Annotated in this window: 95 protein-coding genes, 1 tRNA gene, 1 pseudogene and 2 riboswitches (1 of these 99 running past the window's edge); of the genes and pseudogenes, 45 read left to right on the top strand and 52 right to left on the bottom strand. The window is 61.0% G+C overall.

What is annotated here, in order from left to right; translation table 11 throughout:
• The 5 genes from KGB28_RS04685 to KGB28_RS04705 form a co-directional block, all read right to left on the bottom strand.
• Window positions 1–78, bottom strand: a 78-nt coding sequence (locus KGB28_RS04685; RefSeq protein WP_223441004.1) for a hypothetical protein, incomplete at its 3' end; no start/stop codon positions are given.
• A gap of 73 nt (window positions 79–151) precedes the next feature.
• On the bottom strand, window positions 152–1264 hold the full coding sequence (locus KGB28_RS04690) for a GlxA family transcriptional regulator (RefSeq protein WP_411740575.1): 1113 nt from the start codon (window positions 1262–1264) through the stop codon (window positions 152–154).
• A gap of 110 nt (window positions 1265–1374) precedes the next feature.
• A complete protein-coding gene (gene gabP / locus KGB28_RS04695) occupies window positions 1375–2775 on the bottom strand; it encodes a GABA permease (protein ID WP_223442836.1) in 1401 nt (466 codons plus the stop codon).
• Window positions 2776–3324: 549 nt separating this feature from the next.
• Window positions 3325–3879 carry a YdeI/OmpD-associated family protein gene (locus KGB28_RS04700; RefSeq protein WP_223442839.1) on the bottom strand — a complete coding sequence of 185 codons (555 nt, stop codon included), beginning with the start codon at window positions 3877–3879 and terminating at the stop codon, window positions 3325–3327.
• 47 nt (window positions 3880–3926) lie between these two features.
• The gene (locus tag KGB28_RS04705) at window positions 3927–4382 is read right to left on the bottom strand and encodes a VOC family protein (protein ID WP_223442842.1); all 456 of its coding nucleotides are present in this window, start codon (window positions 4380–4382) and stop codon (window positions 3927–3929) included.
• A 47-nt stretch (window positions 4383–4429) separates the two neighbouring features.
• Here KGB28_RS04705 and KGB28_RS04710 point away from each other — a divergent pair, with 47 nt between their 5' ends.
• Entirely contained in the window at window positions 4430–4588 is a 159-nt protein-coding gene (locus tag KGB28_RS04710; RefSeq protein ID WP_223442844.1) for a hypothetical protein, read from the top strand.
• Window positions 4589–4761: 173 nt separating this feature from the next.
• Window positions 4762–5244 carry a GNAT family N-acetyltransferase gene (locus tag KGB28_RS04715; RefSeq protein ID WP_223443033.1) on the top strand — a complete coding sequence of 161 codons (483 nt, stop codon included), beginning with the start codon at window positions 4762–4764 and terminating at the stop codon, window positions 5242–5244.
• Window positions 5245–5431: 187 nt separating this feature from the next.
• Here KGB28_RS04715 and KGB28_RS04720 read toward each other — a convergent pair whose 3' ends face one another.
• The 12 genes and pseudogenes from KGB28_RS04720 to KGB28_RS04775 all read right to left on the bottom strand — a co-directional run bounded on the left by KGB28_RS04720 (window position 5432) and on the right by KGB28_RS04775 (window position 18940).
• Complete coding sequence (locus tag KGB28_RS04720) at window positions 5432–6325, bottom strand: LysR family transcriptional regulator (protein WP_223442846.1); 894 nt, start codon at window positions 6323–6325, stop codon at window positions 5432–5434.
• Between the two features lie 80 nt (window positions 6326–6405).
• Entirely contained in the window at window positions 6406–7461 is a 1056-nt protein-coding gene (locus KGB28_RS04725) for an alpha/beta hydrolase (RefSeq protein ID WP_223442848.1), read from the bottom strand.
• A 52-nt stretch (window positions 7462–7513) separates the two neighbouring features.
• Window positions 7514–8584: an alpha/beta hydrolase gene (locus KGB28_RS04730; protein ID WP_223442850.1), complete on the bottom strand. Its 1071-nt coding sequence runs from the start codon at window positions 8582–8584 to the stop codon at window positions 7514–7516.
• 2 nt (window positions 8585–8586) lie between these two features.
• Complete coding sequence (locus KGB28_RS04735; RefSeq protein ID WP_223442852.1) at window positions 8587–9372, bottom strand: carboxymuconolactone decarboxylase family protein; 786 nt, start codon at window positions 9370–9372, stop codon at window positions 8587–8589.
• A gap of 75 nt (window positions 9373–9447) precedes the next feature.
• A complete protein-coding gene (locus KGB28_RS04740; protein ID WP_223442854.1) occupies window positions 9448–9939 on the bottom strand; it encodes a cupin domain-containing protein in 492 nt (163 codons plus the stop codon).
• Window positions 9940–9979: 40 nt separating this feature from the next.
• Window positions 9980–10075, bottom strand: a pseudogene (locus tag KGB28_RS04745) (flavodoxin); the annotation flags it as partial.
• A 287-nt stretch (window positions 10076–10362) separates the two neighbouring features.
• Window positions 10363–12102: a dipeptidase gene (locus KGB28_RS04750; protein ID WP_223442856.1), complete on the bottom strand. Its 1740-nt coding sequence runs from the start codon at window positions 12100–12102 to the stop codon at window positions 10363–10365.
• A 160-nt stretch (window positions 12103–12262) separates the two neighbouring features.
• Entirely contained in the window at window positions 12263–12562 is a 300-nt protein-coding gene (locus tag KGB28_RS04755; RefSeq protein WP_223442859.1) for a hypothetical protein, read from the bottom strand.
• 168 nt (window positions 12563–12730) lie between these two features.
• On the bottom strand, window positions 12731–13945 hold the full coding sequence (gene gltS / locus KGB28_RS04760; RefSeq protein ID WP_223442862.1) for a sodium/glutamate symporter: 1215 nt from the start codon (window positions 13943–13945) through the stop codon (window positions 12731–12733).
• A 224-nt stretch (window positions 13946–14169) separates the two neighbouring features.
• A complete protein-coding gene (locus tag KGB28_RS04765) occupies window positions 14170–14730 on the bottom strand; it encodes a YSC84-related protein (protein WP_223442865.1) in 561 nt (186 codons plus the stop codon).
• A 301-nt stretch (window positions 14731–15031) separates the two neighbouring features.
• Window positions 15032–18424 (bottom strand): Ig-like domain-containing protein, encoded by a 3393-nt coding sequence (locus KGB28_RS04770; RefSeq protein ID WP_411740576.1) that lies wholly within the window; start codon window positions 18422–18424, stop codon window positions 15032–15034.
• A gap of 428 nt (window positions 18425–18852) precedes the next feature.
• Window positions 18853–18940: transfer RNA gene (locus KGB28_RS04775), tRNA-Ser, on the bottom strand.
• Window positions 18941–19063: 123 nt separating this feature from the next.
• Between KGB28_RS04775 and KGB28_RS04780 the strand changes: the two genes are divergently transcribed.
• Window positions 19064–19735, top strand: a complete 672-nt coding sequence (locus KGB28_RS04780; protein WP_057714309.1) for a Bax inhibitor-1/YccA family protein — start codon at window positions 19064–19066, stop codon at window positions 19733–19735.
• A 60-nt stretch (window positions 19736–19795) separates the two neighbouring features.
• Here the strand turns inward: KGB28_RS04780 and KGB28_RS04785 are convergent, their stop codons facing one another.
• Both KGB28_RS04785 and KGB28_RS04790 read right to left on the bottom strand, forming a co-directional pair.
• Entirely contained in the window at window positions 19796–20125 is a 330-nt protein-coding gene (locus KGB28_RS04785; protein ID WP_223442869.1) for a YceK/YidQ family lipoprotein, read from the bottom strand.
• A gap of 56 nt (window positions 20126–20181) precedes the next feature.
• Window positions 20182–20619: an Lrp/AsnC family transcriptional regulator gene (locus tag KGB28_RS04790; RefSeq protein WP_046038550.1), complete on the bottom strand. Its 438-nt coding sequence runs from the start codon at window positions 20617–20619 to the stop codon at window positions 20182–20184.
• Between the two features lie 136 nt (window positions 20620–20755).
• Between KGB28_RS04790 and KGB28_RS04795 the strand changes: the two genes are divergently transcribed.
• The gene (locus tag KGB28_RS04795) at window positions 20756–21649 is read left to right on the top strand and encodes a DMT family transporter (protein ID WP_223442872.1); all 894 of its coding nucleotides are present in this window, start codon (window positions 20756–20758) and stop codon (window positions 21647–21649) included.
• 15 nt (window positions 21650–21664) lie between these two features.
• Here KGB28_RS04795 and KGB28_RS04800 read toward each other — a convergent pair whose 3' ends face one another.
• The gene (locus tag KGB28_RS04800; RefSeq protein ID WP_223442875.1) at window positions 21665–22705 is read right to left on the bottom strand and encodes an FUSC family protein; all 1041 of its coding nucleotides are present in this window, start codon (window positions 22703–22705) and stop codon (window positions 21665–21667) included.
• A gap of 44 nt (window positions 22706–22749) precedes the next feature.
• Entirely contained in the window at window positions 22750–24375 is a 1626-nt protein-coding gene (locus KGB28_RS04805) for an NADP-dependent glyceraldehyde-3-phosphate dehydrogenase (RefSeq protein ID WP_223442878.1), read from the bottom strand.
• Window positions 24376–24640: 265 nt separating this feature from the next.
• Between KGB28_RS04805 and KGB28_RS04810 the strand changes: the two genes are divergently transcribed.
• From KGB28_RS04810 to KGB28_RS04820, 3 genes are all read left to right on the top strand, one after another.
• On the top strand, window positions 24641–25027 hold the full coding sequence (locus KGB28_RS04810; protein ID WP_223442881.1) for a c-type cytochrome: 387 nt from the start codon (window positions 24641–24643) through the stop codon (window positions 25025–25027).
• A gap of 22 nt (window positions 25028–25049) precedes the next feature.
• Complete coding sequence (locus tag KGB28_RS04815) at window positions 25050–26444, top strand: D-arabinono-1,4-lactone oxidase (RefSeq protein WP_223442884.1); 1395 nt, start codon at window positions 25050–25052, stop codon at window positions 26442–26444.
• Between the two features lie 74 nt (window positions 26445–26518).
• Complete coding sequence (locus tag KGB28_RS04820) at window positions 26519–27727, top strand: DSD1 family PLP-dependent enzyme (protein WP_223443037.1); 1209 nt, start codon at window positions 26519–26521, stop codon at window positions 27725–27727.
• Between the two features lie 119 nt (window positions 27728–27846).
• On the opposite strand, the gene KGB28_RS04825 is transcribed toward KGB28_RS04820, so the two are convergent.
• Window positions 27847–28791, bottom strand: coding sequence for a transporter (locus KGB28_RS04825; protein WP_223442887.1), 945 nt, complete (start codon window positions 28789–28791; stop codon window positions 27847–27849).
• A gap of 208 nt (window positions 28792–28999) precedes the next feature.
• On the opposite strand from KGB28_RS04825, the gene KGB28_RS04830 reads away from it, so the two are divergent.
• The 15 genes from KGB28_RS04830 (at window position 29000) to KGB28_RS04900 (ending at window position 45639) form a co-directional block, all read left to right on the top strand.
• Window positions 29000–30040 carry an AraC family transcriptional regulator gene (locus tag KGB28_RS04830; RefSeq protein ID WP_223442890.1) on the top strand — a complete coding sequence of 347 codons (1041 nt, stop codon included), beginning with the start codon at window positions 29000–29002 and terminating at the stop codon, window positions 30038–30040.
• Between the two features lie 108 nt (window positions 30041–30148).
• On the top strand, window positions 30149–31036 hold the full coding sequence (locus tag KGB28_RS04835; RefSeq protein ID WP_223442893.1) for a Dyp-type peroxidase: 888 nt from the start codon (window positions 30149–30151) through the stop codon (window positions 31034–31036).
• Window positions 31037–31052: 16 nt separating this feature from the next.
• Window positions 31053–32021 (top strand): Gfo/Idh/MocA family protein, encoded by a 969-nt coding sequence (locus KGB28_RS04840; RefSeq protein WP_223442896.1) that lies wholly within the window; start codon window positions 31053–31055, stop codon window positions 32019–32021.
• A gap of 231 nt (window positions 32022–32252) precedes the next feature.
• Entirely contained in the window at window positions 32253–33005 is a 753-nt protein-coding gene (locus tag KGB28_RS04845; protein ID WP_223442899.1) for a GntR family transcriptional regulator, read from the top strand.
• Window positions 33002–34732 carry a fumarate reductase/succinate dehydrogenase flavoprotein subunit gene (locus KGB28_RS04850; RefSeq protein ID WP_223442902.1) on the top strand — a complete coding sequence of 577 codons (1731 nt, stop codon included), beginning with the start codon at window positions 33002–33004 and terminating at the stop codon, window positions 34730–34732. The genes KGB28_RS04845 and KGB28_RS04850 overlap by 4 nt, the downstream gene beginning before the upstream one ends.
• A 26-nt stretch (window positions 34733–34758) precedes the next feature.
• Complete coding sequence (locus KGB28_RS04855) at window positions 34759–35004, top strand: ferredoxin family protein (protein WP_223442905.1); 246 nt, start codon at window positions 34759–34761, stop codon at window positions 35002–35004.
• Window positions 35005–35318: 314 nt separating this feature from the next.
• The gene (locus KGB28_RS04860) at window positions 35319–36725 is read left to right on the top strand and encodes an ABC transporter substrate-binding protein (RefSeq protein ID WP_223442908.1); all 1407 of its coding nucleotides are present in this window, start codon (window positions 35319–35321) and stop codon (window positions 36723–36725) included.
• A 152-nt stretch (window positions 36726–36877) separates the two neighbouring features.
• Window positions 36878–37660, top strand: coding sequence for an ABC transporter permease (locus tag KGB28_RS04865; RefSeq protein WP_223442911.1), 783 nt, complete (start codon window positions 36878–36880; stop codon window positions 37658–37660).
• On the top strand, window positions 37660–38508 hold the full coding sequence (locus KGB28_RS04870; protein WP_223442914.1) for an ABC transporter ATP-binding protein: 849 nt from the start codon (window positions 37660–37662) through the stop codon (window positions 38506–38508). The genes KGB28_RS04865 and KGB28_RS04870 overlap by 1 nt, the downstream gene beginning before the upstream one ends.
• On the top strand, window positions 38505–39467 hold the full coding sequence (locus KGB28_RS04875; RefSeq protein WP_223442917.1) for a HEAT repeat domain-containing protein: 963 nt from the start codon (window positions 38505–38507) through the stop codon (window positions 39465–39467). The genes KGB28_RS04870 and KGB28_RS04875 overlap by 4 nt, the downstream gene beginning before the upstream one ends.
• Window positions 39464–39742 (top strand): DUF971 domain-containing protein, encoded by a 279-nt coding sequence (locus KGB28_RS04880; RefSeq protein ID WP_223442918.1) that lies wholly within the window; start codon window positions 39464–39466, stop codon window positions 39740–39742. Before KGB28_RS04875 ends, KGB28_RS04880 begins: the two co-directional genes overlap by 4 nt.
• 165 nt (window positions 39743–39907) lie before the next feature.
• Window positions 39908–40525 carry a transcriptional repressor LexA gene (lexA, locus tag KGB28_RS04885; RefSeq protein ID WP_046038528.1) on the top strand — a complete coding sequence of 206 codons (618 nt, stop codon included), beginning with the start codon at window positions 39908–39910 and terminating at the stop codon, window positions 40523–40525.
• Window positions 40525–41142 carry a translesion DNA synthesis-associated protein ImuA gene (gene imuA, locus KGB28_RS04890; protein WP_056724376.1) on the top strand — a complete coding sequence of 206 codons (618 nt, stop codon included), beginning with the start codon at window positions 40525–40527 and terminating at the stop codon, window positions 41140–41142. Before lexA ends, imuA begins: the two co-directional genes overlap by 1 nt.
• 7 nt (window positions 41143–41149) lie before the next feature.
• Window positions 41150–42565, top strand: coding sequence for a Y-family DNA polymerase (locus KGB28_RS04895; protein WP_223442920.1), 1416 nt, complete (start codon window positions 41150–41152; stop codon window positions 42563–42565).
• A complete protein-coding gene (locus tag KGB28_RS04900) occupies window positions 42541–45639 on the top strand; it encodes an error-prone DNA polymerase (protein ID WP_223442922.1) in 3099 nt (1032 codons plus the stop codon). The genes KGB28_RS04895 and KGB28_RS04900 overlap by 25 nt, the downstream gene beginning before the upstream one ends.
• 120 nt (window positions 45640–45759) lie before the next feature.
• On the opposite strand, the gene KGB28_RS04905 is transcribed toward KGB28_RS04900, so the two are convergent.
• From KGB28_RS04905 to KGB28_RS04935, 7 genes are all read right to left on the bottom strand, one after another.
• Window positions 45760–46422, bottom strand: a complete 663-nt coding sequence (locus KGB28_RS04905; protein ID WP_150673375.1) for a flavin reductase family protein — start codon at window positions 46420–46422, stop codon at window positions 45760–45762.
• A gap of 12 nt (window positions 46423–46434) precedes the next feature.
• Complete coding sequence (locus KGB28_RS04910; protein WP_223442924.1) at window positions 46435–47922, bottom strand: amidohydrolase family protein; 1488 nt, start codon at window positions 47920–47922, stop codon at window positions 46435–46437.
• Window positions 47919–49115: an amidohydrolase family protein gene (locus KGB28_RS04915; protein WP_223442926.1), complete on the bottom strand. Its 1197-nt coding sequence runs from the start codon at window positions 49113–49115 to the stop codon at window positions 47919–47921. Before KGB28_RS04915 ends, KGB28_RS04910 begins: the two co-directional genes overlap by 4 nt.
• Window positions 49116–49270: 155 nt before the next feature.
• Window positions 49271–50338, bottom strand: a complete 1068-nt coding sequence (locus KGB28_RS04920; protein WP_223442928.1) for an extracellular solute-binding protein — start codon at window positions 50336–50338, stop codon at window positions 49271–49273.
• 16 nt (window positions 50339–50354) lie between these two features.
• Complete coding sequence (locus tag KGB28_RS04925; RefSeq protein ID WP_057714357.1) at window positions 50355–51143, bottom strand: ABC transporter permease; 789 nt, start codon at window positions 51141–51143, stop codon at window positions 50355–50357.
• Complete coding sequence (locus tag KGB28_RS04930; RefSeq protein WP_015094870.1) at window positions 51140–52057, bottom strand: ABC transporter permease; 918 nt, start codon at window positions 52055–52057, stop codon at window positions 51140–51142. Before KGB28_RS04930 ends, KGB28_RS04925 begins: the two co-directional genes overlap by 4 nt.
• Before the next feature lies 1 nt (window position 52058).
• Complete coding sequence (locus tag KGB28_RS04935) at window positions 52059–53144, bottom strand: ABC transporter ATP-binding protein (protein WP_223442931.1); 1086 nt, start codon at window positions 53142–53144, stop codon at window positions 52059–52061.
• A 140-nt stretch (window positions 53145–53284) separates the two neighbouring features.
• Between KGB28_RS04935 and KGB28_RS04940 the strand changes: the two genes are divergently transcribed.
• Window positions 53285–53974, top strand: coding sequence for a GntR family transcriptional regulator (locus KGB28_RS04940; RefSeq protein ID WP_046038514.1), 690 nt, complete (start codon window positions 53285–53287; stop codon window positions 53972–53974).
• A gap of 251 nt (window positions 53975–54225) precedes the next feature.
• The gene (locus tag KGB28_RS04945; RefSeq protein WP_223442934.1) at window positions 54226–56337 is read left to right on the top strand and encodes a PAS domain-containing sensor histidine kinase; all 2112 of its coding nucleotides are present in this window, start codon (window positions 54226–54228) and stop codon (window positions 56335–56337) included.
• Here the strand turns inward: KGB28_RS04945 and KGB28_RS04950 are convergent.
• Window positions 56327–56512 carry a hypothetical protein gene (locus KGB28_RS04950; protein WP_223442937.1) on the bottom strand — a complete coding sequence of 62 codons (186 nt, stop codon included), beginning with the start codon at window positions 56510–56512 and terminating at the stop codon, window positions 56327–56329. The genes KGB28_RS04945 and KGB28_RS04950 overlap by 11 nt on opposite strands.
• On the opposite strand from KGB28_RS04950, the gene KGB28_RS04955 reads away from it, so the two are divergent.
• Together KGB28_RS04955 and KGB28_RS04960 are read left to right on the top strand one after the other, a co-directional pair.
• Window positions 56511–56744 carry a hypothetical protein gene (locus KGB28_RS04955; protein ID WP_150723611.1) on the top strand — a complete coding sequence of 78 codons (234 nt, stop codon included), beginning with the start codon at window positions 56511–56513 and terminating at the stop codon, window positions 56742–56744. The two genes, KGB28_RS04950 and KGB28_RS04955, sit on opposite strands and share 2 nt — an antisense overlap.
• Before the next feature lie 107 nt (window positions 56745–56851).
• The gene (locus KGB28_RS04960; RefSeq protein WP_223443043.1) at window positions 56852–57013 is read left to right on the top strand and encodes a hypothetical protein; all 162 of its coding nucleotides are present in this window, start codon (window positions 56852–56854) and stop codon (window positions 57011–57013) included.
• Between the two features lie 134 nt (window positions 57014–57147).
• Here the strand turns inward: KGB28_RS04960 and KGB28_RS04965 are convergent, their stop codons facing one another.
• The 5 genes from KGB28_RS04965 to KGB28_RS04985 all read right to left on the bottom strand — a co-directional run bounded on the left by KGB28_RS04965 (window position 57148) and on the right by KGB28_RS04985 (window position 61714).
• The gene (locus KGB28_RS04965; RefSeq protein ID WP_223442942.1) at window positions 57148–58227 is read right to left on the bottom strand and encodes an SMP-30/gluconolactonase/LRE family protein; all 1080 of its coding nucleotides are present in this window, start codon (window positions 58225–58227) and stop codon (window positions 57148–57150) included.
• Entirely contained in the window at window positions 58224–59369 is a 1146-nt protein-coding gene (locus KGB28_RS04970) for a sterol desaturase/SRPBCC family protein (protein WP_223442945.1), read from the bottom strand. The genes KGB28_RS04965 and KGB28_RS04970 overlap by 4 nt, the downstream gene beginning before the upstream one ends.
• A 106-nt stretch (window positions 59370–59475) precedes the next feature.
• On the bottom strand, window positions 59476–60339 hold the full coding sequence (locus KGB28_RS04975; RefSeq protein ID WP_223442949.1) for a LysR family transcriptional regulator: 864 nt from the start codon (window positions 60337–60339) through the stop codon (window positions 59476–59478).
• 271 nt (window positions 60340–60610) lie between these two features.
• Window positions 60611–60925, bottom strand: a complete 315-nt coding sequence (locus KGB28_RS04980) for an SCP2 sterol-binding domain-containing protein (RefSeq protein WP_008015934.1) — start codon at window positions 60923–60925, stop codon at window positions 60611–60613.
• 78 nt (window positions 60926–61003) lie between these two features.
• Window positions 61004–61714, bottom strand: a complete 711-nt coding sequence (locus KGB28_RS04985; protein WP_223442951.1) for a histidine phosphatase family protein — start codon at window positions 61712–61714, stop codon at window positions 61004–61006.
• Window positions 61715–61915: 201 nt separating this feature from the next.
• On the opposite strand from KGB28_RS04985, the gene sohB reads away from it, so the two are divergent.
• Both sohB and KGB28_RS04995 read left to right on the top strand, forming a co-directional pair.
• On the top strand, window positions 61916–62938 hold the full coding sequence (gene sohB, locus KGB28_RS04990; protein WP_223442954.1) for a protease SohB: 1023 nt from the start codon (window positions 61916–61918) through the stop codon (window positions 62936–62938).
• A gap of 188 nt (window positions 62939–63126) precedes the next feature.
• Complete coding sequence (locus KGB28_RS04995; protein ID WP_223442957.1) at window positions 63127–67014, top strand: dermonecrotic toxin domain-containing protein; 3888 nt, start codon at window positions 63127–63129, stop codon at window positions 67012–67014.
• Between the two features lie 51 nt (window positions 67015–67065).
• Here KGB28_RS04995 and KGB28_RS05000 read toward each other — a convergent pair whose 3' ends face one another.
• Together KGB28_RS05000 and KGB28_RS05005 are read right to left on the bottom strand one after the other, a co-directional pair.
• Complete coding sequence (locus tag KGB28_RS05000) at window positions 67066–67560, bottom strand: DUF934 domain-containing protein (protein WP_150723618.1); 495 nt, start codon at window positions 67558–67560, stop codon at window positions 67066–67068.
• Entirely contained in the window at window positions 67544–69202 is a 1659-nt protein-coding gene (locus KGB28_RS05005; protein WP_223442960.1) for a nitrite/sulfite reductase, read from the bottom strand. The genes KGB28_RS05000 and KGB28_RS05005 overlap by 17 nt, the downstream gene beginning before the upstream one ends.
• Window positions 69203–69725: 523 nt before the next feature.
• Between KGB28_RS05005 and KGB28_RS05010 the strand changes: the two genes are divergently transcribed.
• Window positions 69726–70811, top strand: coding sequence for an ABC transporter substrate-binding protein (locus tag KGB28_RS05010; protein WP_223442963.1), 1086 nt, complete (start codon window positions 69726–69728; stop codon window positions 70809–70811).
• Between the two features lie 6 nt (window positions 70812–70817).
• Here the strand turns inward: KGB28_RS05010 and KGB28_RS05015 are convergent, their stop codons facing one another.
• On the bottom strand, window positions 70818–71036 hold the full coding sequence (locus tag KGB28_RS05015) for a DUF2970 domain-containing protein (protein WP_223442964.1): 219 nt from the start codon (window positions 71034–71036) through the stop codon (window positions 70818–70820).
• 263 nt (window positions 71037–71299) lie between these two features.
• Between KGB28_RS05015 and KGB28_RS05020 the strand changes: the two genes are divergently transcribed.
• Window positions 71300–77863, top strand: a complete 6564-nt coding sequence (locus KGB28_RS05020; protein ID WP_223442967.1) for an NEL-type E3 ubiquitin ligase domain-containing protein — start codon at window positions 71300–71302, stop codon at window positions 77861–77863.
• A 148-nt stretch (window positions 77864–78011) separates the two neighbouring features.
• Here KGB28_RS05020 and metH read toward each other — a convergent pair whose 3' ends face one another.
• Entirely contained in the window at window positions 78012–81722 is a 3711-nt protein-coding gene (gene metH, locus KGB28_RS05025) for a methionine synthase (protein WP_223442971.1), read from the bottom strand.
• Window positions 81723–81878: 156 nt separating this feature from the next.
• Between metH and KGB28_RS05030 the strand changes: the two genes are divergently transcribed.
• Window positions 81879–84176 carry a fatty acid cis/trans isomerase gene (locus KGB28_RS05030; protein WP_223442974.1) on the top strand — a complete coding sequence of 766 codons (2298 nt, stop codon included), beginning with the start codon at window positions 81879–81881 and terminating at the stop codon, window positions 84174–84176.
• 201 nt (window positions 84177–84377) lie between these two features.
• Complete coding sequence (gene nfuA, locus KGB28_RS05035; protein ID WP_007912592.1) at window positions 84378–84962, top strand: Fe-S biogenesis protein NfuA; 585 nt, start codon at window positions 84378–84380, stop codon at window positions 84960–84962.
• A gap of 143 nt (window positions 84963–85105) precedes the next feature.
• Here nfuA and cobM read toward each other — a convergent pair whose 3' ends face one another.
• From cobM to KGB28_RS05055, 4 genes are all read right to left on the bottom strand, one after another.
• A complete protein-coding gene (cobM, locus tag KGB28_RS05040; protein ID WP_223442977.1) occupies window positions 85106–85852 on the bottom strand; it encodes a precorrin-4 C(11)-methyltransferase in 747 nt (248 codons plus the stop codon).
• An 83-nt stretch (window positions 85853–85935) separates the two neighbouring features.
• Window positions 85936–86349, bottom strand: coding sequence for a cobalamin biosynthesis protein (locus KGB28_RS05045; RefSeq protein WP_102671349.1), 414 nt, complete (start codon window positions 86347–86349; stop codon window positions 85936–85938).
• Entirely contained in the window at window positions 86346–87053 is a 708-nt protein-coding gene (locus KGB28_RS05050) for a CbtA family protein (protein WP_223442980.1), read from the bottom strand. The genes KGB28_RS05045 and KGB28_RS05050 overlap by 4 nt, the downstream gene beginning before the upstream one ends.
• Window positions 87054–87064: 11 nt before the next feature.
• Window positions 87065–87256, bottom strand: a complete 192-nt coding sequence (locus KGB28_RS05055; protein WP_218430808.1) for a CbtB domain-containing protein — start codon at window positions 87254–87256, stop codon at window positions 87065–87067.
• Between the two features lie 120 nt (window positions 87257–87376).
• Window positions 87377–87603: riboswitch (cobalamin riboswitch) on the bottom strand.
• A 176-nt stretch (window positions 87604–87779) separates the two neighbouring features.
• A riboswitch (cobalamin riboswitch) is annotated at window positions 87780–87993 on the top strand.
• Between the two features lie 102 nt (window positions 87994–88095).
• Between KGB28_RS05055 and cobW the strand changes: the two genes are divergently transcribed.
• The 4 genes from cobW (at window position 88096) to KGB28_RS05075 (ending at window position 94869) form a co-directional block, all read left to right on the top strand.
• Window positions 88096–89166 carry a cobalamin biosynthesis protein CobW gene (gene cobW, locus KGB28_RS05060; RefSeq protein ID WP_317853286.1) on the top strand — a complete coding sequence of 357 codons (1071 nt, stop codon included), beginning with the start codon at window positions 88096–88098 and terminating at the stop codon, window positions 89164–89166.
• Between the two features lie 3 nt (window positions 89167–89169).
• The gene (gene cobN, locus KGB28_RS05065) at window positions 89170–93033 is read left to right on the top strand and encodes a cobaltochelatase subunit CobN (protein WP_223442983.1); all 3864 of its coding nucleotides are present in this window, start codon (window positions 89170–89172) and stop codon (window positions 93031–93033) included.
• A 163-nt stretch (window positions 93034–93196) separates the two neighbouring features.
• Window positions 93197–94204: an ATP-binding protein gene (locus KGB28_RS05070; RefSeq protein ID WP_223442985.1), complete on the top strand. Its 1008-nt coding sequence runs from the start codon at window positions 93197–93199 to the stop codon at window positions 94202–94204.
• A 119-nt stretch (window positions 94205–94323) separates the two neighbouring features.
• Window positions 94324–94869 (top strand): vWA domain-containing protein, encoded by a 546-nt coding sequence (locus KGB28_RS05075; protein WP_317853287.1) that lies wholly within the window; start codon window positions 94324–94326, stop codon window positions 94867–94869.
• A 120-nt stretch (window positions 94870–94989) separates the two neighbouring features.
• Here the strand turns inward: KGB28_RS05075 and KGB28_RS05080 are convergent, their stop codons facing one another.
• Window positions 94990–96213 (bottom strand): NADH:flavin oxidoreductase/NADH oxidase family protein, encoded by a 1224-nt coding sequence (locus KGB28_RS05080; RefSeq protein WP_223442989.1) that lies wholly within the window; start codon window positions 96211–96213, stop codon window positions 94990–94992.
• Between the two features lie 76 nt (window positions 96214–96289).
• On the opposite strand from KGB28_RS05080, the gene KGB28_RS05085 reads away from it, so the two are divergent.
• Window positions 96290–96694, top strand: coding sequence for a MerR family transcriptional regulator (locus KGB28_RS05085; RefSeq protein ID WP_223442992.1), 405 nt, complete (start codon window positions 96290–96292; stop codon window positions 96692–96694).
• Window positions 96695–96780: 86 nt separating this feature from the next.
• Here the strand turns inward: KGB28_RS05085 and KGB28_RS05090 are convergent, their stop codons facing one another.
• The gene (locus tag KGB28_RS05090; protein WP_223442995.1) at window positions 96781–97509 is read right to left on the bottom strand and encodes a hypothetical protein; all 729 of its coding nucleotides are present in this window, start codon (window positions 97507–97509) and stop codon (window positions 96781–96783) included.
• A 489-nt stretch (window positions 97510–97998) separates the two neighbouring features.
• On the opposite strand from KGB28_RS05090, the gene KGB28_RS05095 reads away from it, so the two are divergent.
• The 8 genes from KGB28_RS05095 to KGB28_RS05130 all read left to right on the top strand — a co-directional run bounded on the left by KGB28_RS05095 (window position 97999) and on the right by KGB28_RS05130 (window position 104712).
• The gene (locus KGB28_RS05095) at window positions 97999–98847 is read left to right on the top strand and encodes a transporter substrate-binding domain-containing protein (RefSeq protein ID WP_150753471.1); all 849 of its coding nucleotides are present in this window, start codon (window positions 97999–98001) and stop codon (window positions 98845–98847) included.
• Between the two features lie 51 nt (window positions 98848–98898).
• On the top strand, window positions 98899–99561 hold the full coding sequence (locus tag KGB28_RS05100) for an amino acid ABC transporter permease (protein WP_108217292.1): 663 nt from the start codon (window positions 98899–98901) through the stop codon (window positions 99559–99561).
• 9 nt (window positions 99562–99570) lie between these two features.
• On the top strand, window positions 99571–100233 hold the full coding sequence (locus KGB28_RS05105) for an amino acid ABC transporter permease (RefSeq protein WP_150723636.1): 663 nt from the start codon (window positions 99571–99573) through the stop codon (window positions 100231–100233).
• Window positions 100230–101024 carry an amino acid ABC transporter ATP-binding protein gene (locus tag KGB28_RS05110; protein ID WP_223442998.1) on the top strand — a complete coding sequence of 265 codons (795 nt, stop codon included), beginning with the start codon at window positions 100230–100232 and terminating at the stop codon, window positions 101022–101024. The genes KGB28_RS05105 and KGB28_RS05110 overlap by 4 nt, the downstream gene beginning before the upstream one ends.
• 30 nt (window positions 101025–101054) lie before the next feature.
• Complete coding sequence (locus tag KGB28_RS05115) at window positions 101055–101444, top strand: RidA family protein (protein ID WP_223443001.1); 390 nt, start codon at window positions 101055–101057, stop codon at window positions 101442–101444.
• 173 nt (window positions 101445–101617) lie between these two features.
• On the top strand, window positions 101618–102382 hold the full coding sequence (locus KGB28_RS05120; protein WP_223443004.1) for an IclR family transcriptional regulator: 765 nt from the start codon (window positions 101618–101620) through the stop codon (window positions 102380–102382).
• Window positions 102383–102421: 39 nt separating this feature from the next.
• Window positions 102422–103639, top strand: coding sequence for an amino acid deaminase (locus tag KGB28_RS05125; protein ID WP_223443007.1), 1218 nt, complete (start codon window positions 102422–102424; stop codon window positions 103637–103639).
• A gap of 140 nt (window positions 103640–103779) precedes the next feature.
• Window positions 103780–104712: a sugar kinase gene (locus tag KGB28_RS05130; RefSeq protein ID WP_223443010.1), complete on the top strand. Its 933-nt coding sequence runs from the start codon at window positions 103780–103782 to the stop codon at window positions 104710–104712.
• A gap of 158 nt (window positions 104713–104870) precedes the next feature.
• On the opposite strand, the gene KGB28_RS05135 is transcribed toward KGB28_RS05130, so the two are convergent.
• The 7 genes from KGB28_RS05135 to KGB28_RS05165 all read right to left on the bottom strand — a co-directional run.
• Window positions 104871–105146 (bottom strand): peptidylprolyl isomerase, encoded by a 276-nt coding sequence (locus KGB28_RS05135; RefSeq protein WP_007898282.1) that lies wholly within the window; start codon window positions 105144–105146, stop codon window positions 104871–104873.
• Between the two features lie 79 nt (window positions 105147–105225).
• A complete protein-coding gene (locus KGB28_RS05140) occupies window positions 105226–107763 on the bottom strand; it encodes a PAS domain-containing sensor histidine kinase (RefSeq protein WP_223443013.1) in 2538 nt (845 codons plus the stop codon).
• Window positions 107764–107973: 210 nt separating this feature from the next.
• On the bottom strand, window positions 107974–109929 hold the full coding sequence (locus tag KGB28_RS05145; protein WP_223443016.1) for an acetoacetate--CoA ligase: 1956 nt from the start codon (window positions 109927–109929) through the stop codon (window positions 107974–107976).
• A 118-nt stretch (window positions 109930–110047) separates the two neighbouring features.
• Window positions 110048–110821 carry a 3-hydroxybutyrate dehydrogenase gene (locus tag KGB28_RS05150; protein WP_223443019.1) on the bottom strand — a complete coding sequence of 258 codons (774 nt, stop codon included), beginning with the start codon at window positions 110819–110821 and terminating at the stop codon, window positions 110048–110050.
• A 7-nt stretch (window positions 110822–110828) separates the two neighbouring features.
• Window positions 110829–112220 (bottom strand): GntP family permease, encoded by a 1392-nt coding sequence (locus tag KGB28_RS05155; RefSeq protein WP_150723644.1) that lies wholly within the window; start codon window positions 112218–112220, stop codon window positions 110829–110831.
• Between the two features lie 286 nt (window positions 112221–112506).
• Window positions 112507–113922, bottom strand: a complete 1416-nt coding sequence (locus KGB28_RS05160) for a sigma-54 interaction domain-containing protein (RefSeq protein WP_223443022.1) — start codon at window positions 113920–113922, stop codon at window positions 112507–112509.
• 140 nt (window positions 113923–114062) lie between these two features.
• Window positions 114063–115343: the 3' portion of an ABC transporter ATP-binding protein gene (locus tag KGB28_RS05165; protein WP_223443025.1), read on the bottom strand. It continues 297 nt past the right edge of the window; 1281 of the gene's 1578 nt are visible here — the last part of the coding sequence; its start codon lies off the right edge, out of view — the gene reads right to left on this strand; the stop codon is at window positions 114063–114065.

Here is a 115343-nt window from a genome sequence, read left to right on the forward strand (position 1 = left end):
CAGCTTCTTGATGGTTTCCGGGGTTGCAGCAACCCGTGTTTCACCGGTCTGGGTTTCGAGAGGAACACCAATGTGCACGTCAAATCTCCTGCGTGATCTTATTGAGTAAACCCATGCACTACGGATGAATGGGGGTGGCAGGGACGGCCGATCAGCACGATTGCGCCAAATCAAAACGATCAATCATCCGAACACTGGCAAAAGTCGATTCGTTTCGTGCCTGGTCTAGCGCTGTCAGCGGTCTGGTCGATGAATGCTGCGTAGTCGCAAGCGTTGCAGGTTTGCCACTCATTTCAGAGCCGGAACGTTCGTCGCTTGGTGGAACACCAAAGTACTCGCGATAGCATTTGGAAAAGTGTGGTGTGGACACGAAACCGCATACATACGCCAACTCTATGATCGACAATGATGTTTGCTTAAGCAGTTGTCGCGCTCGAATAAGGCGTAATCTCAGGTAGTAGCGTGACGGCGTACATTGGAGGTATTTCTGAAATAGCCGCTCCAGCTGTCGACGTGACAGGTCAACGTATTCTGCAAGCTTATCCAGGTCGATCGGTTCCTCGAGATTGGCCTCCATCAACGCGACGATCTCCTGCAGCTTGGGCTGATGAGTTCCCAGCACATGCCTGAGCGGAACGCGCTGATGATCCTGTTCGTTGCGTATGCGCTCGTAAACAAACATCTCAGAGATGGCTGCGGATAATTCACGACCATGATCGCGGCCAATCAGGTGCAGCATCATGTCCAGCGGCGCTGTTCCCCCGGAGCTTGTGAAGCGGTTTCGGTCGAGGGTGAAGAGACTCGCGCTGATGCTGACTCGTGGGAAAGCTTCCTGCATGGCAGCCAAACATTCCCAATGCACGCTGCACTCGTAGCCATCGAGCAGCCCGGCTTTGGCGAGCGCCCAGCTACCGGTGCACACACCTCCCAACCGTCTGGATCGACGCGCCAAGGCTTGCAGCCAGGTAATGTGCTCGCGGGTAATCACGCTCTGGACTCCAACACCACCGCACACGATTACAGTGTCTGCCACTAATGGATTGTTCCATGAAGCATCTGGGGTAATCGGCACGCCGTCACTGGCCCAGACAGGCTCTCCATCGGGGCTGAACGTATGCCAGCGGTATAGCTCTCGCCCCGACAACTGATTGGCCATGCGCAGTGGCTCTACTGCGGACGCCAGGGAAATCAACGTGAATTTATCCAACAGCAGAAAACCAACGGATTGAGTCGTACCGTCGGACACGGTGGAGTTCGATGACATCGTGGTCATGTCCTCACAAAGAGCGATTACGGCCTGAGACGCAGGAGCTTGTAATACCCCCTGGCCTTGGCGTAGGGAGTATCAGGTTTGGCGCAAATACCTCCTTGGTTTTATCCCACTGACGTAGCCCTTGCATCCCGCGCAGGCTGACGCGATGTCACAAGACCGATAAAGGAAATCGCCAGCGCCAGGCCAATGGTCGAGCTCACTTCGCTACGGTGTTCCGGGGTGATCATCATGACCGCCAACGCTGCGCAAATGAACGCGATCACCAGCCATGTGAGCCACGGGAACAGCCACATGCGAAAGGCCAGTTCGACATTCTGCCGACGTAGCATCCGGCGCATACGCAGCTGCGACACCGCAATGGCCAGGTACACCAGCAAGGCAATCGCACCGGAGCTGGCCAGCAGGAAGTCAAACAGCCCGGCGGGCATGAAGTAGCTCCACACGGTGATTGCTGCGCCCAGCACGGTGCTGGCGATGACTGCTGCCCGCGGCACTCCCTCGGAGGAGGTCGCCTTCAGCGCTTTCGGCGCATCGCCCCGACGGCTCAGCGAGTACAGCATCCGCGAGGCAATGTAGATCGAGGAGTTCATGCAACTGGCCACGGCGATCAGTACTACTACGTCCACCATGAACTTGGCATGAGGAATGTTCATGATTTCCAGGGCCCGCTGATAAGAACCTACCGAGGCCAGCAGCGGATCGTTCCAGGGCACCACGGAGATGACCACGAAAATCGACAACAGGTAGAACACGCCGATGCGCCAAATCACCGAACGTGTGGCTTTGGCAATATTCTGTGACGGGTTGTCGGATTCGGCGGCGGCGATGGTGACCGCTTCAGTACCAATGAAGCTGAACATGATGGTGATGAAAGCGCCGACTACCGCCGACAGGCCGTTGGGGGCAAATCCGCCATGCTCGGCCATCAGGCCGCTCAAGCCGCTGACCTCCCGTTCGGGCACCCAGCCCATCAGCACGGCAAAACCCACGCCGATGAAACCGATGATCGCCACCACCTTGGCCATGGCGAACCAGAACTCGAATTCACCGTACTTGGAGACACTGAACAGATTGGTGATCACCAACGCAATGATCGACACCAGGGCGAACAGCCAGGCATCGATCTGGGGAAACCATTGGTTCAACACATGGCCGGCGGCCAGTGCTTCGATAGGAATCACCAGCACCCAGAACCACCAGTACAGCCAACCGATGGTGAAGCCTGCCCAACGACCTATTGCCTGGTCGGCATAGGTGGAGAACGAGCCTGTGTCCGGATTGGCCACCGCCATTTCACCGAGCATGCGCATGACCAGAACGACGAGCAGGCCTGAGAATAGGTACGCCAGTAGGACTGCTGGGCCAGCAGCTGCAATGGCATGTCCTGAGCCAACGAATAAACCGGCGCCGATAATCCCGGCGATAGACAGCATTGTTACGTGACGAGGCTTGAAGCCCTGCGCCAATTGGCCACTCGAATCCTTGGAGTTCGGGCTAATCATTGGTTTTTTTTCTCTGCTGATCGACATTTAAGCGAATTGATAGGGGCAACAGATCATCATTGTTGCCTGCTGGCCTTCCTGAAAGTGGCACCCTTCAAACGCTGCAGTTCTTATCAAACCCATCTTCGCGATGTGGTTATTTCGATGAAAAGATGCGCCACCTTACCCGGCTTGTCCGACGTTTCAGTTACCTGTTCGCGTCGCCTTCTTGCCTGATATCGACACATGCAAATTTAGCGTTCACGGTGAATACCAATCGGTCATGAAATGGCCAGGCGCAATCATTTTGTTTTGTTGAGGAATCTGCTAGAGCAGCAACGGATGGGGATAGCCTGGAAGGTTTAAGCGGGCGAGAAGGTTTCGGGACCAGGGCCGCGAGATCTCTCTGGGACGAGCGGATTGGATGATTACTGCCTGTCGCGACCGGTTGAAAACGACCCTTTGCAGACATTCATAACAATTAAGCTAAAAGGCCGGCTTTAGCCGGTCGCGGTGAACGAAGCGAACGATTTGAGCGCATTGTCAGGCGTATTCAATGGAATGTTCCATTTAAAAATTTTCTGCCTCGGGTGCACGGAAGGCCTTACTGTAGTAGCCGGACTGGTCGAAACAGCAAACCTGCTTCTTGCCGGATGCAAGCATATCGCAGGCATCACCCATTCGTTTTGCGCGCGTCTTAAGTTGCTTGGCTGAAGTAATCCAGTGTATCCAGTCTACTCGTGCGATGGTCGTCGTATTGTTCCAAACTTTACGAGCCTCAGGAGTGGCTGCCAGTGCCTCCTGAAAATCTGGCGGGATGTCAGGCTCGGGTTCCTTCTTCACAGGGATTAGCTCTAGTGTAACGATATCCCCAACGGCCGCGCCTGCGGCTTCGAGTAACTCTCTACTTACCTGCAGCCAATGGCTCAACTGACCATCCGGCTCAAGGGTTGCCTGGAAATGGTGCCCATTGATTGTGCCTTCAACTGTCGTCCTTCCTCGCCTCGGAAGCTGTTCACTCGCGTCTCTTGGCAGTACTACGAACGCCCACGACGTATCATTACCAGGCTTTGCCGGACGAAGAAGCTTTGCTTCGAATCGGGATTTCACATCGATTGTTGTCATTGCAACTCCTCCAACTAATACGCCTGACTACTATTTGGCGACATCATTCAGGCAAATGCAGCCTCTACAAACGCCTCTAGTGCCTTGTCTTCCAGGATTTCGATAGAGAAGTGCCCGAAGCGCTTGGGTAACCAGATAATACGTGTCCCGGACGGGGATTGCAGGTTCGCGCGGCCCATTGGCTTTCCGTTTTCGTCTTCTGGCTGAACACCGGCGACCATCAGTTCGTCATAGGCCTTCTCGATGTCCGGCGTCGAATAGCAGTGGCGATAAATCATCCCTTCACCCGAGGAGTCCAATAGCTCCTTCAGGTTCCCTGCCAACGGCTGTACCAACATGAAACGCTCTTGACCGATCAGCGCAATCGCGTAGCGCACATGCAGGCCACCTCGTTCCCAGACGAGCGTTTTGGAGATCCTGGCGTTCAGTATCTGTGCGTAGTAAGCACAGGCTTCCTCGAGATCCTTGACCAGTACATCGATGTGACTGAACTTCAGGTCCATTACATGCCTCCTGCTGCCCCGGCGTCCTATTGACCCATGGATGAGAAATGGGTACTGATCTCGAGATTGCTCAATCACAGACCGAGGCCAGCATGCCATTAACCACTCTCTGGCGTTGCGATGATCTTGTCGATGTCGACACCGGCAATTACTACCGTAAAACGCTTGGTTTCACAGTGGCTGACCTCAATGTTCACCTTGAATGAAGCGTTTCACCGGCTTCCCCCTGTAAATGAATACGCAAAAATAATAGTACACAGAGGCAGCCCTTCATTCGCATTTGAGGTGGACGTATGTATTCGACGGTGAAGCCGAACTGGGAACCACCTATCAGGCTCTCTATACTGGCCATCTCTGGATGGTAGTTAGAGTGCAAAATATGCCCGTTACACCCAATCAAAATTCCCCAGTCGTTTTGGTCCTGGCTCAACAAAGCGACTTGGACAATCTTGTAGCCATTCGAATTGAGGCTATGCGCGACAGTCTGGAGCGTGTTGGGCGATTTGATCCAGTGCGTGCGCGCGAGCGGTTTCTTAGCGGTTTTGAAGCCCACAACACACACTACATCGAGGTATCTGGAGAGAGGGTTGGTTTTGTAGTGGTCAAGCATCACCACAATGAACTCTTGCTCGACCACTTGTATGTGAGACCGAGCGTGCAAGGATCAGGGATAGGCTCTGCTGTTCTCACACAGATTTTCAAAGAGGCGGATGCGGCTGCGCTCCCTATTAAAGTTGGTGCTCTCAAAGAAAGCGCTTCGAATCGCTTTTATACCCGCCATGGCTTCCAATTCGTCGAAAGCAGTGAATTCGACAATTATTATGTTCGTCAGAGCGTTCCGCCGGTTGGCCCAGCTTGCTAGCTGGATGTGATGCACCTTGACGTAGGTTTTTTACACACTCTGGGCCGATTGCTGCCTGTCTCGAAGGGCTGCAAACGACTGTGGATTCAACCGGTCGATGCAACACAACTAAGCTGTCCTCCATGGCGGACCTGCTGTGCGAAGTTCCCCGTTAACGTGCCATCCAGGCACCTTAACGATGGACAATTCAACGCTTATAACGCAGCACGTCCACCACTACGCCAAACGCTGAAGAATGCTCACGGCGATTGGGGTAGTAAAGGTGGTAGCCGGCAAAGGGTTGGCACCAATCCTCCAGCACCCGCACAAGGCTACCGTCGGCAAGCTCCCTGGCGACCATATCTTCCGGCAGAAAACCCAAGCCGCAGCCCGCAACGGCAGCGCGCAGGATCGGCACGCTGCTGTTGAACGTCCATTGTCCTTCGACACGCGCCTTGAGTTCGTGACCATCCTTTTCAAAATCCCATTGCATCAGGCTCCCGTGGGTGGGCAGGCGCAAATTGATGCAGTTTTGGGCGGCCAAATCCCTTGGCTCTTTCGGAAACGGTCGCTGTTTGAAGTATTCGGGAGACCCCACTACCGCGATGCGCAACGGGGGGCCGATCGGCACGGCGATCATGTCCTTGGCCACCTGATCGCCCAGGCGCACGCCTGCGTCGTAACGCTGCGCGACGATGTCGGAGAGGGCGTAGTCGACGGTGATTTCGACCTTGATGTCCGGGTAGTCGGGAAGCACCTTCAACAGCTTGGGCCAAAGGATGTTGTTCGCTGCATGTTCGGAGGCCGATATCCGGACATTACCTGCCGGGGTATCGCGAAACTCGCTGACCGCGGCCAGTTCAAGTTCGATTTCGTCGAAGCGCGGCGCCATGGACTGATACAGCCGTTGACCGGCCTCGGTAGGGGATACGCTGCGCGTGGTCCGGGTCAGCAGGCGAACGCCGAGCCTGGTTTCGAGCGCGCGCATGGTGTGGCTCAGCGCAGACTGCGAGACCCCCAGCTGTGCGGCGGCGCGAGTGAAGCTGCCTTCGCGGGTAATGACCACGAAGGCTTGCAGATCGTTGAGGTTGGCGCGGGACATTGATGAGAACCTCTCATGCGGAGCGCGGGATTATTCCATGTAATCAGGTTGCGCATGGATGCGCGACCCCAACGAGCCCATCACAAGGTTCTTGCGAAAAACGGCGTCAACTTGCCGAGTGCAGCTTCCACATACTTGGGAACCCAGTAGGTTTCGATGTGCGTTGCGCCGTCGATGATGAACAACTCCTTGTCTTTCGTACCGGTGGCTTTGGGGAACGCGTCCTGGGTCATGTACAGGCTGTCGGCCTTGCTGCCGGCGATCATCAGCAATGGCTGATTGATCAGTTCGATCTGGTTGGTGGCGTCGAAGCGCATCAGATCCAGCAGGCTGCTCGTGGTGTACTTGAAGGTCGAGTCAGGGTGGGCATGGGTCTTCCAGTAGTACTCGTAACCCTGGCGATACAGCTCGAACGGCAGTTTGGCGATTTGCTCGTCGGTGAGGTTGGCATCACCGGAATAGAGCACCGCGCCGCCGGCTGCTTCCTGGGCGCGGGCAGCGGAAGCCTGTTGCAGGCGTTGCTCGATGGTGTCCAGTTGCGAGTCGTTGTAGCCATTGCGACGCACCCGTCCAGAGTTGAACATGCTCACGGTCGCCACCGACTTGAATCGCTTGTCGGTTTGCGCGGCGGCCAACGAGTAGCCACCGCCACCGCAGATGCCGAGCAGGCCCAGGCGCTTGCCGTCGACGCCGGCATACTGAGTGATGAAGTCCGCCATGCCGTGGATATCCTCGATACGGTACGCCGGCTTGTCGATGCTGCGCGGCTGTCCGCCACTTGCGCCTTGATACGCGGCATCGGCGGTGATCGTGATGTAGCCTTGTTCAGCCAGGCGCTGGGCATACAGGCCGGCCACTTGCTCTTTCACGCCGCCGTTCGGGTGCGCCACCACCACCGTGGGATAGACCTTCTTCGCATCGTAGTTGGCAGGGGTGTAGACGTTGGCAGCGATGTCCAGGCCATTGAGCTTGTAGCTGACCGGGTGGATGTTGACCTTGCCGGGCTCGTTCTTGGTGATTGCACCGTCGTAAGCCAGGGTGAACGGGTTCTTTTTGTAGTCGGCGGCACCGGCTTCGCCAGCAGACATACCGACCATGGCGGCCATCAGCGAGGCTTTCAGAATGGTGTTTCTCATAAGAGTCTCCGGAGCATTAAAAGGGGGCGTTTGAAAAACTGTTCTGTAGCCGTCAATCCAGATGCTTTTCGGTCAGGAACCCGGACACCAGGTCCGCGATCTGCACGTTGTTCAAATCCGACATGGGGAAGTGGGTATTGCCCTTGATGCCAATCTCCGGCAAGTGGATCAGCCTCACGTCACCGCCATGCCGGTTGACGGCATCGCGCCATAGCCGGGCCATGGTGAGGCGGGCGCGCCAACTGTCCTGGGCGGGCAGGTCGACGGCCTGCTCCGGGATGTTGTCGCCGTAGAGGATCAGGATCGGAATGCGCGTGAGCGCCATGAACTGATCCATCGGCACCGCTGCGCCTTGCACCGTGTCGAACGCGCTGGGAGTCGGCGCGGGGACCTCACCCTGCGCGAAGACGAAGCTGCTGCCCGGCTCGAAAGCCACGATGGCCTTGACCTTGTTGTTCTTGATCGCCGTCAACCAACCCGGTCCGCCACCCTGCGAGTGAGTGAACAGGATGCCGGGGCCGATTTTGTCGAACACCGCCGACACGCCATCGGAGACCACGTTCATGTCGAACGGCCCGGTGTTCGGCGTCATTGCGCGGAAGAACTGGTCGCGGGTTTGCGCATCCCGGGCAACCTGCACACCTTCGAAATAGTCGGGCCAAAGGCCGATGCGGAACTGGTTGAACCAGAGCTGCTCGTCCGGGACAGGCTTGACCGTCGCCTCGACCATGCTGCGCCCGGCATCGCCACGACGCGGCTGGTCGATCAGATACACGCCGAACTGTCGGCGCAGAAAGATGTTCTGGAAACCTTCGCGGCCATCCGCGGTGGTTTCCCAGGTCTTGGAAAACTGACCGGCGCCGTGCCACATGACGATGGGCAGCTTTCGCGCATCGACCGGGATCTGGTAGAAGGTGTAGGCATGGTCGCCGTGGTAGGTCTGGCCGTCTGGCGTCATGGGCTTACGCGGATTGAACGTGCCCGGTGCGGTGATCATCGTCCCGCCAGCGGCGAAGCTGCCTTGCTCCTGAATCATCAAGGGAGCGGCGGCATTGGCATGGCTTGCACAGGCGGCAAGCACGCTCAGCAGGGCAACGCTCAGCAGGTTTTTTCCAGTCTTCATGTTCAACCTCCCGAGGCAGCAAGTGCCTGTGTCAGGGCTGTGCCTGCACGTTTGGCGGCTTGTTCATCGCCGTGCTTGGCCAGTACCTCGATGACCTGGCGCAATTGCTCCACGCTCAACCCAACCCGCATGCTTGCACGCATGTGCGAGCGCAACTGCGACTCCACGCCCGGCGTTGCGGCCAGCGCCCCGACGGTCGCCAGCTCCCTGCTTTGCCAGTCGAGGTTGTCGCGCTCGAAGATGTCGCCGAACAGGTGGGTTTGCAGGAACTGATTGATGACCGGGGCGAAATCGAACACCGGCCCCTTGACCGGCCCACCCGAGATACGGGTTTGATTGGCCGTTCCTGCCGCGAGCAAAGCTTCACCGGTTGGGATGGCATGGCCAGGTTCGATTCCAGGCGCATCCTGGATGCCGCGCTGTTTGCGTGCTTGCACCACCGTCATCAGTTCATTCAATGCATTGAGGCTGCGGGGGAAGCCGACATAGGCGTAGAGCTGCACCAGGATTTCCCTGGTCTCGCTGACCGTCAGGCCGGCGTCCAGGCCTTGGTTCAACGCAGCGTTGAGCTGGGGCATGTCGCTGGTCGCCATGAATGCTGCGATCAGCGAAATGGTCTGTTGCCTGGTCGACAGCGTTTGGGCCGCAGGTTGTGTACTGGTCATGGGTTGCGATGCCTCGGCTTTCTGAGTGGCAACACCCGACACCAACCCAAGGCCCAGACACAGGGCTATCCGCGCGGGGAAGGGGCCGGTCTTGCGACGTGCGATCGGTGTGTCAGTGGTCATCGTGAAAGGCTCCATCCATTGCTCATCACTGCCTTGGCAGGCGGTACTCGAGTGAGGTTGATCTACAACAAACAGCTACATGCCCTGCGCGGGCGATTGACCTTCGTACTGCGCATCCGGAACTTTTTCCGCCCAGGTGACAGCCTTGCCGTCCTCGGCTTCGGCGATTGCGATATGAGTCATTCCGTTGGTGGCCGTCGCGCCATGCCAGTGACGTGTGTGCGGCGGGATCCAGACAATGTCACCCGGACGGATTTCCTGACGTGGGCCGCCCTCTTGCTGCACGTAGCCGACCCCGGCGGTGACGATCAGCGTTTGCCCCAACGGATGGGTATGCCAGGCCGTGCGGGCGGCGGGTTCGAAGGTCACCGTGCCACCGCCGATGCGGGCAGGGGAATCACCCTTGAACAGGCCATCAACCCGAACCGTGCCGGTGAAGTTTTCCGCAGCGCCCTTGACGGAGGGCTGAGCGCCGACGTGGGTGATGCGGATCTCGTTGGAGGCCTGGGCGCTGGTTTCTCCAGCCATGAGGGATAAGGCCACCAATGGGGCGATCAAGGGATTCATCAATGTTGCTCCTAAAGGCGGGTCAGCCAACTGCGAGGCAGCCGCCGTGGGTGTTGAAGGGGATGATGGTTTTCCCGCTGAGGTCGTGGGCCGTCAGGAACGAGCGCACAACGGGAGGCGTGGTTTCACCCCAAATTCCCGCTTTTGATGGTCAGGCTGCACGTCAGTGACATCGGCTGGGTGCAGGACCGCTGGGGAAACAGTAAGCGAGCTAACGGATGAGCACTAGACGGGTAAATCGGCAAGGGTTCATGAGGTTTGTTCATCAATCTGTGTAGGAGCGAGCTTGCTCGCGATGGAGGCCAACGATGAAGCGGGAAACCAGACGCACCGTGGCGCCCTTGGGTTTTTCGCGAGCAGGCTCGCTCCCACAGAGGAAGTGAAAGCAATGGACCCGCCAGGGCGGCGGGTCCGAAGGGGGGATCAAAGTTTCGGCAATTGCCCGATGCGGCCCATCATCTCGGTCACGATCTGCAAGTCCAGCAGGAACTGCTCGGTGGTCTTGAACTCGTTGTCGTTGTGACCGGTGTATTTGACGTCCGGCATGGCCAGGCCGAATTGCACGCCGTTGGGCAGTTCATGCACGGAGGTGGCGCCGGCGGAGGTGCCGAACTTGTGTTCCATGCCGAGGTTTTCGCTGGCCACCGCGAGCAGGGCCTTGACCCATTCACCCTCGGGGTTGCGGTACATCGGTTCGGCAATCGACAGGTCGAAGGTTGGTGTGATGCTGGTCTTCTTGCTCCAGGCGTCCAGCTTTGCGGCGATTTCGGACTGGAGCACTTGCGGCGTCTTGCCCTTCGGTACGCGCAGGTTGACCGCGAGTTTGAAGGCTTTGTCATCCATCCCGACATAGGTCAGGGAAGTGGTCAGCGGGCCCATGAACGCATCGGCAAAACCGATCCCCAACTTGCCACCCAGGTAGTCCAGCCCCCAGTTCTCGGCGGCGTAGCGGGCGGCGTCCGTGATCTGGTTGTGCTTGAGCGCGACCTTGCCGTCGAGGCCATTGATGAAGTCGAGCATCCTGGCCACCGGGTTGACGCCGGACTCGGGCTCGGAGGAGTGGGCGGACACACCGGTGACCGTCAGTTTGACGTCCTTGCCGTCGACCTTGGCGGCGACCTCGAAGTTGCCGCCGTTGCGCTTGGCATACTCGCTGCCGGCCTTTTGCAGGCTGGCGGCCAGTTCGGCGGGCTTGTCGGTGACCAGGGTCGCGACCGATGTCGACGGAATCTGGTTGGTGGCCAGGCCGCCGGTCATCGAGGTGATTTCTGCGCCCTTGCCATGCGCGGCGCGCTTGGCGAAGCTGGCCATGACCGTGCCGTAGCCTTTCTCGGCGATCACCACCGGGTAGCCGCCATCCAGCGCCAGGTTGTAGTTGGGCGTGGGGTTGCGTTCGAAGTAGTAGGGGATGGCATCGCCGCTGGTCTCTTCGGTGGTGTCGACCAGCAGTTTGAAGTTGCGGGCCAGCGGCAGCTGCTCTTCCTTGATGATCTTCATGGCGTAGAGCGCCACCACGATGCCGTTCTTGTCATCCTCGGTGCCGCGGCCATACATGCGATCGCCGATCAGGGTGACCTTGAACGGGTCGAGGCGGGTGCCATCCTGCAACACCCAGTTTTCCGGCGTCACCGGCACCACATCGGCATGGGCGTGGATGCCCACGACTTCATCGCCGGAGCCTTCGAGGGAGATCTCGTAGACGCGGTTGTCGATGTTGCGAAAATTCAGGTTGAACGCCTGGGCCAGGCCCTTGATCTTCTCGGCAATCTTGAGGAATTCGGGGTTGTCGTGCTGGGCCACGCCGTCCACGTTCACGGTAGGAATGGCCACTAGCTCCTTCAAGGTTTCGGTGGCCGCGCTGCCGTATTTCACCCGGGCATAGAGGCCAAGCAAACGATGGATTTCGTTTTGCTGTTCAGCGCTAAGCGTCTTGTTGTCGAGGAAGGCACGGATGGCCGGGCCGAGGTCGTCGGTCTTGGCGATATCGCTCTTGGCCAGGCTTCCCAGGAACTGCCTGAAATCCTTGACCGATGCATCGCTGAAGGTCTTGAGGATGATCGCGCTCTGTTGCTGGGTGATGTTGGCGTGGGCAGCGGTGGTGAACGACGAAAGGCTGGCGAGCATCAGGGTGGTCGCGGCCAGGTGCTTGAGGGAAAAATCCATTGCTGGGGGCATTCCTTTGCAGGCGGTTTGTAAGAAATATCTGATCGCTTGATCAGAAACTTTTCAAAGCTAACACCACGAGCGTGTGAAACGGGAGCCCCTGAAGTGGGATCTGTCGCACAGAAAGGCAAAAGCGACGCAGAAATGAAAAACCGCTCTATCAATGCTTACATTCCGCCATCACCACTTTGCAGGTGTTCGGCGTGCCGCCGGATCGGCCCGCATAACGGATGCAATTATCCAGGGATTTCTGGCGAGCCATGTCCAATGTGTCGGCCCAGGCGAGGCCACCTTCGCCGACAGTGGGGAGGGCTTTTGCGTAGCAGGTTGAACCCGTGCTTGGGGCTGAATAGTGAGCCGTGGTGGCTTTGCCTGAACAGCCGGCTATCAGCGCCAGATTGACGGCGAGCAGAGATAGCAGGATCCATGACGAGCATTGGCGTGCAGTGTGTCCCGTCATCCCGGTTCCCCTGTAGCAAGAGGCGCATTTGAGATCGTACCTGGCCGGATCAGGGCTTGGGGCACACTCTTTCTTTGAGCCTATCCTTGCGGCATCGATCCTGCTGCTCCTTTCGTCCGCTTTCCTGAGTTCGGTGTGTCTGGCCGTCCGAGAGTCGGGCTGAGGTCGCTACAGACCACTGAACATGCTGATGATCACGGCATTGACCAGGTCAATGAAAAAGCCGCACACCAGCGGCACGATCAGGAAGGCCTGGTGCGCTGCGCCGTATTTTTGCGTCACGGTCGACATGTTGACGATGGCCGTCGCCGTGGAGCCGAGGGCAATCCCGCCGAATCCGGAAGCGATCACGCTGGCTTCGTAATTGCGCCCCATGAAGCGGAAGACCACAAAATACGTATAGGCGACCGTCAGCAGGATTTGCAGGGTCAATGCGCACAGAATGAACATCAACGCGCCGTTGAGCTGCCATAGCTGAAGCCCCATCAGGGCCATGGTCAAGAACATGCCAAGACAGATATCGGAGATCAGCGACAGGCCCAGGCTGGCACCGCTCCAGGTTTTCAGTCGTTGATCACCCACAAAGGCCAGAACGAGGTGGTGAATGACGATGCCCGCGAACAGGCAGCTGACAAACTTGGGCAGGGTGATGCCGGCATCGACCAACAGCAGGTTGAGTCCATAGCCGAGCATCAGGGTCAGGTTGAGCCACATCCAGGCCCAGAGCACGTCGTAGTAGTCCAGCGCCTTGCCCGGTTGTTGCTCGAGAATGCCGACTTCCAGTTCTGCATCCCTGGACGGCGTCAGTTGATAACGGCGTATCAGCTGGTTGGCGATAGGGCCGCCGATGACGCAAGCGGCAATCAGGCCGACGGTGTTGCTGGCGATGCCCAGTTCGTGGGCGTTGCTGATACCCAGTTTTTCGACGAAGAGCGGTGCCCAGGCCAGGGTGGTGCCCACTCCACCCGTGAGGGAAATGGAGCCCACCATCAAGCCCGCCTTGGGATCAAGTCCAAAAACCTCGGCCACACCCATGCCCAGCGAGTTCTGCAACAGAATGAACACGGCGGCGAGCAACAGCAGGATCAGCAGCGGGCGCCCACCCTTGAGCAGTTGGCGCATGTCCGATTTCAAGCCAATGCCGGCAAAGAAATAGAGCAGCAGGGTGTCGCGAACTTGCAGATCGAATTCGATCTGGATATTCAGGCCGAAGTACAGCAAGGACGTCACCGCCGCACAGACGAAACCGCCGACCACCGATTCGGGGATACAGTATTGACGCAGAAAGGTGTTGTGCTGGACGAGGGTCTTGCCGAGGAAAAGCAGGAGGATGGCGAGGGTAAAACTCACGAGGCCGTGAACCTGGAAGAGCTGTGAAGTCATTTAAGGCCTACCTAAAAACTGGAAAATCATTATCAGGATTCGCTCATTCAATGTTTAGACCTGAATCAATGAACGGTCGAAACAGCCTTGCTCATCCAGATGGCTTCCCAATCATCAGGTGCGTCTGTGCGCCAGGAGTGAGGACAGCCTAGCCTAAACGGGAAAACCCATCCGGGTTGGCACAGGCTGCCATCACGCTCCCGATGGCCAGTCAGACTGTGACTTCAGCGCTTGATCAGAGAAATCTTCGTTCCCTCGATACTGACCCCCGCCATTAATCCTTGCTGGTCGAAGATGAATGCGTAGGCGTCGTCTTTCAGCGTCGAGCTGGACAGGTTCTTCGCAACCCCTTCATCCACAAACACGACTGTTGGCCCTACACCGATTTCCCAGCCCTTGGTTTTGGCTACATAGTCCACGGCTTTATCGGTCATCAGGAAAACCACATAGCCGTACGACTGGGCGCCGGCCTGCAGCCCCCATGAGCCGCTGACGGAGTTGTAGTAGTTCTCGACTTTCGTGCCCTTCATTAAAACGCCTTCGCCATAGCTGCCGCCGAACACAAGTCCCGCCTTGATGATGTTCGGGAAGACCAGCACAGCCTTGGCTTGGTGCGAGATGGTTTCGGAGAATGGATTGGTCTTGTAGAGCGTCTGCAACGCTTGTCGAGCGTCGGCATTCAGATCCTCGGCAGTGGCCGCTGCGGCATTGTTCAGTAAACCGGCCGATGCCAGTGTTGCAATCGCGAGGAAGAACGAGAGGAAGAAGCGCATTGATTGAGTCATTTGCGTACTCCGTCGAGGGAGCAGGGGGATGAGAGCAGCGGCAAGTGCCTGTGTCACGCAGGAACCGAACCCACTGAGGTTATCCGGCGCACCCTGAAATGTGTGAATTGCAGGCATCGCTCGTGAATTTGCGCTGCCTTCAGCTGTTATGACCGTTGCGTAATGGACGGGTTCGTTGTCACTACTGCTTCTGGCCGATGGTTTCCCGTTGCACGGGGTTTATCCAGGGTCTGGGCTGAAGTGGGGGGGCTTGTAGCAAGAGGGCTCAATGAAGCCCTCATTGCTAAAGCCAGGTTTTAACTCAGTTCGCCTTTATCGGTACTGTCACGGTTTTGCCGAAGGCCGATTTGATGGTCGCCGTCGGGCTCGGCGACGGGCCACTGCCGGCGGTCGTCACTGCTATATTCCAGCGCGCGCCTGTAGCCGTAGTCGTCAGGACGGCGGCGCCAAGGTTCACCGTACCGGTTGTGGTCGTGGCCGTCGCCGTGATGGTATTGCCCGTGCCACGCGAGGTGGTGCCGGACAGGACCCAATACCAGCGGCTGTTGCTGCGGGCGGTGACGGTGGCGCTGGTGACGATCAGGCTCTCGTTGACCGCTGCCGAGACCGCTACGGACACCGTCGCCGGTGCCGACTCCGCGTCCTTGGCATCGCTGGCGCTATAGGAAAAGGTTGCGGTGAACGGCGCGGGGACCGTGGCCGGTGGTGTGTAGGTCACGCGCAGACCGTCGGTGCTGACCACGCCCTTGCCGGAGTCCGGTTGCTCCAAGCCCACCACTTTAAGTGGCACGTTACCGTCAGGGTCGGTGTCGTTGGCCAGCACGTTGATGATCACCGGTTGGCCGTTGTTGCTGACGGCGCTGTCGGGGTTGGCGATCGGTTTTTGGTTATCGCCTTCGTTATTGGTACGGGTATCGCCAGTGCGGAAGGTCGGCAACGCGGAGGAATTGACGTAGGTGACGCCGTCCCAGCCGGGCAGGGGAGCTGGCATCAACTGGAACTGGCCGGGGTGCTCGATATCCCAGCGCAGCAACATGGACGTGTCCTCGTGCTGGGTGTTGTGGCAGTGCTCCATGTAAGTCCCGGCGAATTCCCGGAAGCGGATCGCCATTTCCACATCCACCGAGCTGTCGATGCCATCGCCGATGCGATAGACGTCCTTGCGCGCCCATTTCTCCCATTCCGGCGGCGGGTTGCCATCGCGGTGGAGGACGATCCCCTCTTCGAAGTGCACGTGCACCGGGTGGTTCCAGCCATTGCCGCCGCTCTTGATTTTCCACACCTCAAGGGTGCCGTCGCCGGAGAACCCGGCAGGGGTCGGGCCGTTGGCCAGTTGCGGGGCGGCGCTGATGATTCGAGGGTCCATGGGGAAGCCGAATTGACCACCGTCGGTCTTGATCGTCCAGGGTGCTTCGTCGGTGCCGTCGGAGCGGCCGAAGATGAACTCGCGATGCCGCGCCACCTTGAGCTTGGCCTGCACCACCGGATCGTCGCGGTTGAGGGTCAACGGGATCATGGTCTTGCCGGCCGGTTTGCCCGGTTTGGCGGGTTCGTAGTCGGCGGGGTTCATGCTCACGTCCTGGCCAGAATAAGGCTGGACCACCAGCTGCAGGAACTTGCCCACCGCCGGGTCGCCGCCGTCCCATTCCAGCCCTTTGCTGCCCAGCTTGAGCACCGCCTTGTACGTCCCGGACAGGACATCGGCCAGGCTCAGCACTGTAGCCTCCGGCCCCTTGCCGTCGTGGTGCTCCATCAGGTTGACGAAGTACAGCTTGTCGCCGGTGTTGATCCCGTTTTTCGCGAAGTTGACGATGATGTCGTAACGCTCGGCGATGCCCATGGTCGGCAGGATGGCGTTGTGGTTCTGCATGTCGCCGTTACTTTCCAGGTCCAGGCTGCCGTCGAACGGCACGGCATATTCCATAAGGTTGCCGTCGTTGGCAATCAAGTGGAACGGCACGCGGCTATAGGACAGGCCGGAACCGGCCGGGCCGGGGAATTCGCCGCCGGTGCCGGCGACTTCACGCACCAGCGCGATCCTGAAGTAGCGCGATACCGAGCCATTGAGGATGCGGAAGCGATAGCTGCGCGCCCGCACATTCAGGCGCGGCTGGTACTGCCAGTTGACCAGGATCTGGTCGCCGAGAAAGCCATCGGTGTTGAACGGGTTGAACCACAGCTGGCCGTTCTGATCCCAGGCCTTGTCGGCAATCATCAGGTTCACATCGTAGTCGCGGTTGCCCCAGGGCAATGCCGAACCGCTGGGCAGGCGCAGGTTGACGCCGTCTTCGAAGGCTTCGTTACCGCGATCCAGGGCGCTGTAGTAATTCATCATCACCGCGTTGCCCTTGTAGACGTTCTGCGCGGTGAAATCGACCATGTGGTCGTGGAACCAGTGGGTGCTCATGGTTTCGCGCCAGTCGCCACGGATCTTGATGCTGCCGTTGTTGCACGTCTTCAGGCCTGGAGTGGCATCGTTGACGAACAGGGTTTCGCCCGGGGCGCAGGGGAACGCTGCACGCGGATCCTGAGCGCTGGTGTTGATGGTGTCGTAACCGGCCAGTTGTATCGGCCAGCGATAGTCGTAGTACTGCCCCGGAAAGAAAAACGCACCGGAAAAGCCATCGCTTTCGGCCGGGGAGTGGCCGTTGTGTTCGTGGGTGGTGAGGGTGTGCAGGCCAAACCCCATGTTGGCCGACGGATCGATCGGCAGGGCGTTGTAGTGACGCATCAGCGCGGCTTGACCGTACCGCACCATCAACAGTTTTGGCGGAAAGGTGCCGTCGAAGGTCCAGAGCGCCTTGTGGTTCTGAATCGGCATGTTGGGGTGAAAACGAACATTTATGCCTTTGGTGGTGCCCGCAATGACCGGGGTGTTCGAGGTCTGGTTGTAGAGCCCGCCAGGCCCGAACTCACCGACGGCGTAGTTGTGCAACTGTCGGCGGTCGCGCATGCCGCTGTTGAGCTGGGCGCCCGCTTGAGCGGTCTTGAACCCGACCTGCGGGTAAAACTCGTTCCAGCGCTGATGCGACCAGCCTTTTCCTGGTGGACGACCTTCGGCCGGCGAGCCGACCGGATGGCGGTTGAGGAAGGCTTCGATCTGCGCTTTCCACGGGTTGCGGTCCAGCACGTTGGAAAACTGCGACGGAAACGGGAACAGCCCCGGCTGGCGCATGAAGGCTACCAGCGCCGTGGGCGAAGGGCCGCTGCGGGCGATGTTGTTCGGGTCCTGCGTGGGCGCCGGGCCGACGAGCGGAACCGGGAAGGTCAGGGGCGGTGCCGGCAGTGTCGGGTCGAGTTTTTCCGTGCCGAATTCTTCGAGCAGCAGCAGTTGCTGAGTGTACGGCTGGGCCCCGAACAACGGGCTGGGCTTGCCGTTGGTGGGGATTTTGAAGGATGTCTGCAGGGCTGGCGGCAGCACGTTGTCAGCCGTTGGCGTGGTGCGGGTGCCAAACACGCCATTGGGCAGGGCGATGGCGCCCTGGTTGACGGGTGGCATGGCCCGTAAGGCATCCGCCGCGGCATCGAGATCGGCCGGCGGGTTGCTAAACGCCGAGGGGTCCGTCGGTGGTGGCGGACCGAAATCATCCAGCGGTACGGCGTTGACGGTGGTCAGGGTAAGGAGCATCGCCCAAGGCAGGCTTGACCTGCGCAGAAAGGCGATGGAGCTGCATGGTAGCGTCGCGCGTTTCATTTTCCACCCCTTGCGTCATGCCGAAGCTGGCAAGCCCCGCCGTCTCCATGATGTCCGGGACGACAGCTGTTGCGGGTATCAGGGGGTGGTGCAACTAATGGGCCACTACCATGGCGGGCAGAAAAAGTTCAAATTAATTAGCAATTTGTTTCTAAATATTACAGGGTGGAGTGGGGGGGGAGTGGGGAATATTCCTCAACTTAGGTGGTAAATGCCCGGTTGAGTGGGTGTAGTGCCCCATTTATGGAGAGAGTCGCGACTGTTTCACCGACCGTTTTTGGTAGGGACAAAGAGACCATTCGAAAAACTGGCCGCTGCTCGAAAAGCAGGACTCCATCCAGGGTGTAGGCTGAAGTGTGGGCTGGGGCTTTTTACCAAACCCCAGAAACGACAAAGCCCTGAATAATCAGGGCTTTGTCGTATAAAGATGGCGGAGGCGATGGGATTCGAACTCATGGACCTGTTACAGTCGACGGTTTTCAAGACCGTTGCCTTAAACCACTCGGCCACACCTCCGTTTGCGTTGCGGGCGCCATAATACCTGAATGAAACACACTGTCAAACTCTCTGCATAGCTTGTTACAGAGCGTCTGTTATGATCTTTGCGACTGAACGTTTCAAACCAACAGGAGTGTCGCCATGCGCGAACAGGATTACGCAGTTAATAACAGCGTGCAGGCTGAGCAGCTAGAGGTTAGCCGCGTCCTGCGCAACACATACGGCTTGCTCGCCCTGACCCTGGCTTTCAGCGGTGTGACAGCCTACGTTGCCCAGCAGATGCATGTTGGCTACCCGAACATTTTCGTGGTGCTGATCGGCTTCTACGGTCTTTTCTTCCTCACCAACAAACTCCGTGATTCGGCCTGGGGCCTGGTGTCGGCATTTGCCCTGACCGGTTTCATGGGTTTCCTGCTGGGCCCGATCCTCAACCGTTACCTGGGTATGCAGGGCGGCGCTGAAGTGGTCAGCTCGGCTTTCGCGATGACGGCGCTGGTGTTCGGCGGTCTGTCGGCGTATGTGCTGATTACCCGCAAGGACATGAGCTTCCTCGGCGGTTTCATCACGGCAGGTTTCTTCGTGCTGCTGGGTGCAACGCTGGCGAGCCTGTTCTTCCAGATCAGCGGCCTGCAACTGGCGATCAGCGCAGGTTTCGTGCTGTTCTCCTCGGTCTGCATCCTGTTCCAGACCAGCGCCATCATTCATGGCGGCGAGCGTAACTACATCATGGCCACCATCAGCCTGTATGTATCGATCTACAACCTGTTCGTCAGCCTGTTGCAGCTGTTCGGCATCATGAGCCGCGATGACTGATCCTCGGCCTTGAACTGAAAAACCCGCTCAGGCGGGTTTTTTATTACCACAAATCCAGGATTACTCTGCAATGACGATGCTGCCATCGGCTTGCTGGCGGTAGATGGTGTAGGGCAGCAGCAGTGTGTCCATCGCCCCGGACACGACCACGTCGAGCAGCACGATAGCGGGGGCGGGGCCATGTACCTGAGCATCCCGACCGTCTTCGAGGGCCGCGTTCAGGTAGCAGAAGTCGTAGGTCACGCCGCTGTAGATTCGTGGCACCGCGCCGCAATAACTCTTGTGGTCCTTGAGGCTTTTTGCGGCCGCTTCGTCACTGCGCACAACCGTCTGAATCGTGCCGCAACCCGCCAGCATCATTGCCACGAGTAGCATTGCATGAGTTTTCATGCCGTCAATCCTTCGCCGGAAACCGTCAATCTACTTCAGGCTGAAACAAATATCACTCACGCCATGGGCGGCAACCGGCGCTTGACCGGGGTTTTCTTGACGATCGCCGTATTGGTTTCAGCGTGGGTGTTGAGGCGGTCGAGCAGGGTGTCCAGTTGTTCCATCGAACGCACATGCAGGCGCGCAATGAAACAGTCGTCGCCGGTCACCTTGTCGCACTCGGTGAATTCGGGAATGGCCATGATTTGCCGTTCCACTTCCTGCAATTGCCCCGGCAGCGGGCGAATACGCACGATGGCCTGGAGTTGATAGCCAAAGCATTTCGGGTCGATTTCAACGGTGTAGCCCTTGAGCACGCCACGCTCTTCCAGGCGACGCAGACGCTCGGCGACGCTGGGGGAGGACAGGCCACTGATTTGCGCCAGGGCCTTGAGCGAGCGTCGCGAGTCTTCCATCAGCGCCGTGATCAGCAGCTGGTCGATGTCATCGGTCATGGCAAAAACCCCTGTTAGGCTTTTTTTCAAAATGGCCTTTATAAAAAAGGCAGATCCAGAGTTTAGCCTGCTTTTTGCTCTGGAGTAGCCCCTGGGTGCATTGGCATACTTTGGCCACAAACACAGGAGTCTGATGATGGACAAAACCCTACGCCGCGGTTCGTTCGAAATGACGGCCGCCATGCTGATCTCCGGCACCATCGGCTGGTTCGTGCTGGTGTCCGGGCAACCGGTGCTGGACGTGGTGTTCTGGCGCTGCCTGTTCGGTGCCGGCACCTTACTGCTGATTTGCGCGGCCTTCGGCTTTCTGCGCCCCGGCATTCTGACCCGCACCACGTTCCTGCTCGCCGTGCTCAGCGGTGTGGCGATTGTCGGCAACTGGGTGCTGTTGTTCGCGTCCTATTCCCGGGCGTCAATTGCCATCGGCACCGCCGTCTATAACGTCCAGCCGTTCATGCTGGTCGGGCTGGCGGCGTTGTTCCTCAACGAAAAGATCACCGCGCAGAAACTGACCTGGCTGGGCGTTTCGTTTCTCGGGATGCTGGCGATTGTCAGCGCCCATGGCAGCCAGGGCGAGAGCGGCGGTGATTACCTGATAGGCATTGCCTTGGCCTTGGGCGCGGCGTTTCTCTATGCGATTGCCGCGCTGATCATCAAGCGCCTGACTGGAACCCCGCCGCATTTGATCGCGCTGATTCAGGTCAGCACGGGCGTGTTGTTGCTCGCGCCATTCGCGAATCTTTCCGTATTGCCGCAGGCACCGAGCGCGTGGGCCAGCCTGGTGACGCTGGGCATGGTGCACACCGGCGTGATGTACGTGTTGCTGTACGGTGCGATTCAAAAACTGCCGACTGCGCTGACGGGCGCGCTGTCCTTCATCTACCCGATCGCGGCGATTTTCGTCGACTGGTTTGCCTTCGGCCATCGCCTGGAGCCACTGCAATGGATCGGAGTCGCGGCGATTCTGCTGGCCGCTGCCGGCATGCAACAAGGCTGGTCGCTGAGGTTTCGACGCACGGTGACGCCGTAACCCGCGACCCAGGCGTCAGATGTTCCAGCGCGACGCGTTGCTGGCCAGTCGCTGGCGCATCTCACTGACGTTGGCGGCCAGTTGTTGAGTCAGCAAGCGATAGCCGTCCAGCGTGTTGTAGACCGGCGCATCAAGGCTGACAAGCGGCACATCCATGGGCCGATTGAGCCGCTGGGCGGCGCCTGATTTCAACGCCCGGGCCATGCCGATCAATTGCACGCGAATCTGCCTATGCTCGGCTTTCAATGCCGTTCGCATCAGCGACATCGCCTCGGGGTCATTGGCATCCGGTCGGGTATTGCCGAGGATTTCCAGGGTGCTGACGCACATGCGCAGGTTGCGCTGGAGGGCATCGAGTTCGGTCATGGAAATCTTCACTTCCTTGGATACCGAGGGCATCAGTGAGCGAAGTTGCACCATCACCGCGTTCAGGCGAGTCATGAGTTTGAGGTGTTCGTCGGCGGTGATGGCCTGGCCGTCAATGATGCGCCCGTAGATTTTCGCGCAATCACGCAACGCATCGGCCAGGTTGTAGCGCCAGGAATAAACCGCGTACAGCGGCAGGGCAAAGGAAAACGCCAGGGCCAGGGCAATGCCGATCAGGATATCCACCCCGCGCCACAAGCCATCGGTGACCGGGTTGTCGCCGTGCCCGGCGACGATGAACACGGTAATCGCCGACAGCAGCGCCGTGTAACCCCCCTTGCCGATGGCGTGATACGAGAAAAACCCGCAGGCCACCGACATCGCGAAATAGGTCAGCCAGGGCATCCCCAGCCAGGCCTGTTGTGCCACCAGCACCAGGCCGACACCGGCGCCGATCAAGGTGCCGATGGCGCGCTCGGCGGCTTTCTTGCCGATGTTGCCGTGGTGTTGCAGGCCGCCGATCACCACCAGCATCGTCACCGACGCCCACTCACCGTGGGGCAGGTTTATCCCGGTGGTCAGCAGGATCGTTGCCAGCAACCCGAGCGACACCCGCACCGCGTGGATCACCCGGGCATGGCGGTAGCGCCGGTACGGGTCCAGCAGCGGACGCAGCACTCGGCGCAGCAAGGGTGGCAGTCGATGGGCTCTGGATGTACTCAGGCTGACTCTCCTCAGAAGATGTAGTCGGTGGTCAGAAAGCTCGAACTGCGGCCGCTGATGATCTCGCTGATCAGGTCCTTGTTGGTCTCCTGGAACTTGGTGGCCACCAGGGTGCGGATCGAAAACACCCGCAGAGCATCATGTACCGACAAGGTGCCTTCGGCCGAGTTCTTGCGACCATTGAAGGGATAGGTGTCCGGGCCGCGCTGGCACTGGGCATTGAGGTTGATGCGCCCGACCTGATTGGCGAAGGTGTCCACCAGCCGGCCGACCGCCACCGGGTTGGTGCCGAAGATGCTCAATTGTTGACCGAAGTCCGACTCCAGCACGTAGTCGATCACGGTATCCAGATAACGGTACGGCACGATGGGGATGACGGGGCCGAACTGTTCTTCCTGATAAACCCGCATCTGCGGCGTGACCGGGTACAGCACCGCTGGGTAGAAGAACGACGCACGAGCCTCGCCACCGTTGGGGTTGACCACCTTGGCGCCTTTGCTCTCGGCGTCCGCCACCAGCGCATGCAGATAGTCGACCTTGCCCGATTCCGGCAGCGGTGTCAGGGCTACGCCACTTTCCCAGGGCATGCCAGGCTTGAGGTTGGCGAGCCTGGCATTGAATTTGTCGATGAAGGACTCGACCACGTCTTCGTGGACAAACAGGATCTTCAGCGCGGTGCAGCGCTGGCCATTGAACGACAGCGAACCGGTCACCGCTTCACTGACCGCATTGTCCAGATCCACTTCCGGCAGGACGATGCCCGGGTTTTTCGCATCCAGGCCCAGCGCCGCGCGCAAGCGGTGGGGTCTCGGATGGAGTTTTTTCAGGTCACTGGCGGCCTTGTTGGTGCCGATGAAGGCAAAGATGTCGATCTTGCCGCTGGCCATCAGCGCACTGACCGTTTCTCGGCCGCTGCCGTAGATGACGTTGATCACCCCGGTCGGGAAGCTGTCGCGGAAGGCTTCCAGCAGCGGGCGAATCAGCAGCACGCCGAGCTTGGCCGGCTTGAACACCACGGTGTTGCCCATGATCAGTGCCGGGATCAGCGTGGTGAAGGTTTCGTTCAACGGATAGTTGTAAGGCCCCATGCACAGGGCCACGCCCATCGGCACGCGACGGATCTGGCCGAGGGTGTCCTGTTCCAGTTCGAAACGGCTGGAGCGGCGGTCGAGTTCTTTCAGCGCGTTGATGGTGTCGACGATGTAGTCGCAGGTGCGGTCGAACTCCTTTTCCGAGTCCTTGAGGTTCTTGCCGATTTCCCACATCAGCAACTTGACCACGGCGTCGCGCTGCTCGCGCATGCGCCCGAGGAAGGTTTCGACGTGCTGGATGCGTTCGGCCACGCGCATGGTCGGCCACAGGCCCTGGCCGCGGTCGTAGGCACGGACCGCGGCGTCGAGGGCGGTCAACGCGGTGTCGGCATCCAGCAGCGGCGTGCTGCCGAGGATCACCTGTTCGTCGCCATTCGGGCCTGCCAGGTACACCGGGCTGCGGACCTGGGCCAGCGGCCCGTCCCAGGTTCTGAGTTGGCCATCGACCAGGTACTCGCGCTGCTCGGTCTGGCCGTCAAGGCGGTACTTTTCCGGGATGTCGGCGGGGCTTGGGAACAGGTTCTGGAGAATATTGGCTGTGGTCATGTCGCTACCCCTCTGGATTGGCTGATGCACTGATGAATCGTTTTAGCAGACCTCAGCAACGCTTGTCATGACTCATCTCAGCGTTTTGCCGCACGGCGTGATGTCCGGGGACTTATCGGGCCTTGCGTCATGGCCTCAGAAGCGCCCCTTGTTGGCCCCCAATGCCCTCAACCCGCCCACGCGGGGTGCCTTAATGTTGACTCTCCTTGATCACAACAAAAAAAAGCTGCACCCGGCTGGCCGGGCAGCCAATGAGAGGACAGTCATGCGGGCAAGCCGATTAACTGAAAAGCCTAGCCTTTGTTTGGCCTTGGCGGGGTGTGTCTTTGCGGCGTTGCTTACGGGGTGTGGCGAAGAGTCGAACAACCCGCCGACCCGCAGCGAAGCAGGCGCCGCGAGGCCTGCCGACGCCGAGCTGGCGCAGGTCTACGACAACAGCTGCAAGCTGTGCCACGCCAACCCGGCGGCCGGGGCGCCGCTGACCGGCGACATCAAGGCCTGGCAACCACGGGTATTGCAGGGCGCCGACACGCTGCTCGACCACGCGATCAACGGTTACAACGGCATGCCGCCGATGGGCATGTGCATGCAGTGTTCGCAAGAACAGTTCCTGGCGCTGATTGCCTTTATGTCCGGCCAGCAAATCCAATAACAAGAACGGCAGGGTGCGATTCATGACGATGGACCTGACACGGCGTCAGTTGTTGCAACGGGCGAGCGTCATTGGCGCCTTTACCGCGTTCGGCTCGACGCCGGCACTGGCCGAACTGCTGCGTGCGCCACGCCTGATTCCCTGGCGCAACTGGTCGGGCGGCCAGAGTTGCCTGCCGGCGGCGCGGCTGGCGCCCAAGAACCTGGATGAGTTGACGCACGTGGTGCGCCAGGCCCCCGGCAGGATTCGCCCGGTAGGCTCGGCGCATTCCTTCAGCGCGCTGGTGCCCACCGACGGCACCTTGCTGTCGCTGAGCTATTTCACGGGTTTGCTCGATCACGATGGGAAAACGCTGCAGGCCGAGTTCGCCGCCGGTACGCCGATGTCACGCATGGGCACGCCGCTCAAGGACATCGGCCAGGCCCTGCAGAACATGGCTGACATCGATTACCAGACCCTGGCCGGCGCGATCTCGACCTCGACCCACGGTACCGGCAAGAACTTTCAATCGTATTCGGCGCATGTTTGTGGTTTGCAGGTGGTGACCGCCAGCGGCGAGGTGCTGGACTGCGACGCCAGCCGCCATCCTGAAGTGTTCAGCGCAGCCCGGGTGTCCCTGGGGGCGTTGGGCGTGGCCACCAGGGTGCGCCTGCAAAACCGCCCGGCGTACCGCTTGAGGGAGCGGCAGTGGATCGCCAAGACCGAAGAGTTGCTGGAAGACCTGGACAAGAACACCCGGGAAAACCAGCACTGGGAAATGCTCGTGGTGACCCATTCCGACTACGCCTTGTCGATCGCCCTGAACGAAACCACCGACCCGGCCACACCGCCGGTGCCGGCGGATGAGGAGGGCGGAAACGAGTTTGTCACGCTGATCGAAAAGATCGACAAATACGCCAGCGACTTCCCGGACCTGCGCCGCACCATGCTCAACAGCCTGCGCCACCTGGCCAGTTTCGATGACCGGGTGGGCGACTCGTTCGACATCTACGCCAACGTGCGCACGGTGCGTTTCAACGAAATGGAATACTCCTTGCCGGCCGAATACGGCCCGGCCTGTTTGCGCGAGATTCTCAAACTGATCCAGGACAAGGACCTGCGCACCTGGTTTCCGATCGAGTACCGTTACGTCAAGGCCGACGACATTCCCCTGAGCATGTTCGAAGGCCGCGACAGCTGTTCGATCTCGGTCCACCAGCATTACCAGATGGATCATCACAACTTCTTCGCCGCCATCGAGCCGATTTTCTGGAAGTACAACGGCCGGCCGCACTGGGGCAAGTTGCACACGCTGAACGCGAAAAACCTGCAGCCGTTGTACCCGCGCTGGCAGGAATTCATCCAGGTGCGGCAGGCACTCGACCCCAGCGGCAAATTTCTCAATGCACACCTGTCTTCCATTCTGGGGGTGATCTGATGGCCGTCAATCGCCGCAATTTCTTGCTCGGCAGCGCGGGTGTCGGCGCCTTGCTGGTGGGTGTCGGGGCGTGGCTGCGGCCGGGTGACCGAGGCGCGCCGTACAGCGATTACTTCCGTACGCTGAACCGTGAACTCAAGGACCACGGCCCGATGCGACCGGTGATGCTGATCGATCTTGATCGGCTGGATCACAACATCGATGTGGTGATGCAATCGGTCAAGCGCGCCGGCAAGCACCTGCGCCTGGTGGAAAAATCACTGCCGGCGCCGGGACTGCTGGCCTACATCGCCCGGCGCGCCGGCACCCAACGCCTGATGTCGTTTCATCAACCCTTTCTCAATCATGACGCGGTGCAGTTTGCCGAGGCCGACATTCTGTTGGGCAAACCGCTGCCGGTACGTTCGGCCGATTTGTTCTATCACTCGCACAAGGGGCCTTTCGACCCTGCGAAGCAATTGCAGTGGTTGCTCGATACACCGGAGCGTTTGCAGCAATACCTGGCACTGGCTCAAGGGCTGGGCACGCGAATGCGGGTGAACATCGAACTGGATGTCGGGCTGCATCGCGGTGGCGTCAGCGACCTTGGCGTACTCGGGCAGATGCTGACGCTGATCAGCCAGCAGCCGCAGCACCTGGAGTTCGCCGGGTTCATGGGCTACGACCCGTTCGTGGGCATGGGCGTGCCGGGGATTCTGGGCACGCCCGAGGAGCTGTTCGCCAAGGTGATGGTGATCTACAACCGCAGCGTCGATTTCACTCGTCAGCAATACCCTGGTTTGTGGCGCGAAGGGCTGACCCTCAATACGGCCGGCAGCCCGAGCTATCGCATGCATGAACACGAACAGCTCAGCAGCGAAGTGTCGGTGGGGACGGCGATGCTCAAGCCCACTCACTATGATTTGCCGTCACTGGCGGAGCATGTGCCGGCCGCCTATATCGCCACGCCGGTGTTGAAAAGCACTGGGGCGGTGAACATCCCGGCGTTGGATGACAAGTCCAGGCTGTTTTCCTGGTGGGACACCAATCAGCGCGAGACGTATTTCATCTATGGCGGTAACTGGATGGCGGAGTTCGAATCGCCAGCGGGGTTGCAGAGCAATGGTGTGTATGGCCGCAGCTCGAACCAGGAAATGGTCAATGGTTCGGCGGCGGTGGGGTTGACGGTGGAGGACCAGGTGTTCTTGCGCCCGGCCCAGACCGAGTCGGTGTTGTTGCAGTTCGGGGATTTGCTGGCGGTTCGGGGTGGGAAGATTGTGGAGAGCTGGCCGGTGTATTCCTGAGGTTTGTTGGGTGATTGTTCCGACGCCTTCGCGAGCAAGCCCGCTCCCACAGGGGAATGCATTCCAAATGTGGGAGCGGGCTTGCTCCGGGCGGCGTTCCGACGAAGGCGTCAGTTCAGTCAGAACGCATAGGGAATACTGACCTTCGCCCAAAGCATTTCCCCTTCAGGCCGGTTTTCCACGTCGAACTCCTTGGCCCAGCGAATCTCCGCGCTGGCGTATTCGAGAAAGGTCCAGTGCAGCGCCGGGCCAATGGCAAATACCTGGCCGCGCACGCCATCGTTCACGTCCTGGCCATTGAACTGCACGGTGTGGCCGAACTGTTTGTCGTCAGTGGTTTGCTTGAGGTAGTAGCCGTTCAACCCGAGCATCAGGTCGTCGGTGATCTTGAAACTGGCCGAATAGTCGAAGTGGAAAATCTGCCCCGATTTGTAGTCGGTGTCCTTGTTTTTCTCGTTGAAACTGTAGGTGGTCTTCATCGACACCTCAGTTCTGTCCGTCGGCAGCCAGGTGAAGGAGAACAAGGGTTTGTAGGTGTAGAAGTTGTTGCTGGTGTTGGCCAGGCGATCGACGCTGTATTCGCCGGTCGGCACGGTGACTTCGATGGCGGCGCCGAGGGTCAGGTTTGGGCCCATGTCCCAGAGAATGATCGGCGCGACCGTGGTGTCGCCCATGCCTTCGCGGGTGTCCTGCAAGCCGAACACCGAGACTTCCTGCTTGAGCCAGGGCTGCGCGATGTAGCCACCCAGCCGGCCGCCAAACACGCGCACCGGGCTGAGGTAATCCAGGCGCGGAATGACCGCCGTGGACTCGATCTCGACGTTCGGCACCTTGCCGCCGAGGGAGCTGATATTGAGCTTCGTGGCTTTGTAGTGGTTGTAGTAGAGGTTGAACGCAACCATGTTGTCCGGAAGGCTGTCGGGCGAAAGCGGCAATATGAAAAAACCGTCGGTGCCGGTGCCGATGTTGTCCACGCCAGCCTCGGTGGCCAGTGCCGGTTGCAGGGCGCAGACGCCGGCCAGGCCAATGACCAGTAGGGGAAGAGTCGTGCGGGTCGGGATCATGGGTGTACTCATTATTATTGTTAGCGGGTTGTCCGGCATCCATACGAGGGCCGCAACATAGAAATAAGCTGTCTGCGCCCTGCAAGGCAGGGTATTGGCGGCCATTTAGGGGGACTTCTGCGGACAGCCTTTGAACCCTGTGCTAACTTCCTTCGACATAACCGGTTACAAAAATAAGAATGCAGCTCGACCCGGAATGTATGGCCCCATGCAAATGAAAGTGATCGATCCCACCTTTGAACTGGCGCTGGTGTCGCCGTTTCTCCTGCAGACCCTGGCCGAAGTCGCTGAGCAAAAAGGCATCCACCCACAGAGCCTGTGCCGAGGGTTGGGTTTTACCTTTGAAGACCTGCAGGATCCGGCGCAGCGCATTTCCTATCGCCAGGCCGTGGCGATGATTCAGCGCGCGCTCAAGGCCTTGCCCAATCAGGGGCTGGGATTGTGGGTCGGCGCGCAGAATGTGCTCGGTACGCTGGGGTTGTTGGGGCATGTGTTGTCGCTGTGCAAGACCCTGCGCGATGCCTTCGAGCTGGGCATCCGCCATCAACACACCTCTGGCGGCATTGTCGTGTCGAGTGTCGAGGAGGCGGGGGATCGGGTGTTTATCGACGTTGAATGCCGCTTGCCGTTCGCCGACGTGCAGTTGTTCGCGGTCGAGGAGTTTTTCGCCAGCCTGCTGGTGTACGGCCGGGCGCTGGTCGGGGCGGAGTTCAAGCCGATGGCCGTAGAGTTCATGCATGCCGCGCCGGACTATCTCGGCGAATATTCGCGCCTGCTGGGGGCGGACGTGCGTTTCGGTTGCCTGCAAAACCGCATGGTGATCGATGGGCATTGGCTGGGTGTTCACTTGCCCAATCACCATTCCCTGGCCCTGCGTCAGGCCGTGAAATTGCTCGAACTGGAAGCCGCGCAGGTGCACCAGAAAATGGATCTGATCCAGGCGGTGGAACGGGCGATTGCCCGGGACCTGACCGAGGGCAGCCACATCGAGAAAATCGCCGGCGACCTGAACATGAGCAGCCGCACCTTGCGCCGCCGCCTCAGCGAACACGCGCTGACGTTCGAAACGCTGCTGGAGCAAGTGCGCCAGGCCCGCACCATGAGCCTGCTGGCCAACCCGGACATGTCCATCGAGCGCATCACCGAAGAAGTCGGCTACAGCGACGTGCGCAGCTTTCGCCGGGCGTTCAAGCGCTGGACCGGCATGAGCCCGAGTGCGTTCCGCAACGAAAGCCCCAGCACGGTCTGATCTTTTTTGGCGAGGGGGCATGTCCCCTCACCACAGGTTCCTGGCCTCTGACGACACACAAACCCTCGTACTCCGGTTAAACTCCATGCTCTTTTTCAAGGAGTTCATATGAGCCATTACCAGCCGGGCATTCTCGCCACCCCCGTTCCGCCTCAAGCCCGCCATATGTTCTTCGCCCTCGAATCCGTCGAAGCATTGCCGGTCGCGCTCGACAACTTGATGCAACTGGTGGACGGGAAATCGGCTGTCGTCGGCTTCGGCGAATCCCTGGTCAAGGCACTGGATGGGCAGATCGATGGCCTGCGAACCTTTCCGGCGTTGACCGGTGTGGGCGTCGACAATCCGTCGACCCAACACGCGCTCTGGTGCTGGCTGCACGGTGAAGACCGTGGTGAGTTGCTCAACCGCAGCAACGCCATCGAAGCGGCATTGGCCCCGGCGTTGCGTCTGGTGCAGATGAACGAAACCTTCCGCCACATGAACGGCCATGACCTGACCGGCTTCGAAGATGGCACCGAGAACCCCCACGACGCAGCCGCCGTGACCGCCGCCCTGGTGGGTGAGGGCGCCGACGGCCTGGTCGGTGGCAGCTTCGCCGCGATCCAGCAGTGGCAGCATGACTTGAAAGGTTTCCATGGGCTGTCGGCGGATGAAAAAGACAACATCATGGGTCGCCGCTTGAGCGATAACGAAGAGATCGACGATGCGCCGGTTTCCGCCCACGTCAAACGCACCGCCCAGGAAAGCTTCGCGCCCGAGGCCTTCGTGGTGCGCCGCTCGATGCCGTGGATTGAAGGCGACCGCGCCGGCCTGATGTTCCTGGCCTTCGGATTTTCCCTCGATGCCTTCGAAGCCCAACTGCGCCGCATGAGTGGCCTGGAAGACGGCATCACCGACGGTTTGTACCGCATCAGCCGTCCGGTCACCGGTGGCTACTACTGGTGCCCGCCGCTCAAGGACGGTCGACTGGACCTGCGCGCATTGCGCGTCGGCTGAGCCGCAAGGAGTGCCTATGAACCTGGTGCGCTGGGGCATGATCGGTTGTGGCAGTGTCGCTGAACGCAAAAGCGGGCCGGCCTTCTACAAGGCGCCCGGATCGGCGTTGGTGGCGGTGATGGGCCGGCGCCTGGAAGCCGTCACTGACTATGCCGCGCGCCACGGCATCGCGCGGGCCTACACCGATGCGCAGGCGCTGATCAACGATCCCGAGGTCGACGCGGTGTACATCGCCACGCCGCCCGAAAGCCATCACGCTTTTGCCTTGCAGGTGGCCGCCGCCGGCAAGCATTGCTGCGTGGAAAAACCGATGGCGCTGAATGCCGGGCAAAGCCGCGAGATGCAGCAGGTGTTTGCCGATGCCGGGCTGCACCTGTTCGTGTCCTATTACCGACGTTCGCTGCCACGCTTCCGGCAAGTGCGGCAATGGCTGGAGGAGGGGCGGATCGGCGAGGTCCGGCACTTGAGCTGGACCCTCACAAAAGCCCCGTCGGCAGCGGACCGGAACGGCACCGATAACTGGCGCACCGATCCGGCGATTGCCGGTGGTGGTTACTTCGCCGATCTGGCCAGCCATGGCCTGGACCTGTTTCAGTACCTGTTCGGCGATATCGTCGAAGTCGCCGGGTTCACCGCACAGCAGGCCGGATTCTACGCGGCCGAAGATGCCGTCAGCGCCACTTGGCGGTTTGCCAGCGGGGCACTGGGCATGGGCTGCTGGAACTTCGTCGCCGATCGCCGCGAAGACCGGGTCGAAGTGATTGGCAGCAAAGGCCGGATCACCTTTTCAGTGTTCGATGAGCACCCGGTCGAGCTGCACGCCGATGAGCACCTCAGCCAGACCATCGAGCATCACGCCCACATTCAGTGGCACCACGTATTGGGCATGAATGCGCATATTCGTGGCGAGGCACAGCACCCGGCCGTGGCCGAGCAGGCGCTGAAGACTGATTGGGTGATGGACCAGATTCTCAAGCGGCACTGAATCTTCAGGTCACACTTAACCCCCTGTGGGAGCGGGCTTGCTCGCGATGGTCGTCAACGATAACGCTGGAAGTCTGACACCCCACGGCGTTCTCGGGTTTATCGCGAGCAGGCTCGCTCCTACAGTTTCGGATTGCGCAGCGCATCTAACCTTATGCGCATTCGGTATTTCTCAAGCGTGTCATAACCTCTCTAAGATCACGTCATAACTCGTTATAACAAGTGATCTGCCATGACCGATAACGTTCTATCCCTCAGCAGCGTCCCGTTGTACACCCAGCTGCGAGACGTGCTGCGCGCCCGCATCCTCGACGGCGAATACCCGCAAGACAGCCAGATGCCTTCCGAAAGCGAGCTTGGCGCGTTGTTCAAGGTCAGCCGCATCACCGTGCGCCAGGCCTTGGGTGACCTGCAAAAGGAAGGGCTGATCTTCAAGATCCACGGCAAAGGCACCTTCGTCGCCAAGCCGAAAACCTTCCAGAACGTCAGCACCCTGCAAGGCCTGGCCGAGTCCATGACCGGTCGCGGCTATGAGGTGATCAACCGCCTGCGCAGCTTCAAGTTCATTGCCGCCGACAAGCTCGTCGCCGAGCGTTTGCAGGTCGCCGAAGGCGAGATCGTGGCGCAGATCAAGCGGGTACGACTGATCAATCGCGAGCCGATTTCCCTGGAGGTCACTTACTTGCCCAAAGCCGTTGGTGAGCGCCTGGAAAAAGCCGACCTGGTGACGCGCGACATTTTCCAGATCCTGGAAAACGACTGCGGCCTGGCCCTGGGGCACGCCGACCTGGCCATCGATGCGGTACTGGCCGACAGCGACCTGACTCGTGCGCTGAGCGTCGAACCCGGCTCGCCGATCATGCGCATCGAACGCTTGACCCACGATGTCGACGGCCAGCCGCTGGACTTCGAACACCTTTACTACCGTGGCGATGCGTTCCAGTACCGCCTGCGGATCGACCGGCAAAAAGGGGAGCAGGCATGACGCGCAGCACGTTGGAGCAGGAATACGACATCGTTGTCATTGGCGGCGGCACCGCCGGCCCGATGGCGGCGATCAAGGCCAAGGAACGCAACCGCGACCTGCGGGTGTTGTTGATCGACAAGGCCAACGTCAAGCGCAGCGGCGCGATCAGCATGGGCATGGACGGCCTGAACAACGCGATCATTCCCGGCCACTCGACGCCTGAGCAGTACACCAAGGAAATCACCATCGCCAACGACGGCATCGTCAATCAGGCTGCGGTGTATGCCTACGCCACCCACAGCTTCGATACCATCGAGCAACTGGACCGCTGGGGCGTGAAATTCGAGAAGGACGAAACCGGCGACTACGCGGTGAAAAAGGTCCACCACATGGGCGCCTACGTGTTGCCGATGCCGGAAGGGCACGACATCAAGAAGGTCCTGTACCGCCAGCTCAAGCGCGCGCGGGTGAGCATCACCAATCGCCTGGTCTGCACCCGATTGCTGACGGATGAAGAGGGCGCGGTCAACGGCGTGATGGGCTTTGATTGCCGCACCGCGGACTTCCATGTGATCAAGGCCAAGGCGGTGATCCTCGCCTGCGGCGCCGCCGGACGCCTGGGATTACCGTCCTCGGGCTACTTGATGGGCACCTACGAAAACCCGACCAATGCCGGCGACGGCTACTCGATGGCCTACCACGCCGGGGCCGAACTGGCGAACCTGGAATGCTTCCAGATCAACCCGCTGATCAAGGATTACAACGGCCCGGCCTGCGCCTATGTCACCGGCCCCTTGGGCGGCTACACCGCCAACAACAAGGGCGAACGCTTCATCGAGTGCGACTACTGGAGCGGGCAGATGATGTGGGAGTTCCATCAGGAACTGGAAAGCGGCAATGGCCCGGTGTTCCTCAAGCTCGATCACCTGGCCGAGGAAACCATCCAGAACATCGAAGAGATCCTGCACAGCAACGAGCGTCCGAGTCGCGGCCAGTTCCACGCCAATCGCGGCACCGACTACCGCACGCAGATGGTCGAGATGCACATCTCCGAGATCGGTTTTTGCAGCGGGCATTCGGCGTCGGGGGTGTGGGTCAACGAGAAGGCCGAGACCTCGGTCAAGGGCTTGTACTCGGCCGGTGACATGGCCGCCGTGCCGCACAACTACATGCTCGGCGCGTTCACCTACGGCTGGTTTGCCGGCCACAACGCGGCGGATTTTGTCGCCGGGCGCGAGTTTTCGACGCTGGATACCCGGCAGATCGAAACCGAAAAACAACGGGTCTACGCACCGCTGGACCGCGAACACGGTCTGCCACCGGCCCAGGTCGAATACAAGCTGCGCCGCTTCGTCAACGACTACCTGCAACCGCCGAAAGTGACGAAAAAGATGCAGATCGGCCTGCAACGCTTCAGCGACATCCAGCGCGACCTCGACCAGATCAAGGCCCAAAACGCCCACGAGCTGATGCGCGCCATGGAAGTCAGCATGATCCGCGACTGCGCCGAAATGGCCGCCCGCGCTTCATTGTTCCGCGCCGAAAGCCGCTGGGGGCTTTACCACCACCGCGTCGATCACCCGCAACGCAACGACCGCGACTGGTTCTGCCATTGCCACCTGAAGAAAGACGAAAACGGTTTGATGAGCAGTTTCAAGAAAGCCGTCGAGCCTTACATCATCCCGCTGGATGCCGACGAGATGCAGGCCTACGACCGGCTACGGGTCGGTGCCGATGCGGCTTGATGCCGACAACAAAAGAGAGACCGAACATGGCTTACCAACCCCAGGAAATCTTCTTCCGCTCCAACGCACCTGTCACGGTCGATGAAGACAAATGCATCGCCCACAAAGGCTGCACCGTGTGCGTCGACGTTTGCCCGATGGACCTGCTGGCGATCAACCCGGCCATGCAAAAGGCCTACATGGCCTTCGACGAATGCTGGTACTGCATGCCCTGTGAAAAGGACTGCCCGACCGGGGCGGTGAAAGTCGAGATCCCGTACCTGCTGCGCTGAAACACTGTCCATGTGGGAGCGGCGGTGCGACGATTCGACTTGCTCGCGAAGAGGCCGGCACAGCTGGCATCTCCATTGACTGAACGGACGCATTCGCGAGCAAGCCCGCTCCCACAATGGATCGAGGCCAGACGCAAGTCCGTGTACACCGCAACACCCTGTGGGAGCGGGCTTGCTCGCGAAGAGGCCAGCCCAGACAACAAAAAGCCATCCGGCAACCACCGGACGCCTGATTCAAGACACCCCTCGTTTCCCACCGCGCCCTGATCGTGGCGGAGACGAACATCCTATAAATGATTCGAGGGGAAACACTCATGATGTTGCGTGCAGCTTTGGCCGGTCTGGTACTGGCTTCATTCACCCTGTCGGCCTCGGCCGAAACCATCCGCATTGCCATCGGCACCCAGGACACCACCATCAACTGCGCCGCCGGCGGATTGTTGATTCGTGAACTCGGGCTGCTGGACAAATACCTGCCCCACGATGGTCCCTACAAAGACGCCCAATACGAGGTGCAGTGGAAAAACTTCACCAGCGGCGCCCCCCTGACCAACGAAATGGTGGCCGGCAAACTCGACTTCGGCGCCATGGCCGACTTCCCCGGCGCGTTCAACGGCGTGGCGTTCGAAACGGCGGGCAAGCACAGCCTGTTCATCAGCGTGCTGTCGGGCAGTATCAAGGGCAGCGGCAACGGCATCGTGGTGCCAAGCGCATCGGGCGTGCAGTCGCTGGCAGAGCTGAAAGGCAAGACCATTTCCGTGCCGTTCGCTTCTACCGCCCATGGCATGCTGCTGCGCGCCGTCGCGGCCCAGGGCTGGGACCCGCTCAAGGACGTGAACATCATCGCCCAGCCGCCGGAAGTCGCCGGCGCCGCGTTGCAGGCCGGCAAGATCGATGCCCATGCCGACTTCGTGCCATTCGCCGAACTGTTCCCCAGCCGAGGTTTCGCGCGCAAGATTTATGACGGCGCCCAGGCCAACGCGCCGACCTTCCACGGTGCGCTGGTTGATCAGGCCTATGCGAAGAAGTACCCGGAAATCGTCGTCGCTTACCTGCGGGCGAGTATCGAAGCCAACCAGCTGCTGGCGGCTGAGCCGGAGAAATACAGCGAGTTGATCGCCAAGGTCACCGGGGTCGATGCCGAGGTCAATTACCTGTTCCATGGCCCCCTCGGTGTGCAGACCCGCGACCTGAGCTGGAAGCCGGAATACCGTCAGGCCGTGGGCACCGCCATCGATACCCTCAAGTTGTTGAAGAAGGCTGATCGCGGTCTGGATCTCAACACCTTCATCGACGACCAATACATCCGCGCCGCCTTCAAGGCCTCGAACCTGGACTACAGCGCGCAACTGGCCAGTTACGGGCAGACGCCGCTCAAAGCCGTCGATGCCGCCAGCGGCAAAGCCATCACCGACGTCAGCCACGTAGCGGAAATCTGGGTACGCGGCGAGCCGAAAGTCCGCCAGTACACCTCGGCGCAAGCGGCGTTTGCCGCGCTGGCCAGCCTCAAGCAGGAAGGCAGGAGCATCCGCGCGGTGTACGCCCAGGCCAGTGACAGCGGGATCAAGTTGCTGGCGGATCAGGCGTGGTTTGCCACCGATGGCAAAGGGCAGCTGAGCGCGTTCCTGCTCAAAGGCCAGGCCCAACAGTTCGCCACGGCGCAGGGCGGCCAGGTCTTTGACTTTACTGATGCCACTGCCCAGGCCGTGGCAGTTCGCTAATCCCAAGCCCCCCTCGGGCAAATGTGGGAGCGGGCTTGCTCGCGAATGCGGTTCAACATTCAACATCTGAGTTGACTGAAACACCGCTTTCGCGAGCAAGTCGGATCGCCGCACCGCCGCTCCCACAGGGGCCAGGGTTGAGAGGAATAATTGTGTACCGATCATATTCACGCTGGATCCCCAGAGCCGCATCCTTGCTGCTCTGCCTCGTATTCTGGCAACTCGCCGCCAGCCACCACTGGAACCTCGGCCTGGTGACCTTCGCCAACGTCCCGACACCCGTGGCGGTCATTGAAGCCGCCCTCGGCCTCGGCGACTCGGGCAAGCTCGCGCAGCACCTGGGCAGCAGCCTCGGCCGGGTATTCGCCGGTTACCTCGCGGCACTGATCATCGGCGTGGCCCTGGGCCTGGCCATCGGCCGCTCGAAATGGGCCGAAGATCTCTTGCTGCCGCCCCTGGAAGTGCTGCGCCCGATCCCGGCGGTGGCATGGATTCCCCTGGCGATCCTGATGTTTCCCTCCTCGGAGCTGTCGATGGTGTTCATCACCTTCACCGGTGCACTGTTCCCGATCCTGCTCAACACCGTGCACGGCGTCGAAGGCGTCGACCCACGGCTGATCGCCTCGGCGAAAAGCCTTGGGGCAGGGCGCCGGGCAATCTTGCTGGAGGTCGTTCTGCCGGGTGCCGCGCCCAGCATCATCACCGGCCTGGCCATCGGCATGGGCACCTCGTGGTTCTGCCTGGTGACGGCGGAAATGATCTCCGGCCAATTCGGCATCGGCTATTACACCTGGGAGTCCTACACCATCCAGAACTACGCCGACATCGTGGTCGGCATGTTGCTGATCGGCGTGCTCGGGATGGGCAGCAGTCTGTTGATCACGCGTCTGGGCGGGCTGTTCACGCCTTGGCATCGACCGCGAGGAAAAGCCTGATGAGCGTTTTTCAACACCTGGAAGGGCGTATCGATATTCGCGGGCTGTCGATCAGCCTGGGCGAGGGCGACACTGCCTTCGAAGCGGTGCAGGGCCTCGATTGCCAGATCGAACCGGGGCAGTTCGTGTGCATTCTCGGGCCGTCCGGTTGCGGCAAATCGACCTTGCTCGGCGCCCTGGCCGGCCACCTGCAACAACGCACCGGCACCTTGAACGTGGATGGCGCGCCGGTGTCGGGCCCATCGCCACAACGGGGCATGGTGTTCCAGCAGCACACGCTGTTTCCTTGGCGCACGGTGCGCGACAACGTGGCATTTGGTTTGAAAATGCAAGGCATCGGCAAGGCCGAACGGCACAAGGCGGCGGATGAAATCCTCGCCCTGGTGGGCCTCGAAGGCTTTGCCGGGCGTTGGCCCGATCAGCTCTCCGGCGGCATGCAGCAACGGGTGGAAATTACCCGGGTGCTGGTCAACCGTCCGCGCCTGTTGCTGATGGACGAACCCTTCGGTGCCCTCGATGCCCTGACCCGGTTGAACATGCAGGAACTGCTGCTGGACATCTGGACGCGCATCCGCACCACCGTGGTGTTTGTCACCCATGACATCGACGAAGCGCTGTTCCTCGCCGATCGCTTGCTGGTCATGAGCTCGCGCCCCGGGCGAATCATCGAAGACCTGCGCCTGGACTTCCCCCGGCCGCGCAGCACGGAACTGATGACCCGCCCTGAATTCTCGCACCTCAAGCGCCATTGCCTCGAACTCCTGCGGCACGAAGACGGCCGGCAACTGCCGCGCCTGAACCCGCTCGGACTTCCCCCTGAAAACAAACTGCCGCGATTTGCCCTATGACCTCACTATTCGATGTAACCGATAACAACGACATTCTTGCCCTGCAACCGCGCCTGACCGATGAAGACCCTGGCGTGCGCCGGATCGCGCTGATCGAACTGGCCGATCTCGAGGAGCCGGACGGCCTGCTGTGGTTGATCAATCGACTGGCCGAAGACCCGATTGCAGACGTTCGCGCCGAAGCCGCACGCCTGCTGGAGGCTTGGGAGGACGAACCGGTGGTCGAAGCGCTGTGCCAGGCCCTGACGGATTCATCCCCGGCGGTGCAGGTGGCCGCTGCGCAAAGCCTCAGCCTGCTCAAGAGTGAAGCGGCGGGCCGGGTCATCCTGCCGTGGACCGGGCACGCCGACAGCGGCGTACGCATCGCCGCGTTCAGGGCGTTGCGCGAGTTGCGTTGCCCCGATGCCGCCGCTGCGGCGGCCCGGGCACTGGACGATGAAAGCGCCAGCGTGCGCCGCGAGGCGGTGGGCGTGCTCGGCTGGCTCAAGCAACTCGATGCCTTGCCGGCACTGGCGCGCTTGGCCAGCGCTGACCCGGACACCGACGTGCGACGCGCCGCCACCGGGGCGCTGGGCCTGGCGTCTGACGCACAGGTGCTGCCGGCCCTGCGCCAGGCCTTGCGCGACGACGCCTGGCAAGTCCGCGAAGAAGCCGCCACCACCCTGGGCAAGGTCGGCCACCTCGACGCCGGCCCGGCCCTGATCGACGCCCTGGGCGACGATTACTGGCAAGTGCGTCTGCGCGCCACCCGCAGCCTCGGTCGCTTGCGTTTTGTACCTGCCCTGGACGCGTTGATCGACACCCTCGGCCACCGTATCAGCAACCTGCGCAAGGAAGCCGCGTTGGCCCTCGGCGAATTGAACGACCCACGGGCCATTGCGGCATTGCAGGACGCACAAGACGACGGCGACCCTGAAGTGCGCAAGGCCGTGCGCATTGCCTTGAGCCAACTGCAATGAACCCGCTGGCGATTGGCAATTCCCGCAGCAAACAGCAGCTGCGCTTGAACTGGCCGGATGGTCGCGAACAGGTGTTCGAGCACGCCGAACTGCGTCGCCAGTGCCCGTGCTCGCAGTGCCGGGCGTTTCGGTTGCGAGGGATGGCGCCGATGGTGGATGAGCGGGTTCAGGTGATCGAATTGCATTCGCAGGGGTATGGCCTGCAACTGGTGTTCAGTGATGGGCATGAGCGGGGGATTTATCCGTGGGCGTACCTGGCGCAACTCACCCCTTGAATCACTGAAATCCAATGTGGGAGCGAGCTTGCTCGCGATGAGGCCCGGTCAGTCGACACACATGTTGAATGAAAGACCATCGCGAGCAAGCTCGCTCCCACAGGTTATCGGTTCTGCCATCGGATGATTGACGGTCCTTGCCAGGAAAAAGCCAAAAGAGTACAAATGTACTCCATGACGACTCTGACTCCCCGCCGTACCGCCATCCTGACCTTTATCCGCGATCGCATCGCCGAGCACGGTCAGCCTCCGAGCCTCGCCGAGATCAGCGAGGCGTTCGGTTTCGCCTCCCGCAGCGTGGCGCGCAAGCATGTGCTGGCGCTGACCGAAGCCGGGTTTATCGAGGTCAACCCGAATCAGGCCCGGGGCATTCGCCTGCTCGGGCAGCCGCCGCGTCCCGAGTTGCTGGATATCCCGGTGCTTGGCCGGGTAGCGGCTGGTGCGCCGATTGGGGCCGATGCGGAGGTGCACAGCCGCTTGCTGCTCGATCCGTCGATCTTCTCGCGGGTGCCGGACTACATGTTGCGGGTGCGGGGTGATTCGATGATCGAGGACGGCATCCTCGACGGCGACCTGGTGGGTGTGCACCGCAGCCCTGAGGCCGTTAATGGCCAGATCGTCGTGGCGCGGCTCGACGGCGAAGTCACCATCAAGCGTTTCGAGCGGGTCGGCGATGTGGTTCGCCTGCTGCCACGCAACCCGGCCTACCAGCCGATCATTGTCGAGGCCGACCGGGACCTGGCCATCGAAGGCGTGTTCTGTGGCCTGGTGAGGCAAGGCTGATGGGTGCCGTCGTTGCGCTGGATACGCTGTTCAATGGCGGCCAGGTCTGGAAGGGCCGGCCTGCGCCACCGGCTGCCAGCCCGCAGCCCACCGGGCATGCCGCGCTGGACGCCGCATTGCCCAGCGGTGGCTGGCCGGAGGCGGCGCTGACGGAAATCCTGTTGGCCGGACAGGGCGTGGGCGAGTTGCAACTGGTGTGGCCGACCCTGGCACGGCTGTCGGCGGCGGGCGAGCGTATTGTGCTGGTGGCGCCGCCTTATGTGCCGTACCCCCAGGCGTGGCAGGGCGCCGGGGTCGATCTGCGTCAGTTGTCGATCATCCAGGCCAGCGAGCGCGATGCGCTGTGGGCCGCGGAGCAATGCCTGCGTTCGGGCAGTTGCGGCGCGGTGCTGTGCTGGCCGCACAAGGCCGATGACCGCGCCTTGCGCCGCTTGCAGGTGGCGGCGGAAACCGGCCAGACCCTGGCCTTCGCCTATCGTCCCCTCGGTGAAGCGATCAACCCTTCGCCGGCGGCCTTGCGCATTGCCATCGATGCCCGACCGGCACAACTGCGCGTGCTCAAGTGCCGCGGCGGCCTGGCCCGTTCGGCGCCGATTGCCTTCGCCGTGGGGCATTGAGGTTGCCATGCGCTGGGTCTGCATTGTTTTCCCGCAATTGGCGCTGGACGCGGTACTGCGTCAGCGCGCCGATCCCGATGAACCCCTGGCGCTGCTGACCGGCCCGGTCCAGCGCCGGGTGCTGCAGGCCGTCAACGGCGCGGCGCGGGCGCTGGGTTTGCGTCCCGGCCAGTCCATGAGCGCGGCACAGGCCTTGAGCAAAGGCTTTGTCACGGCCGAATACGACGCCGCTGAAATCGAACACTGGCAGCAGTTTCTCGCCGCCTGGGCCTATCGCTTCAGTTCCCAGGTCAGCGTGCATTACCCCCGGGCCGTGGTGTTCGAGATCGAATCCAGCCTCGGCTTGTTCGGCGCCTGGCCGCAATTCGAAGCGCTTCTGCGCCGTGAGCTCGGTGAGCTGGGGTTTCGGCACCGCATCGTGGCCGCGCCCAACCCGGTGGCGGCGCGGGTGCTGGCCAACGCCTATGACGGTCTGGTGGTCCCGGACGATCAAGCCTTGCAGCATCACCTGGGGCAAATGCCCGTCGACCGGATCGGCCTCGAAGCCTCGGTCGCCACGGCCTTGTCGCGCATGGGCTTGCGCACCTTGAGCCAGGTGCAGGCGCTGCCCCGGCATAGCCTGGCCCGGCGTTTCGAGGCCCAGGTGCTCAAACATCTGGATGCCCTGTCGGGGTCGCGGCGGCTGGCGCTGGCGTTTTACCTGCCGCCGGACCGCTTCGATGTGCGTATCGAACTCAATTTCGATGTGCAGTCCCATCAAGCCTTGCTGTTTCCGTTGCGTCGGTTGACCGGCGACCTGTCGGCGTTCCTCAGCGGTCGTGACAGCGGCGTACAGCGTTTCGACCTGCATCTGGAACACGCCGGGTTGCCGGATACGCTCATCAAGGTCGGCTTGCTCAGCGCCGAGCGCGATCCGGCGATGCTCTTCGAATTGGCCCGGGGGCGGCTGGAGCAAGTCCAGGTCGAGGCGCCGGTGCGCGGCTTTCGCCTGCGCGCCGAGGATTTGCCTAGCTTCGTGCCCCAGCATCAGGAACTGTTCGACGATCGCCCGCAGCAGTCCTTGCCTTGGGAGCAACTGCGCGAACGCCTGCGTGCGCGGCTGGGGGATGACGCGGTGTATGGCTTGCGCTTCCAGGCCGATCACCGCCCCGAGAGTGCGTGGCAGGCCCGTGCCGACAGCCAGCCTTGCGCGGTGCCGGCCGCGGTGAAACGGCCGGGCTGGCTGCTGATTGAACCGCTGGTCGTGCATCAGGGCTCGGCGCGCATCCTCATGGGGCCGGAGCGTATCGAGTCTGGCTGGTGGGACGGCGACGACGTCCGCCGTGACTATTACCTGATCGAAACCCGTGCCGGCCAACAGGGCTGGGCCTACCGGGCGGTCGGTGAGGACGGCCCGTTGTGGTTGCAGGGCTGGTTCGCATGAGCAGCGACTATGCCGAACTGCACTGCCTGTCGAACTTCAGCTTCCAGCGCGGTGCCTCCAGTGCCCTCGAGCTGTTCCAGCGCGCGAAAAGGCAGGGTTATCAAGCCCTGGCGATCACCGACGAGTGCACCCTGGCGGGCATCGTTCGCGCCTGGCAGGCGGCGAAGTCCGTGGAGTTGCCGCTGATCATCGGCAGTGAAATACGCATCGACAACGGTCCGAAACTGGTGCTGCTGGTGGAGAGCCTCGAGGGCTATCAGGCGCTGTGCCGATTGATCACCCGCGCCCGGCGGCGCACGCAGAAAGGCCAGTATCAGGTGCTGCGCGAAGACTTCAGCGAACCCTTGCCGGGATTGCTGGCGTTGTGGGTGCCGGACGCTGTCGATGCCTTTGAACAGGGCCACTGGCTCAAACAGGTCTTCGCCGAGCGCCTGTGGCTGGCGGTGCAGTTGCACCGCGGCCAGGACGATGCCCGGCGCCTGAACGATCTGCTGAGCCTGGCCAGGGAGTTGCGCATTGCGGCCGTGGCCAGTGGCGATGTGCACATGCACGCTCGCGGCCGGCGCGCCTTGCAGGACACCATGACCGCGATCCGTCATCACCTGCCGGTGGCCGATGCCGGGTTGCGCCTGCATCCCAACGGCGAACGCCATCTGCGCAGCCTCGACGTGCTGCAGGCACTTTATCGGCCAGACTTGCTGGCAGAAACGCTGAACATCGCCCGGCGCTGCACCTTTGATCTTGGCCAGTTGCGTTATCAATATCCCCGCGAACTGGTACCGCAAGGGCACTCGGCCACCTCGTGGCTACGTCATTTGACCGAGGAAGGAATCGGGTGGCGCTGGCCAAAAGGGCCGAAAAGCGAAGTGCTGGTGCAGATCGACAAGGAGCTGCAATTGATCGCGGAGCTGGGCTATGAAAGCTATTTCCTGACGGTCCACGACATCGTCCGCTTTGCCCGCCAGCAACAGATTCTTTGTCAGGGGCGTGGTTCTGCCGCCAACTCGGCAGTGTGCTTCGCCCTGGGGATCACCGAAATCGATCCGGATCGCACCACGCTGCTGTTCGAGCGCTTTCTGTCCAAAGAGCGTAACGAGCCGCCGGACATCGATGTCGATTTCGAACATGAGCGCCGCGAAGAAGTCTTGCAGTACGTGTTCCAGCGCTACGGCCGGGCCCGGGCCGCGTTGACGGCGGTGGTCAGCACTTACCACGCCGCCGGTGCGGTACGGGATGTGGCCAAGGCACTGGGCTTGCCGCCTGACCAGATCAACGCCCTGGCCGATTGCTGCGGTCACTGGAGCGATGAAACGCCCCCCGTTGAACGCCTGCGTGAAGGCGGTTTCGACCCCGAAAGCCCTGTGCTGCACCGGGTGCTGAGCCTGACGGGGCAGTTGATCGGCTTCCCCCGGCATTTGTCCCAGCACCCCGGCGGTTTCGTGATTTCCGAGCAGCCGCTGGACACTCTGGTGCCGGTGGAAAATGCCGCCATGGCCGAGCGCACCATCATCCAGTGGGACAAGGATGACCTCGATGCGGTCGGTTTGCTCAAGGTCGATATCCTGGCGCTGGGCATGCTCAGCGCGATTCGCCGATGTTTCGATCTGCTGCGCCGACATAGGGGGCTGGACCTGAGCCTGGCGACCATCCCGTCCGAAGATGCGGCCACCTACGAAATGATCGGTCGGGCCGACACCATCGGCGTGTTCCAGATCGAATCCCGGGCGCAGATGTCGATGCTGCCGAGGCTCAGGCCGAAGACGTTTTACGATCTGGTGATCGAGGTCGCCATCGTTCGGCCGGGGCCGATCCAGGGTGGCATGGTGCATCCTTACCTGCGGCGACGGAACAAGGAAGAACCGGAGGCCTATCCGTCACCGGAACTGGAAGTGGTACTCAAGCGCACCCTCGGCGTGCCGCTGTTTCAGGAACAGGTGATGCAGATCGCCATCGTCGCCGCCGACTACAGCCCCGGCGAGGCCGACCAGCTACGCCGCTCCATGGCCGCCTGGAAACGCCACGGCGGGCTCGAACCGCACAAGGAAAGGCTGGCCGCCGGGATGAAGAAAAACGGTTATACCGCCGAATTCGCCGCGCAGATCTTCGAGCAGATCAAGGGCTTTGGCAGCTACGGTTTTCCCGAGTCCCACGCGGCCAGTTTTGCTTTGCTGACTTACGCCAGTTGCTGGTTGAAATGCCACGAGCCGGCGGCCTTCGCCTGTGCGCTGATCAACAGTTGGCCGATGGGGTTCTACAGCCCGGACCAGATTCTGCAGGACGTTCGGCGTCATCATTTGCAGGTTCGCCCGGTGGACGTGCGCGCCAGTGACTGGGATTGCAGCCTGGAGCCGATCGCCGGTGCGCAACCGGCGATTCGCTTGGGGCTACGCATGATCAAGGGTTTTCGCGAGGACGATGCCCGACGCATCGAGGCTGCACGCTCGAAAGGTGCGTTTGCCGACATCGCCGACCTTGGCGAACGGGCGCAACTCGATGCCCGCGCCCAGGAGCAACTGGCCGATGCCGGCGCGTTACGTGGCCTGGCCGGCGACCGGCATCGGGCACGCTGGGAAGTGGCCGGGGTACAAAAGCAGCTGGGTTTGTTCGCCGGCCTGCCGAGCCAGGAGGAGGACGCGGTGTCATTGCCAAAGCCCACCGTGGGCGAGGACCTGCAAGCCGATTACGCCAGTGTCGGCACCACCCTCGGGCCACATCCGCTGGCCCTGTTGCGCGGTGAGTTGAAGGCCCGGCGCTGTCGCAGTTCGAAGGAGTTGCTGGATGTCGAGCACGGTCGGCCAGTCAGCATCGCCGGGCTGGTCACCGGCCGACAACGCCCGGCCACCGCCAGCGGCGTGACCTTCGTCACCCTTGAGGACGAGTTCGGCAACGTCAACGTGGTGGTCTGGCGCGACCTGGCCGACCGGCAGCGCCAGGTGTTGGTCGGCTCGCAGCTGCTCAAGGTCGATGGGCGCTGGGAGAAGGAGGGCGAGGTCCGGCATCTGATAGCCGGACGGTTGAGTGACCTGAGCCCGTTGCTCGATGGCATCACTGTGCGGAGCCGGGATTTTCACTAATACCGCAAAACCTGTGGGAGCGAGCTTGCTCGCGATAGCGGTGTATCAGACACATTAATATTGAATGTGCCGACGCCTTCGCGGGCAAGCTCGCTCCCACAGGTTTTGTGCAGCCGCGGTTTATTTGGCCAGCGGCCAAAATCGCTCCCCACCCCCCGGCGCATCCGTCCAGGCCTGCAGCGAACGCGTCGGCAGGTCGAAGTAATCCCGCGTGCGCGCATAGCCATGCCCGCCCATGCGTCCAATTGCATCCAGCCCCAGCTGATCGATGTACAGGGTTTTTGGATCGATCAGTTCGTCCCGCACATGGGCCATCAGCACTTCACCAAAGATGATCTCCCGGGATTGGCCGATGGACAGCGCCATCATCCGCCGGCACTCCAGTGCCACCGGGGCTTCGCCGATGCGTGGGCATTTGACCGTGGTGCCGGGTATGGCGGTGAGGCCGGCGGCGGTCAGTTCATCGAAACCGGGCGCGAAGGGCACGGCGCAGACGTTCATGGCTTCCACCAGCGCATCGCTGACGATGTTCACGGTGAATTCCTGATTGAGCTGAATGTTGCGTGTGGTGTCCTTGGGGCTTTGATCGCCGTAGTTTTCCACGCCCAGGGCGAGGATCGGTGGATCGGCGGAAAGGGCATTGAAAAAGCTGAACGGCGCGGCGTTGATCCGGCCTTCGCCATCGACGGTGGTGACCAGCGCAATAGGTCGCGGTACCACACTGCCAATCAGAATCTTGTATTTGTCCCGTGGGCTCAGTTGGCTGAAATCGAAGCTTTGCATAGGCAGAAATCTCTAAAGGAGAGGGTCAATGGCGCACAGCGGCGCCTGTGCGCTGTAGTTGTCGGCGAACGGGATGGCCGGTTGGAAAAGACTTTTCCAGTCCGGTTGGCCGAAGGCCCGGTCGCTATGGCTGCGCATCAGTTTTTCGAATTGTTGTTGGGCCTGGCGTTGCAGGACGGGGTAGTCGATGCCCAGGACCTGGCCTTCGTGCATCACGCAACGGCCATCGATGTAACTGGCGATGCAATCGTCACCACGCCCGGCCAGTACAAGATTCTTCAGCGGATCGAATAGCGGCCCCAGATGCATCCCGCGCAGGTTGAACACGGTGATGTCGGCCTTGCACCCCGGTGCCAGCCGGCCGAGATCGTCGCGGCCCAGTGCCTTGGCGCCGCCAAGGGTCGCAGCGTTGTACATGTCCAGCGTGCTGGTCAGCTCGTTGCCACCCTCCATCAGGCGAGCGATGTTCAAGCCCTGGCGCATGTTGTCCAGCAAGTCCGCCGGCCAGGTGTCGGTGCCCAGGGCGAAATTGATGCCTTTGGCCCGATAGCGCCCAAACGAATTCAGCGCCTCGCCGTCCCGGGCGAACACCAGCGGGCAATGCACCAGGCTTGCGCCGCCATCGATCACGCGTTGCAGGTCGTCATCGCCTCGGGTGTAGATGCCATGGGGCAGCAGACTGCGCGGGGTCAAAAGCCCAAGCTGCTGCAGCCAGCCCAGTGGCGAGGAGCCGCGCAGTTGCTCGACCATCGCCACCTCGCCGAGGCCCTGGCAGCAGTGCAAGCGCATCGGTGCGTTCAGCTCCCGACTCAGCGCGGCGGTGCGTTGCAGCAGCGCCGGGGTACAGGTCTGGATGCGATCGGGCAGCAGCGCGCCGCGAATCAGGCCGTTGTGCGCGCCGTCAAAATCCTGAAAGAACCTTTCAGCGGCATCGAGGCCAGCTATGCCCCGGTTTTCGTCCCAGTGGTGCGCCAGGGTTCCATCGGCCTGCCAGTAGCTCATGCCGCTCATGTAGCAAGGGCCGAGGTAAGTGCGCAGCCCCAACTCGGCCGCCACACCGGCTACCGCCGCAAATTCGTCGTAGGTCTCGGCCCACTCGCGGTAATACATCGAGGTGATCGGCATGGCCGTGGTGATGCCGTTGCGGATCAACTGCGTGAAGGCGTAGCGGTATTTGAAGACTTCTTCTTCGGGGCTGTAACTTTCCCGCGATCCACACGCCAGATACTCCGCCGACCACATCCGGCCCATGTCACGCTCGTCGCCGTTGTCCAGGGTCAGCACCGTGGAGTCGAGATCGCCCAAGGCATCCAGATCGATGAAGCCGGGGCCGATCAGCGCGTTGCCGTAATCAATCCATTGATCCACCGGCCCCGCATAATCGCGCCCGACAAACTCGATGCGTGCGCCTTCGAACACCACTTCGCCGTCGCGCCACAGCACATGCTGGGTGCCGTCGAAACCGACCACGCAACTGGCCCGCAAGCCGATGCGCTTCACAAACGGCTGTCCAGCAAACGACCACCCGCAGCAATCAACTGACCCGCGCGATAGACCTGACGCAGCGGCCGCGAAACCACCGCCTCACCCAGTGTTTGCACTGGCATCAGCAGGAAGTCCGCCGGCAGGCCGATCTCCAGTCGATTGGCTTCGCAACCCAGCGCCTGGGCGCCGTTGACGGTCGCCGCCTCGAACGCCGCCGCGAGTTCTTCGTCCTTGTTCAAATCGAAACGGAACGCCAGCAGCATCGCACGCTCCAGCATGTCGCCGTTGCCCATGGGCGACCAGGCATCACGAATGCCGTCCGAGCCCAGGCACACATTCACGCCGGTTTCGCGCAGGGCCAGGAACGGCGGCACCGCACAATCGGCCGGGGCCGAACTCATCAGCGAAATACCCAGCGTCGCCAGGCGTTCGGCCACCGGTTTGACCTGGCTCCACGGCAACATCCCCAGGCAGTACGCGTGGCTGATCATTACCCGGCCTTGCCGGCCAAAGCGCTCGGTGTAGTCGGCGATCAGGGCGATCTGCCACAGGCCCAGTTCACCCTTGTCATGCAGGTGGATGTCGACGCCACGGTCGAACTCGCTGGCCAGTTTGAACACGAAATCCAGTTGTGCGACAGGGTCGTTGTCGATACCGCACGGGTCCAGTCCGCCGACGTTTTCCACGCCCAGGGCCATGGCTTCGCGCATCAGTTCGGCGGTGCCGGGGCGGCTGATCAAACCAGTCTGCGGGAACACCACCAGTTGCAGGTCGATCAGGTCGCGGTAGTTTTCACGCAGTTGCTGCATGGCCTCGACATGCCGCAGGCCGAATTCCGGGTCGATGTCGACGTGGCAACGCATGGTCAGCGAGCCGCGGGCGATGCAGTTTTCCAGCAAGGCGCCGGCCCGTTGCGCGATGGGCGTGGTGACTTCGCGCAGGATGCGCCGCTCGTTGGTGATGTAGTCCTTGAGGGTCGGACCGGCGCTGTTGGGGCGCCAGGGTTGGCCCCAGAGGGTTTTGTCCAGGTGCACGTGGCTTTCCACCAGGGCGGGGGTGAGCAGCTGGTTCTGGCCGTCGATGTCGGTGGCGAGCAGCTCGGTGGTCGAGGCCGGGCGGCGTTGGCTGAACCGGCCATTTTCGATCAGCAGGTCTTCGGCGGCGGCGCCGTAGGGGCGCACGTTGCGCAGCCAGCGGGGTTGGGTCATACAAACCTCAAATTCAGTGTTGTCTTGGCGGGCCTCATCGCGAGCAAGCTCGCTCCCACAGTGATTTGTGTTGATCACAAAAATTGTGAACACCCCCAAACTCTGTGGGAGCTGGCTTGCCTGCGATGGCCGCACCGCGGTTTCAAGTCAGGCAATCAGCCCTTGAGCTTGGCCCAGATCCGGTCCTGCAGCTCCCGCGCCTTGTTGCTGCATTCCTTTTCCGGGCGCAGGCGCGAGGCGAATTCGTCGGGCATGTTGATGGCGTCCATCACCCGCCACTTGGCATCGATCAGCTTGTCGCTCTGGATGCCGTTGTCGTAGGCGATGGCGTTGGAGACGGCGGCGGCGTTTTCCGGTTTCATCATCCAGTCGATGAAGATCTTCGCGTTGCCGGGGTGTGGTGCGCTTTTCGGTACGGCGAAGTTGTCCTGGAACATCGCCAGGCCTTCCTTCGGATACACGTACTTGATGGTGCTCTTCTGCAAGGTGGCCCGCGCTGTAGAACCGTTCCAGTTCTGCATCATGATCACTTCACCGGAGGCCATGCGGTCGACGGTGTTGTCCGAGCTGTACATCTTCAGGAAGGGTTTCTGTTTTTGCAGCAGTTCGAGGATGCGCTTGGCGTCCTGGGGATTTTCGCTGCACTCGTCGACATTCAGGTAGTGGCTGGCGGCGTTGATCACGCTGCTGGAGGTATCGAGGGCCGCGAGTTGGCCTTGCAGTTCCTTGCGCGGCTCGAAGAACTCTTTCCACGAGTCGTCGAGCTTGCCGTCGGGCACTCGGGCGCTGTCATAGGAGAACCCGGTAGTGCCCCACAGGTACGGTGCCGAGAACTTGCGGCCCGGGTCGAAGCTCGGGTCGCGGAACGCCGGTTTGACGTACTGGAAGTTGGGCAGGGCCGAGGCGTCGATTTCCAGCAGCAGGTCCTGGTTGATCAGGGTGCGCATGATCGATTGCGACGGCACGATCACGTCATACGCCGCGCCGCCTGCCTGCAACTTGGCCAGCAGGGTTTCGTTGCTGTCGTAGCCGTCCATGGTGACCTTGATGCCGGTTTCCTTTTCGAATTTGGCCAGCAGTTCCACCGGGTAGTAGTCGGTCCAGTTGTAGAAGAACAGTTCCTTGGGCTCGGCGGCCTGGGCGCCGAACGCAGTGAGCGCGGTAAAGCAACTCAAGGCCAGACCGGCAACGGCGAAACGGATGCTTTTCACTTTCTTGCTCATATAGAAGTCTCCAGGCTTATTGTTGTTTGCCGCGCTGTCCCAGCCAGAAGGCCAGCACCACCAGCACGATGGAAATCACCAGCATCAGCGTTGAAATCGCGTTGATCTCCGGTGTCACGCCGGCCTTGATCGCCGAGAAGATGTACACCGGCAGGGTCGTCGAGCCGGGGCCTGCGACGAAGAAGGTCATGATGAAATCGTCGAGGCTGACCACGAACGCCAGCACCGAACCGGACAACACCGCCGGCCACAGCAGCGGCAAGGTCACCCGGCGAAACACCTGCCACGGGTTGGCGTACAGGTCGTTCGCCGCTTCCAGCAGGCTCTTGTCCAGGTCATTGAGCCGCGCACGAATCGGCAGGTAGGCGAAGGGAATGCAGAAGCCGATGTGCGCGACGATCACCGTCAGCAGACCGAGCTTGATTCCCAGCGCCATGAACAGCAGCAGGGTGGCCACGGCGGTGACGATCTCCGGCAGGATCAGCGGCAGGTTGATCCCGCCCTCGACCATTTTCTGCCCGTAGAACGGCCGGTAAGTCGCCAGCGCCGCGAGCAGGGCAATCGCGGTGGCACAAACGGTGGCGATACTGGCGACGATGATCGAGTTCAGCGCCGCCGTCTGGATCGACGGGTTGGCCAGGATTCGTCCATACCAGTCGAACGAGAACTCGGTCCACACCGTCGCCGAGCGATTGGCGTTGAAGCTGTAGGCGATCAACACGAAAATCGGCAGGTACAGATAAGCCAGCATCAACAGGCTGACTTCACGGGTCAGCGGCAGTTTTTTCAGGTGCAGGGCGATCATGCTTGGGCTCCTGGGCGTTGGGTCTTGGCGGCATTGCGGCTATAGAGGGCGTAGAGCACCAGGGACAGCAACATGATCCCCAGCAACAGGAACGACAGCGAACTGCCCAGCGGCCAGTTGCGCGCGGTGCCGAACTGCTGCTGGATCAGGTTGCCGATCATCAGGGTCTTGCCGCCGCCGAGAATCGCCGGGGTAATGAAGGCGCCCAGGCTTGGCACGAACACCAGCAACGCACCGGCGATCACGCCCGGCATCGACAGCGGCAGGATGATCCGGCGCAACGCGTGCCAGCGGTTGGCACCGAGGTCGTAGGCGGCTTCCACCAGGCGCCAGTCGAGTTTTTCCAGGGTCGAATAGATTGGCAGGATCATGAACGGCAGGAAGCTGTAGACCAGGCCGACGCTGACCGCGAAGTCGTTGTAGAGCAGGGTGATGCCACCGGCTTGCGGGAACAGCGCGTTGAGGCTCTGGGCGACCCAGCCGTGTTCACGCAGGATGATCAGCCACGCGTAGTTGCGGATCAGCAGGTTGGTCCAGAACGGGATGGTGATCAGTAATACCATCAGGTTGCGCCGGCGCGGTGTCAGGCTCGACATCCACAACGCCACGGGGAAGCCGAACAGGAAACACAGGACCGTGGTGCCGCCGGCCTGGAACACCGAGCGCAACAACGCTTGGGCGTAGACCCAGTTCAGTTCCAGTTCACCGTCGAAACCTTCCTGGAAAAACAGCTGCACATAACTTTGCAATTGCCAGTCGGCCTGCCAGTCGACGCCGCCATAGACGTTGCGCGGCAACAGGCTGATGTAGCCCATGATGCCCAGCGGAATGGCGATAAGGGCCAGCAGGGTCAGGACTACCGGGCTGAGCAACAGCGCGCGGTTGAGGGCTGGGGAAGTGCTGCTGACGCTCATCTCAGGCCTCCATCAACAGGCAGGCGTGGGGCGGCAGGTTGACCGCGACGCGATCGCCCACCACCCGCCCGTGGTTCAGGCCTTCGTTGTTCTCGCGCAGCATGACCTTGATGTCGTTGTTCAGGCGGCATTGATAGAGCGTGGCCGTGCCGACATACAGCACGGCCTCGATCACACCGCGCAGGTGATGTGGCTGCGTTGGCTCGACCAGTTGCGAACGCTCGGGGCGGAACGCCAGTTGCACCTTGCTGCCGTCAAAGCCCTGGGCCGGGCAGGGGATTTCCACGGGCATGCCGTTGGGTACGAAGAGCTTTTCGTTCTGCTGGCCGCGCTTGAGGTGGCCGGGGAGGAAGTTGATGTCGCCGATGAATTGCGCGACGAACTGGTGTTGCGGGCGCTCGTAGATTTCATTGGGCGTGCCGATCTGCAGGATCTTGCCGGCGGACATCACGGCAATGCGATCGGACAGGGTCAGGGCTTCTTCCTGATCGTGGGTGACGAAAATGAAGGTGATCCCGGCTTCTTTCTGCACGCGCTTGAGTTCGACCTGCATTTCCTTGCGCAGCTGGAGGTCCAGGGCCGACAGCGGCTCGTCCAGCAACAGCACTTTGGGTTTCGGCGCCAGAGCCCGGGCCAGAGCCACCCGTTGCTGTTGGCCGCCGGACAGTTCGGCCGGTTTGCGCCTGGCCAGGTGTTGCATTTGCACCAGCGCCAGCATCTCGTCGACGCGCTGCGGGATCAGTTTGCGATCAAGGCCCTGCATCTCGAGGCCGAAGGCGATATTCTGCGCAACACTCATGTGTGGAAACAGCGCGTAGCTCTGGAACACCGTGTTGACCCGGCGCTTGAATGGCGGCAGGTCGTTGACCGGCTCGCCCGCAAGGCGGATCTCACCGTCGCTGACATGCTCGAAGCCGGCGATGGTGCGCAGCAGCGTGGTTTTGCCGCAGCCGGAGGGGCCGAGCAGGGTGAAGAATTCGTTGTCGGCGATGTCCACCGAGACGTTATCGAGGGCTGGAGCAAGCCCCGGATCGTCGGAGTATCGTTTTGAGACGTTTCGCACTTCGATTGCTGTTGGATGACCCATTATGGTGCATTCCTCTAATTATTGTATGCAAAATCTGGATGCAATTTAGAAATACCCGGATTAATCTGCCCGTGCAAGCCCCTTTTTCAATGGCTGTTCATTCGCCAGGGTTGTTTGCACAGGGCGCAAGGAGTTGATGAATGACGGAAAAGAAACTGGAAACCACGGTCGACCGCGTCTACCAAGGGGTTTACGAGGCGATCAGCAAACGCTCGTTGCGTCCGGGCATGAAGCTTGGCGAAGCGTCTTTGGCCGAGCTTTTCAATGTCAGCCGCACGTCCGTTCGGGCCGCGCTCAAGCAATTGGAGGCCGACGGACTGGTCACTACCGAGCCCAATAAAGGTGCGTCGGTGTCGTTGCCGAGTGACGAAGAGATCCGTTCGCTGTTCGAAACCCGGCGTCTGGTCGAGATCGGTATCGTCAGCGAACTGTGCCGGCGGCGTGATACGGCGGTGACCCAGGACTTGCGCGATCACTTGCTGCTGGAAGATGAAGCGCATCAGAGCGGTGATCATGAACGGCTGATTCATCTGCTCGGCGAGTTCCACATCAAACTGGCCCGCAGCCTGAACAACCCGGTGCTGCTCGACTGGTTCCAGAAGCTGATTTCCCGGGCATCGCTGTATGCCGCTGCGCTGGACGACGACAGCCATGAGGTCTGCCGCGACGACGAACACCTGCGGCTGATCGAGTACATCGAAGCGGGGAACCAGAGCGCGGCCATAGAGCTGACCTGCATGCATTTGAATGGCATCGAGAAGGCCATTCTGGATGTCGCGGCCACGCTGAAAAGCAGTTACAACCCGCTAAAGCACTTGATCGAGGTGTAGTGCACGGTCTTTCGGTTACTGAGGACTAAATTGTGGGAGCGGGCTTGCTCGCGAAAGCGGTGTATCAGCAGACGAATATGTTGAATGACACACCGCCTTCGCGAGCAAGCCCGCTCCCACAGGGAATCTCTACTGGCCACAGATTCCCGGCTCGACAAGGAAGCCTCAGAATCAGCTATACCTCTATGAAACGAATAGCGTGCAGGACGCTCGAAACAAACGGGCGCAACTTACCGGGATAGAGCCAGCCGATGCAGTTTCTAGAGGATAGCCACGGGTGCTCCGGGTGGAACGGCGAAATGGCCGGGCGCATTCGTGCGTTCGACTGGAGCCTGACCGAACTTGGCCCGCTCGATTCATGGTCCAGGAGCCTGAGCAGCGCGGTGCAGTTGATGCTCGCGTCCTCGCTGCCGATGGTGATGCTCTGGGGGCAGTCCGGGTACATGATCTATAACGACGCTTACTCCAAGTTTGCCGGTGGGCGTCATCCGTACCTGCTGGGGTCTACGGTGGAGCTGGGTTGGCCAGAAGTCGCCGAATTCAATCGCCACGTGGTCGACACCTGCCTGGCGGGCGGCACCTTGTCCTATCGCAACAAAGAACTGGAGCTGCTGCGTGACGGGGTTCCGGAAGATGTCTGGATGGACCTCTACTACAGCCCGGTGGCTGACGATGACGGACGTCCGGCCGGGGTCATGTCCATGGTGGTGGAAACCACGGAGCGGGTGATATCCGAGCAACGCCGACAAGTGGCTGAAGACGCTTATCGTGCGGATAACGAGCGGGTACGCCTGGCGTTGAACGCCGGTGCCTTGCTCGGTTCCTTTGTCTGGGACATCAAGGCCAACGTGCTGACGGGTGATGAGCGCTTCGCTCGCACGTTCTCTTATCCACCCGGGCAAGACTTGGGCAACCTGTCTCAGGAGATCGTCGAAGGGCGGATCCATCCGGACGACCGCAGTTGGGTTCAGGAACGGGCCACGCTGGCGGTCGAGACTGGCGAACCCTACAACGTCGAGTACCGGATCCAGCGCCCCGACGGCAGTTACTTCTGGGTGCTCGCCAGCGGTTGCTGCGAATTCGATGAGCAAGGCGAGGCATTTCGTTTCCCCGGCGTGCTGATCGATATTCACGAGCGCAAGATCGCCGAAGAATCCCTGCTCAAGTTCACCCGCAACCTGGAGCAACGGGTGGCCGATGAGGTCGAGGCAAGGCTGGCGGCGGAAGAACAACTGCGCCAGTCACAGAAACTCGAAGCCATCGGTGGCCTCACCGGCGGTGTGGCCCATGACTTCAACAACCTGTTGCAAGTGATCGCTGGCAACCTGCACCTGTTGGCACGCCATGAGCCGAATAACCCCAATGTGCAGCGCCGGGTATCGGCGTCGATTGCCGCGGTCGAGCGCGGTGCCAAACTGTCCTCGCAACTGCTTGCATTCGCCCGTCGCCAACCGTTGTCGCCCGCGGTCTCCACGTTGCGGCAGATTTTCGATGGCCTGGCGGAGCTGTTGCAGCGTGCCTTGGGGGAAACCCTTCAGGTGCACATGGCAGCGCCTGAAGATTCCTGGAATGTGTTTGTCGATCGCAATCAACTGGAAAACGCCATTCTCAACCTGGCGATCAATGCCCGGGACGCCATGCAGGGTGAGGGGACCATTGATCTTTGTGCGGACAACATCGTCCTCGATCGCAAGTTTTGCGCCGGCAAGGGCATTGCTGCCGGGGACTATGTGCGGGTTTCCGTGACGGATACCGGCGTCGGCATGCCGCCGCAGGTGCTGGCCCAGGCATTCGAGCCGTTCTTTACCACCAAGGCCGACGGGCAGGGCACCGGATTGGGCCTGAGCATGGTGTTTGGCTTCGTCAAGCAGAGTGGCGGTCATATCGAAATCGCCAGCGACGTGGGGCAGGGGACCCGGGTGCAGTTGTACTTTCCGCGTACCTTGCGCGCGGTACCCAGCGAAACGCCGGGCCCTGTTGTGCCGCAACGGGGCGGGCACGAACGCATCCTCGTGGTCGAAGACAATGAGGCCGTGCGGGTGTCGGCGGTGGAGTTGTTGCGCGAAGAGGGCTATCAAGTCCTGACGGCGACCAACGGTGATGTCGCCATGCAAATGTTGCTGGAAGGGGTGACCGTGGACCTGATATTCACCGACGTGGTCATGCCCGGCCTGATCAAGAGTTCGGATCTGGCGGCCTGGGCGAAAGTGCAAGAACCACCGGTGGCCGTGCTGTTCACCTCGGGGCATACCCGCGACATCATCTCGCGCAATCACCAGCTCAGCCCCGACACTCACCTGTTGAGCAAACCCTACAATCCCGAAGCACTCAGGCAGATGGTGCGCATGGTGCTTAACGGCTGAAACCAGTGGAGGCGCCGGTGCAGGCAAAGGTTTTATCGCCTGTGCGACAGGACGACGAACGGGCACCGCTGGTCTGACAGGTGGTCGACAGAACGGGCAAACCGAGGCCATTCTGATAGTTGGTGAACGCAATTGATCGCGTTTCGCTGCCGATCAACAAACGGAGGTGTTCCATGCCGGTGCCCCATGACCTTTATCAGGATCTGAAACGCTCAAAGGAAGAAATCCAGCAGAAACGCACCAAGGATCCGTTACTGGATTCACTGCTTAACAAGTATTCCCAGGCGGATGCCGAAGTGGTGAAAGCAGAGGAGGCCAAGTCCAACGATGACACCGTAAGGAAGCTCAAGGAGGTACGTCTGCTGGTCAAGGACAAGATCGTCAAGCAATTGGGCTCGACATCCTGACCCAGCGTACTGCCACCGACGACCGGTGGCCGGAAAGTTGGAACGGCAACCAGAACCGGCACCTCGAATGCTCAGAGACGATGTTACGGCTCTCAACGAGGTGCCTCATGACCCAGCCAAAATATCCCAGTGAACAACAGGGCGGCTACGACCCGATCCCCACTCATCCCGAACCGCTGAGCCCCGAACACACCACGGTCAATCCCGAGGAAGAGCCGGGCATTGATGAATGGCCGGAAGATGAAGGTGTCGACTCGGACACTGAGTGAACGCTGTCCCTGTGGGAGCGGGCTTGCTCGCGAATTGGGCCTGCCAGTCAATGTCGATGTTGAATGTGCTGACGTCTTCGCGAGCAAGCCCGCTCCCACAGGGGGTCTTCGGTGAATTCAGGAAGGGGGACTGCTCATTGCAATGCCTTGCTCAACGGCAATCGCACCATGTTCTGCGCTTTCAGTGAACCGAAATACAACCAGTCCCCATACTCGCGCACCGTGGTGATCGGTGAGTAGTTGTCGCTGCTGCCGTCCTGCAGGTTGGCGATCACTTTGCCCTCAAGGTCCAGGCCCAGGGCAAATCCGCGTTTTTCCACGGGTTTGGGCAAGACGGTCATGGCCCGCACGATCATCTTGCGTACCAACGGATGCGCCGCCGTGGCGTCGAGCAATGGGTTTCGGGGGGCATACAGGGCCACCCAGAAGCGGTCGTGGCCATTGAACGACAGGTTGTCCGGCAGCCCTGGCAGGTTGTCGATAAACAGGTCGTGGGTACCGGCCTTCGGACCGCTGAGCCAATAACGGCTGATGCGGTAGGCACCGGTTTCATTGACCAGTACATAGGCATCGTCCGGTCCCAGGGTCACGCCGTTGGCAAACTCCAGCTTATCCAGCACAACCGACGTCTTGCCGGTCTGGAAGTCGTAGCGCAGCAGTCGACCGTCGCCGCCGTGTTCGATCACGGCCTCTGCGTCGTGACCATAGCCGAAGCGGCTCGAAGCATCGCTGAAATAAGCGTAGTGACCAGGTTTGTCGATAACCACATCGTCGATAAAACCGAAGGGAACGCCGCCGGCCTCTGTGGTCAAGGCCACCAGGCGTCCCTGGGCGTCGAGGGACAACAAGCCTTTGACGGCATCGGCGATCACCAGCAGACCATTGGGATGCCGGGCCAGACCCAGTGGCCGGCCACCGGTAACGGCCAGGACTTTGGTGGTCTTGCCGTCCAGGCTCGTGCGGATCAGGCGACCGTCGTGCAGGCCGGTGATGAGTGTGTCGTTTTCCAGCAGCAAGGCTTCCGGCCCGTCGATGTTGGCGGCACCCACGCGTTCCACCCCCTTGAGCCGCTGATTGTCGGCGTAGATTCCGCTGGTGAGGGACGGCGCAGGTTGTGGTGTCCAGGCCACCGGTCGCACCTTGGTCGGCATCAGCAACAGAAAGGCGCCGATAACGACGATGACCAGCAACAGACATTTGAAGGTTCTGCTCACGCGCCGACCCCTGTCGCCACCAGGTACTTCTGCGCCATGTCGCGCAACGCCAGCATCGACGCCGCCGATTCCCGATCGATGCGCCGCTTGAGCAACAACCGGTTGGCAATGCGCATCGCCAGGCCGCTGAATTGATACTCAAGGGTGCGGACGAAGCGGGTGTCCTCGCCTGTGGCATCGCATTCATAGGTCACCACCAGCGACAGGCCGTGATCACCCCGGGCCTCAGCGCTCCAGCGCCGTCCGGGCAGATATTCCGTCACTTCCCATCTCAAGTGCCCGTCGCGCCCGCCGGCACGGATGTCTTCCTCGAAACGTGCGCCGGCATACAACGGACCTTTTGGCCCATCGATGCGCAGCGACGACGGATGCCATTGCGGCCAAAGGGTCACGGTGCTGGCGTAGGCAAGTACCTCGACCGGGTTTCCGGCAATGACAATCTGATGCTGCATGCGGGTCATGGGCGTTCTCGTCGGGTTGAGCGGCGCAGGTTCCGGCTCCCAATAGAGGGTGCCGAACAGGTAGTCCATCAGCGGGAAAACGATGTTGAAATTACGCTCCTGCATCAATTCGCGGCGGTGATGCAGTTCGTGCAGCCGGCGCATCTGGCGGATCCACGGCAATCGTGTGGCCAGGTTGCGCGACGGCAGATGCTCGCAGGCATGAAACACTTCGTAAGTCAGGTAACCGAGGACAAGAAGGCCGCCGACCAATCCGGCGACGTTGGTATTGATGTGCTTGAGCAGCCACCAGAGAGGCAGGGCGACCGCGAGGGTGTGCAGCACGATCAGCCACGCCGGAAACAGAATCACCCGCCAGTCGCGGGCGCTGTCGTAGGTCATGTGGCCAGGGGTGAAAAAACTGTGGTGGTCGACTGCGTGACGGGCATAAAACAGCCGGGCGAAGCTCTTTTTATGATGCCCCAGGTGGCGATGCACCATGTACACACCGAGGTTGAACAACAGCAGCGTGACGGGCACCGCCAGCCATTCCGCTGGCCGCACCTGATGTACGTTGCTCCAGAAAGCGCTAATCGCCACTGCCCCGAACACCAGGACAAACACGCCGTGCAGCCAGGGGTTGTAGAGCGGATGAATGTCGGCGCGGTAACGGCTGCGGAATCCTTCGGTGGTCTGCCTCACTGCAATCACCTGTCGTTTTTGTTATCTCTTTCAGATTAGCCGATCCCGGTGATTTGACGGAGCGAACCTTGAGGACACAACGGCCATGATCCGGTGCAAACCGGTCTCAGGTCAGCGGATCCCAGCGTTGCGACCAGTCTTCGTCGGAATCGATGACCTTGCGCAGCAGGTCGAAGGCGCGTTGCAGTGTCGGCGAGTCACGATCGCGCGAGTAGACCAGATAGGTCGGGTAGCTGAATTCCGGCGCCTTGGGCACCCGTTCCAGGGCGCCGCTTTGCAGATAGCTCTGCACGACGCGGGTACGGAAGTAGCCACTGCCGCCGTTTTCGAGAAGGTACTGCAAGCCCAGCGGGCCGAGATTGAAACTCAGCGCGGCCTTGGCTTTTTCCGGTAGGGCAGCGTCGTGCTGGCGTCGGAATTCGCTGCCCCAATCGATGTACACATAGGGATCGGGCTTGTCGGCCTGGCGCACGAGAATCAGTTTTTCTTCGAGAATCTGCTCGACTTGCAAGCGCGGCCAGTACTCGGGCTGATACACCAGCGCGGCATCCAGAACGCCCAACTCCAGTTGGCGCAGCAGGTTTTCGCCGTCGCGGATTTCCATGCGCAGGGCATGGCTGGGGATATTCTGGCGAATTTCGCCGGCCCAGCCGAGCATCAGCGGGTTGCACAGACTCACCTCGCCGCCGATGTGCAGCACATCCCGATAACCCTCGGGCAACGGCAAATCACGCCGCGCGGCTTCCCAGGTTTGCACCAGCTGATTGGCGTACACCACGAACGCTTCACCGTTGGGCGTCAGGCGGGCACCGGCACGATTGCGCACGAACAGGGTGCTGCCCAGCTGGCTCTCGAGTTTTTGCACCCGCGCGGTGATCGCGGTCTGGGTGACATGGAGTTTTTCCGCGGCGGCAGCCAGGCTGCCATGGCGGACGATTTCGAGGAAGGTGCGGGCGAGGTCGATGTCCATGGGGCGGCCGGTGTTGTAAGTGCTCGCATTGTAAGAGCGGATACCTCATTGGTACCACTCATACCCTGTGGCGAGGGGGCTTGCCCCCGTTGGGGCGCGAAGCGGCCCTTTAGACCCGCTCAAACATAGCGGGGCTTCGGATTGACGACTGCTACGCAGCCGAACGGGGGCGAGCCCCCTCGCCACAGGGAAGGCAGAAACGACGAATCCCGCCACTAAGGGCGGGATTCGTTTGCAGCAGGCACGCTCCCGAAGTTCGGGAGCCCAGTGCTTACGACGGGAACAGCTCGGACAGTTTCATCGCCAGCATCATGTCGCCTTCAGCGCGCAGTTTGCCGCCCATGAACGCTTGCATACCGTCAGTCGAGCCGTCGACGATGCCTTCCAGGGTTTCGCCGTCCATCACCAGGGTCACCTGGGCGTCCGGGTTCTCGCCTTCCTGCAGCTCGCAGGTGCTGTCTTTGACGATCAGCGAGAAGTTCTTGGTGTCGTCGATGCGGAAACCGAAAACCAGGTCCAGACCGGCAGCAGCGGCTGGGTTGAACTTGGCTTTCATTGCTTGTACGGCGTCTGCTACGGAGGTCATGGTTCGATCCTTTCTTGAGTAATAAGAGCTGGGTAATAAGAGCTGGGTGATTACAGCCAGGGTCACAAAAGTCCGGACTCAGCGAAACGTGATGAGTTCCGGGGCCTTCAACAGTTGCAGGTGCGCATGACCGTTGAAGGAAGCCAGGGACACCTCGCGACCACGAAACTTCAGCAGGTTGAGCGAGGTGTTGACGATTTGCCAGTTCAATTCAAAGGCCTGCCGGGCAGGCATTTGCGTAATCAGGTGGAGCAGGGCGGTGATGGTACCGCCGGATGTGAACACGGCGATTTTCTGGGTGTTGTCGGCCTGGTCGAGGATGCGGTGCAGACCAGCCTGCACCCGCTCGACAAACCCCAGCCAACTTTCCAGGCCCGGTGTGTCAAAGGTGCCGGCCAGCCAGCGTTCGATGATCAGGGCGAAGATACGCTGGAACTCACCGCGGTTTTGCGCGGCGTTGCGCAGGATGTCCAGGGCTTCGGGTTCGTCCGGCAGCATGGCCGGCAACAGCGCGCGGATCACCGCATCGGCGTCGAACTCGTTGAAGGCGCAGTCGGTTTCCAGCAGCGGCACCGGCAGGCCCACCGCGGCGAATTGCTCCAGCGCGCTGTTGGCCGTGTGCTGCTGGCGGCGCAAATCTCCCGCCAGGCAGCGGTCGAAGCTGATCCCGAGTTCGGCCAGGTGCCGGCCAAGGATTTCAGCCTGACGAATGCCGGTCGGCGACAGGACGTCGTAGTCGTCCGCACCAAAGGAGGCCTGGCCATGTCGAATCAAATAGATGCTGCCCACGTCCGCGTCTTCCCGGTACGTTGAAGGTTTGGCGAGGTTATGAGGATGGCGGTGTGCTGTCAATGAAAAAACATACGCTTGTTTGAAATGCCCGTTACAGGCCTGTTGTCAGGGCTTTGACGGCTGGTCGCAAGGTCGGCGCATGGGTATGCTGGAGGTATCCCGCGCGCGTTCGAGCCGCGCATCGTTTGAGGAGTCCCTGTGGAGTTTTTTTCCGAGTACGCCATATTTCTGGCCAAGACCGTGACCCTGGTGATTGCCATTCTGGTGGTCCTGGCCAGTTTTGCGGCCTTGCGCAGCAAGGGGCGGCGCAAGTCGTCCGGCCAGTTGCAGGTTAGCAAGCTCAATGATTTCTACAAAGAGCTGCGCGAACGCCTGGAGCAGACCTTGCTCGACAAGGACCAGCTCAAGGCCTTGCGCAAGACCCAGGCTAAAACCGACAAAAAGCAGAAGAAAAAACCCGAGGCCAAACCCCGGGTGTTCGTGCTGGATTTCAATGGCGATATCAAGGCTTCGGCCACCGAAAGCCTGCGCCACGAAATCACTGCCTTGCTGACCCTGGCCACACCGAAGGACGAAGTGGTGCTGCGCCTGGAGAGCGGCGGTGGCATGGTTCACAGCTACGGCCTGGCCTCCTCGCAACTGGCACGAATCCGTGAGGCCGGCGTGCCCTTGACCGTGTGCATCGACAAGGTCGCGGCCAGTGGCGGCTACATGATGGCGTGCATTGGGCAGAAGATCATCAGTGCACCCTTCGCGATTCTCGGCTCGATTGGCGTGGTGGCGCAGTTGCCCAACGTCAATCGCTTGCTGAAAAAGCACGACATCGATTTCGAAGTGCTGACCGCCGGTGAATACAAACGCACCCTGACTGTGTTTGGCGAAAACACCGAGAAGGGCCGGGAGAAGTTCCAGCAAGACCTGGACATCACCCATCAACTGTTCAAGAACTTCGTGTCGCGCTATCGCCCGCAACTGGCGATCGATGAAGTGGCCACCGGCGAAATCTGGCTCGGTGTCGCAGCGCTGGACAAACAACTGGTCGACGAACTCAAGACCAGTGATGAATACCTCTCCGAGCGCGCCAGCAAGTCCGAGCTCTATCACTTGCATTACGCCGAACGTAAAAGCCTGCCGGAGCGCATTGGCATGGCCGCCAGCGGCTCGGTCGATCGTGTGCTGCTGAACTGGTGGAGCCGATTGACCCAGCAACGCTTCTGGTAACGGGCCAGGAGATACAACAAAACATCCAGCCGGGGCATTTGCCCCGGTTTTTTTTTGCCTGCGAATGCCTGCCCGATGTCCTCCACGGCACGGCGAAATCTCTGTAGCCAGCAGGCGACCGTTCCTGCTTTCGGCAACGCGGTGGCTGGTTATGTTGGTGTTCCAAAAACAGTTGCCATGGAATGCACATGAATGACCATCAGACACCGCTTCATTCCGAACCTGCGCCGCTGCGCGAAACACTGAAATCTGTGGTGAACGCGGCTTTACCGCAGTCTCCCGAGCAGTTCGGTGCGCAATTGATCAAGGCAAAATGGGCGCAAGACATCGACCCGCAAAACGCCCTGTTGGTCACGCTGGATTACCGCTACCGCGGGCACCCGCCGCAGGACGGCATCGAGCAAGGCCAGGTGGCAAACACGCAAACCCTGGTGCAGGCGTTGCTGGCGAACTACCAGACCGTCGGTGACGGGCGTTTTGCCGAAAGCCTATTGGGCTTGTTCACACCGCCCGATGTCGGCCCGTCCATTCGCATCGTGGCGCATGTCGATGAATTCGCCGACCACGGCAATGGCAACCACCATACCTACGAAGGCATCTATCGCCGGGCCTCGCCCCAGATGTATGGGCCGGCAACGCAAATTGCCCTGAGGCCAGCGGCGTTCAAACAGTGGGTGTGGGAACTGGATCTGCAAACCCTCTATCAGGCTTACCTTGATCGCACCTGGCCCTCCGACAAGCGAATCGCCCAGGCGCAGCCTTACGACCTGAGAACCTCGGCCAAGGCCGCCTTTATCATGAGCGCCTGCCTGCAACATCAGGAGGGCAGTTTGAGTCAGGAAGGCCTGGCCTTGGCCATGCAGGCCGCCGGCTTGCCAGCGGAGCAGGCCTGGAGTGCGTTGACCATCGATCAGGTGCAGGCGCCCACTCGCGTCAGTGCGCCGATCGAAGTTGGTCGGCTGACGATCTATCGCTACACATCGGACGATATCTGGTGTTATCGCCACCGTCACAGCGGCCGGGTCTTGTTGAATATTCCCGGCAACTCCTCACCCTTACATGAATTCGCCGACTGGCGGCACCTGCGCCAATGGATCGTGGCCCAAGGCAGGGTTGCCGCCACACGGCAAGCGCTGGTCGCGCATTTTGCCGAGGACGATCGTGAAGACGGCACCTTCCATGCGGGCGTATTGACGGCGTTGGAGGGCACGGCGGTTTACCCGAAGGAGCACTGGCTGAAAAAGAACGCGGGGTTCTTCAACAACGACGGTTTCTGGGACCCGCAGGACTACATCGACCTTGAGCGTGCGCCAGCCGACACCGATCCGTTCGCGCAACTGGTACTGACCATGAAGCAGGCCTCCATGGCCAGCGTCAAAACCATCCGTGACGATGCCCAGGTCAATCGCGACAACCTGAGCGCGGTGGTGGAACCGCTTGTGCAATGGATCAACCGGCTGGGACCTTTGGCATTGTTCATTCCGGGAGGTGAGGGCGTCCTGGTGCTGGCCGGGCTGATCGACGCCGGTTATGGCCTCGATCAGGCCATCAACGGTAAAACACCGGAGCAGCGATCCGAAGGCGTGACGCGTACGGTGTTCGGCTTGCTCAATGCACTCCCGTTGGTCGGGGCGGTGGCGGCACTCAAGGGCGAAGAGAAAATCGCCGGAACGCTGCACGAGCCGGGGGAGCCCGGGAACGAGCCGCATCCCGGAGCGCCGGCCGAGCCCACAACCGGGTCGGTTTCGGCACCGGTGTCGACACGTGTGGAGTTGATGCGTGGCATTTGCGCACCGCTTGCGGCCTTCAGTGATGAGGTATTGGCGCAGATCGCGCGGATCAGCACGGTCGACGACGATATGCTGCGTCTGATGCAGGCCGGTCGTGCGCCGACGCCGTCGCTTGCCGACACCATCACTCGCTTCAAGCTCGATCAGGAGCTCGAGGCCGTCGCCGATCCGCAAGCGCGGGCCGGATTGTTCAACGCCCGCTATCAGGCGCTCCAGCACTCGGACCAGGATTGGATTCGCCTGTTTCAGCGCGAGTACCCCGATTTGCCGAAAAGTGCCGTGGAGCAGATCCTCGACCGTTCGGGGGTCGACATCGATCGGCCCGTCGATGCTGACGATGCGCTGCAACTGTTCAAGCGCCTGGACAACAAGGCGCGAGAGTATCAGCAGCATGTACGGCTGAACCGTGCCTATGAGGGCCTCTGCTTGCGTTCGGTCAGCCATCCCGATTCCGATGTCCTGGCGTTGCATTCCCTGCAACGCCTGCCTGGTTGGCCGAAAGGCTTGCGCATCGAAGTGCTCGACGGGTCAATCAGTGGTCGGGTCCTGGACCGTTGCGGCCCGCTCGATTCGGCGGATTGCCGGCGCTTGATCAAGGCCGGTGATCGCTATCGGTATGCCACGGTGGCGGCTACCGACGGCGAGGGTTCGGATCTGTTTGCTGCGCTGGTCGATCTAATGTCAGGGGAGGAGCGCGTGGTGATGTCGCTAAGCTCGCCCGACGCGGCCAGCCAGTTGCGCCTGCGTATTGGCGGGCACGCCTTGTCCCGCTCTGAACTGATACTCGGCCTGGATCGAATGGATTCGCGGTTGCCCTTCGAAGCCAGGGGATTGCGCGGCGGCGGCTTTCCGAACACGCCACAGGCCGCGGCGCTGACTCACGAAATCATGCGCCTGCAGGTCAAGGATCTGTATCCGGATTTCACCGATGCCCAGGCGGATGAGTTGCTTATTAACGCGGGTGCCGGGGCGCAAGCGTTGGTGGATCGCCTGATTCTCGAGATGCAGCAATTGCATGCCGATCTGCGCCACTGGGTTGAGCAGGCCGTGCTGGATGTCGATGACATGGACGTAGATTTTCTCGCTGTGGACGATGATGATGCCGCGGGCATGAGTCCTCAGCAGGTGGCGGCGCACAATGTCGAACTGCTGCAAACCGTGATCGATTACGAGCGTGAAACGCGAATTGAGCTGGGCGATGAGCTGATGAGCATCTGGCAAAAATGCCCGCCGCAGATCAATAGAGTGGTGTCTGGTGAGGTGTTTTCCGGCTACAGGCTGGATCTGGGTTTCGAGGACTACCATCGGTTGCCGACGATGAACGTGCGCTTCAATGAGGTCGTCGAGCTATCGATGCAGGGCCTGCACCTTATCGAGCGCGAGAGCCTGAACGCTTTTCTCGAAAGTTTTCCCAATCTGCACTCCCTGAACCTGGAACGCGTGGATCTGCGTCGGCTCAATGCAGACGATGTGCTGGAGGGGGTATTGCCTCCACCGGTTCGGCAAATGACTCGACTCACAACGCTCAACCTGAGTTCAACCTTTCTTCAGCTTCAGGAGAACACGGCTTCGCAATTTCGTGATCTGGTGAGCCTGCAAGCGCTGGACCTGAGTGACAACCCGTTGACTGTCCCGCCCGTGGTATTGGGGTTGAATGAGTTGCGTGTATTGAACCTGAGAAACACTCGGATCAGCCATTGTCCGATTGGCATCGCCGATCAGCCGTACCTCACCTCGCTCGACTTGCGAGGCAACCGGATCCGCCGGGTTCCCTACGCGATACTCAATCAGGCGGTCTCCCGGGACCGGGTGAAACTGTGGGGTAATCCGCTGACGGATGAAGAGACGTTGTTGCGCCTGGTCGATCATCGCGAGCGCACCGGTATCAATCTGTGGCTGAGTGAGCCGGGTGCCGATTATGGCGGTGCGACGCCCTGGTTGGAGGAGGGCGATGAAAGCGTGCGCGAGGCGCGGCAACAGATCTGGCAACGATTGGCCGTCAAGCCATCGGGCAGTACGTTGCTCCGGGTCATGGATGGATTGCGCCTGACGGCAGATTTTGAGGTCGGCTATCGGTCGCTGCAGGCACGCGTGTGGCGGCTGCTCCACGAGGCGGATACGTCAGAAGAGTTGTGGGGTTGGTTGCGGCAGTGCGTCGAAACGCGGATGGCCGATGCGCAGAATCCGTTCCGGTTGTTCGTGGTGCTAGAGGATCGAGTCCGGCTGTACCGCGATTGGGTCGCCATGGGGCGGCCGATGCCGCTGGCCGATTATCCGGTGTTTTAGCGGGAAGGGTAAAACGCCTTGAACCCCGGGCCGGGGTTCAAGGCGTGACGGTCAGCGGCGACGGAACAGCGGTAGCGGTTCGTCGGTAGCTGCCTGATAGGACACCGAGAAGTCCTTGAGGCCTTCAAGGGCTTCGTGCGGGTCTTTGTCGGCGCGAATGGCGAACGCGTCGAAACCACAGCGATGCATGTAGAACAACTGGTCACGCAGCACGTCGCCAATGGCCCGCAATTCGCCCTTGAAACCGTAACGGTCACGCAGCAGGCGGGCGTTGGAGTAGTTGCGGCCATCGGTGAATGCCGGGAAGTTCAGGGCGATAACCTGGAACTGCGCCACGTCTTCGCCGATCTCCTCGGCTTCTTCATCGGCGTCCAGCCAGATGCCCAAACCGCCGTCACGGGCCAGGAGCATGCGGCTGTGTTCACGCCACAGCTGCAACGGCACGATGAGGTCGTCGCAGTTGCTGATCTCGTCGATGTTGAAATCCTTGGGCAGCAGGTGCCAGGTCTCGTCGACGACCTCGTTGTTCTTAATTATTCGCTGCATAGACACGCTCCTTGAAGAGGTCGATGCCAATACGCTGATAGGTGTCGATGAAGCGTTCGTCTTCGGTACGTTGTTCGATGTACACGTCGATCAGCTTTTCGATCACGTCAGGCATGGCTTCCTGGGCAAAGGACGGGCCGAGGATCTTGCCCAGGCTGGCGTCACGGCTGGCGCTGCCGCCGAGGGAAACCTGATAGAACTCTTCGCCTTTCTTGTCCACCCCCAGGATGCCGATGTGGCCGACGTGGTGGTGACCACAGGCGTTCATGCAGCCGGAGATGTTCAGGTCCAGTTCGCCGATGTCGAACAGGTAGTCCAGGTCGTCGAAACGGCGCTGGATCGCTTCGGCGATCGGGATCGACTTGGCGTTGGCCAGGGAGCAGAAATCGCCGCCCGGGCAGCAGATGATGTCGGTCAGCAGGCCGATGTTCGGCGTGGCGAAGCCTTGCTCGCGCAGTTCGCCCCACATGGCGAACAGTTTGTCCTGCTCAACGTCGGCCAGGATGATGTTCTGCTCGTGGGAGGTGCGCAGTTGACCGAAGCTGTAGCGGTCGGCCAGGTCGGCCACGGCGTCGAGCTGCTTGTCGGTGATGTCGCCCGGTGCAACGCCGGTTGGCTTCAGGGACAAGGTCACGGCCACATAACCCGGCTTCTTGTGGGCCAGGGTATTGCGTACGCGCCAGCGGGCGAAGCCCGGGTGTTGCTGGTCGAGCTCGGCCAGTGCGGCGGCCTGGTTTTCCAGGGCCTTGTAGTCCGGGTCGACGAAATGCTTGGCGACGCGCTGCACTTCGGCTTCGGTCAATGTGGTCTGGCCACCGCGCAGGTGCTCCATTTCCGCATCGACTTTTTGCGCGAAGACTTCAGGCGTCAGCGCCTTGACCAGGATCTTGATCCGCGCCTTGTACTTGTTGTCGCGACGGCCATAGCGGTTGTAGACCCGCAGGATGGCGTCGAGGTAGCTCAACAGGTCTTGCCACGGCAGGAATTCATTGATGAACGCACCGACCACTGGCGTACGGCCCAGGCCGCCGCCGACCAACACACGGAAGCCCAGTTCGCCAGCGGCGTTGTGCACCGGCTCAAGGCCGATGTCATGGACTTCGATGGCGGCACGGTCGGAAGTCGAACCGTTGACGGCTATCTTGAATTTGCGCGGCAGGTAGGCGAATTCCGGGTGGAACGTGGTCCACTGGCGGACAATCTCGCACCATGGGCGCGGGTCGATCAGTTCGTCGGCAGCGACACCGGCAAACTGGTCGGTGGTGACGTTGCGCAGGCAGTTGCCGCTGGTCTGGATCGCGTGCATCTGCACGGTGGCCAGTTCAGCGAGAATGTCCGGAATGTCTTCCACGGCTGGCCAGTTGAACTGCACGTTCTGCCGGGTACTGATGTGGGCGTAGCCCTTGTCGTAGTCGCGGGCAATTTTGGCCATCATGCGAATTTGGCGCGAAGTCAGTTGGCCGTATGGCACGGCGACTCGCAACATAGGCGCGAAACGCTGGATATAAAGGCCATTTTGCAGGCGCAGCGGGCGGAATTCTTCTTCGCTCAGCTCGCCTGCCAGATAGCGTCGGGTCTGATCACGGAACTGCTTGACGCGGTCCTCGATGATCCGCTGATCGTATTCGTCGTATACGTACATATAAGTCCTGTTCTCAGGCTTGGGCCGGTCGGAAACAGCGGCGTTTTTTGGCTTGCTGGCGTCCGATAAAACCTCGGCAATTCTGCGCGCACGGCCGCGCACTCCCTACGGAGCCGGGGCAAGATAACAGTTTGCAGTTATGCGTAAAAGTGATGTTTGAGCATATGTAAAGAACCAAATCGCCTAATGAGAATCGTTGTTGCAAAGACCCTGTTTGTGGTGCGGGCAATCGTCGTCTTTACTGTGCTCGAGTCTTTATGCAATCACCGATAAAACCGACAAGAGGCGATGCAATGAGCAACCCAACCAAAGCACGGAAAAGCGATAGCACCGTTGATGCATGGGCAATTTTGTTCCTGATCATTCTGGTCGTGGGGACGGCGGTTTTCTGGGTCAGCCATCAGTAAGCGACCCCGTCCGGGCCCGGTTCCGACGATTGTCTGACAAAAACCGGAAAAGTCGCCGTTTTACGGAGGTTCGCTGGCTATAATGCGCGGCGAATTTCCGGGGGCTCGGACGACCAATGTTGAAGTTTCTATGTGGCGTATTACTGGCGCTGGGCATGGTCGTGGGACCTTGTGCCCAGGCGGCGTCAGTGCTGTTCCTGAACCCGGGAACCCCCACGGAAGCTTTTTGGGTGAGTTACTCACAGTTCATGCAAGCCGCGGCGACCGACCTGGGGATGGACTTGCGCATCCAGTATTCCGACCGCGTCTCCGAAATCACCATCCAGCAGGCTCGCGAAGCCCTTCAGGGCCACCATCGTCCCGACTACCTGGTCTTCGTCAACGAGCAATACATCGCCCCCGAAATCCTGCGGCTGGCCAAAGACAGCGGTGTGAAGTTGTTCATGGTCAACAATGCCCTGACCCCGGATCAGACGAAACTGATCGGTGCCCAACCTGACAAGTACCCCGATTTGCTCGGCAGCCTGGTGCCCAATGACGAGGAGGGCGGCTACCTGATGCTCAAGGAACTGATCCGACAGCACGGCCCGGTGGCCCCCGGCCAGACGATCGAATTGCTGGCCTTTTCCGGTTTGAAAATCACCCCGTCCTCGCAGTTTCGCGAGAAGGGCTTGCGGCGTGCCTTGGCCGAGCATCCCGAAGTGCGTTTGCGGCAGTTGGTGTACGGCGGCTGGACCCGGCAACGCGCCTGCGAGCAGGCCAGGTTGTTGTTCAAGCGCTACCCGCAGACGTCGCTGGTCTGGGCCGCGAATGACGAGATGGCGTTCGGTGTGATGCAGGCGTATGTCGAAGTCGGAGGTGTGCCAGGAAAAGGCGTGCTGTTCGGCGCGATCAACAATTCACCCGCGGCGTTGCAGGCACTGCTGGACCGTCGCCTGAGTGTCTTGCTGGGCGGGCACTTCAGTCTCGGTGGCTGGGCGCTGGTGCAATTGCATGACTACGATCAAGGCGTGGACTTCAGCCAGTACGGCGGCCGTGACCGACAGATTCCGCTGTTGCAACTGATCGATCGGACACAGGCCAAGCGACTGCTGGCGATGGGCGCAGCGCAGGACTTCGGCGTGGACTTTCACAAGCTCTCGGCCAAGGGACGTCCCGCGTCCTGGCGATACCCGTTCACCCTGCAAACCCTGATGCACTGAGTCGCATCAAACACCGGCCAGAAGCAGCACCAGCTTGACGATGCCGAACAGCATCAATGCAAACACCGCCGTGAACACAATCCCCAGAATCACGAAATGACTCGGTTTGCCGTGTGTGAAATCACGGGCCCGGTTCTTTCCGCTCTGCACCCCGAACGCCGCCGCCATGACGCTGTGCAGCATTTGCCAGAAGGTCGGCGGCTTGTTGTCGTCCGGATCGTCCATAAGTCCCTCGTCTGAAAGTGGGTGCACACAGCATAGCCAATCTGCCGATTCGTGCCGTGGCTGCCTGAAACGCTTTGTCTCGCCTTTTCGAGCTTGTGGTAACTATGTACCGCAGGTGTCCAGGCCTGGGGTGGTGTCCTGTCGCTCCATTTACCAGGAGAGACAGTATGAGCATTTCATCCCGGACTTCACCGCCGACGTCGAAGGTAGAGTCGTCTGTTGAACGTTCAAAATCCAAGCGGTTGCTGCCAGGAAAAAGCAGCATGCACAGTGATTCGCTAGAACGCATGACCCCCGATTGGTTGATCAGCGCGACGTCCCCAAGGCGCGCAGCGATCAAAGATAGCGCAACACCCCTGCCGGGCTGGTATGTGCACGCATCCGGCGTGCAACAGCAGGCACTGAGGGCAAGTTTCAACGCCAGTTTTATCTCGCAGACCCGGCTGGACCAGACAATGTCCGTGTTGCACGACGCCGAAACATTCGCCGGTCCGATATTGGCCAAGGCTCTCAAGGACAGGTTCTCGATCGATGTTGACGTCAACAAGACCTGGGTGTGCCTGCGACGGCCCCTGGAGGTTGGCGTGCTCGAAATCGAAGTCTCGTCTTTCGAGGTGTTGAAGCTGTCCTTGCTCCAGGCGGCATTGCACAACTTCGAGGCGTCGGAGTGTGAAGACGGGGCCTTCCACCGTGGTTCAGGGTTCGTCGTCGAAACGCCGACCCCCGGTACGTTCAAGGATGTTGCGCTGGGCATGACAGTCAGGCAGTTCTTGTCGCTGTGCCGCACGCTGGATATCGGAGCGCAGTATCAAACCTGCGTGAACGGGTTTTTCCAGCCAGCCGATACGCGGGCGCAAGCCAACTTGCGCGAGCAATTCATCGACAGCCAGAAAACCGCAATGAGGGCGGCAGCCGACCTGGCGTTGTTGAAAAAGGACATCGAACCGCAAGACTACTCGATGATCCTTTCGGTCATTGGCGGGGAACTCCATCCCCGGATGGGCGACAGACAGGTCTGGTTCCGCGATCTCATCCTGATGAAGCGCCGGATGACCGGCTGTGTGGTGTTCAGCATCAGCGAGCAGTATCGCTACACAAGCGATTTCATCGTCTACATTCCCCATGATCCCGAACACCCGCTCAAGCGCTACACCTCGGCGCAGTTGCGTGACGAATTCAAGCGCCAGTTCACGGCCGGCAATTCACGGTCCGCAAGCGATGGCAGGCCGACAGCACACCAGCGTTTTTTCAGTCAGTTCGTGGCTTACGCCGACCGCCCTTACTATTTCAGCCAGTTCACCCGCAAGGCGGCGGACGCTCCGAGCGATCCATTGCATTCGTTCTGGGTCAAGGTCGCCCGGTACATTCCGCCGATCTCCACGTTCGTCGGTATCAAGGAACTGCCCCCTGAAACCCAGGGCAAGCGCGAACCGGTGGAAGATCCTTACCTGGACCCAATGGGTACAACGCGTAATGGCGTAGCCGGTATCTGGTCCGCCAACACCGATCTGTGGACTTATCTCTACGAGCAAAACCGCGCCAAGGTCATCGCCGACGCGCGCAGCCATGCCGTGCCGACCGCCGAAGTCGATGCGAGGGTTCGGGCGGCAAAGCTCAATCACCTGCTGGAAATCGGCATGCTGGGCTTGAACATGGTGTCGATGTTCGTACCGGTGCTGGGCGAGATCATGCTGACGGTAATGGCCGGGCAATTGCTGTACGAATCGTTCGAAGGGGTTATCGAATGGAGTGAGGGTGATTGCCATGCGGCCAAGGCGCACCTGATCGATGTCGCGGAAAACCTGGCGTTGATCGCGGCGATGGCCGGGGCCGGCAAGGCGCTCGGCAAGATAGCGCCGGTCGCACCGGAGTCGGTGATCGAAGGGCTGGACGCCATCAAGCGCCCCGATGGCGCGACACGGCTGTGGAAACCCGACCTGAAGGCCTATGAGTGCAACGTTGAGCTGGGCGATGACATCGTCCCCAATGCCCTGGGACAGTTTCGTGCGAACCGCAGGACTTACATCCGCCAGGCGGGCAAGGTGTATGAGATCACCTTTGATTCAACGCTGAAAAAATGGCGCATCAAGCATCCGTCCGATACCGGGGCCTGGCGACCGATTCTCGAACACAACGGCTACGGTGCCTGGCGCCATACGCTGGAACGTCCTCTTGAGTGGGACCGACTGACTCTGTTGCGGCGCATGGGCCATGCGACCGAGGCCCTGACTGACGAACAACTGCTCACCATCGCCGATGCCAGCGGTACTCGTGACAATGCCCTGCGCAAGATGCATCTCGATCACCTGCCTCCGCCTCCCGGGCTGGCTGAGTTGTTGGCCGCGTTCGAGGCTGGCCCAGGGAGCACCGAGGCGATCAAGGGACCGGTGGCGATGCTGCGGCGCGCGTGCCCGGGGCTGAGTGAACCGGCTGCCAACAGAGTGTTGCTGGATGCCAATGCCGAGGAACTGGCACGGTGGCAGACGACGCGGCGGATTCCCTTGAGCATGCTTGAAGAGGGCCGCTGGTATGCACGACAAGGGCGCGTCAACCGTGCCTTTGCCGGGTTGCATCTGGAGCGTATGGCGTCGGCGGACAGCCGATGGCTGGCACTGCATTCCCTGGAGAAGCTGCCGGGCTGGTCCGACAGCGTGCGCCTGGAAGTGCGCGACGGTCACGTCGAGGGGCCGCTGATCGATGGTATTGGCAGTCAGACTGCCGTCACGCACAAATACGTGGTCAAGAAAGGACCGGCTTACCAGGCGTTTGATGAGCGCGGCGAGGAGCTCAACGGCATTCCTCGAAATGGCGACAATTTCTACCCGTCGATCATGCACGCCTTGCCCGACTCGGCGCGCCAGGCGTTGGGTGTTCCCCATGTGGCTCAGGGCAGCCAGTTGCGCACGGCAATCAACGACTACGCCAGCGCCCATCGTGTCGAGCTGACACAACGCCTGGAGACACGCACTGGCAAGACTGCGAAGTTCAAGCCTCCGGTTCGGGTCAACGAACGGTTGGTGGGGTACTACGCCAGCGGACGCGGGCAAGGGATCAATCCTTCGCTGGCGACGCGGGTTCGGGACGTCTATCCGGCGCTGACCGAACAGCAGGCCAACGGATTTGTCCTGGCGCAGTTGCGTGCGGGAAAAACCGATGCGCAGATTTACGGTTTGTTGCAGGCCCGCCTGCGCGAGTGGGAGACGCTTGAGGCGACGCTCGATCATTGGGTTGGCGAGCCATCGCCGAGCTCTGCCTTGGAACTCATGCTGGGCGGCAAGGCCTCGGTCGCGCAGAGCCTCAAGCAAAGCTGGCGCAACTCGCCGTTGGCCGTAGAGCACTCGCGCTTCACGTTGCTTGATCTGACCTGTGATCAAGCGCTTCCTTCGTTGTCGGCGGATTTCTCCCATGTGCGTGATCTGTACGTCCGGGGCCGGTGTATCACGGACGCCAATGCCGATGCGCTGTTGGCGAATTTCCCCAGGTTGAAAAGACTGCGGATCAACGCCACGGGCAACCAGTTCAGCAATGTGCCCGAGGCCATCGGCACGATGCCGGAGCTCACCGATCTGAGCCTGTATTCAGCCGCTCCCTACGCCATCGACATGCCGTCGAGGCTGAGCGCGCTGACCAGGCTTGAGGACCTCACTGTCTATTGTTCGGGGTTCACGCCGATTGCGCTGGATGTCAGCCAATTGCGCAATCTGCGCCGGCTGGATGTGCTGGCACTTGCGATGTTTGAATGGCCCGCCGGGGTTCTCGAACTGCCGCGCCTTGAGCGATTGAGTCTCAAGGGCACCGGAATCAGAACCTTGCCCGACGGCATTTTCAACGGACATGAAAAGCTCTGGTCCGGACTGTCGCTGGACTGGTCGAATGTCCTTCGTGAAAATTTCAGGCCAGCGTATGAGTACGCCAAAAGGCAATCCCCACACCTTGTTGATCTCGAGGAAATGGTCAGGGATTACAGCAAGGGTGAGTTGAGACGCCTTGGCGAGGGCATCAACGAGAATCACGAGGCCTTGTTCAATCGGTTTGTCGAGCAGTGGCAGGACGCCGAGGCGAGGTACGGGGCGATCGAAGCCTTGAGTGAGCAACACCATGTGCTCAACCGCAACCTCAATGACTGGTCCTATCGTGTGCTTAAACTGCCAACCGCGATCAATGAAGTGACAGGTCGGACATTAGCGGCAAATTCCCTGAGAGCGTGCTGGCGCAACGGTGTATTCAAGCGTTACGGCGCTACAGCCAATGCCTCGGTGCTCGACTTGCCTAATCTGGGACTGAGTAGTTTTCCCGAGCTGCCGGCCGGCGCTTTCCCAGAGGTGCAAACGCTGTATTTGAGGGGGAGTAAAGCGCCTGCAGAACAGATTCGCGGTTTCATCAACGGGTTTTCCGAACTTCAAACACTCGACTTGCGTAGTTGCAGCCTGACGGAAATCCCCATCGGCCCCAACGATCTCGGAAAATTGACTCAGCTGGATCTCTCCAATAACGCGATTGTTGTCGATTCAGGGGTTCAGCAAGGTCTCGATGGGTTGCAGACGCTCGAATATCTGGAACTGAGCAGCAACCCCGTGAACACCCTGGACGTCAGCGCAATGACTCGCCTCAAGGCCTTGAACCTGCGCGCGACAGAGTTGCGGGAGTGGCCGGCAGGTGCCCAGGACTTGCCGGAGCTGACCTGGCTGGATTTGCGCGACAGCAAGATTTCCGAGCTGCCGGTGGCGGTGCTGGAAAATGAAGTATTGCTCAAAACCAATCTCGGCGGTTCGCCCTTGACCCCTCAGGCTGGCGCAATGCTCAAGAGCGCCTGGCAGCGAATAGAAGTTGCCAGGGTGCTGCCGGAGGGTGCCCTGGAGCGGTTCGCCCTGGAGCCGATACCGCTCGGTTTCCCGCCGTCCGAGAGTGGGCTTTCCATTGCGCAGCATTTGCTGGCACTGCCTGAGGTTGCGACGGGAGAAGGGGCCGAGGTTTTCACAAGGCGTCTGCAACGTTTGAAGCCGACACTGGCGGATGATGAAGCCTTGCAAGCGCTGGAACAGATGCGCGAGCGCGGGGCGACCGAGGTGCAAATCAGTGAGCGTCTTGCCGGTTGGGAACAGACCTTCGAAGCGCTTACGCGTCAGTTGAACGGCTGGATCTTTACCCGTGGAGTGCGCGGCACAGGCTGGATGACGTCCTCAAGCGTTCGCAGGCTGGGCGCCTTGCGCATCCTCGAATGCTGGCGCCAAGGCCTGACCGGCGCGGAGGGTGTCGCCAATGCCGTTTTGGATCTGAGCGGCCTGCAACTGGGCGATCTCCCCACGTTGCCGGCAACGTTCGAGCACGTCGTTACGTTGAAACTGACCGGTGTAAAACTGACCCGGGCAGGCTCCGACGGGTTCCTCGCCGCCTTTACCCGGCTGAAAACCCTTGAACTCAATGGCAATGGGCTGGAGGCAATACCCGAGCCGGTCCAGCACATGGATACGCTCGAGCGACTGGAGCTGTCTTCGAACCGGCTGGACGATGCAGAACACCTGTACGCCTCGTTGAGCAATCTGGAACGTCTGAAGCAGCTTGATCTGGGCTACAATGAACTGGACTCCTTCGATCTCGACGTTTTCGAAGCGCTGGTGACACTCGATCTGCGCAATAACAATCTGACGCAATGGCCGGGCGGTGTGCTGGATGCCGCCCATCTTAGAGTCCTGAATCTGAGTGGTAACGACATCACATCGGTTCCAGCCCAGGCTCTGGATGGCAATCACAACGTCCTGATGATCGGCATCGATCTGAGCGATAACAACCTGGTGCTTGAGAGTCTTGAGCGCTTGAGGACTTACCGTGACTCGGGAGCACGCGATACCGTGCTGGGGCTCTCGCGGGCTGAACTCGACGAGTTGCTTGATGATGCTCTCGACCAAAGCGACAGTGACAGCATCGAGTCGGATGAAGAACTCCCTGACGTTGAGCCTGATTCCGCGCAAAAGGCCCCTTGGCTGGCCAATGTGCCCCCGGAGGAACTGGCCGGTAAAAGCGAAATCTGGAATCAGCTGGCAGCCGAGCCGGACAATGCTGCGTTCTTTCATTTGCTCGAGCGATTGCAAGACACCCGGGAGTTTCGGGTGGCCAGTGCCGACTTGACGCGACGGGTCTGGACAGTGATGGAGGCCGCAGCCAGCAACAGCGAGCTTCGGGAGGTCCTGTTCGCCAGTTCGAACACCCATGGCACCTGTGTCGACGGGCGAATCCTCACGTTCAGCGTTCTGGAAAGCAAAGTGTTCACCCACTATGCCTTGCTCGACATTCCGCCTGGAGGCCTGAGTGTGAAGGGCGAAGCATTGCTGAAACTGTCCAGGCAGCTGTTTCGACTGGACAAGATCGATGATCTGGCGACCAAGGCCGCGGCTCAAACCGGGGAGGATGAGGCCGAGGTGCGCCTGGGCTATCGAATCGGTCTGACGGAGGGCTGGGATGACGGCCTGATTCTGCCGGGTCAGCCGAAACACATGACCTATGCCTCGGGCGTCACGCGGCAACAACTGGCGCACGCGCGCGTGGAAATCGTCAATGCGGAGCGCTCCGACGGGTTCTTCGAAAACTTGATCCAGCGCGACTATTGGGTGAGTTATCTCAAGGAGAAATACCCTGAAGAGTTCACGGCACTTGATGAGGCGGAGAGTCAGGCAGGGGAGGATGACGGTGTTGATGACGCCGATGACGCTGCTCTTTTGACTCAGATGTTCGAACAGACGGCGACGCGCAACGCGAAGATGATCGAGTTGTCCCGCAAGGAGGTTGCGGGTGAAGAACCGCAACCAGGGACATCGGCCAGGAATAGCTAAATCAGCCGCCGGATAACTAATGTGGGAGCGGGCTTGCTCGCGAAAGCGGAACAACATTCAACATCGATGTTGACTGATAGACCGCTATCGCGAGCAAGCTCGCTCCTACAGAAGGCCTTGCCAACCACAATGTGATCGGCAAAGCAGTTTAGTTGTCGTAACCCAGGTTCGGCGCCAGCCAGCGTTCGGTCACGCTCAGCTCCTGGCTTTTACGCGAGGTGTAGCTCTGCACCTGGTCCTTGTCGATCTTGCCCACGGCAAAGTATTGCGCCTGCGGGTGAGCGAAGTACCAGCCGCTGACCGCTGCCGCCGGGAACATCGCGTAGTGCTCGGTGAGGAACACGCCGCTGCGGCCTGCGCGCATTTCCTGGGCTTCTGGATCGAGCAGGGCGAACAACTGGGCTTTCTCGGTGTGGTCCGGGCAGGCCGGGTAGCCCGGTGCCGGACGGATACCGCTGTACTGCTCCTTGATCAGCGCATCGTTATCCAACGCTTCATCCTTGGCATAACCCCAGTAGTCTTTACGCACCTGCTGGTGCAGCCACTCGGCGCAGGCCTCGGCCAGGCGGTCGGCCAGGGCCTTGACCATGATCGAGTTGTAGTCGTCGCCGGTGTCCTGGTAGGCCTTGGCCACTTCTTCGGCGCCAATCCCCGCGGTGGTGATGAAACCACCCACGTAGTCAGTCACCTCACTGTCCTTGGGTGCAACGAAGTCGGCCAGGGAGAAGTTCGGCTTGCCATCGGTCTTGATGATCTGCTGGCGCAGGTGATGCAGCTTGGCCATTGGCTTGCCATCATCGCCATAGAGCTCGATGTCGTCGTCATGCACCTGGTTGGCCGGCCAGAAACCGAACACCGCGCGGGCGCTGATCAACTTCTCGTCGATCAGTTTGCTGAGCATTTCCCGGGCATCCTTGTACAGCGAAGTAGCGGCTTCACCGACCACTTCGTCCTGGAGGATGCGCGGGAACTTGCCGGCCAGGTCCCAGGAAATGAAGAACGGCGTCCAGTCGATGTATTCGGCCAGAACGTTGAGGTCGATGTTGTCCAGTACCCGGGTGCCGGTGAAGGTCGGTTTGACCGGCGTGTAGCTCGCCCAGTCGAATTGCGGCTTCTTGGCGATGGCCGCGCCGTAGCTCAGGCGTTCGGTGCGGGCGCTGCGGTTGGCGGTGCGCTCGCGAACCTCGATGTAGTCCTGGCGGGTTTTCTCGACGAAACCGGCCTTGAGCTCCTTGGACAGCAACTGCGTCGCCACGCCCACGGCGCGGGAGGCGTCGGTGACGTAGATCACTGCATCGTTGCTGTACTTGGGTTCGATCTTCACCGCCGTGTGCGCCTTGGAGGTGGTGGCGCCACCGATCATCAACGGCAGGTGGAAGTCCTGGCGCTGCATTTCGCGGGCGACGTGGACCATCTCGTCCAGCGACGGGGTGATCAGGCCGGACAGGCCGATGATGTCGCACTTCTGCTCCTTGGCCACCTGCAGGATTTTCTCTGCCGGCACCATCACGCCGAGGTCGACGATGTCATAGCCGTTGCAACCCAGCACCACGCCAACGATGTTCTTGCCGATGTCGTGCACGTCGCCTTTCACCGTGGCCATCAGGATCTTGCCCTTGGCTTGCGGTTTGTCGCCTTTTTCCAGTTCGATGAACGGGATCAGGTGGGCCACGGCCTGCTTCATCACACGGGCGGATTTCACCACTTGCGGCAGGAACATTTTGCCGGCGCCGAACAGGTCGCCGACGATGTTCATGCCGGACATCAGCGGGCCTTCGATCACTTCGATCGGGCGTGCGAAGGACTGGCGCGATTCTTCGGTGTCTTCGACGATGTGGGTGGTGATGCCCTTGACCAGTGCGTGCTCCAGACGCTTGTTGACGTCCCAGTTGCGCCACTCTTCGGTCTCGGCTTCCTTGACACTGCCGTCGCCCTTGTACTTGTCGGCGATGGCGAGGAGGGCGTCGGTGCCTTCGGGAGTGCGGTTGAGGATCACGTCTTCCACGGCGTCGCGCAGTTCTGCCGGGATCTGGTCGTAGATCTCCAGTTGCCCGGCGTTGACGATACCCATGGTCAGCCCGGAGCGGATCGCGTACAGCAGGAACACCGAGTGGATCGCCTCGCGCACCGGGTTGTTGCCGCGGAACGAGAACGACACGTTGGACACGCCACCGGAGGTCAGCGCATACGGCAGTTCGTCACGGATGTAGGCACAGGCATTGATGAAATCGACGGCGTAGTTGTTGTGTTCTTCGATACCGGTGGCGACGGCGAAGATGTTCGGGTCGAAGATGATGTCTTCCGGCGGGAAGTCCACTTCGTTGACCAGAATGTCGTAGGAGCGTTTGCAGATTTCTTTCTTGCGCGCTTCGGTGTCGGCCTGGCCGGCTTCGTCGAAGGCCATCACCACCACGGCGGCGCCGTAGCGCTTGCACAGCTTGGCGTGATGGATGAACTGCTCGACGCCTTCTTTCATGCTGATCGAGTTGACGATGCCCTTGCCCTGGATGCACTTGAGGCCGGCTTCGATCACTTCCCACTTGGAGGAGTCGATCATGATCGGTACGCGGGAGATGTCCGGCTCGCCGGCAATCAGATTGAGGAAGGTCACCATGGCCTTCTTCGAATCGAGCATCCCTTCGTCCATGTTGATGTCGATCACCTGGGCGCCGGCTTCGACCTGCTGCAGGGCGACTTCCAGGGCTTCGGTGTAGTTGTCTTTGCGGATCAGACGGGCGAACTTGGCGGAACCGGTGATGTTGGTCCGCTCGCCGACGTTGACGAACAGCGAGTTGCGATCGATGGTGAACGGCTCAAGGCCCGAGAGGCGGCAAGCTTTCGGAATGTCCGGGATTTCCCGCGGCGCATAACCGGCCACGGCCTTGGCGATGGCCTCGATGTGGCCCGGCGTGGTGCCGCAGCAGCCGCCGACGATGTTGAGGAAGCCGCTCTGGGCGAACTCTTCGATGACCTTGGCGGTTTCCGACGGCAATTCGTCGTACTCGCCGAATTCGTTTGGCAGGCCGGCGTTCGGGTGCGCGGAAACGTGAGTGTTGGCCTTGTTCGACAGCTCTTCGAGGTACGGGCGCAATTCGCGGGCGCCGAGGGCGCAGTTCAGGCCGACGGAAATCGGTTTGGCGTGGGCCACGGAGTTCCAGAACGCTTCGGTGGTCTGGCCCGACAGGGTGCGGCCCGAGGCGTCGGTGATGGTGCCGGAAATCATGATCGGCAATTCAATGCCCAATTCCTCGAACACGCCTTGCACGGCGAAGATCGCGGCCTTGGCATTCAGGGTGTCGAAAATGGTTTCGATCAGGATCAGGTCGGCGCCGCCTTCGATCAGGCCTTTGGTGGACTCGGTGTAGTTTTCCACCAGTTCATCGAAGGTCACGTTACGGTAGCCGGGGTTGTTCACATCCGGGGACAACGAGCAGGTGCGACTAGTAGGACCGAGCACGCCGGCGACGAAGCGCGGCTTGTCCGGGGTTTCCAGGGTCTTGGCGTCGGCAACCTTGCGCGCCAGGCGTGCGCCTTCTACGTTTAACTCATACGCCAGGCCTTGCATGCCGTAGTCGGCCAGGGAAATCTGGGTGGCGTTGAAGGTGTTGGTTTCCAGAATGTCGGCGCCAGCGTCCAGGTAGGCTTTTTCAATGCCGCCAATCACGTCCGGGCGAGTCAGTACCAACAGGTCGTTGTTGCCTTTGACATCGCTTGGCCAGTCAGCGAAGCGTTTGCCACGGTAATCCTGCTCTTCGAGCTTGTAGCTCTGGATCATCGTGCCCATACCGCCATCGAGAATCAGGATGCGCTCTTTGAGGGCGTGCTTGAGAGCTTGAAGGCGAACGCTGCGATCGGACATTTGGACTACTCGGTAAGGCCATGACGAAGGGCCGGGATGATAGCAAACCTGTGCGCTTTTGGAGCATGACTCGAAATTGCATGAATATCGTTCATGTTGGTAAGGATGACAGACCGGTAGAATCGCGGCGTTTTTTCAGGATTCGGGACCAGGGACATGTCGTATCGCTTCGTCATCGGCACATTGTTGTTGTTTTTAAGTTGGGGCGCTCTGGCGCAAAGTCCAGCGATTTCCTCTGCCATTTCCTACAGCCGCGACATTCAGCCGATCTTCACTGAAAAGTGCGTGGCCTGCCACGCCTGCAACGATGCCGCCTGTCAGCTCAACCTGGGCAGCGGTGAGGGCGCAGCGCGGGGCGCAACCAAAGTCCCGGTCTACGACGGTGACCGGCGCCAGGCGGTTGCACCGACCCGACTGTTCTATGACGCCTCCGGCAAACAGGCCTGGCAGCAAAAAGGCTTTTATTCGGTGCTCGATGCCCAGGGCAGCCAGGCTGCATTGATGGCGCGGATGCTGGAGCTTGGCCACAAGACTCCGTTGCAACCCAACGCGAAGCTGCCGGAAGACATCGTCCTGGGCCTGAACCGGGAAAACATGTGTGCCATGCCCGCGGAGTTCGACGGCTACGCCGCCAAGCATCCGAAGGAGGGTATGCCGCTGGCGGTGACCGGCCTGACCGACCAGCAGTACCAGACGCTGCAACGCTGGCTGGTGGCGGGCGCGCCGATTGATCAGCAGGCGCTGGCGCCCAGCGCCAGGGAAGCCTTGCAGGTGGTGCAATGGGAAAACCTGCTCAATTCGCCGGGCGCCCGGGAAAGCCTGGTGGGGCGCTGGCTGTACGAGCACTGGTTCCTCGCCCATCTCTACTTCAAGGACGGCGAGCCTGGGCATTTCTTCCAGTGGGTGCGTTCGCGCACCCCGACCGGCCAGCCGATTGACCTGATCAACACCCGTCGCCCGAACGATGATCCGGGCACGCAGTTCTACTATCGGTTGTGGCCGGTGCAGGGCGTGATCGTGCACAAGACCCACATCACCTATGCGCTGAGTCCGGCGAAGCTGGCGCGGGTCAAGAGCCTGTTCTACAGCGGCAACTGGCAGGTCGACGCATTGCCGGGCTATGGGCCGCAGAGCCGGGCCAACCCGTTCGCCACCTTCGAAGCGATTCCGGCCCAGGCGCGCTATCAGTTCATGCTCGATAACGCCGAGTACTTCGTGCGCACCTTTATCCGTGGGCCGGTGTGTCGTGGTCAGATCGCCACGGACGTGATCCGCGATAATTTCTGGGCGCTGTTCCAGGCGCCCGAGCATGACCTGTATGTCACCGATCCGAACTATCGCGGGCAGGCCACGCCGTTGCTGGCGATGCCGGGGCAGAACGATGATGTCGGCAGCGTCCTCAGCCTGTGGCACGACTACCGCGACAAGCGTAATGAGTACGAAGCCTTGCGCCGGGACAGCTACGCCGACGAGCCTGCGCCGAGCTGGTCGACCCTGTGGGCCGGCAACGACAATGCGTTGCTGAGTATCTTCCGCCATTTCGACAGCGCTTCGGTGACCAAAGGCCTGATCGGCGAAGTGCCGCAAACGATATGGCTGTTCGACTATCCGCTGCTCGAACGCACCTACTATCAACTGGCAGTGAACTTCGATGTGTTCGGCAACCTGTCCCACCAGGCCCAGACACGCTTGTATTTCGACCTGATCCGCAACGGCGCCGAGCAGAACTTCCTGCGCCTGATGCCCGCCGAGTCCCGTGATGGTTACCTTGACGACTGGTATCAGAACAGTGGCAAATTCAAGATGTGGCTCGACTACGAGACCATCGACGACGACACGCCGACCGCGCTGAAACTCAATCCGGCTGATCCCAAGCGTGACTTTGCCAATCAGCTGCTGGCCCGATACGGCGACCTCAATGCCAGGCCCGACCCGATCAATCGCTGCGACGGCGCTTACTGTTCGCGGCCGAACATCGACCCGGACCTGCAAAGTGCCGAGCAGGCGCTGAGCCGCCTGACTTCGCGGCCGGCTGCCGGGCTGAAGGTCATCGACCAGCTGCCGGAAGCCACCCTGCTGCGGATCGAAGCCAGCAGCGGCAAGCGTGAGGTCTATAGCCTGTTGCGTAACCGTGCCCACAGCAACGTGGCTTTTTTGCTCGGCGAATCACTGCGTTACCAACCGGGGCTCGACACCTTGACGATTTTCCCCGGCGTGCTCAGCAGCTACCCGAACTTCATGTTCAACATTCCGGCCGGGCAAGTGCCAGCGTTCGTGGATGCGATGGAAAGCGCCAAGGACACCGACAGCTTCGAGAAGATCGTCGAACGTTGGGGGATACGCCGCAGTCATCCGCAATTCTGGGTTTATTTCCATGACCTGAGCCGCTATATCCAGGAAAACGACCCGGTGGAAGAGGGCGTGCTGGACATGAACCGCTACGAGAACCTCTGAAACACCACTGATCCCCTGTGGGAGCGAGCTTGCTCGCGATGACGGAGTGCCAGTCAACATTGATGTTGGATGCCGGACCGCTATCGCGAGCAAGCCCGCTCCCACAGAGGGATTTGTCGAAATCTTTCCCGACAAAAATACTAGGACTTTGTCCGGCGCGTTGATTGGCGTAAACTGCGCCCAAGCCTGCGAGGAGTTTCCATGACCGCTATTACCATCACTGACGCCGCCCACGATTACCTGGCTGATCTGCTCTCCAAGCAGAACACCCCGGGCATCGGCATCCGCGTCTTCATCACCCAGCCTGGCACCCAGTACGCCGAAACCTGCATTGCCTACTGCAAGCCGGGCGAAGAAAAACCCGAAGACACCGCGCTGGGGCTCAAAAGCTTCACCGCGTACATCGACCACTTCAGCGAAGCCTTCCTGGACGATGCCGTTGTCGACTACGCCACCGACCGCATGGGCGGCCAACTGACCATCAAGGCGCCAAACGCCAAGGTACCGATGGTCAACGCCGACAGCCCGGTCAACGAGCGCATCAACTACTACCTGCAAACCGAGATCAACCCGGGGCTGGCCAGCCACGGTGGTCAGGTCAGCCTGATCGACGTGGTCGAAGACGGCATCGCTGTCCTGCAGTTCGGCGGTGGTTGCCAGGGCTGCGGCCAGGCCGACGTGACGCTGAAGGAAGGCATCGAGCGCACCTTGCTCGAGCGCATCCCTGAGCTCAAGGGTGTTCGCGACGTGACCGACCACACGCAGAAAGAAAACGCCTACTACTAAGGTGTTCGCTGCGGCATAAAAAAACGGCGTCCCGTGAGCGCCGTTTTTTATGGGTTGAATTCACTGACGCCTTCGCGAGCAAGCCCGCTCCCACAGGGGAATGCATTCCAAGTGTGGGAGCGGGCTTGCTCGCGAAGAGGGCGCTATGGGCGATAGAGATGCGCATGCCCCGCGCGATACAGCGACGATTCACTGAAATGGTCTCTGCCCAGCACACGACCCACCAGAATCAACGCCGTACGCCGAAACCCCTTGGCTTCAACCTTCCCGGCAATATCCTCAAGCGTGCCCACCACCCAATCCTGATCCGGCCAGCTCGCGCGGTGAACCACGGCAATCGGGCAATCGGCGCCGTAATGGGGCAGCAGTTCCTCAACGATCTTCGCCAGGTGATTGACCCCCAAGTGAATCGCCATGGTCGCGCCGTGCTGCGCCAGGCTGGAGAATTCCTCCCCAGGTGGCATGGCGGTCTTGTCGGCGTAGCGCGTCAGGATGACGCTTTGCGAAATGTCCGGCAGGGTCAGTTCCGCACCCAAAAGCGCTGCGCAAGCGGCTGTGGCCGTCACGCCAGGTACGATTTCGAACGCAATGCCCAGCTCGCGCAGATAGCGAATCTGCTCGCCAATGGCGCCATACAGGCTCGGATCGCCGGAGTGCACCCGGGCCACATCCTGGCCTTTGGCGTGGGCGCTCTTGATCAGGTCGATGATCTGTTCCAGATGCAGTTCGGCGCTGTTGACCACCTGTTCGGCACAGTGACCTTCCAGCACGGCGGCGGGCACCAGGGAACCGGCATAAATGATCACCGGGCAGCTGCGAATCAGCCGCTGGCCCTTGACGGTAATCAGTTCGGGGTCGCCGGGACCTGCGCCAATGAAGTAGACGGTCATCGTCGGTTCCTGTGGGGAAAAAGAGTCTGAACAGGGCTTCAGATGAAGAATGTTCATGATCAAAGGCGGGGATTATCGGTTTTTTACGCAGCGCCGGCCAATGCCAGTGTTGCCTGGGCGTATTTTTGCCGTGGAATCAGCAGTTTTGCCGGGGCCTGGGCCAGTTGTTCCGCCAGGGCCAGTGCGGCGCTTTCCGCCACGCCGTAGCAACCGGTGCGTTCAAACGCTATTTGCGATTGATGACTGAGTTGCGGTTCATAAGCGGCCAGTTGTTCACTGCTGAAATACATCAATTCCAGGCCAAGCTGCTGAGCCAGTTCGATCAGCGCAGGTTCGTCGCGCTTCGAATCGATGCTGGCCAGCGCCTTGATTTCATGACGCGCAATCTGGTGCGCCTCCAACGCCTGATCGAGCAGCGCCAGCAACGTGCTGACAGGGCAGCCCCGTTGGCAGCCCAGGCCGACCACCAGGGTCGGCGCTGTGCTGACGTCAGTCATGCGTGGTATTGGCCATCGCTTTTGCGACGGAACAACCAGGCGCTGATCAGGCCCAGGGCCAGCCAGAACGCCACGTTGGTCAGTTGCGAAGCGATTTTGAACTGGGTTTCCAGCGCCTCTGGAGCGAGCATCGAATGCACTTCCGGTTGTGGTGCGCCAATCACATGGGGAACGGCGAGGATCGCCGCGCCGAGGACTTTCATCAGCCAGTGCCGGCTGAACACGATCAGCGCGATACCGACGGCGGTGGAGGCGGCGGTACCGATCCACCACAGTTGCCGTTGTGCCAGATCGGCGGCAGCGGTGCCTGGCAGTTCCGGTGGCAGGCCGAGGGTCGGCGCGAGCACGAACGTCGCATAACCGGCCAGGCCCCAGAGCAGGCCTTGCGAGGTTTTGGTCGGCGCACGCAAGGTGTACAGGCCGGCCAGCATCAGGGCGAAACCGACGGCCACCACCAGGTTGCCACCGGTGGTCGACAGCACGCGCTGCCAGCCGTCTTCCGGCTCCCAGGCTTGTGCATCGTGGGTATGGGCAGCCATCGCACCGTCGGCGTGTTCATGCATTTCAACAGCGGCCGGTTCGGTTTTTTCGTAGGTCTCGGCCTGCAAAATCAGCGGAGCGACCCAGAAGCTTTGCAGCAGGGTCAGCAACAGGGCGGCCAACAGCCCGGTGAAACCTGCGGTTTGCGCAATACGCTTGATCATGTCGACAGCTCTCAATGGCACGGGAACGCGGAGCTGTGACGGGTATCGTGGGCGGCGTTGTGCACCGCTTCGATGTGCGAGAAGCCGGCGAAATACACAAGGCAGGCGCCCAGGATCGACGCGCAGACGGCGGCGGCCAGACGTTGGGTCAGGGTTGAGGTGGTGCTCGCGGATGTGTGTTCGGCGCTGCTGATGATCGACATGGCGTTTCCCTCTGGTCTGTCAGCGGGGAATAAGAGCGTATGCAAACCCCCGCACGACCAGGCGCGCAGAGGTTCAAACAGCGCCCGCCCACCGCGGGTTTGTTGGTTCAGCGACCGTACTGGTCACTTTGTGTTGCGGGCCGGTCTCCGGGCTCACGAGGGGCAAAGACCTGGGCCTGAACCTGAAAGCATCACCTTCCCATGCCGCAGTGGCACAGTGGATCTGACGCTTCGCTCGCTTACCGTTGCGGGGGCAGCACCGGACTGACATGGCTTAAGAGTAAAGCACATGATTCACCGGTTTCCCGTTTCACCCTGTGAAGGGCACCCGTAACAAGGTGTGTAGGAGAGCATGGGCGGGGGTGGGGCGTCAATTGGCAAGGGTTCTCAACTGAAGACCGAGTCGCCTTCATCGCGATCAAGCTCGCTCCCACATTGGAACGCGGTCATCTGTGGGAGCGAGCTTGCTCGCGATGGGGCCAGTGAGGGCACCACAAGACATTGACCCGCCCCAAGACCATGCGTAGCCTTGCGCTTTCGAGGTTCTTCGGCGTCTGCCGAAGCTAAGAAGGGAACGCGGTCGATGCCGCGGCTGCCCCCGCAACTGTGAACGGTGATGTTCGTTGCCACGCCACTGCAGGCTCAATCCATGAGGCCGGCGGGAAGGCGCAGCGAATGCCAGGCTCAAGGCCGGCACACCGTCAGCCAGGAGACCTGCCTCGTCACAGATTCTCACTTTCAACCGGGCGGGGTGATCCGGTGGCGAACTCTTCAGGCACGCGCGTCCGCGTTGTCGGTCGTCGTCCCGTATGCCCGCCACATTAGCCATAGGGCATCCGATGAAAACACTGGCCAAACTCCCCGTCACCATCGTTACCGGCTTTCTCGGCTCGGGCAAGACCACGCTGCTGCGGCACATGCTCGACAACGCCCAGGGTCGCCGCATCGCGGTGATCGTCAACGAATTTGGCGAGTTGGGCATCGACGGCGAAATCCTCAAGCAGTGCTCCATCGGTTGCACCGAAGAAGAAGCCTACGGCCGTGTCTATGAGCTGGCCAACGGCTGCCTGTGCTGCACCGTCCAGGAAGAATTCTTCCCGGTGATGCGCGAACTGGTGGCCCGTCGCGGTGATCTCGACCATATCCTCATCGAAACGTCCGGCCTGGCCCTGCCCAAGCCGCTGGTGCAGGCCTTCCAGTGGCCGGAAATCCGCAGCGCCTGCACGGTGGATGCGGTGATCACCGTGGTTGACAGCCCGGCCGTGGCCGCCGGCACCTTCGCCGCGTTTCCGGATCAGGTCGACGCCCAGCGCAAGCTCGACCCGAACCTGGACCACGAATCGCCGCTGCACGAACTGTTCGCCGACCAATTGGCCAGCGCTGACCTGGTGATCCTCAACAAAGCCGACCTGATCAACCCGGCGGACCTGGCCCGCGTGCGCCTGGAAGTCGCCGAGGAATTGCCGCCAGCGGTGAAAATCATTGAAGCCAGCAGCGGTCGCCTGCCGCTGGACGTGCTGATCGGCCTGGGTGCCGGCTCCGAAGAACACATCGACAGCCGTCACAGCCACCACGACCATCATCACGATGGCGACGACGATCATGATGACCACGATCACGACGCCTTCGATTCGATCTCCATCGAACTGCCGCAAGCCGACGAAAGCCTGCTGCTGGATGCGCTGACCCAACTGGTGGTCCAACACGGCATCCTGCGGGTCAAGGGTTTTGCGGCGATCCCCAACAAGCCGATGCGCCTGCTGATCCAGGGCGTGGGCACGCGTTTCGACAAGCACTTCGACCGCCAGTGGGGCGCCGAAGAAGCGCGAGTCACCCGTCTGGTGCTGATCGGCCAGGAACTGGACGCCACTGTTCTCGAAGCGCAATTGCGCGCCGCGCTCAGCGTGTAAGCCATGCACCTGCTCAGGACCCAGCCCGGCGGTTTCGTGTCGGATGACAACATTGCCGACCTTGGACAAACCCCCGCCGAACTGGTGGTCCTGTGCAGCGGCGATTCCAGCCTGGCGCTGCTCGCCGAAGCGGCGCAGCAGTTGCCCGACGATTACCCGAGCGTGCGCCTGGCCAACCCGATGCAGGTGCAGAATCATGCCTCGGTGGATTTGTACGTCGATGAAGTGCTGCGTCACGCCAGGGTGATCCTGATTTCGCTGCACGGCGGCATCGCCTATTGGCGTTACGGCATTGAGCGCCTGGTCGAGCTGTCGCAGCGCGGTGTGCAGGTGATTCTGGTGCCAGGTGATGATCGCCCGGATCCGGAGCTCAGTGACCTGAGCACCGTCGGCGCGGAGGATCGCGACCGGCTCTGGCAGTTTTTGCGCCAGGGCGGCATGGGCAACGCCCTCGATTTCTTCCGCTGTCTGGCCAACCGCTGGCTGGCCCGTGATTACACCTGGGGCGAGCCGCAAACCTTGCCGCGCACGGCGATATACCATCCGCACAAACACTGCGCCGCACTGAGTGACTGGCAAGCCGATTGGCAAGCGGGTCAACCGGTGGCGGCGGTGCTGTTTTACCGCTCGCATTTGCAGGCGGCGAACACGGCTTTCATTGATGTTTTTTGCCAGCGCTTGCAGGCCGCGGGGTTGAATCCGTTGCCGATCGCGCTGGCCAGTCTGAAAGAGCCCGGTTGTCTTTGCGTGGTCGAGGACTGGCTCGACGAGGCCAGCGTCTCGGTGATCCTCAACACCACCGGCTTTGCCCAATCCAGTCCCGAAGCACCGCATCTGCGCCCGTTTCGCCGCAATATTCCGGTGATCCAGGCGATTTGCGCCCAGGACAACGAACCGGGTTGGCGCGCCAGCGAACAGGGCCTCGGCCCCCGTGACCTGGCGATGCACATTGCCTTGCCGGAACTGGACGGACGCATCATCAGCCGCCCGATCAGTTTCAAGGACTTGGCGTGGCGCAGTGAACGCAGTCAGTCGGATGTGGTCTGCTACCGGCCACAACCGGAACGCATGGATTTCGTTGCCGAACTGGCGCGGCGCTGGGTCGATCTGGCGCGGGTGCCCAATGCGGAAAAACGCATTGCCTTGATTCTCGCCAATTATCCGACCCGCGACGGTCGCATCGGCAACGGCGTCGGCCTCGATACCCCGGCCGCCGCGCTGAATATCCTGCGGGCGCTGCATGCCGAAGGTTATCCGTTGCCGGCTGAGTTGCCGGACAGCGGCACCGCGCTGATCCAGCAGTTGCTGGGTGGCGTCAGCAACGATCTCGAGACCCTCGACCTGCGTCCGTGCCAGCAAAGCCTGGGGATGGATGACTATCTGGCGATGTTCAATGCACTGCCCGAAGCCAACCGCGCGGCGGTGCTCGAACGTTGGGGCGCGCCGGAAAGCGACCCGATGTGTCGCAGCGGGCGGATGATGATCGCCGGCCTGCGTTTTGGCCTGACCTTCGTCGGCATTCAACCGGCCCGGGGTTATCAGGTCGACCCGAGCGCGGTGTATCACGACCCGGACCTGGTGCCGCCCCACGGTTACCTGGCGTTCTACTTCTGGCTGCGCAACACTTACGGCGCCCATGGCGTGATCCACGTCGGCAAACACGGCAACCTCGAATGGCTGCCGGGCAAGGGCGTGGGGCTCTCGGAAAACTGCTGGCCAGATGCTTTGCTCGGGCCGCTGCCGAACATCTATCCGTTCATCGTCAACGACCCGGGCGAGGGCGCCCAGGCCAAGCGGCGCACCCAGGCCGTGATTATCGATCACCTGATGCCACCGCTCACCCGCGCCGAAACCTACGGGCCGCTGCGCAACCTCGAATTGTTGGCGGACGAGTATTACGAAGCGCAACTGCTCGATCCACGCCGCGCCCGAGAGTTGCAACGCGACATCCTGCAACTGGTGCGTGACACACACATCGACCGTGAACTGCAACTGGACGAACAGCTCGACAGCGACGCCGATGCGGCGATCTGGTTGCCGCGACTCGACACTTACCTGTGCGACTTGAAAGAGTCGCAGATCCGCGACGGCCTGCATGTGTTCGGCGAATCGCCCACCGGGCGTTTGCGTATCGACACCTTGCTGGCGTTGTTGCGTATTCCACGAGGCGATGGGCGGGGCGCGCAGTCGAGTTTGCTGCGGGCACTGGCCAAGGCCTTCGGACTAGGGTTCGATCCGCTCGATTGCGCCTTGGCCGAGCCGTGGACTGGGCCGCGCCCCGAGGCTCTTGTGGGCATCAGCGAAGACACCTGGCGCACGGCGGGCGATACCCGCGAACGCCTCGAGCTATTCGCCACACGACTGATCTCGGACGTTTTGAATAACCCCTGTGGGAGCGGGCTTGCTCGCGAAAGCGGTGGGTCAATCGACATCAATGTTGAATGCTCAACCGATTCGTCGGAACGCCGCCCGGAGACAAGCCCGCTCCCACAAAAGGCGGACTGGACTGAAGTGCAAGCCATCATCGACAACCTGCGTGAGGTGGTCGCCCCGCGTCTGGACGCCTGCGGTCCGGCGGAAATGCGCGGATTGCTCGATGCCCTGAGCGGTCGCTTCGTCCCGGCCGGTCCCAGCGGCGCGCCGAGTCGTGGTCGCCTGGATGTGCTGCCCACCGGGCGCAATTTCTATTCGGTGGACGTGCGCAACCTGCCGACCACCACGGCGTGGCGCATCGGGTTCCAGTCGGCCAACCTGATTCTCGAACGGCACCTGCAAGACCACGGCGATCATTTGCGCCAGCTCGGCCTGTCGGTGTGGGGCACCGCGACCATGCGCACCGGCGGTGATGACATCGCCCAGGCCATGGCGCTGATGGGCGTACGCCCGGTCTGGGCCACCGGCAGCCAGCGGGTCGATGATTTCGAGATTCTGCCGTTGAGTTTGCTCGACCGTCCGCGGGTGGACGTAACCTTGCGTGTGTCCGGTTTCTTCCGTGACGCCTTTGCCAATCTGATTCGCTTGTTCGACGCGGCGGTGCAAGCGGTGGCCGACCTCGATGAGCCGGATGATCTCAACCCGTTGGCGGCCAAGGTGCGCGCCGAGCGTGCAGCCTTGCTGCAGGCGGGGCTCGATGAAGACGCTGCGCGACGTCAGGCCGGCTGGCGGATTTTCGGGGCCAAGCCCGGTGCCTACGGCGCGGGTGTGCAGGGCGCCATCGATGGTCGCCTGTGGCAAACCCGCGAGGACTTGGCCGAGGTCTACCTCAACTGGGGTGGCTACGCTTACGGCGGTTCCGACGAAGGCACCGCCGCCCGCGAACAGTTCAGCCAGCGCCTGAGCCAGGTACAGGCGGTGCTGCAAAACCAGGATAACCGCGAGCATGATTTGCTCGACTCCAACGATTACTACCAGTTCCAGGGCGGTATGCTCGCAGCGGTGGAAAGCCTGAAAGGCGAGGTGGCGGCCAGCTATCATGGCGACCACAGCCAGCCGGACCTGCCGAAGATTCGCACCTTGAAGGAAGAGCTGAACCGGGTGATCCGCTCCCGGGCGGCCAACCCGAAGTGGCTCGAAGGCGTTAAACGTCACGGCTACAAAGGTGCGTTCGAAATGGCCGCGACGGTCGACAACCTGTTCGCCTTCGACGCCACCACGCAGTTGATCGACGATCACCAGTACGCGTTGCTGGCCGATGCCTATTTGCTTGATCCGGACACCCGGGATTTTGTCCGTGAACACAATCCCCATGCCTTGCGCGACATGACCGAGCGCATGCTCGAGGCGCAACAACGGGGGATGTGGAAGGAACCAGGCGAGTACCGCGAGGCGCTGGAGAATCTGTTGCTGGATATAGAAGAAGACAGCTGACGCACTTAAACCTGTGGGAGCGAGCTTGCTCCGGGCGGCGTTCCGACGATGACATTCGTTCAGTCGACAAAAATGTTGCCTGACATTCCGCCATCGCGAGCAAGCTCGCTCCCACAGGGATTGGGGCGCCTGGGAGATCACCGACCATGACCGAGATAAAACAATGACCGACACCCCGCATTTCCCGCTCTCCGCCGTGGTCGGCGCCGACGATTTGAAGCTGGCCCTGTACCTGACCGCCATTGACCCGAAAATCGGCGGTGTCCTGATCGAAGGCCCGCGGGGCATGGCCAAGTCGACCCTGGCCCGCGGGCTGGCAGACCTGCTGGCCAGCGGTCAGTTCGTCACCTTGCCGTTGGGCGCCACCGAAGAGCGGCTGGTCGGCACTCTCGATCTCGACGCGGCACTGGGCGAGGGGCGCGCACAGTTTTCCCCGGGCGTACTGGCCAAGGCTGACGGAGGCGTGCTCTACGTCGACGAGGTCAATCTGTTGCCCGATCACCTCGTTGACCTGCTGCTCGATGTGGCCGCCAGCGGCACCAATCTGGTGGAGCGCGACGGTATTTCCCATCGGCATTCGGCGAAGTTCGTGCTGATTGGCACCATGAACCCGGAAGAGGGTGAACTGCGTCCGCAACTGCTGGACCGTTTCGGCTTGAACGTCGCCCTCGGTGGCCACACCGCGCCGGCCGAGCGCGGTCAGATCATCCGTCGTCGCCTGGATTTCGACAGCGATCCGCAAGGTTTCTGCGCCGAATGGGAGTCCGCGCAGGCGTCTCTGCGCGAACGTTGCCAGAGCGCACGCAACGCGCTGGCAAACATTCCCCTCGACGACCAGGCGCTGGCACACATCACCGAACGCTGCTTTGCCGCTGGCGTCGATGGTTTGCGCGCCGATCTGGTCTGGCTGCGCGCCGCCCGGGCGCACGCCGCCTGGCGCGGGGCGAACGCGATCGCCGAGGACGATATCGACGCCGTTGCCGAGTTCGCCTTGCGCCATCGTCGTCGCGAGCATTGCGCACCGGCGCCTCAGCCATCCCAAGCTGCGCAACCCTCTGAGCCGCAAAAAGCCAACCCGAGCGAAGGGCAGGGCCAGTGGGGTGAGTTGCCTGCCCAGGCGTTGGCGGTCGGCGCACGACGTGAAGTGCCGAGCTGGCCAAAAAAGCCCTAGGCATTCGCCCTCGCTCAGACGCGGGGGCGAATGCCAGACCTCGAGCCGGGCGGCTGGACCACGGCAAACAGGGCAAGCGTCATGCAGCCCGCAGCGGCTCGGTCAACTGGCCCGGCACTTTGCTCAATGGCCGACCGCGTCAGCGCGACGATCTGTTATTTCACCTGCGCACTCGCTCGCCCCATGAACTGTGGCTGGTGATCGTTGATGCCTCAGCATCGACCCGCCGTCATCAGGCATTGAGCGATGCCAAGGGCCTGCTGGCGCAGTTGTTCGACGATGCCTATCGCCAGCGTGCGCGACTGGCGTTGCTCACGGCCAGCGGTGCCGCACCCAAGTGGCAGGTGCAGGGGTTGAAGGCTTCGACCGGGTTGCGCCATTGGCTCGATGGTCTTGGCGCCGGTGGCGGTACGCCGTTGCTGGCCGCGCTGGGCGAAGCGGGGCAATGGCTTGCGGCACGGCAAAAGCGTTTTCCGGCAGAGCAGCAGCGCTTATTGCTGGTGACCGATGGCCGACTGAAGGACTGGCCGTTGTTGCCGACGCTGGAGTGCCCGGGGTTGCTGATCGACATCGAGCGCGGGCCGATCCGGCTTGGGCGCAGCCGGGTGTTGGCGGCGCAGTTGCAGGCCGAGTATCGGCATATTGACGAGCTGCTTCCAGGCTGAGCCCTGTCTTGTCTAGGGCGGCCTCTTCGCGAGCAAGCCCGCTCCCACATTTGGAATGCGTTCCCCTGTGGGAGCGGGCTTGCTCGCGAAAGCGGTGGGTCAGTCACCATCCATTTCGGATCATTTGCCCATCGCCTGCCGATACTGCCGGGTGCGCTTGCCAATGTATAACCGGTCGACAATCAACGCCCACAACGCCGAGACTTCAGGTCGGGTTTTGCGCCCACGACTCAAGCGATGTAGCTGGAACTTGACCACCGCCATGCTCGCCAGCGCCGCCAGGGGCTTACGCTTCCAGCGGATCGACGGCAGTTGCGGATGACTGTCCTGGCCTTCGCGCCAGTGCTTGACCAGGTGCGGTTCCACGGCCAGCGCGGTGCCGATGCCGGCCATGGCAAGGCCGCTGTCGAGGACCTGTTCGACGATCGCCAAACGGCGGATCCCGCCGGTCACCATCACCGGCATCCGCGCCACGCTGGCCAGTTCGCCAGCCATTTCCAGAAAGTACGCCTCCCGTGCCAGGGTCCGTCCGTCGCGGGCTTCGCCTTGCATGGCCGGTGCTTCGTAACTGCCGCCGGAGAGTTCCAGCAGGTCGATCGGTTGTTCGTTAAGCCACTGGATCACTTGCCGTGCATCATCGGCATCGAAACCACCGCGCTGGAAATCCGCCGAGTTGAGCTTTACCGACACACAAAATTGCGGTGACACCGCCTGGCGAACCGCCTCGACGACGGACAACAGCAGGCGCGCACGATTTTCCAGTGAGCCGCCCCATTGATCGGTGCGCCGATTGGTCAGTGGCGAAAGGAACTGGCTGATCAGGTAGCCGTGGGCGGCGTGGATCTGCACCCCGGTAAAACCGGCTTTCTCCGCTAGTGCGGCGCTGCTGGCGAAGCGAAGGATCACCTCCTGGATGTCCGCCTCACTCATGGGCTTGGGTTCGGCGAACATCTTCGAGAACTGGCCGAGATCGAGCGCAACCGCCGACGGTGCCAAGGCTTGCTGGCCAAGGTTGGCCATGGTCTGGCGGCCAGGATGGTTGAGCTGCACCCAGAAATGCGCACCGCCGGCCCGGCCGACGCTGGCCCACTGGCGGAAGCGCTCCAGGTGGCGCTCGTCTTCCAGCGCTACACCGCCGGGGCCGGTCATGGCGCGGCGGTCGATCATCACATTGCCGGTCAGCAGCAAGCCGGCTTCGCCCTCGGCCCAGGCCTGATACAGACGCAAGAGCGCCTGGTCGGGCACCTGATCGGTATTGGCGAGGTTCTCTTCCATCGCGGCTTTGGCAATGCGATTGCCGATGGTCTGGCCGTTGGGCAAATTCAATGTTTGGAAGGGCGACATGCTTGACTCCTCATAGTGATGAGCAGAGGCTAAGCTTAAAGTTAACTTTAATGTCAAGCAGGTAAATGAGGCCGCAATGAAGATCGGTGAATTGGCACAGTTGAGCGGGTTGACCGCATCGCGCATCCGTTTTTACGAGTCTCAGGGCTTGATCCGCCAGGTCGAGCGCTCTGCCAACGGTTATCGGCGTTACTCGCAACAGGCGCTGCAGACCCTGCAAATCATCCAATGCGCACAACAAGCGGGCTTCAGCCTGGAAGAGCTCAAACAGTTACTGCCGGATAATGTGACGGGCGCGTTCAAGCACGATGAGTTGATGGCCGGCCTGCATCGCAAGATCGAGCAGATCGAAGAGATGCAACGGCACCTGGCCCATAGCAAGGCGCAGTTGCTGGGCTGGATCGACACCATCCAGGCCCGGCCCGAAGGCATGAGCTGCGATGAAAATGCCGAGCGGGTGATGACGTCATTCAAGCACTAGGTCAGGTCGGGCCACGGGGTCGGGATTGCGCATCAGCGTACCGACCCTGCGCGCGCCTGGCTGTGAACACATTGTTCGCGAGTTTTTTACTGTTGAGCGGGCAAAACAGTTTGAGTGACTGGGTAGGCAAAAGACTCAGTGTTATCGATAGTCGCAATAACGGTTTGCTCCTCTCCCGGCTTTATTGGAGCAGGAACGTTTCGAAAAGAGCTGATGTATCGGTCAGTCCTCCAGTGAGTTGTGCTTAAACCCATTAAATGGGGAAGCAAAATAGCCCCAGTATAAAATTCCCCAGGTGAAACAGAGAAAATGGTGGTAATGGAGGTTTTGATTGGAAAAAAGATAGCGCCGGGATAAGTGCCACATAACGGATAGCCCGGAGTTCCGCTGGAACATTTTGACGGTGGCTCCTGCCCGACGACCAGTTTGGTGGCCGGTGAACTAACACCCGCGACAACAACCGAAAATGAAATGCCCCTGCCCGGCAGGTTTTGCAGATTCAATTGAGACATCGTGAAGTTACCGTTAGACAGCGTGGATACCTGCTTCAAAATGACGTCATCGCTGGTTTTCGCCGTTACCATGAACGGGCCAGTAGCCGTGGTCCCAACGATAGTGCCCGAGATGGATGTGGCACTTTTTGAAAGCGGTGTCGTGACGCAAACTTCAGGGCCATTCTGGCCGATGTACTTTCCAGTGACCAAGCTGCTGCACTCTTCGCTGATCGCGGAAACAGTCGTGTCCGGATCAACGTTGCAACCCGTTAAACCCATTCCCAGCGTCGCGCAAAAAAACAAAGTTCTTGCCGTATTCATATTCGATCCCCTTTGGTGTCGATAGTCAGATACGGCGCCAGTATTTCCTCACATACTCCGAAGCGTCTACTGTCATAGTTGACAGTAGTGATCGGTTTATTCGGATTTAAACAGATCGTTTTTCAAAGGCGCACGCTACACGGCGACCGATGAGAATTACTCTGTGCAGAGGGTGGGAAAGATCATTTATTGTTGAAACGTATACCGATCGTTCCCCGTATGTTTTGACTCATACAAGGCTGCATCGAAATGGCCCATCCCAGCCCAATTGTGAACCAGATACCCGCCCCCTGTAGCCAACGGTAGCGGCTGTTTGCCTGTGCGGTTGGTAACGTTTTTTTCTTTTTTCACGCATCCCCCTGATTCAAAACAAATTTCAATCTCTCTCACATTCCCTTCACATCCTGTGGCACACTTTCTGCTGTCTATTCCGTTGTTACATACTGTAATCCGGTATAGCGGAATAAACATCACCCAGGAGTGCTTGCCATGCATCGCCGTCCTTCCTTGTTCAAAGCGTGTGTTTTTCTGTTCGCGGCTTCTGCCGCTGCCATGGGGGTAGCCCAGGCGGCGGACAGTAAGCTCGATAGCGTTCTGGCCCGCGGCAAACTGATTGTAGGCACCGGCAGTACCAATGCGCCGTGGCACTTCCAGGGCGCGGACGGCAAGTTGCAGGGTTTCGATATCGATATCGGGCACATGATCGCCAAGGGTTTGTTCAACGACCCGACCAAGGTTGAGTACGTGGTGCAGTCGTCCGATGCGCGGATTCCCAACCTGCTGACCGACAAGGTCGACATCAGTTGCCAGTTCATCACCGTGACGGCCAGCCGCGCGCAGCAAGTGGCGTTCACCCTGCCGTACTACCGCGAAGGTGTCGGCCTGCTGCTGCCGGCGAACAGCAAGTACAAGGAAATCGATGACATGAAAGCCGCCGGTGACAGTCTCACCGTGGCGGTGCTGCAAAACGTCTATGCCGAAGAACTGGTGCATCAGGCGCTGCCCAAGGCCAAGGTCGATCAGTACGACAGCGTGGACCTGATGTACCAGGCCGTGAACTCCGGCCGCGCCGACGCGGCAGCCACCGACCAGTCTTCGGTGAAGTACCTGATGGTGCAGAACCCTGGCCGCTATCGCAGCCCGGCCTACGCCTGGAGCCCGCAGACCTATGCCTGCGCGGTCAAGCGCGGCGATCAGGACTGGCTGAACTTCGTCAACACCACCCTGCATGAAGCCATGACCGGCGTTGAGTTCCCGACCTACGCGGCGTCGTTCAAGCAATGGTTCGGTGTAGACCTGCCGACCCCGGCCATCGGTTTCCCCGTCGAATTCAAATGATCCCGTGAGAGCAGGGCGCCCAAATGCGCCCCGCTCAAGGTACTGCTGACCATGAACTATCAGTTGAACTTTGCCGCCGTCTGGCGCGATTTCGACACCTTGCTGGCGGGGCTCGGTATGGGTCTTGAACTGGCCCTGGTGTCGATCGCCATCGGCTGCGTGATCGGCCTGATGATGGCGTTTGCCTTGTTGTCCAGGCATCGCGCATTGCGGGTGCTGGCGTCGGTGTATGTCACGGTGATTCGTAACACGCCGATCCTGGTGTTGATCCTGTTGATCTACTTTGCGTTGCCGAGCCTGGGGATCCGCCTGGACAAGATCCCCTCGTTCATCATCACCCTGTCGCTGTATGCCGGGGCGTACCTGACCGAAGTGTTCCGCGGCGGCTTGCTGAGCATTCCCAAGGGCCTGCGTGAAGCAGGGTTGGCCATTGGCCTGGGTGAGTGGCAGGTCAAGGCCTACGTCACCGTGCCGGTGATGCTGCGCAATGTGTTGCCGGCGCTGTCGAACAACTTCATTTCGCTGTTCAAGGACACTTCGCTGGCGGCCGCGATTGCGGTACCGGAGCTGACCTATTACGCGCGCAAGATCAATGTCGAGAGCTACCGGGTGATTGAAACCTGGCTGGTGACCACGGCGCTGTATGTGGCGGCCTGTTACCTCATAGCCATGATGCTGCGTTACCTCGAACAGCGTCTGGCGATTCGCCGATAGGAGGCCTCCATGTACGAATCCCCCAGTTGGTTGCATGAGTTGTGGGTGGCGCGGGAAGTGCTGTGGCAGGGCTTCCTGACCAGCGTGCAGGTATCGGTGCTGGCGATTCTGCTCGGCACGCTCGTAGGCGTCGTCACCGGGTTGGTGCTGACCTACGGCAAATTCTGGATGCGCGCGCCGTTTCGGTTTTATGTCGATGTGATTCGCGGCACGCCCGTGTTCGTGCTGGTGCTGGCGTGCTTCTACATGGCGCCGGCACTGGGCTGGCAGATCAGCGCGTTCCAGGCCGGTGCACTGGGTTTGACGCTGTTCTGCGGCTCCCATGTCGCCGAGATCGTGCGGGGTGCATTGCAGGCATTGCCGCTCGGGCAGATGGAGGCGAGCAAGGCCATCGGACTGACGTTCTACCAGGCCCTCGGTTACGTGCTGTTGCCCCAGGCGTTGCGGCAGATCCTGCCGACCTGGGTCAACTCGTCCACCGAGATCGTCAAGGCCTCGACCCTGTTGTCGGTGATCGGCGTCGCCGAGTTGCTGCTCAGCACCCAGCAGATCATCGCCCGGACGTTCATGACCCTGGAGTTTTACCTGTTCGCCGGTTTCCTGTTCTTCGTCATCAACTACGGCATCGAGTTACTCGGCCGGCACATTGAAAAGCGGGTGGCTTTGCCATGACTCAGACTCCAACCAATGCACAAGACGGCCAACCGCTGCTGGACATTCGCGGCCTGCACAAGCGTTACGATCAGCTCGAAGTACTCAAGGGCGTCGACCTGAGCATGCAGCGCGGCAACGTGGTGACGCTGATCGGCTCCAGCGGCTCGGGCAAGACCACGTTGCTGCGTTGCGTGAACATGCTCGAAGAGTTCCAGGGTGGGCAGATCCTGCTCGACGGCGAATCCATCGGTTATGACGAGGTCAACGGCAAACGCATTCGCCACCCGGAAAGAGTCATTGCCCGCCATCGCGCCATGACCGGCATGGCGTTCCAGCAGTTCAACCTGTTCCCGCACCTGACCACATTGCAGAACGTTACCCTGGGGCTGCTCAAGGTCAAGAAGCTGCACAAGGACGAGGCCGTGGCCCTGGCCGAGAAATGGCTGGAGCGCGTCGGCCTGCTGGAACGTCGCGATCACTTTCCCGGTCAGTTGTCTGGTGGGCAGCAGCAGCGCGTGGCAATCGCCCGCGCCATCGCAATGAACCCGAGCCTGATGCTGTTCGACGAAGTGACCTCGGCCCTCGATCCGGAACTGGTGGGCGAAGTGTTGAGCGTGATCAAAGGCCTGGCCGAAGACGGCATGACCATGCTGCTGGTGACCCACGAAATGCGCTTTGCGTTCGAGGTCTCGGACAAGATCGTTTTCATGAATCAGGGGCGAATCGAAGAGCAGGGGCCACCCAAGGACCTGTTCGAACGCCCGCAGTCGCCACGATTGGCGGAATTTCTCAAAAGCACCCGTTTTTGATCCTTCAATTTTCAATCAGGAGAAACACTCATGAGCATTACTCGTTACGGCACCGGCAGCACCGCCGCTGGCGGTCAGCCTCGCCCTTTCGCCCGCGCCGTTGAAGCCGATGGCTGGCTGCACGTGTCTGGCCAGGTGCCGGCGCTGGATGGCGAGATCATTGTCGGTGGCATCGTCGAGCAGACTCACCAGACCATGAAGAACCTGATCGCGATTCTCGAAGAGGCAGGTTTCGGCCTGGAAGACGTGGTGCGTGCTGGCGTGTGGCTGGAGGATCCGCGGGATTTCACGAGTTTCAACAAGGTCTTCTCCGAGTACTTCAAGCCTGAACACGCCCCTGCGCGGGCCTGTGTGCAGGCGAACATGATGGTCGACTGCAAGGTTGAGATCGACTGCATTGCGTACAAGAAAAAGGCCTGAGATCCGTGGTGAATTCTTCGCGAGCAAGCCCGCTCCCACAGGTTTTGTGTGCTGCCACAGATTGCAGACACACCCTCAATCCCTGTGGGAGCGGGCTTGCCCGCGAAGGCGGCCTAACGGTCAGCGCGGCACTCTGGGTAAACTCCCGACGACTATGAATGGGAACCACTGAAATGACCGAAGACACCATCAAGCGCCGGGCACGCGGGCTGGACCGGGCGTTCGATATCCTCGATTTCCTCAAGGAGATCGGCCAGCCCTTGCGCCCGAACGACATCGCCAACGGCATCGGCAGCCCCAAATCCACGGTCTACGAACTGGTGGCTTCGCTGCTGGAACGACGGATCCTGGAGCCGGTGGGCAAGGACGGTCATGTCTACCTCGGTCGTCAGTTGTATTTTCTCGGACAGGCACACCTGCGGCATTTCGACCTGACCCGCGAGGCCGATCACGCCTTGCAGGAAATCGTCAGCCAGACCCACGAAACCGCGCAGATGTGCCTGCTCAACGGGCGCAAGTACACCGTTGCGCTGATGAAGGAGGGGGAACGGCATTTCCGCATTTCCTCGGACATCGGCGAAAACGCGCCCATCCCCTGGACCGCCTCCGGGCGCCTGTTGCTGGCGCACCTGAGCGACCAGGCAATCGTCGACCTGATCGATCACGATGACTTCATCCTGCCCGATGGCGAACGCTTGCCGCTGGAGCAATTCCTCAAGGAAATCCGCCAGGCCGGTATCGATGGTTTCTTTTCCTTCGATAGCGTCGCCGACACCTTTACCCATTGCTTCGCCGCACCGGTCAAAGACCCCAGCGGCGTGGCCATCGCGACCCTGTGCATCGTCGCCCCACGGGCCGATGCGAAGAAAAACTACAACGACTACCGCCGGGTGCTGATTGAAAGCGCTAACAGCCTGGCCCGTCGCATCAACGAATAACAGCGGCTGCCTGCGGCCGCGTGAACGAGGAGTTCGACCATGTCTTCTGCCCCCAATACTGCCGCCGTGGAAAAAGGCACCGCGCCCATTGGCTCCAGCCTGGTGCGTGACGTCAGCCTGCCCGCGTTGGTACTGCACCGCGAGGCGCTGGAACACAACATTCGCTGGATGCAGGCGTTCGTCAGCGACAGCGGAGCGGAACTGGCGCCCCATGGCAAAACCAGCATGACCCCGGCGCTGTTCCGGCGCCAACTGGACGCCGGTGCCTGGGGCATCACCCTGGCCAGCGCCACGCAAACCCGTGCGGCCTACGCCTATGGTGTGCGCCGGGTGCTGATGGCCAACCAGCTGGTAGGCACGCCGAACATGGCGTTGATCGCCGACCTGCTGGCCGACCCCACGTTCGACTTCTATTGCATGGTCGATCACCCGGACAACGTCGCCGACCTCGGCGCCTATTTCGCCTCTCGTGGCGTGCGCCTGAACGTGATGATCGAATACGGCGTGGTCGGTGGTCGTTGCGGTTGCCGTAGCGAGCAGGAAGTACTTGATCTGGCCAAGGCCATCGGCGCGCAACCGGCGCTGGCTCTGGCCGGGATCGAAGGTTACGAAGGCGTGATCCATGGCGATCATGCGGTGACCGGCATTCGCGATTTCGCCGCGTCACTGGTGCGCCTGGCGGTGCAGTTGCAGGACAGCGGAGCCTTCGCGATTGCCAAACCGATCATCACTGCGTCGGGTTCGGCCTGGTATGACCTGATTGCCGAGTCCTTCGAAGCACAGAACGCCGCTGGGCGTTTCCTCAGCGTGCTGCGTCCCGGCAGTTACGTAGCGCACGACCATGGCATCTACAAGGAAGCGCAGTGCTGCGTACTCGACCGTCGCAGCGACCTGCACGAAGGCCTGCGTCCGGCGCTGGAAGTGTGGGCGCACGTGCAGTCGCTGCCGGAGCCGGGGTTTGCGGTGATTGCCCTGGGCAAACGCGACGTGGCCTACGACGCGGGTTTACCGGTGCCGTTGCTGCGTTACAAGGCGGGCGTGGTGCCGGCCAAAGGCGATGATGTGAGTGCCTGCAAGGTGACCGCGGTGATGGACCAGCATGCGTTCATGAGCGTGGCGCCAGGGGTTGATCTGCGGGTGGGCGACATCATTTCGTTTGGTACCTCGCACCCGTGCCTGACGTTCGACAAGTGGCGTGTCGGCTGTCTGGTGGATGAGCAACTGAACGTCATCGAGACCATGGAAACCTGTTTCTAAGGCTTGAGACCGAGGCGCGGCTTTCGCGAGCAAGCCCGCTCCCACAGGGTTTTGTGTACACCGAAGATCCAATGTGGGAGCGGGCTTGCTCGCGAAGAGGCCCAACCGGACAACACAGAAACACCAGAGACCCCACAACAATGAACACCATCAACACCCTGGGCCCCAACACCCCACGCATCGCCCTGATCGGCGAATGCATGATCGAATTGCAGCATCGCGCCGACGGTAGCCTGCAACAAAGCTTCGGCGGCGACACCTTGAATACGGCGGTGTACCTGTCCCGGGAACTGGCAGAGGACGGCGCTGTGGACTACGTCACCGCCCTGGGCGATGACAGTTTCAGTGACGCGATGTGCCAGAGCTGGGCGGCGGAAAATATCGGGCTCGGCATGGTTCAGCGCCTGCCCGGACGCCTGCCGGGTTTGTATTGCATCCAGACTGACGCCGCCGGTGAGCGACGCTTTCTGTACTGGCGCAACGAAGCGGCCGTCCGCGATTGCTTCACCACCCCGGCTGCCGCGCCGATCCTCGCTGCGCTGCCGGATTACGACGTGCTGTACTTCAGCGGCATCACCCTGGCGGTACTCGGCGTGCAAGGCCGAGAAAAACTGCTGGAAACCCTGATCGAAGCCCGCCAGCGCGATGCGCGGATCGTGTTCGACAACAACTACCGGCCACGGCTGTGGGCATCGGTCGAGGACGCCCGGGCGGCGTATCGCCGTGTGCTACCGCAGGTCGACCTGGCGTTGCTGACGGTGGATGACGAACAGGCGTTGTTTGGTTATGCCGATTGTGACGCGGTGTTTGCCGCGTATGAGCAGATCGGTACGCCGGAAGTGGTGCTCAAGCGCGGCGCCCAAGCGTGCCTGATTCGTTGTGATGGCGAGTCGTTCGAAGTTCCGGCGCTGAAGGTCGAGCGGGTGGTGGACACCACGGCGGCGGGGGATTCGTTCAGCGCGGCGTATCTGGCTTCGCGGCTCAAGGGCGGCAGCCCGGCGGACGCCGCCGAGGCCGGGCATCGGTTGGCGAGCCGGGTGATTCAGGTGCCTGGGGCGCTGATTTCAAGGTAAGCGGTGAATGGCCGCTGGCTGCGCCATCGGTTCGCGGGCAAGCCCGCTCCCACAGTGGTAGTCGGTGTGGTTGCAATCTATTGCAACTCACAAATCCCTGTGGGAGCGACGGTGCGGCGATCCGACTTGCCCGCGAAGAGGCCCGAAAGCCAACAGCATCAATCCCGGTAAAACACCTGCACCAGGTGATACCCGAACTTGCTCTTGATCGGCCCATGCACCACCCGCAGCGGTTTCTTGAAGATCACCGCATCGATCACGCCGACCATCTGCCCCGGCCGCACTTCACCGAGATCGCCGCCGCGCTTGCCCGATGGGCAGGTCGAGTACTTCTTGGCCAGCACATCGAACGCTTCGCCCTTGGCGATGCGTTGTTTGAGTTGCTCGGCTTCTTCCGAGGTTTTCACCAGGATATGGCGGGCTTGAGCTTTCATGTGGCGGTACCTTGCAACGGTGGTGGCTATGTGGGGTGGCTATGTGGGTGGCAGCGGGGGCGCGCGATTATGCCTCAACTCAGTCCGGTTGACTGATCATCGTGCGAATCTTGTTGGCCAGCAGGTCGATGGAAAACGGCTTGGCCACCATGTCCATGCCTTCTTCGAGGAAACCCTGGCGCTCGGCGGCGATCCCGGCATAACCGGTCATGAACAGCACTTTCAATTCGGGACGATGCTGGCGGGCGATTTCCGCCAGTTGGCGGCCGTTCATGCCTGGCAACCCGACGTCGGTCACCAGCAGGTCCACCCGCAGGTCCGACTCCAGCACCGGCAGGGCGCCCTTGGCATCTTCGGCTTCATGGGCGCGGTAACCGAGCTCCTTGAGCAGGTCCAGTACCAGCATGCGCACCGCCGCATCGTCTTCGACCAGCATTACGGTTTCTCCGGCAATCGCCGCCGGTGCCTCGCCGACGACGGGCGACAGGACTTGTTCCGGCTCGGTCGAATGCAGGCGCGGCAGGTACAGGCGCACGCTGGTGCCCCTTCCGGGCAGGCTGAACAGGCTGACGTGGCCCCCCGTTTGCTGGGCAAAACCGTAAATCATCGACAAGCCCAAACCGGTGCCCTGGCCGATGGGCTTGGTGGTGAAGAACGGGTCGAATGCCTTGGCCAGCACCGAGGGCGTCATACCGGTGCCGTTGTCGCTGACGGCAATCATCACGTAGTCGCCGGCCTTGACCGGTTCCAGGGTCGTGATGTCGCTGCCGTCGAGGTACACGTTGGCGGTTTCGATCTGCAACTCGCCGCCATCGGGCATGGCGTCCCGGGCGTTGATCACCAGGTTGAGCAAGGCGTTTTCCAGCTGGCTGACATCGGTGCTGACCCGCCAGATATTCTCGGCCAGTTGCAGTTCGAGCTCGATATGGTCGCCCTTGGTACGCCTGAACAAGTCTTCGAGCGAGTGAATCAACTCGTTGGGGTTGAGCGGCTTGCGGTTGAGCGACTGACGCCGGGAGAACGCCAGCAAGCGATGGGTGAGGGCGGCGGCACGGTTGGCCGAGGACACGGCCGCTTCGGTGAACCGGCCAATCTCGGCGGTGCGGCCGTCGGCAATGTAGCGCTGCATCAGGTCGAGGCTGCCGATGATGCCGGTGAGCATGTTGTTGAAGTCATGGGCGATGCCGCCGGTAAGCTGGCCGACCGCATCCATTTTCTGCGCATGGCGCAAGGCGTCTTCGGCACGCTCACGCTCGAACATCTCGTTTTGCAAACGCTCGTTGGCCTCGGCCAGTTGGCGGGTGCGGGCGGCAACCCGCTCCTCAAGGGTTTCGTTCAGGTTACGTAGGGCTTCCTCGGTCTTTTTGCGTTCGGTTTCGTCGATCACGAAGATGTAGAAACCGTTCACCGCGCCATCCGCGCCGTGGCGTGGCAGGTAATTCATCAAGGCCTGGCGGATGCTGCCGTCGCGGTGCGGCGTGCTGATGCTGAAACAGCAGGGCCGGCCGGACAGTGCTTCAGTGATGTACGGGGCGCGCAACGCATAGGCTTCTTCGCCAATCACTTCAAGAATGGTTCGCCCGTAAAGCTCTTGCGGCGTCAGCCCGTACCAGTCCAGGTATGCCGCATTGTTCAGGCGAAAGCGTTCTTCGCGGTCGACGTAGCTGATCAGGATCGGCATGGCGTTGATGATCAGTTGCAGCTCGGTCTGGCTCTGGCGCAGGGCCTGTTCGGTGTGTTTGCGCTCGGTCAGGTCCAGGGCGGCGCCGAGGAAGCGCACCGGCCGGCCGTGGTGATCCTTGTAGCAGCGACCGCGGGCAAATACCCAGCGCATCTGGCCGTCGGTTTGCAGCAGGCGATACTCCTCGGCGTATTCGCTGCCGTGGGTGATGCAATGCTTGATGCTGCGGGCGATCAGGGCGCGGTCTTCGGGGTGTACGCCGTGCAGGTACTCACTGATCGGCAATTGACTGGCCATGGCCGGGTCGATGCCGTGCAACTGGGCAAAGTGCGCATCGGCGATGAAACGGTCCTCGCTGATGTCCCAGTCCCAGGTGCCGACCGCATCGGTGGCGGCGAGGGCCAGTTGCAGGCGTTCCTCGGTTTCACGCTGGGCCTTGAGGCTGGCCGCCGAGCGCTGTTCGAGTTCAAGGGCAATGCGCCGGCGTTCGTTGGTTTCGATGGCGGTGACCAGGATCCCGGCCACCTCGGCACCTTCATCGCGGATCGGGCTGTAGGTCAGGTCGAGCCAGAAGTCGGATTCCCGGTCCCCGCGTTGCAGGGTAAAGCGCTGCTCGCTGTAGGTTCGTACCTGACCTTGCAGGACGGCGCGGTAGATCGGGTCGGTAAAGTCTTGCAACTCTGGCCAGATCAGGTGTGCCGGTTGTCCGAAAGCGTGTGGATGTTTGCTTCCGGCGAGCAGGGCGAAGCCGTCGTTATAGATCTGCGTCAGCTGCGGGCCCCATAGCAGCAGCATCGGCATCGGTGAGTGAATGACGATGTCCACGGCGGTTCGCAGGCTTTGTGGCCAAGTGCTGGCAGCGCCCAGCGGGCTGCTTGCCCAGTCGATTCGGGCGATCAAGGCCTGGGCATCGCTGGCGGTTGGTGTTGCGTTCATCTGGGAGTCCTGCACATGAGTCGCTTTGGCTGACGTCTATTCTTGCACAGGTGGTTGAAGCTGGAGGATTCGTCGGCGCGAGTGGTTCAGTGACACAGATTCCTGTGGGAGCGGGCTTGCTCGCGAAGAGGCCATCACATTCAGTAGCTCCGTTGACTGATCTGACGCTTTCGCGAGCAAGCCCGCTCCCACAGGGTTTTGCGTGGTGCTTCAAGATTTGAGTTCGGGCCGGTCACGAAATTGCTCCAGCGCTTCGGGATTGGCCAGGGCATCGGTGTTTTTCACCTTCTGCCCATGCACCACATTGCGTACCGCCAACTCAACGACCTTGCCGCTGATGGTCCGGGGAATGTCAGTCACCGCGACAATCTTCGCCGGCACATGACGCGGCGTGGTGTTGGCGCGAATCGTCTCGCGGATCTGCTGTTGCAGCGCCTCGTCCAGTTCGAGCCCGTCGCGCAAACGTACGAACAGCACCACCCGCACATCATCCTGCCACTGCTGTCCGATGGCCACGCTGTCGAGCACCTGGGGGACTTTCTCCACCTGACGATAGATTTCCGCCGTGCCGATGCGTACGCCACCGGGATTGAGCACGGCATCGGAGCGACCGTGGATCATCATCCCGCCATGGGGTAGTTGTTCGGCGTAATCACCTTGGGCCCAGACGCCGGGGAACAGGCTGAAATAGGATTTGCGCAGTTTCTCGCCATCGGGATCGTTCCACAGGCCAATGGGCATCGCCGGGAAATGGCCGGTGCAGACCAGCTCGCCTTTTTCGCCGATCACCGGGTGCCCTTCGTCGTTCCACACTTCGACGGCCATGCCCAGGCTCCTGCCCATGATTTCGCCGCGCCGCACGGGCGACATCGGGTTGCCGTTGACGAAGCACGAGACGATGTCGGTGCCGCCGGACATCGAGGCCAGGCACACGTCAGCCTTGAAGTCGCGATAGACGAAGTCGTAACTGTGCGACGACAGTGCCGAGCCGGTGCAAAGCAACATCTTGAGGCTGCCCAGGTCATGACTTTCGCGGGGCTTGATACCGCTGCTTTCCAGGGTTGCGAGGTATTTGGGGCTGGTGCCGAAGACGCTGATGCGTTCGTCGTCGATCAGGTCGATCAAGCGTTGCGGTTCGGGTTGGAACGGCGAGCCGTCGTACAGCACCACGGAGCTGCCTGTCGCCAGCGCCGACACCAGCCAGTTCCACATCATCCAGCCGCAGGTGGTGTAGTAGAACAGCCGTTCACCGGGGCCGAGATCGCCATGCAGGCCGTGTTCCTTGACGTGTTGCAGCAACACACCGCCGGTGCTGTGGATGATGCACTTGGGCACGCCGGTGGTGCCGCTGGAGTAGAGGATGTACAGCGGGTGGGCGAAGGGCACGGGGACGAAGTCCGGTTCGCCGCCGGGGGTGTAGAAGTCGTCCCACAGCGTCACGTTGGCCTGGGTGTGGAATTCTTCTATGTGCGCCTGTGGCCGGGCGTATGGCACGATGATCAACTGCTGCAATGACGGCAGGCGCTGGAGGATTTCGTTGACCTTGGCGGTCTGGTCGATCTCTTTGCCGGCATAGCGATAGCCGGCGCAGGTCACCAACACTTTCGGTTCGATCTGGCCGAAACGGTCAACCACCCCTTGGGTGCCGAAGTCCGGTGAGGAGCAGGACCAGATAGCGCCAAGGCTGGTGGTGGCGAGCATGGCCACCAGGGTTTGCCAGGTGTTGGGCATGCAGGCGGCGACACGGTCACCCACACCGACGCCAGCGGCGATCAAGCCATTCTGAAAACCGGCGACCTGTTCGGCCAGTTCGGCCCAGGTCACGTGTTCACGTTGACCGTTTTCGCCAACGGCTACCACGGCGATCGCGTCATCGCGACGCTGTAGCAGGTGTTCGGCAAAGTTCAGCGTTGCGCCGGGGAACCACTGGGCGCTCGGCATCTGCGGGCCTTCGAGCAGCACGGCGTCCGGTTGCTCGTGGAAGCGGATGTCGAAGAAGTCGACGATGGCCTGCCAGAAGTCGGGGCGTTGCTCGATGGACCATTGGTGCAGGGCAGGGTAGTCGTCGATCTTGAGGTGGTGCCGCTGATTGATGAAGCGCCGAAAGGCCTCCATGCGGGTCTTGCCAATGCGTTTGGCGTCGGGTTGCCAGAGGATGTCGGACATGGTTTGCCTCTTCTTATGCCTTTAGATCCATTCGCGGCCAAGCTCGCTCCCACAGGCATCACAGAACCTGTGGGAGCGAGCTTGGCCGCGATGAACGATAACGCGGTCTAGCAGATGATCACTGCGCCAACCACCCACCATCAACATTCCACGCCGCGCCCCGCACCTGGCTGCCGGCTTCACTGCACAGGAACAGCACCAGTTCACCCAGTTGCGGCGGTGTCACGAATTCCAGCGATGGCTGCTTTTCAGCGAGCAGATCATGCTGCGCCTGCTGCGGGTCAACCCCACGGGCGGCACGATCATCAATCTGCTTTTGCACCAGCGGCGTCAATACCCAGCCTGGGCAGATCGCGTTGCAGGTGATCTGGGTAGTCGCGGTTTCCAGTGCGACTACCTTGGTCAAGCCGATCACCCCGTGCTTGGCGGCGACATAGGCTGACTTGCCCACAGAACCGACCAGGCCATGCACCGAGGCAATGTTGATTACCCGACCCCAACCTTTGGCGCGCATGCCAGGCAGGCTCAAACGGGTGCTGTGAAACACCGACGACAGGTTGATGGCAATGATTGAATCCCAGCGCTCCACCGGGAACTCATCCACCGCAGCCACGTGTTGAATGCCAGCGTTGTTGACCAGAATGTCGACGCCGCCGAACTCGCGCTCGGCGTAGGCGATCATGTCGGCAATTTGTGCCGGATCGCTGACATCGGCCGGGTGATGGCCGACCTTGCCGCCGAACTGTTGCACCTGGGCGATCACTTGGGAGGCATCGCCGAAGCCGTTGAGGATCAGGTCGGCCCCGGCCTTGGCCAGGCTGAGGGCGATCCCCAGGCCGATGCCGCTGGTGGAACCGGTGACCAGTGCGGTCTTGCCCGAAAGAGTCGTCATGAATACCTCACACAATGCCAGTGGCGTAGAAGGTGCCGATCACCACGAAGACCGCCAGGGTCTTGATCAGCGTAATACAGAAAATGTCTTTGTAAGCCTCGCGGTGGGTCAGGCCGGTGACCGCCAGCAGGGTAATCACCGCGCCGTTGTGCGGCAGGGTGTCCATGCCGCCGCTGGCCATCGCGGCGACCCGGTGCAGCACTTCCAGGGGAATGTTCGCGGCATGGGCGGCGCTGATGAACTGCTCGGACATCGCCGCCAGCGCGATGCTCATGCCACCCGAGGCGGAACCGGTGATGCCGGCCAGCAGGGTCACGGTAATCGCTTCGTTGACCAGTGGGTTGGGAATGCTCTTGAGCCAGTCGGCCAACACCAGAAAACCGGGCAAGGATGCGATCACGGCACCGAAACCATATTCCGAGGCGGTGTTCATCGCCGCCAGCAACGCACCGCTGACCGCACTTTTACTGCCTTCGGCCAGCTTGCGGCTGATCGCCTTGTAGCCGAACGCCAGCACCATGAGGATGCCGACCAACAGCGCGGCCTGGACCGCCCAGATCGCCGTGAGCTTGGCGATTTCCGTGGTCACCGGCGCGGCCATGCCCGGAAGCGCGAGGCTGTGGGTCTTGCCGTACACCTGCGGAATCCAGTGGGTGAACAACAGGTTCATGATGCCCACCGCCAGCAGTGGCGACAGCGCCAGCCACGGGTTGGGCAGCTTGAGGTCGGCGGCGGTTTCCGGCTCGTTGCGCAGGTCCGAACCATAGCCTTCACCGGCACGCTGGGCCTTGTTGCGCTGACGCTGGAGAAACAGCATGCCGGCGCAGAACACGAAGATCGTGCCGATCACACCCAGCCACGGCGCCGCCCAGGCGGTGGTGTTGAAGAAGGTGCTGGGGATGATGTTCTGGATTTGTGGGGTGCCGGGCAGGGCGTCCATGGTGAACGAGAATGCGCCCAGGGCGATGGTCGCCGGGATCAGTCGCTTGGGGATGTTGCTCTGGCGGAACATTTCCGCGGCAAACGGATAGACCGCGAACACCACCACAAACAACGATACGCCGCCGTAGGTCAGCAGGGCGCAGACCAGCACGATCACCAGCATCGCCTGGCGGGTGCCGAGCAGGCGAATCGCCGCCGCGACGATGGAGCGCGAGAAACCGGACAATTCGATCAGCTTGCCGAACACCGCGCCGAGCAGGAACACCGGGAAATACAGTTTGATGAAGCCGACCATTTTTTCCATGAACACCCCGGTGAAGGCGGGGGCGACGGCAGACGGGTCAGTCAGCAGGACAGCGCCGAGGGCGGCAATCGGGGCAAAAAGGATAACGCTATAGCCACGGTAGGCAGCCAGCATCAGCAGCGCGAGGGCTGCCAAGGCAATGATCACACTCATGGTGTGTCTCCTGGGTTGTTATTTTTGTTGGGTGAAGCCTGGTAGGAGAGGCGTATAGCGAGTTTTGTGCCATCTTGTTAACTTGTTGAAATATAAGGATATATTTGATTTTCATGGGTTTAATTCCAGTGCTTTGTCTCTAATTTGAGATTTTTGGCGATAGTGCTGGCCTCATCGCGAGCAAGCTCGCTCCCACAGGGGGGCGGAGTAGGTCGGGAGAACACGGTCTACTGTGGGAGCGAGCTTGCTCGCGATGGACTTTCTCTCAATGGAGATATATGTCTCTTTATGGAGACTCGGCAATCCCCAGCGCCACCATCTTCTTGTACAACGTCGACCGGCCCAGCCCCAGCCGCGCCGCCGCATCAATCACCTTGCCCCCGCATTGCGCGAGGGTGGTTTCGATCAATTGCCGGTCAAACCGCTCCCGTGCTGCACTGAACGTCTCATGGGCAAACGGTTCGATGGTCAAGGGCGCCACGCGTTCCACCGGCGTGAATGTGCCAATCGCCGCGCGGATATCCGCTGTCGTCAGGCGCAAGTCATCACTGAGCAACGCGGCCCGCTCCAGCACATTGCGCAGCTCCCGGATGTTCCCCGGCCAGGCGTGTTGGCCCAACAGTTCCAGGGCTTCGTGGTGCAGTTCATGCTGGCTGCGCAGTTCCTCGAGAATGGCTTCACTGAGCGCCGGCACGTCATCGAGGCGGTCGCGCAGGGGCGGAACCTGGATCGGCAGCACGTTGAGCCGGTAGTACAAGTCGGCGCGGAATTCGCCGCGCTTGATCGCCGCCTCAAGGTCTGTGGAGGTCGCGGCGATGACCCGCACATCGCTCTGGATCACTTCGTTGGAGCCCACCGGCTCGAATTCCTTTTCCTGCAGCACTCGCAGCAGTTTGCTTTGCAGGGGCAGCGGCATGTCGCCGATTTCGTCGAGGAACAGCGTGCCGCCCTGGGCGATCTGCAATTTGCCAGCACGGCCCTTGCGGTCGGCGCCGGTAAACGCGCCCGGGGCAGTGCCGAAGAACTCGGCTTCCAGTAACGATTCGGGAATCGCCGCGCTGTTGATACTGACAAATGCCTTGTGCGCGCGGGGCGAGGCATTGTGGATCGCCTGGGCCAGCAGTTCCTTGCCGGTGCCGGTTTCGCCGAGCAGCAGCACCGGCGATTCGGTACTCGCACTGCGCCGGGCACGGCGTTTGACTTCCAGGCTGGCGGCGCTGGTGCCGATGAAATGGGCGAAGTTGTATTTGGTCTGCCGCGCCCGCAGCAGCGAGCGGGTGGAGGCCAGTTCCTCCAGCATGCTCATGTAGCGCTTGAGCATCGGCGACAGGCTGCGCAATTCGTCGAACAGGGCGAACCCGATGGCGCCGATCACCTCGCCGGCATCGTCGTGAATCGGCAGGCGCATGACCACCAGCGGCTCTTTGGGGGTGTCTTGCATATCCAGCAAAATCGGCCGGCCGGTGCGCACCACCTCACGCAGCAGGCTGCCGGGGATCACGCTTTCGCAGGGCTTGCCGATTGCCACTTCGGCCGATTGCAGGCCGAAGCGCCGGGCATAGCGTTCATTCATCCAGACGATGTTGGCATCGCGGTCGACAATCACCGTGCCTTCACTCGATTGCTCGATGATTTCGAACAATGAACGGATCGCCAGCAAGCGAACGCGCTGGTAGTCCTTGAGGCTTTCGGTGGTGTTCATGGGGACTGATCCTGATTATGTATTGCCTGTGACGGCCTCTTCGCGAGCAAGCCCGCTCCCACAGTTGATCTGTGTCGTTCACAAATCCCCTGTGGGAGCGGGCTTGCTCGCGAAGGCCGCGCCGCGGTCCAACGGCAGGATTATGCCTGCCCCAACATCGCCGCGGCCAACAGCTCCTTGGTATACGGATGCTGCGGCGAATCAAACACCTCATGACTGGCACCGCGTTCCACCACTTTGCCGTCCTTGATCACGATCATGTCGTGGGCAAGGGCGCGCACCACTGCCAGATCATGGCTGATGAACAGATAAGTCAAACCGTATTTTTCCTGAAGCTGGCGGAGCAGGGCGACCACTTGTTTCTGCACCGTGCGGTCCAGCGCCGAGGTCGGTTCGTCGAGCAGGATCAGCGCCGGCTTCAGCACCAGCGCCCGGGCGATGGCGATGCGTTGACGCTGGCCGCCGGAGAACTCGTGGGGATAGCGATGGCGACTTTGCGGGTCGAGCCCGACTTCGCTCAGTGCCCGGATCACTTCGGCGTTGCACTCTTCAGCGCTCAACTGGCTGTGCACTTCCAGGCCTTCGCTGATGATCTGCGCGACCGACATTCGCGGGCTGAGGCTGCCAAAGGGGTCCTGGAACACCACCTGCATCTTCTTGCGCCACGGCCGTAGCTGTTTTTGCGTCAGGCCGTCCAGCGCCTGGCCTTGAAAGCGGATACCGCCTTCGGAATCGAGCAAACGCAGGATCGCCTGACCCAGGGTGGATTTGCCCGAACCGGACTCGCCGACGATGCCCAGGGTCTTGCCGCGCTGAATATTCAGGCTGATGCCATCGACAGCACGCAGCCAGGTCTTGCGCTGGAACAGGCCGCCACCGACGGGAAACCGTACCTGCAGGTTGTCCACCTCCAGTACGTTTTCGCGCTCGTCCCGGGGCAAGGCTTCACCTTCGGGTTCGGCGTGCAGCAATACGCAGCTGTAAGGGTGCCTGGGTTCGGTGAACAGGACTTCGCAAGGCGCCTGCTCGACGATTTCCCCAGCCTTCATCACGCACACGCGCTGGGCGATGCTGCGCACCAGATTGAGGTCGTGGCTGATCAGCAGCAGCGACATGCCCAGCCGCTGTTGCAGGGATTTGAGCAGCAGCAGGATCTTGCGCTGCACCGTCACATCCAGCGCGGTGGTCGGTTCGTCGGCAATCAACAGTTCCGGTTCGCAGGCCAGGGCCATGGCGATCATCACCCGCTGGCGCTGCCCGCCGGACAATTGATGGGGATAGGCCTTGAGGCGTTCCTCGGGTTTCTGGATGCCCACCAGGTGCAGCAATTCGAGGATCCGCGCTTGCGCCGCCTTGCCCGCCAGGCCGTTGTGCACCAGCAGCGTTTCGCCGATCTGTTTTTCGATGCTGTGCAGCGGGTT

It is taken from the genome of Pseudomonas sp. BF-R-19 (assembly GCF_019956445.1).
GTDB lineage: Bacteria > Pseudomonadota > Gammaproteobacteria > Pseudomonadales > Pseudomonadaceae > Aquipseudomonas > Aquipseudomonas fluorescens_BH.

Coding starts and splice junctions, on each gene's coding strand:
- metH (WP_223442971.1), bottom strand. CDS start 81,722: ATGTCCGATCGCAGCGTTCGCCTTCAAGCTCTCAAGCACGCCCTCAAA.
- KGB28_RS04755 (WP_223442859.1), bottom strand. CDS start 12,562: ATGACGGGACACACTGCACGCCAATGCTCGTCATGGATCCTGCTATCT.
- KGB28_RS04835 (WP_223442893.1), top strand. CDS start 30,149: ATGAGCCATTACCAGCCGGGCATTCTCGCCACCCCCGTTCCGCCTCAA.
- KGB28_RS04725 (WP_223442848.1), bottom strand. CDS start 7,461: ATGAGAAACACCATTCTGAAAGCCTCGCTGATGGCCGCCATGGTCGGT.
- KGB28_RS04880 (WP_223442918.1), top strand. CDS start 39,464: ATGAACCCGCTGGCGATTGGCAATTCCCGCAGCAAACAGCAGCTGCGC.
- KGB28_RS04930 (WP_015094870.1), bottom strand. CDS start 52,057: ATGAGCGTCAGCAGCACTTCCCCAGCCCTCAACCGCGCGCTGTTGCTC.
- KGB28_RS04790 (WP_046038550.1), bottom strand. CDS start 20,619: ATGACCGATGACATCGACCAGCTGCTGATCACGGCGCTGATGGAAGAC.
- KGB28_RS04955 (WP_150723611.1), top strand. CDS start 56,511: ATGCCGGTGCCCCATGACCTTTATCAGGATCTGAAACGCTCAAAGGAA.
- KGB28_RS04830 (WP_223442890.1), top strand. CDS start 29,000: ATGCAAATGAAAGTGATCGATCCCACCTTTGAACTGGCGCTGGTGTCG.
- KGB28_RS05120 (WP_223443004.1), top strand. CDS start 101,618: ATGACCGAAGACACCATCAAGCGCCGGGCACGCGGGCTGGACCGGGCG.
- KGB28_RS05015 (WP_223442964.1), bottom strand. CDS start 71,036: ATGGACGATCCGGACGACAACAAGCCGCCGACCTTCTGGCAAATGCTG.
- KGB28_RS04735 (WP_223442852.1), bottom strand. CDS start 9,372: ATGACCACTGACACACCGATCGCACGTCGCAAGACCGGCCCCTTCCCC.
- KGB28_RS04810 (WP_223442881.1), top strand. CDS start 24,641: ATGCGGGCAAGCCGATTAACTGAAAAGCCTAGCCTTTGTTTGGCCTTG.
- KGB28_RS04785 (WP_223442869.1), bottom strand. CDS start 20,125: ATGAAAACTCATGCAATGCTACTCGTGGCAATGATGCTGGCGGGTTGC.
- gabP (WP_223442836.1), bottom strand. CDS start 2,775: ATGATTAGCCCGAACTCCAAGGATTCGAGTGGCCAATTGGCGCAGGGC.
- KGB28_RS05055 (WP_218430808.1), bottom strand. CDS start 87,256: ATGTCGATCATCAGCAGCGCCGAACACACATCCGCGAGCACCACCTCA.
- KGB28_RS05010 (WP_223442963.1), top strand. CDS start 69,726: ATGTTGAAGTTTCTATGTGGCGTATTACTGGCGCTGGGCATGGTCGTG.
- KGB28_RS04875 (WP_223442917.1), top strand. CDS start 38,505: ATGACCTCACTATTCGATGTAACCGATAACAACGACATTCTTGCCCTG.
- KGB28_RS04780 (WP_057714309.1), top strand. CDS start 19,064: ATGCGCGAACAGGATTACGCAGTTAATAACAGCGTGCAGGCTGAGCAG.
- KGB28_RS05005 (WP_223442960.1), bottom strand. CDS start 69,202: ATGTACGTATACGACGAATACGATCAGCGGATCATCGAGGACCGCGTC.
- KGB28_RS04960 (WP_223443043.1), top strand. CDS start 56,852: ATGACCCAGCCAAAATATCCCAGTGAACAACAGGGCGGCTACGACCCG.
- KGB28_RS04895 (WP_223442920.1), top strand. CDS start 41,150: ATGCGCTGGGTCTGCATTGTTTTCCCGCAATTGGCGCTGGACGCGGTA.
- KGB28_RS05095 (WP_150753471.1), top strand. CDS start 97,999: ATGCATCGCCGTCCTTCCTTGTTCAAAGCGTGTGTTTTTCTGTTCGCG.
- KGB28_RS04945 (WP_223442934.1), top strand. CDS start 54,226: ATGCAGTTTCTAGAGGATAGCCACGGGTGCTCCGGGTGGAACGGCGAA.
- KGB28_RS04805 (WP_223442878.1), bottom strand. CDS start 24,375: ATGACCACAGCCAATATTCTCCAGAACCTGTTCCCAAGCCCCGCCGAC.
- KGB28_RS04920 (WP_223442928.1), bottom strand. CDS start 50,338: ATGAGCAAGAAAGTGAAAAGCATCCGTTTCGCCGTTGCCGGTCTGGCC.
- KGB28_RS05090 (WP_223442995.1), bottom strand. CDS start 97,509: ATGAATACGGCAAGAACTTTGTTTTTTTGCGCGACGCTGGGAATGGGT.
- nfuA (WP_007912592.1), top strand. CDS start 84,378: ATGACCGCTATTACCATCACTGACGCCGCCCACGATTACCTGGCTGAT.
- KGB28_RS05145 (WP_223443016.1), bottom strand. CDS start 109,929: ATGTCCGACATCCTCTGGCAACCCGACGCCAAACGCATTGGCAAGACC.
- KGB28_RS04940 (WP_046038514.1), top strand. CDS start 53,285: ATGACGGAAAAGAAACTGGAAACCACGGTCGACCGCGTCTACCAAGGG.
- KGB28_RS05080 (WP_223442989.1), bottom strand. CDS start 96,213: ATGTCGCCCTTCCAAACATTGAATTTGCCCAACGGCCAGACCATCGGC.
- KGB28_RS04740 (WP_223442854.1), bottom strand. CDS start 9,939: ATGAATCCCTTGATCGCCCCATTGGTGGCCTTATCCCTCATGGCTGGA.
- KGB28_RS04690 (WP_411740575.1), bottom strand. CDS start 1,264: ATGTCATCGAACTCCACCGTGTCCGACGGTACGACTCAATCCGTTGGT.
- KGB28_RS05045 (WP_102671349.1), bottom strand. CDS start 86,349: ATGACTGACGTCAGCACAGCGCCGACCCTGGTGGTCGGCCTGGGCTGC.
- KGB28_RS04795 (WP_223442872.1), top strand. CDS start 20,756: ATGGACAAAACCCTACGCCGCGGTTCGTTCGAAATGACGGCCGCCATG.
- KGB28_RS04850 (WP_223442902.1), top strand. CDS start 33,002: ATGACGCGCAGCACGTTGGAGCAGGAATACGACATCGTTGTCATTGGC.
- KGB28_RS05030 (WP_223442974.1), top strand. CDS start 81,879: ATGTCGTATCGCTTCGTCATCGGCACATTGTTGTTGTTTTTAAGTTGG.
- KGB28_RS04925 (WP_057714357.1), bottom strand. CDS start 51,143: ATGATCGCCCTGCACCTGAAAAAACTGCCGCTGACCCGTGAAGTCAGC.
- KGB28_RS05000 (WP_150723618.1), bottom strand. CDS start 67,560: ATGCAGCGAATAATTAAGAACAACGAGGTCGTCGACGAGACCTGGCAC.
- KGB28_RS04935 (WP_223442931.1), bottom strand. CDS start 53,144: ATGGGTCATCCAACAGCAATCGAAGTGCGAAACGTCTCAAAACGATAC.
- KGB28_RS05135 (WP_007898282.1), bottom strand. CDS start 105,146: ATGAAAGCTCAAGCCCGCCATATCCTGGTGAAAACCTCGGAAGAAGCC.
- cobM (WP_223442977.1), bottom strand. CDS start 85,852: ATGACCGTCTACTTCATTGGCGCAGGTCCCGGCGACCCCGAACTGATT.
- KGB28_RS05020 (WP_223442967.1), top strand. CDS start 71,300: ATGCACAGTGATTCGCTAGAACGCATGACCCCCGATTGGTTGATCAGC.
- KGB28_RS04825 (WP_223442887.1), bottom strand. CDS start 28,791: ATGATCCCGACCCGCACGACTCTTCCCCTACTGGTCATTGGCCTGGCC.
- KGB28_RS05125 (WP_223443007.1), top strand. CDS start 102,422: ATGTCTTCTGCCCCCAATACTGCCGCCGTGGAAAAAGGCACCGCGCCC.
- KGB28_RS04705 (WP_223442842.1), bottom strand. CDS start 4,382: ATGGACCTGAAGTTCAGTCACATCGATGTACTGGTCAAGGATCTCGAG.
- KGB28_RS04975 (WP_223442949.1), bottom strand. CDS start 60,339: ATGGACATCGACCTCGCCCGCACCTTCCTCGAAATCGTCCGCCATGGC.
- cobW (WP_317853286.1), top strand. CDS start 88,096: ATGAAAACACTGGCCAAACTCCCCGTCACCATCGTTACCGGCTTTCTC.
- KGB28_RS05130 (WP_223443010.1), top strand. CDS start 103,780: ATGAACACCATCAACACCCTGGGCCCCAACACCCCACGCATCGCCCTG.
- KGB28_RS04995 (WP_223442957.1), top strand. CDS start 63,127: ATGAATGACCATCAGACACCGCTTCATTCCGAACCTGCGCCGCTGCGC.
- KGB28_RS04905 (WP_150673375.1), bottom strand. CDS start 46,422: ATGCAAAGCTTCGATTTCAGCCAACTGAGCCCACGGGACAAATACAAG.
- KGB28_RS04950 (WP_223442937.1), bottom strand. CDS start 56,512: ATGGAACACCTCCGTTTGTTGATCGGCAGCGAAACGCGATCAATTGCG.
- KGB28_RS04870 (WP_223442914.1), top strand. CDS start 37,660: ATGAGCGTTTTTCAACACCTGGAAGGGCGTATCGATATTCGCGGGCTG.
- KGB28_RS04715 (WP_223443033.1), top strand. CDS start 4,762: ATGCCCGTTACACCCAATCAAAATTCCCCAGTCGTTTTGGTCCTGGCT.
- gltS (WP_223442862.1), bottom strand. CDS start 13,945: ATGACTTCACAGCTCTTCCAGGTTCACGGCCTCGTGAGTTTTACCCTC.
- KGB28_RS04730 (WP_223442850.1), bottom strand. CDS start 8,584: ATGAAGACTGGAAAAAACCTGCTGAGCGTTGCCCTGCTGAGCGTGCTT.
- KGB28_RS05050 (WP_223442980.1), bottom strand. CDS start 87,053: ATGATCAAGCGTATTGCGCAAACCGCAGGTTTCACCGGGCTGTTGGCC.
- KGB28_RS05100 (WP_108217292.1), top strand. CDS start 98,899: ATGAACTATCAGTTGAACTTTGCCGCCGTCTGGCGCGATTTCGACACC.
- KGB28_RS04980 (WP_008015934.1), bottom strand. CDS start 60,925: ATGACCTCCGTAGCAGACGCCGTACAAGCAATGAAAGCCAAGTTCAAC.
- lexA (WP_046038528.1), top strand. CDS start 39,908: ATGTACTCCATGACGACTCTGACTCCCCGCCGTACCGCCATCCTGACC.
- cobN (WP_223442983.1), top strand. CDS start 89,170: ATGCACCTGCTCAGGACCCAGCCCGGCGGTTTCGTGTCGGATGACAAC.
- KGB28_RS04840 (WP_223442896.1), top strand. CDS start 31,053: ATGAACCTGGTGCGCTGGGGCATGATCGGTTGTGGCAGTGTCGCTGAA.
- KGB28_RS05115 (WP_223443001.1), top strand. CDS start 101,055: ATGAGCATTACTCGTTACGGCACCGGCAGCACCGCCGCTGGCGGTCAG.
- KGB28_RS05105 (WP_150723636.1), top strand. CDS start 99,571: ATGTACGAATCCCCCAGTTGGTTGCATGAGTTGTGGGTGGCGCGGGAA.
- KGB28_RS05140 (WP_223443013.1), bottom strand. CDS start 107,763: ATGAACGCAACACCAACCGCCAGCGATGCCCAGGCCTTGATCGCCCGA.
- KGB28_RS04855 (WP_223442905.1), top strand. CDS start 34,759: ATGGCTTACCAACCCCAGGAAATCTTCTTCCGCTCCAACGCACCTGTC.
- KGB28_RS05110 (WP_223442998.1), top strand. CDS start 100,230: ATGACTCAGACTCCAACCAATGCACAAGACGGCCAACCGCTGCTGGAC.
- KGB28_RS04770 (WP_411740576.1), bottom strand. CDS start 18,424: ATGAAACGCGCGACGCTACCATGCAGCTCCATCGCCTTTCTGCGCAGG.
- KGB28_RS04815 (WP_223442884.1), top strand. CDS start 25,050: ATGACGATGGACCTGACACGGCGTCAGTTGTTGCAACGGGCGAGCGTC.
- KGB28_RS04845 (WP_223442899.1), top strand. CDS start 32,253: ATGACCGATAACGTTCTATCCCTCAGCAGCGTCCCGTTGTACACCCAG.
- KGB28_RS04860 (WP_223442908.1), top strand. CDS start 35,319: ATGATGTTGCGTGCAGCTTTGGCCGGTCTGGTACTGGCTTCATTCACC.
- KGB28_RS04765 (WP_223442865.1), bottom strand. CDS start 14,730: ATGACTCAATCAATGCGCTTCTTCCTCTCGTTCTTCCTCGCGATTGCA.
- KGB28_RS05070 (WP_223442985.1), top strand. CDS start 93,197: ATGACCGACACCCCGCATTTCCCGCTCTCCGCCGTGGTCGGCGCCGAC.
- KGB28_RS05160 (WP_223443022.1), bottom strand. CDS start 113,922: ATGAACACCACCGAAAGCCTCAAGGACTACCAGCGCGTTCGCTTGCTG.
- KGB28_RS04710 (WP_223442844.1), top strand. CDS start 4,430: ATGGGTACTGATCTCGAGATTGCTCAATCACAGACCGAGGCCAGCATG.
- KGB28_RS05150 (WP_223443019.1), bottom strand. CDS start 110,821: ATGACGACTCTTTCGGGCAAGACCGCACTGGTCACCGGTTCCACCAGC.
- KGB28_RS05155 (WP_150723644.1), bottom strand. CDS start 112,220: ATGAGTGTGATCATTGCCTTGGCAGCCCTCGCGCTGCTGATGCTGGCT.
- KGB28_RS04700 (WP_223442839.1), bottom strand. CDS start 3,879: ATGACAACAATCGATGTGAAATCCCGATTCGAAGCAAAGCTTCTTCGT.
- imuA (WP_056724376.1), top strand. CDS start 40,525: ATGGGTGCCGTCGTTGCGCTGGATACGCTGTTCAATGGCGGCCAGGTC.
- KGB28_RS04750 (WP_223442856.1), bottom strand. CDS start 12,102: ATGGATTTTTCCCTCAAGCACCTGGCCGCGACCACCCTGATGCTCGCC.
- KGB28_RS05085 (WP_223442992.1), top strand. CDS start 96,290: ATGAAGATCGGTGAATTGGCACAGTTGAGCGGGTTGACCGCATCGCGC.
- KGB28_RS04720 (WP_223442846.1), bottom strand. CDS start 6,325: ATGTCCCGCGCCAACCTCAACGATCTGCAAGCCTTCGTGGTCATTACC.
- KGB28_RS04915 (WP_223442926.1), bottom strand. CDS start 49,115: ATGACCCAACCCCGCTGGCTGCGCAACGTGCGCCCCTACGGCGCCGCC.